Origin of the sequence: Pseudoalteromonas sp. XI10, assembly GCF_001469895.1 — a bacterium.
Lineage (GTDB): Bacteria > Pseudomonadota > Gammaproteobacteria > Enterobacterales > Alteromonadaceae > Pseudoalteromonas.
In genome coordinates this window covers 1-115,343 of sequence record NZ_LOPY01000060.1, presented here as the reverse complement: position 1 = coordinate 115,343, position 115,343 = coordinate 1, and the positions used below count along the sequence as shown (strand labels likewise).

Sequence of the window (115,343 nt, the reverse complement as noted above, 5' to 3'; positions counted from 1 at the left end):
TTAAGGTGATGTTTGAAGTCGGGGTGACTTCAACCAGTTTATCTTTGCCATTACCGACTTTTACGGGAATTTGCAGGGCTTTGTTGTCGTTGTCGATTTTGACGATATGGGTGCCTTTTTTGCGTAAGATCAGCGCATCGCGATTCACCAGTAGTACATCCCCTTTGCTTTTTAGTGGCACGGCTACATCAACCAGTTGGCCAATTGCCCATGTTTGCTCGGCATCATTTGGTAGTAGGGCACGTACTTCTACGGTTTGTGAACGCGGATCGGTTGATGGGATCACCGCTGTTACGGTGGCTGTTGTCATATCAGGGGCTGATAAGTCGCCGGCTTGAATCGGTAACTCTATGCCTTTGTGTAAAAACTTTAAGTATTTAACAGGCACGTACAAACGCACTTCTAGGTTATTAATATCGAGCAGGGTGACCAGTTCATCAGCACGATTTATTTCGCGACCAGCGCGTTTAAAACGCTCGCTGATCACGCCGTCAAATGGGGCGCGCACGGTTGCACGCGAAAGCTGATCGTCTATTACTTTTAATTCAACCTTAGCCAGTGCGATATCAGATAACGCAAGGTCATGCTTATTTTGCATATCATCGACTTGGCTTGCTGCAGCACTGCTGGCTTTGGCGAGTTTTTGTAAACGAGCGAGCTCTTGTTGATATAAGCGTAGGTTTATTTTGGCGCGATTGAGCATTTCTTGCTGGCGTGCTTTTTCAAGTTCAAGCGGCAAAGTATCCATACGTACTAAGGTATCGCCACTTTTAACCAGAGTACCTGGCTCAACAACATATAATAAACGCCCGCTAACACCCGCTGTTAGGGTTACATCATCTTTGCCATACAGAGTGCCGCTAACTTCAATTTCGCTTGTCAGCGGAGCTTGTGTGACGGTTTCTACCGTAACAGGTACGACTGCAAAGGCGTTAAATGCGATAAGACTGAATAGCGCACAAAAGCGAGCAGTTAATTTACGAAAAGGTGTGTTCATTGTTTTAATACTCATTGATTCGATACCAAGCTTAAAGGCGTTTTTTCTGGTTGCTGTTTGTTATTAACAGGCGGCAGTTGTCTGCCAAGTTGCAATAAACTTGGCATTAATATCAGGGTAAATAGGGCACTAATGGCCATGCCGCCGACAATCACAGTGGCAAGGCCACGGTAAATTTCTGATCCTACCCCCGGCATTAGCATCAGTGGCAGCATGCCAAATAAGCTGGTTAAGGTACTTAAGTAAACGGGTCTTGCGCGCAGCAGCACTGCTTGGCGAACAGCGTCTTCTCGGCTGAGCCCTGCGGCCATCGCGACACGGGTTTGATCAACCAATAAAATGGCATTATTTACCACCAGACCCAGCAAGATAATAAAGCCAATCATGGTCAGTAAGTCGAGCGATTGGAAGGTAAATAAGTTAAGTACAAATAAAGCCAGTACACCGCCTGCAATTGCCAGTGGCATAACCAGTAAAACTAACGCGCTGTCTTTGGCTGACTTAAACAATGCGGTCATTAGCAAGAATAAAATAAACAGAGCCAAGATAAAGTTGATTGTCATTTCTTGCATGGCCGAATTCATCTTTTGTGCGTTACCCGCCAAAATCGCGCCAGAGCTGTCAGGCAAGCTTGCACGAACTTTTGGCATAACTTGCTCAGAGAGAATAGTTTGCGCTTGTTGCAAGCTCATGTCTGCTGGTGGCGTGACAACAATACTCACGGTACGGCGGCCATTAACACGTCTAAGCTGTGTTGGGCCTACGGTGCGCTCAATATTGGCAAGCTCACCTAAGGTTTGAATACCTGATTGCGGGGTCACAATGGGCAGTGCTTTAAGCTCCTCTGGAGTTTGCCATGGAATACCGCGCAAAATCACGTTCATGCGTTCGTTGCCATCAAAGTATTCATTAACAAATAACCCGCCTGTATAGGCTTGCACTGCTTGAGATACGTCACGACGAGTCAGCCCTGCTTGGGTTATACGGCGGTCATTGGGTGTGAGCCTAAGTTCTGGTTCTGCCATATCGAGTCGTGGTTGTGGCCTTGCAGTGGCATTCGGCATTGCTTCGTTGACAGCTTGCAGCGCCACATTGGCACCGGCTATTAGCTCGTCCATATTCGGACCCGTTAAATCGATATTGATATTGCGACCATCACCACCATTAGCAACTTGGATCATCGACCCTCTAAAGAAGAATACTTGAGTGTCGGGTAAATCAATGAAGATTTCTTCTCGGGCAACCTTCATTAATTCTTCAACACGTTGTGGATCGGCAGAATAAATAAAACCGCCAGCATTCGAACCAAAAGCATAAAAGTTAAAGTCTTTTATCCCCGGCTCTTTTTCACCTGTGTAATAAGGCATTAAGCGCTTTTTAATACGCATCAGCAGCTCTTCTTCCATAAACTGCACATTGCCGCCAGGCGGGGTATTTAAGTTAAAGAAAAAGCCATCGGTTGGTGCGCGCGGCATAAAATCAGTTTTCGGAAGCATGGTCATGGTCGCGACGAGTGAGCCTCCCAATAACGACACTATCCATACTATTTGTTTAACGCGGGTATTGGTAAGCGCCATGATAAAGTTAGTCAGCTTCTGCCAATATTCACGATAAGGATCCGCTTTTAGCTCTTTGTCTGGCCAAAAGTGATTAGCCAACGGAATAAGTGTAATTGCGCAAATCATAGAGGCAATTACAGCAATGGATAAGGTAAGCGCCAAGTCAGAGAATAACTGCCCCTCAATACCTGCCATAAATAAAATAGGCAAGAAGATAGCAACGCTGGTGGTGGTTGAGGCAAATAAGGCACCTGTTACTTGAGCTGCGCCTTTTAGCGCGGCTTTTTTAGTATCAAAGCCTTCGCTTCTAAGCCTTGCGATGTTTTCTTGCACTATGATGGCGGCATCAAGTACTAAGCCAACAGCAAAGGCAAGGCCCGCCAATGAAATAACATTTAAGCTGCGGTCAAAAATATTCAACGTTAAAAACGCGACTAACAAAGAGACAGGAATCGTCGCTGCAATCACAAACGTGGCCTTTAAGCCTCTAAAGAACAGCCACAAGATTAAACACGACAGCAGAACACCTAGGCCTAAGTTACTTTTAACCAACGACAAAGCATTACGAATATGCACTGAGGCATCAAAACTTAATTCAATCGATAAGCCATTCTCAGCCAGTGGCCCTTCGTTTAGCTCTTTAATGGCAAGGTTAATTTCGTCGAGTAGGGCAACGGTATTGGCTTCGTTTGCGCGCGAAATACGAATGTAATACGCGGGTTTACCATTTCGACCACTCATCCCTAAACGGTCAGAAAAAGTGCGCTCTACACTTGCGATATCGCCAAGGTAAATGGGTCTATCGCCTGAATAACCAACGCGCATTTGTGCCATGCTCGATAAATCATATTGCCCAGTAAAGCGCACGGTATATTGACGACGGCCAACATTGGCAAGGCCACCCGAAGTATCGCGTGAGCTGGCTAATACGTTACTGATTTGGTCAAGGCTGACGCCAAGTGCGGCGGCTTTGTGAGGGTCAAAGGTGATACGTAACTCTTTTGGTCGCTCACTGGCTAAATCAACGCGGGCAACACCAGGAATACGTGCCAAACGGGGCTCAACAAATTCATCGATTTGTTTTTGGAACTGCGCCATGTCTAAATCAAGGCTGTCGCTATTAAAATCTTTCGGGGTGACCAGTAAAGTAGCTGCGGCTTCCCCATTATTACCGCCAGCAAATACCACAGGATCAAATGCATCTAACGGCAGAGGCGGCGCTTGGTTAAGGCTAGTTAAAACATCAAGCATGGCCTGTTGCATGTTTTGCCCAACAGCAAAAGTCAACGTGATAGAGCCATTGCCACGGTTAATGTAAGTATTAACCTCTAAGGCACCCGGGGTGTTTTTTACTGCGTTCTCGAGCGGCTCAATGATCACCGATTCAATCTCTTCAGGTGCAGCTTGGCGCCAGCCTGAGAAAATAGTGATCTGCGGTTGCTCAATATCTGGTGTGAGCTGAATCGGCAGCTTAAAAATACTCAACATGCCAAACAACATAATCAACACCAAGATGACAATAACACTCGCAGGGTTTTTCAGCGAACTACGTGTCAGGTTCATTGTGTGTGTTCCAAAATCAGTTTGTGTGCATTGTAGTGCGATGTAAAAAAAGTGCCAGTGAGGTAAATGAAATGTGTTTCAGAAGTAACGCTGAATAGCCGTAATTAAGCGATAAAGTGTGTATTTGAAATAAGATGTAACAATTTAGCTGGGGAGCTTTAAGTTTTAAGCATTAAGTAATAGCGCCTGAAACTAGTGAGTAGTATCTTTTCGGCTAAGGGAAGCCACATTTTGCTCAAACACACGTTTTACTTCTGCACTGTAGTGATTGTGGTCGTTAATGGTGATAAATGGGTTCGTAAAACTAACATCACAGAAAACCGTATAACACTGGATTTTAACTGCAACTCGATCTGGGGTTGCAAGGCCATCTAAGGTTGTTTGCAATGCTTCAAAAACATAATCTTTATTAACGTGCGATGTTAAAGCAACTTCAAGTTCTTTAACTTCTATGCGATGTGAATTCATATCAGTTACAAAAAATTCGTATAGGTAACTACGTGATACAAACAGCAAGATTGCCACAAGGTAGAATAACCCTGTGTAATAAAATAACTCCGTGTGGGTAAAACTCCGAAACGACTTAAACATTTTTACTATTATTTTTGTTTGTTTTTTATACTAAAACATATTTGCGGGTATATCTCAACAAACTAGCTAAAAATCACTGCATTACAGATAATAAAAAAGCGCGAAACTAGTTAGCATCGCGCTTCTTATCTCTAAAACTTAAAGCTCAGTTTTATTATTCATCAATCGAGCGAAGTAGGGCATTAATACCTACTTTTTCGCGAGTTTGCTGGTCAACTTTTTTCACGATGATGGCAGCATATAGGCTGTGCGAACCATCTTTTGACGGTAAAGAACCAGGAACAACAACCGCACCAGCTGGTACTCGGCCGTAATGGATTTCGCCAGTTTCACGGTCATAGATACGTGTGCTTTGGCTGATGTAAACACCCATTGAGATAACAGCGCCTTCTTCAACTACAACGCCTTCAACAATTTCAGAGCGTGCGCCAATGAAGCAGTTGTCTTCAATAATAGTTGGGTTAGCTTGTAGTGGCTCAAGCACACCACCAATGCCTACACCGCCCGATAAGTGAACGTTTTTACCAATTTGTGCACACGAGCCAACCGTTGCCCATGTATCAACCATTGTACCTTCATCAACGTAGGCGCCAATGTTGACATAAGATGGCATAAGCACCACGTTTTTACCTACGAAGCTGCCTTTACGTGCCACAGCATTAGGCACAACACGCATGCCGCCTTGTTGGAATTGCTCTGGTGTATAGTCGCTAAATTTAAGTGGTACTTTGTCGTAAAACTGATTAACACCATCGCTCATTGGTTGGTTATCACGAATACGGAAAGACAGTAGCACCGCTTTTTTTAACCATTGATGTACAACCCACTCACCACTGATTTTTTCAGCAACACGTGCAGCGCCGCTATCAAGTAATTCAAGCGCGTCGATAATAGCTTGTTTTACTTCACTTGATACCGTGCTTGGGCTGATGCTATCGCGGTTGTCCCAGGCGTTTTCGATCATGGTTTTTAAATCTGACATAAGATCCTCTTATTCGGTTTCTGCGTTGAGTTTTTTACGCAATGCTTGATGAATTTTAGCCTGTTCTTCGTCTGTTAATGCTTGGTATTCGTTATTTGATACCACGAAGAAATCTTCTGCACGTTCACCAACTGTGGTGATCCGTGCGGCATGAATATGTAATAAGTGCGCTTGAAATACTTCCGCAATTTTTGTTAATAGACCCGGAATATCCACCGCTTGAATTTCAATTAAACTGCGGTCTTTACGGGCATGCGGTCTAAGCACAATTTTTGGTTTGATATTAAAGTCTTTGAAACGCTGTGAGCGATTCTTTTTCAGGCGAATCTTCTTTTTCGGGTCGCTAATTGCAAGATCTAAAGCACGTTTAATGCCTTGCGAACGGTTACTTGCAATCGGGTCACCATTGACCTCTAAAATAACAAAGCTAAATAGCACGTAGCCATCTTTTGTGGTCAATACCTGCGCATGTTGAATTTGTGCTTTTTTCGAACCAATCACACTAACTAAACGTGAGAATAAACTGCCTGAGTAAGGACTATAAGCAAATACTTGTGTACCACCATGCATTGCGGTGTTAGACACGGCAACGCTAGGCTGGCTTAAATCGTCACAGCTTAGTAGATGCTCTGTGTGCCACGAAATCTGTTGCTCGCTAAAAGCGGTAAAGTAATTGGCTTTAAAGCGACTCCAAATTAAGTCGATTTGATCTTCGTTACAACCGTGGTTCAGTAAGCGCTGTTTGGCTTGCTGTTTTTTATCACGTATTTGGTCACGTTGGTCCATTGGGTTTTCAAGCCCTAAACGAAGCGCGCGCTGGGTGTGTAAATACAGCTCACGTAGTAGGGTATTTTTCCAATCGTTCCATAGGTTATCGTTAGTTGCGCGAATATCGGCCAAGGTTAAGCAGTACAAGTAATCAAGCTGGCGCTCATTTTTCACTTTACTTGCAAAGTCTTTAATCACATCAGGGTCATTAATATCTTTGCGCTGCGCTGTAACCGACATAAGTAAGTGATTAGCCACTAACCACGAAATAAGCTTGCCATCTGAGGCTGGGAAGCGGTGTAGCTTAGCAAACGCGATTGCATCAACTGAGCCAAGCTCAGAGTGATCGCCACCTCGACCTTTAGCAATATCGTGGAAAATACCGGCTAAATAAAGTAACTCAGGCTTGTCCATACGAGTGACAATTTCACTACATAACGGAAATTCGCTGACTTTTGATTTATCAAAGTACTTATAAATATTGTTGATGAGTTTATGGGTATGTTCATCCACGGTGTAGGCATGGAATAAATCAAACTGCATTTGCCCAAAAATATTACGCCACTGTGGTAAGTAGGCAGCGATAATGCCGTGTTTGTGCATTAGCGTAAATGCGCGGCCCATACCGTTAGGATGTTTGATTAAACGCAAAAATGCTTCGCGACAGGCGGCGTAATCTTGTAAATCACCCAATAAACGACGGCGAACTTGGCGCATTGTACGTATGGTACTTGGGTAAATATGGGTGATCTCTGGGTTATCAGCAATATGCTCGAACAACACAAATAGCTGATCACGGCGGAAGAACACCGATGGATTCTTAACACGAATTTGATGGCCAATGCGCTCAAAGTTACGGTCAAGCTCAATCACAGGTAACTCACCGGCACCCGGTAAAATGCTTTGCTCAAAGTATGAAAGCAGCATTTGGTTAAGCTCACGTACGCGGCTCATGATCCTAAATAAGCGTTTCATCATGCGCTCGACTGAGGCTTTACCGTCACTACCAAAGCCGAGAATTTCAGCGGCGTTAGGCTGATGATCGAACAATAAGCGGTTTTCAGAGCGACCCGCAGCGATGTGCAGCGCAAAACGAATGTTCCATAGGTTTTCTAAACACTCAGACAGCTCTTGGTATTCTTCGTGAGTAAGATAGCCGTGATTTATGAGTTCTTGTAATGTTTCGGCTCTAAAGTGCTTTTTAGCAACCCAAATAATGGTCTGTAAGTCGCGCAGGCCACCTGGGTTTTCTTTGATATTGGGTTCAAGGTTATAAGCCGTACCATGGCATTTCTTATGGCGTAAACTTTGTTCTTGTACTTTTGCCAAAAAGAATTCGTCTGAGCGCCAAATAGGCGTATCAATTAAATGATTTTTTAATTTTTCGAATTCGATATGGTTACCGAAAATTAATCGGCTTTCGAGTAAGCTGGTGGCAAATGTCACATCTTCGCGTTTTTGTTCTAATGCTTGTTCTATAGTGCGAACGCTGTGACCAATTTCTAAATTAAGATCCCAAAGCATGGTAACGAACTGGCCAATTTTCTCGCACACGGCTTCACTTGGCTGCTCGCTTACTAGCAACATAAAGTCGATATCGGAATAGGGGTGTAGTTCGCCACGACCATAACCACCCACAGCAATTAGGGCTAAGTCACTTTCGTGAGCAAGGTCGTAATCGTGAAACAATTTAATTAATAGGCGGTCGATAAACTCAGCGCGGGCATTAATTAAGTTGCTAACGGGTTGTTTTGAGAATTCGTTCTGTAGCCATTTATAAAAATAACTAGAACAGTCGCGATAATCGCTAAGTTGCTCAGCTTGGCTGAGCAACTTTTTTACTTTATTGGGTAATGCCACTGGGGCTGGCTCCTAGTGTTCGATGATCCTGTCAATAGTATCATCTGATCGGAGCGTTAAAATTTCAACACCATTTTCAGTCACTAACAGTGTATGTTCCCACTGTGCAGACAGTGAACGGTCTTTAGTTACGACAGTCCAGTTGTCTTTAAGTAGCTTACATTGGCGTTTACCAGCATTAACCATAGGCTCGATTGTTAAGCACATACCTGCTTTTAATACTTCGCCAGTACCTGGTTTACCGTAGTGCATTACTTGAGGTTCTTCGTGGAACTCAGCACCAATGCCGTGACCACAATATTCACGAACGATTGAATAGCTAAAGCCTTCTGCGTATTTTTGAATTGCAGCACCGATATCACCTAAACGTACGCCTGGTTTTACCATTTTAATTGCAAGGTAAAGGCTTTCTTGCGTGATATCAGCAAGACGCTTGCCTTGAATGTTAGGTGTACCAACGTGGAACATCTTAGATGTATCACCGTGATAGCCATCTTTGATCACAGTCACGTCGATATTTACGCTATCACCTTCTTTAAGCGGTTTGTCATTTGGAATACCGTGACAAATTACATGGTTCACTGAGGTGCAAATTGATTTTGGGAAACCGTGATAATTAAGCGGTGCTGGAACAGCATCTTGAACATTAACAATATAATCATGACAAATTGTATTTAGTTCATCTGTGGTTACACCTGGCACCACATGCGGTTCTATCATTTCTAGTACCTCGGCGGCTAAGCGCCCGGCAACACGCATTTTTTCGATTTCTTCAGGGGTCTTGATCACAGCACTCATTGAGGCTCCAAAGTTGTTTTTCAGGTCAGTTTTTAGTGCACAAATTTTGCACTAGACGTTGAGTTTTCAATTTTAATATGGTATAAAGCGCGCCGTCTTTTTACAAATAAATTCTTAACTGATTTTTTGTATTTAAGACAAACACAATTTTATTTTAACACACACACGTATCGTCACATACACTTGGGTGCACTTAAGTTACAAATTAACTGCGGTGTTGGTGCTATGGGATATGTGGAGGCCTAACCCTAAATTATAGAGGATTATACAAATGGCAAACGTTTCAATGCGCGATATGCTTCAAGCTGGTGTTCACTTTGGTCACCAGGCACGTTACTGGAACCCTAAGATGAAGCCTTTCATCTTCGGCGCTCGTAACCGTGTTCATATCATCAACCTAGAGCAAACTGTACCAATGTTCAACGAAGCACTTAAGTTCTTATCGAACGCAGCTTCAAACAAAGGTAAAGTACTTTTCGTTGGTACTAAGCGCGCAGCAAGCGAAGCAGTTAAAGAAGCAGCGATCCAAAGCGAGCAGTTCTACGTAAACCACCGTTGGTTAGGTGGTATGTTGACTAACTGGAAAACAGTTCGTCAATCAATCAAGCGTCTTAAAGACCTTGAAGCGCAAAGCCAAGACGGTACTTTCGAGAAATTAACTAAGAAAGAAGCGTTAATGCTTACTCGTGAAATGGAAAAGCTTGAAAAGAGCCTTGGTGGTATCAAAGACATGGGCGGTCTTCCTGACGCGCTTTTCGTTATCGATGCAGACCACGAGCACATCGCTATCCGTGAAGCTAACAACCTAGGTATTCCAGTTGTTGCTATCGTTGATACTAACTCTAACCCAGACGGTGTTGATTACATCGTACCTGGTAACGACGATGCGATCCGTGCTATCCAACTTTACACAGGCGCTGTATCAGCTGCGATCACTGAAGGTCGTGAGAACAACATCGTTGCTCAAGCTGAGAAAGACGACTTCGTAGAAGCTGAGTAATTAGCTGTCATCAAGTCTTCATCTAATTAAGATGAAGACTTGTTATTCTTGTTAAGCGGCCTATACCGCTTCCCTATAACAGAATTCAATTGAGGATATTCTAATGGCTGTAACTGCTGCCCTAGTTAAAGAATTACGCGAGCGTACTGGCGCTGGCATGATGGATTGTAAAAAAGCGTTAACTGAAACTAACGGTGACATCGAGTTAGCGATCGAAAACATGCGTAAGAGCGGTGCTGCAAAGGCTGCTAAAAAAGCAGGTAACATCGCTGCTGAAGGTACAATCTTAATCAAAGAAGGTAACGGTTTCGCTGCACTTCTTGAAGTTAACTGTCAAACTGACTTCGTTGCTAAAGACGCTAACTTCCTTGGTTTCGCTAACCAAGTTCTTGACGTTGCTGCAGAAACTAAAGCAGACATCGAAGCACTTAAAGCACAGTTCGAAGAAACTCGTGTTGCTCTAGTTGCTAAAATCGGTGAAAACATCAACGTTCGTCGCGTTGAGTACATCGACGGTGACAAGCTTTCTTCTTACCGCCACGGCGACCGTATCGGTGTTGTTGTAGTTGGTGAAGCTGACGAAGAAACACTTAAGCAAGTTGCTATGCACGTAGCTGCGTCTAAGCCTGAGTTCGTAAACCCAGAAGACGTACCAGCTGACGTTGTTGAAAAAGAAAAAGCAGTTCAAATCGATATCGCGATGAACGAAGGCAAGCCTGCTGAAATCGCTGAGAAAATGGTTATCGGTCGTATGAAGAAATTCACTGGTGAGATCTCTCTTACTGGTCAAGCTTTCATCATGGAACCTAAAAAATCAGTTGGCGAAATTCTTAAAGAGAAAGGCGCAACTGTTTCTAACTTCATCCGTTTAGAAGTTGGTGAAGGTATCGAGCGTAAAGAAGAAGATTTCGCTGCTGAAGTAGCTGCTCAAATCGCTGCTGCAAAAGGCGAGTAATTTTCTAACTTAGTGACGTAGGGTAATAAGATGAAATTAATCTGCTATTAGCTTTTGCGTCACTGATGAAAATTCTTTAAAATAACCGCGTTTTATGTGTAACCATAGCGCGGTTATTTTTTATCTCATTACTAAGGCTGGCCCAAATATTATGACTATCAATCGTAAACCTATTTTTAGACGTGTTCTTCTTAAACTTAGCGGTGAAGCATTAATGGGAGACGAAGGCTTCGGCATCGACCCAAAAGTACTTGACCGTATGGCTCAAGAAATTAAAGAACTTGTAGAGCTCGACGTAGAAGTAGGTTTAGTTATCGGTGGCGGTAACTTCTTGCGTGGTGGTTCATTAGCAGAAGCGGGTATGAACCGCGTAGTTGGCGACCACATGGGTATGCTTGCGACTGTAATGAATGGTTTAGCAATGCGTGATGCACTGCACCGTGCATTTGTAAATTGTCGTTTAATGTCTGCAATCCCACTGAACGGTGTGTGTGATGCTTACAACTGGGCAGAAGCTATCAGCCTATTAAAATCTGGCCGCGTTGTAATTTTCTCAGCGGGTACAGGTAACCCATTCTTCACGACTGACTCAGCAGCGTGTTTACGTGGTATTGAAATTGAAGCAGATACTGTAATTAAAGCGACTAAAGTGGATGGTGTTTACTCTGATGACCCAGTGAAAAACCCAGACGCTACACTATATCGCCACTTAAGCTACAATGAAATCATTGATAAAGAGCTTAAGGTTATGGATTTAGCTGCATTTACGCTGGCGCGTGACCACAACATGCCATTAAGCGTATTTAACATGAATAAATCAGGCGCGCTTAAGCGTGTTATTATGGGCGAAGATGAGGGAACGCTTATCTCTTCACAAGCCTCAGATGAAACTAGCAAATAGATTAGGATTGAACCGTGATTAACGATATCAAAAAAGATGCGTCAGAACGTATGCAAAAAAGTGTTGCGGCACTAGGCAGTCAATTATCTAAAATTCGCACAGGCCGTGCGCACCCAGCATTACTTGACGGTATTCAAGTGTCTTACTACGGTGCTGACACGCCATTAAACCAAGTTGCTAACGTAACAATTGAAGACTCTCGTACACTTGCAATTAGCGTGTTTGATAAGTCACTAGCGCAAGCAGTAGAAAAAGCGATCATGGCTTCAGATTTAGGTTTAAACCCAATGTCTGCAGGTACTGTTATTCGTGTTCCACTTCCTCCGCTTACAGAAGAGCGTCGTAAAGACCTTATCAAAATCGTACGTGGCGAAGTTGAAAGCGGTCGTGTTGCTGTACGTAACATCCGTCGTGATGCAAATGGCGACATTAAGAGCTTATTGAAAGAAAAAGATATTTCTGAAGATGAAGCGCGTCAAGCAGAAGACGAGATCCAAAAGCTTACTGATAAGTTCATTAAAGAAATGGACGCACAACTAGCTGCAAAAGAAGCTGAGTTAATGGAAATCTAATCGCTGCTGTTTATCTTTCAGACACTGATTCTGTAAGTAAACAGGCGTAACTAAATTTATTAGTTTTGAAACGCCGTCTAGGGTATACTAGACGGCGTTTTTTTATGGAATACTCGATATTTATGGTTCTTAACGCTGATAAAATTTCCCAGCAAAGTTTGCCTAAGCATGTCGCTATAATCATGGATGGCAACGGACGTTGGGCACAAGCGAAAAATCGCCCACGTGTTTATGGGCACAAAAAGGGCGTTGATGCGGTTCGTCAATCAGTGCAATTTTGTACTCGCTTAGGTATACAGTCGTTAACACTATTCGCATTTAGTAGCGAAAATTGGCGACGTCCAGAAGACGAAGTAAATACGCTCATGGAGCTATTTTTATTCGTACTGGGCAAAGAAGTTAAAAAACTTCATAAAAATAATGTAAAGCTAAACATAATTGGTGATTTATCACGCTTTTCAGAAGGTTTGCGCAATAAAGTTGATGCAGCCCATGAATTAACTCGTAATAATACGGGTCTACAGTTAAACGTGGCAGCTAATTATGGTGGACGTTGGGATATTACTAACGCCGCAACAACGCTTGCGAAAAAGGTCGCAGCCGGTGAAATGGCCGCAGAAGATATTACTGAAGAGCTAATGGCTGAACACATGAGTATGGCCGACCAAGGTGAGCTTGATTTAATGATCCGCACCGGTGGAGATTTACGCATCAGTAACTTCCTTTTATGGCAAGCGGCTTATGCTGAGCTTTACTTTACAGATACGCTTTGGCCAGACTTCAATGAAGCTGCATTTGCTGACGCTATCGCATGTTACGTTGCCAGAGAGCGACGATTTGGTTGTACAGGCGAACAAATAAAACAATTACTCGCCGAGACCTAATTACTAGTTGAAGGTACACACATTGCTAAAACAACGAATTTTAACCTCGCTCGTGTTGGCACCACTTGCACTTATTTTGGTTTTTTATACCCCATTAACACTATTTAGTTATATCGCCGCCGGTATTGTTTTACTCGGTGCATGGGAGTGGTCTGCATTTATGGGCCTATGCGATAAAGTTAAACGTTTTGGATTTGTTGCAGCAACGGCTGCATTTTTGGCATTACTTAACTGGCATTGGCCCATTGAATCACTTTGGCAAAATGGTCAATTAGTGGGTGATGCAAACTACCTATTTACCTTGTCATTTGCATGGTGGATTGTGGCAACTTATTTAGTTTGGCGCTACCCAGCTATGGCAAAGGCTTGGAATGAAGGCATTGTAATGCGTGCCATTGCTGGCTTTTTAACGTTAGTGCCGCTTTGGCTTGCACTAAATACACTACGTAGCGCAGGGTATGGCGAATCTACTCACTTTGGTTCAATGTTAATTTTAGTTGTACTTGGTATTGTGTGGAGCGCAGATATTGGTGCTTACTTTACTGGTAAAAACTTAGGTAAACGTAAACTAATGCCAAAGGTAAGTCCTAATAAAACGATTGAAGGTTTATTAGGTGGTGTAGTGGCTTCGGTTGTTTTTGTTTTAGCATTTTGCCATTTCACTAATGTTGATATGAGTGTTTGGCCAATCTATGCCGTGATGACTGCATTTATCGCTTTATTCTCAGCGGTAGGCGATTTACTCGAAAGTATGTTTAAACGTGAAGTTGGCTTGAAAGACAGCGGTTCATGTTTACCAGGTCATGGCGGTATTTTAGACCGTATCGATAGCTTAACTGCAGCTGCGCCAATCTTTGTACTTTGCTACGCATGGACACTGAGTTTATGAGCAAAGTAGAGCAACTTGTCGTACTGGGCGCAACTGGTTCAATCGGTTTAAGCACCTTAGATGTTGTTTCTAGAAACCCGGAGCGCTTTGCGGTTTTTGCTTTAGCGGCGGGTAAAAATGCCGAGCAAATGGCTGAACTGTGTATCGCACATCAGCCTAAGTTTGCTGTTATGGCTGATCAACAAGCCGCTAGCGCGCTTTCGAATTTACTCGCTAAAAGCTCATGCAGCACACAGGTGCTAGCAGGTGTTGATGCGATGTGTGAGCTTGCTGCACATACAGATGTTGATGCAGTGATGTCGGCGATAGTAGGTGCAGCAGGTCTGTTACCGACTTTAAGTGCAGTTGAAGCTGGCAAAAAAGTGTTGTTAGCGAATAAAGAGTCGCTAGTTATGTCGGGTCAGTTGTTTATTGATAAAGTAAAACAACATGGCGCCACTTTACTGCCTATCGACAGCGAACATAATGCGATTTTCCAATGTATGCCAGCATCATTACAGAATGCATCAGGCCTACTTGCTGATAATGGCGTGAGCAAAATCTTGCTTACTGGTTCTGGCGGTCCTTTCTTAAAACGTGATTTAGCGACATTACCATCAGTGACTGTTGCAGAAGCAGTGGCACATCCAAACTGGTCAATGGGACAAAAGATTTCTGTTGATTCAGCGACTATGATGAATAAAGGCCTAGAGTTTATAGAAGCCAAGTGGTTGTTTAACTGCTGTGCCAGTGATATTGAAGTGGTGATCCACCCACAAAGTATTATTCACTCTATGGTGCAATATCAAGATGGCTCAGTGCTTGCGCAAATGGGCAATCCAGATATGCGCACACCAATTGCTCATGCTTTAGCTTTTCCTGAGCGTGTCGATGCGGGTGTAAAACCGCTCGATTTTTCACAAATGGCAGATTTTACTTTCACTAAACCAGATTATGCTCGTTACCCTAATTTAAAACTTGCCATTGATGCGTGTGAAATGGGGCAAGGTGCAACCACCACAGTAAATGCGGCGAATGAAATAGCGGTTGCAGCATTTCTAAATGGTCAAATCGGCTTTACAGATATTTATAGAATTAACGCTGAAACGCTCAATGCAACACAAAATATCAACGTGCAGACCCTCGATGAGATTTTAGCTTGCGACCAAGCTGCACGTGTAAAAGCGACTGAGTTTGTAAAAAGAGGCATCAACTAGCATGTTTGATTTTTTCTGGAATCTTGGCTCATTTATTCTTGCTCTGGGTATTTTAGTGACTGTGCATGAATATGGTCATTTCTGGGTTGCGCGAAAAGCCGGCGTGAAAGTGCTGCGTTTTTCAATTGGCTTTGGTAAGCCGTTGATCAAATGGTACGACAAACAGCAAACCGAATATGTGATTGCAGCAATCCCACTAGGTGGTTATGTCAAAATGCTTGATGAGCGTGTTGACGAAGTCCCGCCCGAGCAGCGCCATTTATCATTTAATGCTAAATCAGTAAAAGCACGTATTGCGATTGTGGCTGCAGGCCCGATGGCAAACTTTTTATTCGCTATTTTTGCCCTTGCTGTAATGTATATGGTCGGTGTTCAGTCATTAAAACCTGTGGTGGGTGAGGTGTCTCAAGGCAGTCGTGCCGCAGCTGCTAATATTCAGCCAAACCAGCAAATTATTAAAATTGGTGAAGACGATATCAATACTTGGCAAGATGCAACATTCTCGCTCATGAGCCGCTTAGGTGAGCAAAGTGTTGTGGTAACGCTTCGCGATCAGAATTATCAAAAGCATGTGCGTACCCTTAACTTAGATGGTTGGAAATTAGATCAACAAGACGTACCACCATTAACCTCTATAGGCATTGTGCCATTTCGTCCTAAAGCACTTTTAGAAGTGGCGATGATCAGCAAAGGCTCGGCGGCAGAAGCTGCAGGGTTACAGGTTAACGACAAAATTCTTGCTGTAAATGGTGAAAATATCAGCAGTTGGACCCAGTTAGTTTCACTAATTCAGCAATCACCTAACAAATCCTTACAATTTAGTGTACAAAGGCAAGATAGTATAAAAGAGCTGTCAGTGACGCCACAAAGCAGAACCAATGATGCGGGGGTTGCTCAGGGCTTTTTAGGTGTGTCTCCGGTGGTTGAGCCATGGCCAGAAAACTATATTGAAACTAGACATTATGGCCCTGTCGATAGTATTGTGCTGGGCATACAAGAAACATGGCGTTTAATTACCCTTAGTTTTGACATGATTGGTAATTTAATTACCGGTCAGGTGTCGGTTAAAAATTTAAGTGGCCCGGTGGGCATTGCAGTTGGCGCGGGAACTAGCGTAAGCTATGGCTTGGTTGCATTTTTAAGCTTTTTAGCATTAATTAGTGTAAACCTTGGCGTATTTAACTTATTACCGCTGCCAGTGCTAGATGGTGGGCACTTAATGTATTACATAATTGAACTTTTTCGCAAAAAGCCGGTCTCTGAAAAGACGCAAGAATTTGGTTTTAAAGTGGGGGCCTTGCTGCTTCTGTTTTTAACATGTTTCGCTTTGTTCAATGATGTATCGCGTTTATAACAAGTAAGCGAAAAATTCCAATTTGAACACGATTGTAAAACACCGCAAAAGTTAAATTTATAAGGTGTTGAGCGGTAATACAGTTGTAAAGGATAAAGATAACAAAATGGCTATAAAAAAACATTTGGCAGTTTCAAGTTTATTAGGTGCTAGCTTTGCAGCCCTAGGCCAAAACTCCTTTATTGTAGATGATTTAAAAGTTGAAGGTTTACAGCGTGTTGCACTGGGTGCAGCGTTAACGCATATTCCGATCAACGTGGGCGATAATATTGATGAGTACACAATTTCTAGAACCATAAAGGCTCTCTATCGTTCAGGTCACTTTGACAATATTAAAGCATTACGTGATGGCAACAGTGTTATCTTCCGAGTGACTGAGCGCCCAACGATCAGCATGATCGAATTTGATGGCAATAAAGACATCAAAGATGAGCAACTTAATGAGTCGCTAGACCAGCAAGATATCCGTACTGGTGAGCCGCTTGATAAAACAGTCCTTGATAACATTGAAAAAGGCTTAGTTGAATTCTTCCACAGTATTGGTAAGTACAATGCAAAAGTGGATGTAAGCATTACTAAGTTACCGCGTAACCGTGTAAAACTTTTATTCACATTTGATGAAGGTGACGCAGCGTCAATTCGTCAAATCAACTTGGTTGGTAACGAGCTTTTCTCAGATGAAGAGCTACTTAAATTAGCTGAGTCTCAGCAAGATTTGCCTTGGTGGCAGTTCATGTCGAGCGACCGTTATCAAAAGCAAACTATCGAAGGCGATTTAGAGAAAATTCGTAGTTACTACTTAGACCGTGGTTACCTACGTTTTAATATCGATTCGACACAAGTATCAGTTAGCCCAGAGCGTGATTCTGTTTATGTAACAGCAAATATCACCGAAGGTGTTAAATATAAAGTTAAAGGCTTTGACTTTATTGGTGACTTGTTAGGCCGTGAAGAGCTTATTAAGAGCGTTATCCCGCTAAAAACTGGCGAGCTTTATAACGGCTCTGTGGTGACATCATCAGAAGAGTTTATTAAAAGCTACTTAGCACGTTTTGGTTATGCCAATGCTGAAGTACGTACCATCCCTGAGATTGATGACGAAAACAAAGAAGTTCAATTAACGCTTTCTGTTAATCCGGGCAAACGTGTTTATGTTCGTCGTATCATTGTGGGCGGTAACCAAAATACTTCTGATGAAGTGGTTCGTCGTGAAATGACACAGCTTGAAGGTGCATGGTTATCAAACCAAAGCCTTGAGCGCTCTAAACTGCAAATCCAGCGTTTACCTTACATGGAGAGCGTTGATTTTAATGTTGTGCCAGTACCAGGTGTAGATGACCAAGTTGATGTAGACTTTACTGTTAAAGAACAATCTGCAGGTAGCTTTAACGCAGGCCTTGCTTATGGTTCTTACTTGGGTTTGCAATTTAACATTGGTGTGAGTGAATCAAACTTCTTAGGTACCGGTAACCAAATTGGTTTCAACATTAATACCTCACGTGGTTCTGAGCGTATTAGTGTGTCTTACACTGACCCTTACTTTACGCCGGATGGTGTATCGCAAGGTAGTAGCATCTTCTACAGTAACTATGATGCAAGTAAATTCAGCCTAATCGACTATAAATCGAAGAGTTACGGTATTGGTACAAACATTGGTTTCCCAATCGATGCAGTAAACCGTATCAACTTTGGTGTTCGTTGGGTGCAAGAAGAGCTGTCTGATATTGCAGAATATGAGCAAACACGTGTTATTCGTGAAACATTCTTAGACCCTGAAAATCCAGATGCAGGATTTGACTTTACTAAGTACGAGTTAAGTGCAGGTTGGTCACGTGTTACTGTTAACCGTGGTCTATTCCCAACAGCAGGTTCGCGCCAATCTCTTAACTTAACTGCGACAACGCCAAACTCTGATTTACAGTACTTTAAACTAAATTATGACTCGCGTTTCTACTGGCCAATCAGTAATGACCACCGCTGGGTGTTCTCAACGCGTGCGGCACTTGGTTACGGTAATGGTTACGGTACAACCAATGGTTATGACCAAACACTGCCGTTCCAAGAGTTCTTCAGAATTACTGAAATGGAACTACGTGGCTTTGACCGTAATACGATCTTACCACGTGCTGTATCACGTTTTCCGCAAAGCATTCCTGGTACACCGTTACCTGATGGTACGACAACAGGTAGCATTGGTGGTGCATCAGAATTTGACCAATTACAAACAGCAGGCCGAATTGGTGGTAATGCCAAAGCGGTAGCAGGGATGGAGCTTATTGTTCCAACACCTTTCTTAGATGAAGAAAACACCAGCTCTGTACGTACTAGCTTCTTCGTAGATGCTGCAAATGTATGGGATACAGAGTTTAATATTGACCGTTATCAAAACCTTTCAACAGACCAACGCGCAAAATTGGATGATTACTCAGATCCAATGCGCTTTAGGGTTTCAACCGGTCTTTCTCTACAATGGATCTCTCCGATGGGTCCAATGCTGATCAGTTTTGCGTATCCATTGCAAAAAGAAGAAGATGACGATACGAAGACCATCAGCTTTAACATTAGTAATACATTCTAAAGGAGTTTTTTCGTGAATAAATCAATTAAATCAACAGCTTTTGCACTACTTGCTACTTTATCTATGGGCCTATCTACTAACGCATTCGCGCACAAAGTAGGTATCGTTGACATGCAAGAAATCTACAAGCAAATCCCACAAATGGCGAAAGTAGAGCAAACTTTAGAAGCTGAATTCTCAGAGCGTCGTCAAGAACTAGAAAAACTTCAAGGTGATATCCGTTTTGAAGCTGAAAAGTTCAAGCGTGAAGCAACAACGATGAGCGATAAGCAAAAAGAAGAATTACGTACTAAGATTCAAGGTATGCAGCAGCAACTTGCTGAAAAAGGTCGTCCTTTAGAGCAAGAAATCAAAATGCGTCAAAACCAAGAACTAGCTAAAGTTCAAAAGCTAATCTTAGATGCAATCGAAGAAGTAGCGAAAGCTGGCAAATTCGATGAAGTTAAAGTAAAAGAAACAACGATTTATGTTAACCCTAAAACTGTCGATGACTTATCAAGCAAAGTTGTTGAAAAAGTAAGTAAGCAATAGAAATCATATATGCAAAACTACACGCTTTCGCAGATAGCGGATCTTCTGGGCGCTGACCTTCAAGGTGACGGCGCCACAGAGATTAAAAAAATATCTACACTTGCAAATGCCCAACATGGGCATATTGCATTTTTAGCGAACAAGAAATATCGCTCGCAATTAGATGATACTCAAGCAAGTGCAGTGATTTTATCACCAGCAGATGCTGAGTACTTTTCGGGTAATAAGCTCATTGTTGCTAATCCTTATGTTTGTTACGCCAAACTTGCTCAGCTAATGGATACCACACCGCGCTCAGCAGTGACCGGTATTCACCCAAGTGCAGTCATTCACGATTCAGCCTCTATTGGCGATAATGTCGCGATCGCTGCCAATGTGGTGATCGAAGCGGGCGCTGTAATTGCAAACGATGTGCAGATTGGCCCAGGCTGTTTTATTGGTGAGCACGCAAAAATTGGCCAAGGCACTAAGCTTTGGGCAAATGTAAGCGTTTACCATGAAGTAGAGATTGGCAGCGACTGTTTATTCCAAGCGAATACGGTAGTGGGCAGTGATGGTTTTGGTTACGCTAACGAGCGTGGCGAATGGGTGAAAATACCGCAACTTGGCCGAGTAATCATCGGTGATAAGGTTGAGGTAGGCGCGTCTACTACGATTGACCGTGGTGCGCTAGACGATACTATCATCCATAGTAATGTAATTATCGATAATCAATGTCAAATAGCGCATAATGTCGAGATCGGTTCGGGTACAGCGGTTGCTGGTTGTACGGTATTTGCTGGCAGCACAGTGATCGGTAGGAATTGTCAGATTGGCGGTATGGTTGCAATTAATGGTCACATTAGTGTATGCGATGGTGCTATAATCACCGGCATGAGTATGGTGACTAAGGCAATCACAGAACCTGGAATTTATTCTTCAGGCTTGCCACATCTAACCAACAAAGAATGGCGACGTAGTATTGCCCATATCCGTAACCTTGGCGATATGAAAGACCGCATTAAAGCACTTGAGTCACTGACTAAGTCACTCAATATTGAAGACAAATAAGGATGCTATTTTGGCAAATGAATTAAATAGTCTTGATATCCAGGATATCTTGAGTTTACTTCCGCATCGTTACCCGATGCTACTTGTTGACCGTGTACTTGATTACACGCCAGGCGAGTCGTTACATGCTATTAAAAATGTAACAGTGAACGAACCTATTTTTACGGGTCATTTTCCTAATCAACCTATCTTTCCAGGTGTGTTGATTTTAGAAGCAATGGCTCAAGCAACTGGCTTACTTGGTTTTAAGACAGTTGAAAATCGTAGCGATAACGAACTATATTTATTCGCAGCGATCGACAATGCGCGATTCAAACAGCCGGTATTACCTGGCGATACTATGCATTTGCATGTAGAGTTTGTAAAAGAGCGCCGCAATATATGGAAATTTGCAGCAGAAGCAAAAGTTGACGGCAAAGTAGTGTGTACTGCCGAAATCATGTGTGCGAGAAGAGAGTTTTAATAGTGATCCATCCTACGGCGATAATCGAACCAGGTGCAAAACTTGGAAATAACGTATCAGTTGGCCCTTACAGCTATATCGGTAACGATGTAACTATTGGTGATAACTGTATCATCGAATCTCATGTGGTTGTAAAAGGCCCATCGACGATTGGTTCTGGTAACCATATTTTCCAATTTGCTTCGGTCGGTGAAGCTTGCCAAGACAAAAAGTACGCGAATGAGCCAACGACTCTGATCATTGGTGACAACAACGTGATCCGTGAGTGTGCGACAATTCACCGTGGTACGATTCAAGACCAAGGTGTAACTAAAATTGGTAGCAACAACTTATTTATGGCTTACACACACGTTGCACATGATGCAGTAGTGGGCGATAACGTTATTTTTGCTAACAATGCCTCTGTTGCTGGCCACGTACACGTAGGTGATTGGGTGATCCTTGCAGGTAACTCAGGTGTTCACCAGTTCTGTAAAATTGGTTCACATGCCTTTGTTGGTATGTACTCAGGCGTTAATAAAGATGTGCCGCCATTTGTAACTACAATTGGTACACCGGCTGGCCCTGTAGCAATCAATACTGAAGGCATGAAACGCCGTGGCTTTGAAAGCGATGAAATCATGGCAACACGCCGTGCATATAAAACGCTTTATCGTAAGAGCTTAGGTGTTGAAGAAGCAATCGCTGAGCTAAGTGAAGATGCTGCGAAGTACCAAGCTGTTCAGCTGATGATAGACTTTGTGAAAAGCTCTGAGCGCGGAATTATTCGCTAATCATAAGCGAACTTCTATAAAAGCCACCTTAAGGTGGCTTTTTTGTTTTTATACTCATTCGCTTAATTAGGTAAGTTGGTATAGTTCAGGTTTTGCTAAGTCAGTGCTTGTTATCTTCACGGCAAAAAAGGATCTACTAATATGAACAAACTCATCATTTTTGCGTTGTTAAGCTTAATTATAACTGGTTGTAGTAGTGTGCCTTCGGTATCTAAAGGAGCAATAGAAAAAGGCAAAGCCAGTTATTACGCTGATAAATATCATGGCCGAACGACAGCAAGTGGTGAGGTGTTTAATCAACAGGCATTGAGCGCGGCTCATCAAACGCTTGGTTTTGGCAGCAGAGTAAAAGTTACTAATATTGCTAACAATAAAAGCGTGATTGTTACCATTAATGACCGCGGCCCATTTATCCGCGGTCGTATTATCGATTTATCAAAAAAGGCGTTTTCACAAATCGCCTCAGTCAAGCAAGGTGTGATTGACGTCACCGTTGAGCAGCTCGATTAAAAACGGGTAATAAGCTCTACGTAGTCGGCTTCATTAGCCATTAATTCAGCATGACTTGCAAGGGCTCTTATTTGTCCTTGCTCTAACCAAATAACTTTATCAACACGACTTAGCATTGCTGGGTCGTGGGTAATGGTCAGCATGGTTTTATCTGCCCATACTCTCTCAAGTGTAGTCAGTAAGTTTTGCTTAGTGTGATTATCTAGGCTCTCTGTTGGTTCATCAAGAATGATTAAATTACCTTGCCTTAATAGAGCTTGGGCAATGGCAATACGACGAGACTGACCATGAGAAAGCTTTCTGCCTGCGGTTCCTAAGCGGGTATTAAGGCCGGTTTTTAAGTTCTTAAGCCAAGAGCCAAGTTCAGCTTGTTCACAGGCCTCAATAAGCATCTTATCTGTTGCATCAGGAGCTGCATAGCGAAGGTTTTCACGTAGCGTGCCATCAAAAATATGATGCTGCTGGGCAACTATCGTTAGCTGCTTAAAGCGTGTTGCAGTGCTCAAGCTTTCAAGTTCAAAGTTATCTTGCTTGGTGGTGAGCTTTAATGAGCCTGATTGCAGCGGCCAAAGGCCCGTGAGTAAGTTAACTAGAGTGGTTTTGCCACTGCCACTGGCACCGACTAGGGCAACTTTACTGCCGGGTGTAATCGCAAAATTGATATTGCTAAGGGCTTTACTTTTTGCCCCCAAGTATTGGTAATTGACCTCGCTTAGCTCAAGACCAAGCCCTGATTTGTCAGCTAATTGGTTTGCTAGTTGATCATCTAAGTTGTTTGGCTTTTCGGCTAAGCTGCTGTGTTTATCTTCAAGATCAAACAGTCGCTTTGCGGCACTTAAAGTAAGTGGCAATTCAATAAATGCCGTAGGCAGGGTGAGCACGGTTTCAAAGCTTGCTAATACAAATAACGCGAGCATCGCCAGTTCAACGTTTTTCATAGTCCCCATTGCAACCAGTGGAATTATCATAAATACACTGGCCAGCATGGTAAGTTGGATCACCAAAGTGCTTAAACCATTACTATTTGCCACGGCTTTGTGGCGATTATAGAGCTGGTCGTTGTATTGTTTACTGAGTGAATCACAATGCGCTAATTGCGCCGCCTGTGCTTGATAGACAGCAAGCTCTCTGGCACCTGATAGTGTATCGGCAAGTTCAGCTCTTAACTCGGCTGAAAGTTGGGTTTCGGTATCCGCTTGTTGGTGAAGCTTATGGCTTAACAATGCAGGAAGCAGCACGCCAATAATCATCAGTGAAGTAAAGCAAACTAATGCAACCTCAGCGTTATACATGGCCATGAAGGCCATTACGATAGGAATGCTGATCAAGGCGACAATAATCGGCAGCAGCACATTGAGGTAGAATTTATCCAGCGCATCAACATCATTCTGTAGCCGGTTAAATAAATCGCTACTACGACTCATTGCTAAGTCAACGTTGTTCAGTTGGCTCAGAGTCTTGAACATGTTTACGCGAATTTCGCTCAGCAATAAAAAGGTAGCATTATGAGTTATCATCCGCTCACCGTAACGAGACGCTGTGCGCACGATAGCTAAAAAGCGGATCACTCCAGCTGGGGTAAAGTAATTCATCTGCACACCCGCAATGCCCGCCGCTGCCATGGCTGCTAAAAACCACCCAGATATAGCGAGCAAGCCCACATTAGCGAGTACCGTTAAGCTTGCTAAAAAAGCCCCTAAAAGCAACATGCCAGTATGAGGTTTGCACAGTTTTAATAGACGTATAAAGTTATGCATGGGCGTCACCTTGGCTCACCAGTTTAGCAAATAGGCCTGCTTGCTCAGTCAGTTGCTGGTACTGACCAGATTCAACAATGTGACCTTGTTGCATAACGTAAATATTATCGGCGTGTTTTACCGTATTCAGTCGGTGAGCAATAACCAGTACTAAATGGTCTTTTGCATAATCGCGGATTGCTTGGTTGATTAAATGCTCTGTTTGGCTGTCTAAGTGAGCGGTAGGCTCGTCTAGCATCAGCACAGGGGCATTCTTCAAAAATGCACGAGCAAGAGCTATGCGCTGCTTTTGCCCCCCTGAGAGGCCTTCTCCTTGTTCACCGAGCAAGGTATCAAAGCCATCAGGTAATGCAGTAATAAACTCAAGTGCACCTGCTTTATTTGCGGCTTCATCGAGTTCTGTTTGGCTTGCATCGGGTTTAGCTAAACGTAGGTTTTCGGCAACGGTCCGATAAAATAACGTGGCTTGTTGTGGGATCCAAGCCAGCTGTGCTTGCCAATTAGCTAATGCAGTATCACTAAGTGGTTGCCCGTTAATGCTAATGGCACTATTGGCCTGATGATGAAAACCTAACAGGCAATCAAACAAGGTACTTTTACCTGAACCACTTTCACCCACAAAGGCAATTAAGCCTGAGCTTGGCAGGGTTAAGTTGATATCAGTTACCCCTTCGTTTGTTTCAGGGTAATGAAAGGTAAGCGCATTCAGCTGTATATGTTTTATTGGAAACTCAAGTTTAGATGTACCCAAATGTTCATCGGCGTCACTTTGATTGATTATGTCGACCATATCAGCAGCGGCACTGATCCCTTCAAGTTTTGCATGATAGTGAGTACCCATTTGTCTAAGTGGTAAGTAAAACTCAGGGGCCAGTAGTAACACCACAAATCCAGTGGCAAAATCGAGCGTACCAAAAAATAATCTAAAGCCAATGATAACGGCAACAAGGGCGACACTAATGGTGGCTAAAAACTCAAGGGCGAAAGACGATAAAAAGGCGACTTTCAATACACCCATGGTTGCTCCACGGTAATCATCAGAAATCTGGCTGATGCTATTTAGCTCACGCTTGGTTGCATTAAAGAGCTTGAGTTGAGTCAGGCCTTGTAATCGGTCAAAAAAGTAATTACCAAGTACCGCCAGTTGTTGCCAGCGTTCTTGGTTTAACTGCTCAGCTTTATGGCCCACTAAAATCATAAAAAAGGGGATAAGCGGGGCTGTTAAAAGGAAAATGAGGCCTGCTTTGTAATCGGTTGGAAAAATCACCACCAATATCGCTAATGGAATAAGCGCACTGTAAGCCACGCTTGGAATGTAGTTGGCGTAATATTGATGCAGTGCTTCCACCCCATTATGTAAGGTGTTAAGTGTTGCGCCGTGACCTTTCTGTTCACTGTAGGCTGGCCCCAGTTTGCTGAGCTTTTCTAGCAGTGTATTACGCATCACGTTTTTTATTTTTAACGCGGCGAGGTTACTTACGCGTTCACTTAGCGTAACCAACAAAGCACGAACTAAAATTAGCCCTGCCAGCGGCCATAATAATGGGCTTACGGCTTGCAAGTTTGCTTGTTCAAACATGACTTGATGAGCCGCGTTTGCAAGAAGATAACAAGAGGCAATCATTAATAGGGCGTTGAGTGTGCCCAGACTAATGCTTAATTTAAGAAGCCCTGAAGCGGACTGGCTATACTGCTTTAAAAAAGCGCGCAGCGTTTGCTGCTGCGCGCGATTTGGTCGGGGTTTAGTTGTCATCGGTGTTTTTGAGTCTCGCGTATAGCTCTAGCTCATCATCAGCAATCGAATCTTTATGTTGGTGAAATTCGTACCACATTACGTTGATCACCCCAAGTGTACAGGCTAATAGAACACCTAAAATCCAGGCAAAATACCACATATTTAAATCTCCTTAATAGCTACCGTGAGTGTTGTTTTCAATTTCACTAATCGTTACTTTGCGCCACATCTTCACATAACACCATGTTGTGTAAATAAGAATAAGTGGTACAAAAATAACCGCAGCGATAAACATCACGTTAAGTGTCATATGGCTCGAAACAGCATCCCACATAGTTAAACTAATATTTGGGTTGTTGCTCGAAGGCATCACAAACGGGAACATTGACATACCCGCAGTTAAGATCACGCCTGCAAGCATTAAGCTTGACGCAGCCAATGCCATTGCTGGTTTTTGTAATTTAGATAACACAATCGCCAGTGCCGCCATCACGAATGCAAGGGCAGGAAACAGCATGGTTAATGGCATTTTTGTATAGTTATCAAGCCATGCACCCGGTGCCTGCGTGACTGTTTTAGCCAACGGGTTTGCAAAACCTTGGGTATCGCCCATGCTAACGATTTTATATCCGTCAATTTGTGATACCCACACACCAGCTAAGGCAAACAATACAATAAACGCCATCAGTGCATATTGACCATATTGTGCTGAGCGTTTAGCAACCTCTGCATCAGTACGAAGCTGTAACCACATGCCTGCATGACCAACCAGCATTAGTACACTCACTAAGCCAACAACAATGGCAAACGGGTTTAATAACGCAAAGAATGAACCTTGATAACTGACACGCAGTAGGTCGTCGATATGATAAGGCACGCCCAGTAATAAGTTACCAAATGCCACACCAAATACTAAAGCAGGAATAAAGCTGCCAGCAAATAGGCCCCAATCCCAGTTATTACGCCAGCGCGGTGAATCTATTTTTGAGCGATAATCAAAACCAAGCGGTCTGAAAAATAACGCAAATAACACCAGCATCATAGCAAAGTAAAAGCCAGAGAAAGCGGCCGCGTATACCATAGGCCAAGCAGCAAACAGTGCACCCCCAGCGGTGATGAACCAAACTTGGTTACCATCCCAGTGAGCGCCAATGGTGTTAATAACTGTACGGCGCTCAACATCTGTTTTACCAACTAGGCGAAGCAAAATTGCCACACCCATGTCCATACCATCGGTCACTGCAAAGCCAATCAGTAAGACACCAATTAACAGCCACCAGATTAGTTTTAGTGTTTCGTAATCAAAAATCATGACTGAGCTCCTTGGCTTGCAAGTGAATCCGCTTTAGCAAGTTCATGGTGATATTTACCGGTATGAAGTGAGCTTGGGCCTTGTTTAATAAAGCGCAGCATCAGCCAGCCTTCTACAGCAGCAAGACCTGTATAGAAAACTAAGAAACCAGTAATACTAATCAATAAGTCATTCACCGTGAGTGACGAGGTTGCCAAGAAGGTCGGTAAGATTTCCGAAATTGCCCACGGTTGGCGGCCGTATTCCGCAACAATCCAACCAAATTCAATGGCAATCCAAGGCAGAGGAATACTCCATACCGCAGCCCATAATAACCAGCGCTTTTGCTCAATAATGCGGTGTGCGTTGTAATAAAATGCGAGGACGAATACACCAAGCATGATCACGCCACAGCCAACCATGATTCTAAATGACCAGAACATAGGGCCGACTTGAGGGATTGAGTCTTTCACTGCTTTTTGAATGTGCTCTTCTGTTGCATCTACCACGTTAGGAGTGTAGCGCTTAAGTAGTAAACCATAGCCAAGGTCGTCTTTTAAGGTATCGAACTTTGCAATGTTTTCTGGTGTGTCTTCACCGCCACGAAGCTTTTCTAAGTATTCGTATGCAATCATACCGTTACGAATACGTTCTTCGTGCTGCTTTTCAAGATCTTTAATACCCGTTACTTGCTCGTCAATAGAGCGAGTAGCAATGATGCCAAGTGCATAAGGGATTTTTACAGCGGCATGGGTTACTTGTTCTTCTGAGTCAGGAATACCAACTAAAGTAAATGCGGCAGGGGCTTCTTCGGTATGCCACTCAGCTTCAATAGTTGCGAGTTTGACTTTTTGCACTTCGCCAACTTCGTAGCCAGATTCATCACCAAGTAAAATAACACAAAGAATAGACGCTAAACCAAACCCTGAAGCAACCGAGAACGAACGCTTAGCAAAAGCAAGGTCGCGACCTTTTAAGATGTACCAGCTACTAATACCAAGTACAAACATAGATGCTGCAACATAACCTGCTGATACGGTATGAATAAACTTAACCTGTGCGACTGGGTTAAATACCAATTCAGCAAAGCTAGTCATTTCCATGCGCATGGTTTGGTAGTTAAATTCAGCACCTACTGGGTTTTGCATCCAACCATTTGCTACTAAAATCCATAACGCAGATAAGTTAGTCCCTAATGCCATTAAGAAGGTAGCACCTAGATGCTGACGTTTACTCAAACGCTCCCAGCCTAAAAAGAACATACCAACAAAGGTTGATTCTAAGAAGAAAGCCATTAAGCCTTCAATCGCTAGCGGTGCGCCAAATATATCGCCCACATAGTGAGAGTAATAAGACCAGTTGGTACCAAACTCAAACTCCATGGTTAGACCTGTCGCCACACCAATCGCAAAGTTAATACCAAACAACTTACCCCAGAACTTAGTCATATCACGATAAATTTCGCGACCTGTCATCACGTAAACGGATTCCATGATCACTAAAATCCACGTCATACCTAAGGTAAGGGGAACAAATAGGAAGTGAAATAGGGCAGTGATTGCAAATTGCAATCGCGATAGATCCACAAATGTTTCATCTATCATTGTTTAGCTCCTTGTTAGCGGGTGCGGTAGACACGACAAATATTGATTATGAAGTTTCAGTAATTATTGAAACTTTGTGAATATTAAACCTGTATTCATTTTAGTCAATAGGAAAATACGAAATAAAGATGAATTAATCCTGCTCACCTTTTCTACAGATTAGAGATAAAGCTCTAAAGTTTCAAATATTTAATCGTTATAAAAAGCCGTTTTGCTATGGCTTATTTTATTCTTTTTTAAGCTCTTTTTAGATAGTCGCTAGTAAACCTGCAGGCTACACACGCAAATAAATGCTCAACCAATGAGCAAGTAGGCAGGCTAATTTCGATTTCTAGTATTTATTAACTCTGTGACATTTATCCGACTGCTAAAACACGGTAAACTCGTTTTTATTAGTGCCAAAAGTTGCGAATTATCAACGAATGAAAGAACAAACAAAGCCGTTACGTATTGCCTTGGTGGCAGGTGAGTTATCAGGTGATATTTTAGGTGAAGGGCTAGTAAAAGCACTTAAACGCCGTTTTCCGGATGCCATATTTGAAGGGATTGCAGGCCCGCGTATGCAAGCGGCTGGCTGTAAGACATTATTCGATATGGACGAATTATCTGTAATGGGCCTAGTTGAAGTACTTGGCCGATTACCGCGCCTACTAAAAATACGCAAACAATTGGTGCAGCATTTTATCGACAACCCACCAGATGTATTTATTGGTATCGATGCCCCTGACTTTAACTTACGTGTCGAAAAGCCGCTAAAAGAGGCGGGCATCAAAACAGTACAATATGTTAGCCCGTCAGTGTGGGCGTGGCGCGAAAAACGTATTCATAAAATCAGTGCCGCCACTAATTTAGTGCTGGCACTTTTACCGTTCGAAAAAGCCTTTTACGATAAGCACGATGTACCTTGTACCTTTGTGGGTCATACTTTGGCTGATGATATTGCCCTTGAGCACGACCAAACCGAGGCTCGTAACCAACTAGGTTTAGCACACACTGATAAAGTGCTTGCATTACTACCAGGTAGCCGAGGTTCTGAAGTAGGGCTTTTAAGCGAAACCTACATTGAAACAGCGGCTAAACTGCAAGCGCAAAACCCTGAACTCAAAATTGTGGTGCCGTTAGTCAATGAAAAACGAAAAGCTCAGTTTTGTGAGATTTTAGAAAAAACAGCTCCTGATCTAAAACTACAATTATTGGATGGTCAGTCAAATCTTGCAATGCAAGCCGCTGATGCCATTTTACTTGCCTCAGGAACCGCAACGCTTGAAGGTATGCTGTATAAAAAGCCGATGGTTGTGGGCTACAAAATTAAGCCACTGAGTTACTGGATTTTCAAAACCTTATTCACTTTTAACATTAAGTATTTCTCGTTGCCTAATTTATTAGCCGATGAAGAACTCGTTCCAGAATACTTACAAACTGAGTGTAATGTTGAAAACCTATCAGCAGCGTTAACACCTATGCTTAATACTGATAACAGCGAACTAAAAGCGCGCTTTTTAGCCATACATAAAGACATTAAATTAAATGCCAATGAACAAGCTGCAGCAGCAGTCGCGGAGTTACTAAATGCAAATTGAACGACCGAATGTTAATTATATTGCTGGTGTAGATGAAGTTGGCCGTGGTCCATTAGTGGGGGATGTTGTTACCGCTGCGGTAATATTGGACCCAAATAAGCCTATTGCAGGGTTAGCAGATTCTAAAAAGTTATCAGACAAAAAACGTCAATTATTAGCGGCAGAAATAAAAGAAAAAGCCCTGTGCTATGCTATTGGTCGTTGTAGTCCAAGCGAGATTGATGAGTTAAATATTTTGCATGCCACTATGCTCGCGATGAGCCGCGCGGTTGAAGGCTTAAGTGTAAAGCCTGAGTTTGTCTTTATTGATGGTAACCGTGTGCCTAGCCAATTAACTGTGCCAGCACAGGCGGTAGTAAAAGGCGATAGCCTAGTCGAAGAGATTTCAGCGGCATCTATTCTAGCGAAAGTTGCTCGTGATGATGAAATGATTGAGCTTGATAAGCGTTACCCTGACTATGGTTTTGCAGGCCATAAGGGTTATCCAACTAAGGCACACTTTGCAGCACTTGAACAATACGGTGCTATTGCAGAGCATCGTAAAAGCTTTAAACCTGTTCAGCGCATTTTGGCGTTAAAAGGAGAGCAACTGTAATGCCTGCGCCACAATTTGTTCACTTACGTGTTCACTCAGATTTCTCAATGGTGGATGGCCTAGCTAAAACTAAGCCAATTGTCGCTAAAGCTGAAGAGCTGCAAATGCCTGCATTGGCTATCACCGATCAGATGAACTTATGTGGTTTGGTGCGTTTTTATGGCGCTGCCCATAGCGCTGGTATTAAGCCTATTGTTGGCGCAGACTTTTGGTTAAGAAGCCCTGAATTTGAAGATGAACCTAGCCGAATTACCATCTTAGCGAAAGATAACGAAGGCTATAAAAACCTTACTTTATTGATCTCTAAAGCGTACCAGCGTGGACATCTATTTCACCGCCCGGTGGTTGACCGTGAATGGCTGGTGGAGCACAAAAATGGCCTAATTTTATTATCTGGCGCTAAAGATGGCGACTTAGGTAAAGCCCTATTAAAGGGTAACCCAGGTCTTATTGAATCGGTTGTTAGTTTTTATAAGCAACATTTTAGCGATCATTATTATATTGAGCTTATTCGTACGGAACGTGCTTTAGAAGAAGACTATTTACACCTAGCTGTTGAGCTTGCTACAAAAGAGCAGTTACCTGTGGTGGCTACTAACGAAGTGGTGTTTTTAAAACCAGAAAACTTTGAAGCCCATGAAATCCGCGTGGCAATCCATGACGGTTACACCTTAGAAGATAAACGTAGACCAAAACGTTTTTCTGAGCAGCAATATCTTAAAACAGCAGAGCAAATGGCTGAGCTATTTAGCGATATTCCTGAAGCGTTAGAAAACACCGTTGAAATTGCTAAGCGCTGTAATGTGACCGTGCAGCTCGGGACTTACTTCTTACCAGATTACCCAACCGGTTCGCTGAAAATTGAAGACTTCTTGGTTAAGGTCTCTGAAGATGGCCTTGAAGAGCGTTTACAGTTTTTATTCCCCGATGAGCAAGAGCGTAAAGAAAAACGTGGCGAGTATGATGAGCGTCTGAAAATAGAGCTCGACGTAATCAACCAAATGGGTTTCCCAGGTTACTTCTTGATCGTAATGGAGTTCATTCAGTGGAGTAAAGATAACAATATTCCGGTAGGTCCAGGGCGTGGTTCTGGTGCCGGTTCATTGGTTGCTTATGCACTGAAGATCACCGACCTCGATCCACTCGAATTTGACTTACTATTCGAACGTTTCTTGAACCCAGAACGTATCTCAATGCCCGATTTCGACGTCGATTTCTGTATGGATAGGCGTGATGAGGTAATTGATCACGTAGCGGCGCTTTATGGCCGTGACGCGGTATCTCAGATCATTACCTTTGGTACCATGGCTGCAAAAGCGGTTATCCGTGACGTAGGCCGTGTACTTGGTCACCCTTACGGCTTTGTTGATCGTATTTCTAAACTAGTACCGGGCGATCCGGGCATGACCTTGGCTAAAGCGTTTGATGTTGAGCCTCGTTTACAAGAAGCCTACGACGGTGATGAAGAGGTCAAAGAGCTTATTGATATGTGTCGCATCCTTGAAGGCTGTACACGTAACGCCGGTAAACACGCTGGTGGTGTTGTAATATCACCAACCACTATCACTGACTTTGCTGCTCTGTATTGTGATGATGAAGGTAAATTCCCGGTAACGCAATTTGATAAAAACGACGTTGAGACGGCGGGTTTAGTTAAGTTTGACTTCTTAGGTCTTAGAACACTTACCATCTTGCAATGGGCAATTGATATGACTAACGAGCGCTTAGCCCGAGAGGGTAAAGAGCCGGTTGATATCAACGCTATTCCACTTGATGATAAGCCAAGTATTGAGTTACTGCTACGCGCCGAAACCACCGCGGTATTCCAGTTAGAATCTCGTGGTATGAAAGACCTTATTCGTCGTCTAAAACCCGACTGCTTCGAAGATATGATCGCACTGGTAGCGCTATTCCGCCCTGGTCCATTGCAATCAGGCATGGTAGATAACTTTATCGACCGTAAGCATGGTCGCGAAGAGTTATCTTATCCTGATGTGCAGTGGCAACACGATAGCTTGATACCCATTCTAGAACCGACCTACGGTATCATTCTTTATCAAGAACAGGTAATGCAGATTGCCCAGGTACTGGCTGGTTATACGCTAGGTGGCGCTGACATGCTGCGTCGTGCGATGGGTAAGAAAAAGCCAGAGGAGATGGCAAAGCAACGTTCAACCTTCGAAGAAGGAGCTGTTAATAACGGAATTGACGGCGAACTTGCAATGAAAATCTTCGACTTGGTAGAGAAGTTCGCAGGTTATGGTTTTAACAAATCTCACTCAGCTGCTTATGCTTTAGTGTCGTATCAAACGCTGTGGATGAAAACTCACTACCCAGCAGAGTTTATGGCTGCGGTAATGTCAGCGGATATGGATAACACCGATAAAATTGTTACCTTGGTAGATGAATGTGAAAATATGAAACTGACCTTGTTACCGCCGGATGTAAATGCCGGTGAGTACAAGTTTACGGTTAATCTACAAGGTGAAATTGTTTACGGTATCGGTGCCATTAAAGGGGTTGGTGAGGCGCCTGTTGAAGCTATTCTAGAAGCCCGTAGCGAAGGTGGCCCGTTTAAGGACTTATTTGATTTTTGTGCCCGTGTTGACTTAAAGCGTTTAAACAAGCGAGTTGTTGAAAAGCTTATTTATGCCGGAGCGCTCGATCAACTTGGCCCAGATAAAACCCAACCTGGTCGTGCAACCTTATTAGCAAGCTTAAAAGATGCCATGCGAGCAGCCGATCAGCATCATAAGGCTGAGTCACTAGGGCAGGCAGATTTATTTGGATTACTTGCTACAGAGCCAGATGAAGTTGAACAAGCATTTATCAAAGCCACAGATTTAACCGACAATGAGTGGCTAGATGGTGAGAAAGAAACTTTAGGTCTGTATTTAACTGGCCACCCAATTAACCAGTATCGTAAAGAGTTAAAGCATTATACGTCAGGAAGGCTGGTCGATTTACAACCCACTAACCGCGATGTGCAGTCAACGGCTGCAGGCTTAGTGATCTCTGCTCGTACCTTAATAAACAAAAAGGGAAATCGATGGGGCCTTGTAACTTTAGATGACAAGAGTGCCCGTATTGATGTACGCTTATTCCCAGAACAGTTTGAAATGTACCAAGATTTGCTGCAAGTAAACAATATCTTGGTAATATCTGGACAGGTCAGCTTTGATAACTTCTCTGGTGGCATTACAATGACCGCTAGAGACATATGCACCATCGCACAGGCGCGAGAAAAACGTATAAAAGCGATTAAAATGACCTTGAATATGGTGCAGATCGAGGCGAACTTCTTCGATAATTTACAAAAAGTACTGGAACCTTATAAGTTTGGTACTTGTCCTATTAAAGTATTCTATCAACGTCCGGATGCGTTGGCTGAGATTACCTTAGGAACCGAATGGTGTGTTACGCCGAGTGATGACTTAATTCATAAGTTATCGCTGATGGCGGCGCAAGATGTAGAACTAGAATTTAATTAATTAGGTAGTTTAGAGCATGAGCCTCAATTATCTTGATTTTGAGCTTCCAATCGCAGAATTAGAAGCAAAAATTGAAGAATTACAAAATGTAAGCCGCGCTGGCGAATTAGACCTTGGATTAGAAGAGGAAGTCAGTCGATTAAAAGAGAAAAGTGCTGAAATGAAAGAGAAAATTTTCTCTGAATTAGGTGCTTGGCAGGTTTCTCAGTTAGCCCGTCATCCGTTGCGTCCTTATACTCGTGATTACATCGAGCGCATTTTCACGGAATTTGACGAACTAGCAGGCGACCGTACTTTTGCTAACGACCCAGCTATTTTAGGTGGTGTTGCACGTTTTGAAGGTCAACCAGTGATGGTTATTGGCCAACAAAAAGGGCGTGACACGGCTGAAAAAATTAAACGCAACTTTGGTATGCCAAAGCCAGAGGGTTACCGTAAAGCATTACGCTTAATGGAAATGGCTGAGCGTTTCAAAATGCCAATTATGACATTTATCGACACCCCAGGTGCATACCCAGGTGTTGGCGCTGAAGAGCGTGGTCAAAGTGAAGCAATTGCGCGTAACCTTAAAGTTATGGCCGCGTTGAAAGTACCAACTATCTGTACTGTTATCGGTGAAGGTGGTTCTGGTGGTGCATTAGCAATTGGTGTGGGCGACCGCGTTAACATGTTGCAATACAGCACTTACTCTGTAATTTCGCCAGAAGGTTGTGCATCAATCTTATGGAAAAGTGCAGATAAAGCACCATTAGCAGCAGAAGCCATGGGTGTAACAGCTGCACGTGTTAAAGAGCTTGATTTAATCAACAACGTAATTGATGAGCCACTTGGTGGCGCACATCGTAATTACGATGCGATGGCGCGTAACCTTAAAAACCAACTTAAGCGTGACCTAGCTGACTTACAAGGCCTTTCACTAGATGAAATGCTTGATCAGCGTTACAAACGTTTAATGTCGTTTGGCTACTGCTAAACACAGCTTAAAATTGAAAAAAGCCGCTTTTGCGGCTTTTTTTGTTTTATAATGCCGATAACACAGACGCTTGTATACTCATTGGTTTTTAATGCAAACATCAGATTTATACCACCATTTTTTAGCACAATTGCAGCCTTTGCTGAACGCTCAGCAAAGTTGCTTTAGCGTTGCCTTATCTGGCGGTGTTGATTCGGTTGTATTGTTACATTTAATGAAGCGAGCTCAACAGCAGCACTCAGAACTTAAAATTGAAGCTGTGTATGTTAATCATGGCTTGAGCAAGTATGCCGATGATTGGCAAGGGTTTTGCCAATCGCTATGTGAAGAGCTCGATGTCGCATTTAAAGCGGTGCACGTTGAAATTCATCAGTGCTCGCGTACATCACTTGAGGCACAAGCGCGAGAGGCGCGGTACCAAGCACTCGACGAAAACTGTATATCAGGTAGTGTGATACTGCTTGGTCAGCACTTAAATGATCAACTTGAGACCTTCTTGCTTCGTCTAAAGCGTGGCTCAGGCTTGCAAGGCTTAGCATCAATGCCACAAACGCGATTGTTAGCGTCTGGGCGTGTATGTTTTAGACCGCTGATTAATATCACTCGTGAGCAAATTGAACAATTTGCCAATGAATTTGCTATTACCCATATCACCGATGATTCAAATGTTGATGAGCGCTTTGACCGCAATTTTTTACGTCATCAGGTTTTGCCTATTTTAACGGAGCGTTTTCAAGGGTTCGAAAAAAGCGCTGCGCGCAGTATTCGGCTGTTACAAACGCAGCAATCACTGCTCGATGAATATACGCAAAGCGACCTTACACACTGTCAAAATAAGCAGGGTGGTTTAAGCTGCGAGGCAATAGCGAGGTTTAGTAAGCCCAGACAAGCAAACCTTGTACGTGCGTGGCTGAATCAGTTTACCCATCAACTACCTTCTGAGAATCAGCTACAGCAAATTATTGAGCAAGGTTTAACGGCAAAAGCCGATGCCCAGCTAAAAATTTGTTTGCAAAGCGGTGATGTTCGTCGGCATCAGCAGCATTGGTACTTTGTGAAGGAGCAGGCAATACCTGAGGCGATGGATATTGCTTTGCAGAACATTGAACTGATTGATGGCCGAAAACTAATAGTGAAAGCGGGCAAAGGTATCAGAAAACCAAATCAAGATGAGCAAGTAAGGGTTGAATTTAATAAGCCTCAAGCGCGTATAAAGCCTTTGCATAAACCCGGTTCAAATACTTTAAAGCATTGGTTTAAAGATGCCAAAGTAGCTCCTTGGTTACGTGCACAAACACCACTTATTTTTTATAACGATCAACTTGTGCAAGTAGTTGGCTACTTTATTAGTGAGCAGCACAGTGTTGAAGATGGAATTCTATGGGAGACACTCTATGAGTGAACAACCACATGTTGGTTTATCACTAGTTAATAAGGCACCACTTGGTTTTGCGTTGTCGGTGCTAGTAGCTGTAGTTGCCGGTTTTGCTTATGCAGAGCTGACAATAAATACACTTTTTTATGCACTAGCTGGCGGCTTAGTTTGCTCATTATTGCTGCTAGGTTACTGGTCAGGCAAAGGCGGTATTTTCTTTATTCTAGGCGTACTTACGCCGCTGGCTTTAGTGATGGTATCGCCCCTTACCACCATGGCTGCCTTGCTTTACTTATTAAGTGGCTTCTTCGCTGGTTTTTGGTTAGTATTGCTTGGTTATAAATTTATAAACAAAAAAGCCTAGCGGGGGATGCTAGGCTTTTACTCAATTAGTAAGCTCTTGCACAGTTTCTTCCTGCTGCTTTTGCCTTATAAAGGCCTTTATCAGCACGGGCAAATACTTCGTTTTCGCAGTCTTGGTTATTGGCGAGTGTATAACCAATGCTTGATGTTACATCATATTGAGCCATCAACCCTGAGCTAGCAACCAAACTCATAATACGATCAGCAATTACCTTATTTGTGGTGAATTCAGGGTCGTCGATTAATAATGCAAATTCATCTCCACCAAAGCGGAAAATAGAGTCAGTGCCACGCACGCTAGTGCGTAATACATTAGCAAATTCTTGCAGTACATCATCGCCAATTTTATGACCAAAGTTATCGTTCACTTGTTTAAAGTTATCTAAATCAAGCAGCATTAAACTAAATGGGCGATGCTGACGGCGGCAACGTTCTAACTTTTGCGCCAAGCTGTCATTAAATTGACTACGGTTGTTTAAGCCTGTTAGTGCATCTTTAGTCGCTAAACGTAATACGCGGGTGTACATAAGCGCATTACGCAATGGGTAAACGAGTGCTGTATGAAGTAGCTTTAATTTTGCTTCAATCGCTTTACCCATAGGGAACTGGCTAAAATAAATTAACTGCCCTAAGCGTTCACTTTCGATATCTAAATCAAAAGAGTACGGTGTTTGACTGGTATCGCTGCCAGCACTTTGTGACACTCCGAGTGCAGATTGGAACTGTAATCCAGATAAATTGATCAGTTGTTTTGCGTGTTCGGCAAAAATTGTCAAAATTTCTTCGATTGATAACGTAGTTTGTAACCTTGCGACCAAATCGTGTGGACTATTTGTTTCATTTATTCGGTAATGCTCTGCCGAAAACGGCAGAAACTCGCCTCGCGCAGACACCCGCTGCGTCAAAATATGGACATTTTCCATGATAATTCTCCCCCCGGAGTGTTTAGATACCCATACTTAGCGAGATTTGTGCCACATTTTTAAACTGGCTGAAAAACAGATGGTTGCTATATTTAAGGTAGGGTACAGCTTTATCATCAAGTAGAAGGGAGTTTATTGCTTGCAAAATGTGCTGATTCAAGTGTTTGGCTTGCTCGTCGCTGCCGTATTATTTGTTTGGTTCTTCAAACGAATTGGTTTACCACCTATTCTTGCTTATCTTGCCACCGGCGTGTTGGCGGGGAGTCATGGTATTGGCTGGATGGCGCAAAGCCACGAAATGCACTTTGTTGCCGAACTCGGCATTGTATTTTTACTGTTTAGTTTAGGGCTTGAGTTTTCATTGCCGCGTTTAATGGCGATGCGCAATATTGTATTTGGCCTTGGCTCCTTACAGGTCGTGGTGACTAGCATTGTATTTATGCTGATTTTACTGCTGTTAGAGCACAGCCTTTTAAATAGTTTTACCATCGCCAGTTTAATGGCACTGTCTTCTACGGCGGTGGTGGTTAAGTTACTTAAAGAGTCTGGAGATTTAAACCAGCGCCGCGGCCAGTTGGCAATAGGGGTGTTGCTATTTCAAGATATTGCTGTTGTCCCTCTGCTCATTGTTTATCCTTTACTAGCACAAAGTGGCTCTGAAGAAATTGCAGGAGCATTGGCTTTTGCACTTACTAAAGGCGCTTTAGTGTGTATTTTATTGTTTGGCATAGGTAAATGGATTTTGCCTAAAGTGTTTAGCGAAATAGCGCTGGTAAGAACCGATGAGCTATTCATGCTAACGACTTTATTGGTTGCCTTGTTTGCCGCAGGCCTGACCTACCTATTTGGTTTATCGATGGCGTTAGGCGCCTTTTTAGCCGGCATAATGTTAGGAGAAAGCCATTATCGTCACCAACTAGAAGCCGATATTCGGCCGTTTCGCGATATATTGATGGGACTATTCTTTGTTACCGTCGGTATGCAGTTAGATGTGCTTTATGTACTTAATAGTTGGTACTGGATCATCGCGGTATTAATTGGCTTATTGCTATTCAAAATTGCGGTGCTTGCTATTTCTGCGCAAGTGATGGGGGAGCGTAAGCAAGATGCGGTATCGGCGGGTATTATGCTTTGGCAAATGGGAGAATTTGGCTTTGTATTAATTGCACTTGCTTCGCAGCATTTGCTGATAAGCTCAGAGCAAGCTTCATTTTTAATTGCAGTTGGCGTACTTTCAATGGCGCTAACGCCTTACCTTATTGAAAAAACACCGCTTATTCTTAAAAAACTTGGCCTTTTAAGCCATGCAGGGCAGTACTGGCAACAGCTCGCGACAAGTAGCCCTTTGTATCAAAATCATATTGTGATTTGTGGCTTTTCTCGTGTTGGGCAAACCGTTGCGCGTTTTTTAAAGCCCGAAGCAATTGAATACGTAGCGGTTGAGAGCAACCCCATCTTATTGCAAGAAGCAAAAGCGGCTGGTGAGCCAGTTATTTTTGGCCATGTAAATCAAAAAGATATTTTAAAATCGGCGGGTGTAGAGCGGGCAAGGCTAGTCATTATTACTTTTACTGATTTTGAGCAAACGCAAATTGTTGTTGATGCCATCAAGCAAATAGCTCCTGACGTGAAAATACTGGTACGGATGCGAGATGATACCGAAATGGAAACGCTTAAAGAACTCGGTGTTACTGAGGTAGTGCCTGAAACACTCGAAGCAAGCCTAATGCTAGTTTCGCATGTGCTTTATATGTCTGGCGTGCCGATGACACGGATTATACGCCGAGTGAGTAAAGAGCGGCGCAATCGTTATAAGTTTTTAAATGGCTTTTTCACTGGCGATAAACTCGATGGCGAAGAGGCAAGTTCAGATAGGCTTGAGTATTTACATGTTATAGCTCTGCCAGAACACGCTTATGCGGTTAATCAGAAAATTAGTGAGCTTAAACTTGAGCAGCGCCGTGTGTCGGTTAGAGCGCTGCGCCGACAAGACCGCGAAATTGACGCACCTTCATCACAAACTATTTTATTGGCAGGCGACATTTTAGTGTTGCAAGGCAAACCTCGCCGAGTAGAGCGGGTAGAGAGGTTTTTACTTGACGGTATGGAGTAGCTATTAGCTACTCCAGCTCTAAGAATTTACGAATTTCAGGTAGCTTTTTAAGGCCATCTTGGTAGCCAATTTCAATGAGCTTTTGGGTATAACGTTTTTCAAACAGTAAGTAGCTAGTTAAACTCGATTGCGAACGTTTCTTCACGCCTATCATGCGTAGTAACAGTTTGATTGCCATAGGCATGTCATCATAAAACTGAGCTGCGATTGCATTAAAGTTTTGCGATGGGTTGATCACGCAAGTTTCGATTTGTTTAAGCTCCTGGTGTTTGTCGCGGGCAGGTAACAGGCTTAGCGTGCGATTGATACGCTCTAAACGCTCTAAATCAGACTGTAGCGTGTCGGTAAATACGCTATCGAGTAAGTGACCTGCAATATTAGAAAGGCCCGGGTAATGAGGCTGGTAACCCGGCGGATGCAATTCTTTTGGCTCATCAACACCAATAATAAAGATTTTTTCTGCACCTAAGTGAATGGACGGACTCAGTGGCGAAAGTTGGTGAATAGAGCCGTCGCCAAAATAGTGGTTATAAACATTCACGCTCGGGAACACCATAGGAATGGCACTCGACGCCATTAAGTGCTCAACATTAATGCGAGTAGCTTGCCCTTCACGTTTTGCTCTGCGCCACGGTTTTTGTGTAAGTGACTGAAAAAATGCTACAGAGTCACCAGTGGTGTAGCTCGAAGCTGTAATCGATACTGCATCTAGGTAGTTTTTATGTAGATTTCGTTCGATACGCGATAAATCGAGTATTTCGTGCAACAGTTTTCGAAGAGGTTTATTGTTCAGTAAACTCGCTGGTGGATGATTTATATGTTCAGATTGAAAACTTGTGAGCATGTTGCGAGTAATATGCAAAAACACACTTAAAAAGTCGCTTTTATAAACCTGAGAAGTCGAAAAATTCTTCCACACCCATTCAAGTTTTTTGCATGCTAAATGCGCACACGATGCATAACATGCTAATGCAGCGGAATTAATTGCGCCTGCTGATGTCCCATTAATAATAGTAAAGGGCAGCGGTGCTGTACGAGGCATGCTTTGCGTTATCGCTTTAAGCACACCAACTTGATAAGCGGCTCGGGCGCCACCACCTGTTAGTAATAAAGCGATTTTAGAGTGCTGTGTTTTTTTTAACTTACTGCTCATGGTTGCATTTAAATAGTTGTGCGTCTTTACTTTATTTATCAACTGTAAGTCTTTAAGCTAGAAGAAGCAAAGATTAGCTCAAGGCTAAATGGTTTTTTCGTATTTTTATCTGTTTTATTTTTAAGGGAGTGTCTATGTCAGAGCATTCGTCAGAGCCTGAAGTACAAAAAGGTTCATCAAATAATAACCTTATTTTTGCGGTTGTTGTGCTTATCCTTGTTGCTGGTGTGGCAGCGTTTATTTTATTAAAGCCTGAAGATAAACCAGTGCAAGTTGTTGAAGACATTGTTGCAGAAGAAGCGCCTGTAGTGGAGTATCAGGAACCAGAAGTTGAACCTGAACCTGAAGTGACAGAGCCTGAGCCAGAACCTGTTGTAGTGAATACTGCACCAGAGCGCACTCCAGAGCCAGTTCCAGAAGTTGAGCCGCTTCCAACGTTAAATGAAAGCGATGAAGTGGTTGTTGCTCGCATGGATGAGTTACTAAGTGACCAAGTGATGAGCTTAATGGTGACCGATGACCTTATTCGTCGCGGTGTTGTGTATGTTGATAACATCGCAAAAGGTAAAGTGGCATTAAGCCATGCACCTGTAGAGCGCCCTAAAGAATCATTTAAAGTTATTGAGGGCGATATCTTAACAATCGACCCAAATAGCTATGAGCGCTATACACCATACGTAAAACTATTTACCAGCCTAAGCGCTGCCCAAGTAATTCGTATGTATGATGAATACAAACCACTTATCAGCGAAGCTTATGCAGAAATTGGCTACGAAGGTGATGCATTCACAGGCACGCTAGAAGAGGCTATTGACGTACTGCTTGATACCCCAGAGCCTAAAGGTGATATGCCACTCGTTCGCAACTCAGTTACGTATCAATATGCTTACTCTGAGTGGGAAAACCTACCTGATGCGCAAAAACAATTACTGCGTATGGGCCCAGAAAATATGAAAAAAGTAAAAGCTGCGCTGCGCAACATTAAAGCTGAACTTGAAAAGTAAGCGATAACCCCCCTTAATTACAGTGCGATTGTATACCAAGTATGCAATCGCACTTTCTTTTTCGAATACCCCTTGAATAACAGGCTAAAAGTAGAGATAATCCCTCCCGCGCCAAACAAGGCCCTCAATGGTAGTCTTATTGGTCCTCTCGCAACACTAGCAGGTGAACCTGGTCAGGCCCGGAAGGGAGCAGCCACAGCGTGTGACGTGTGTGCCGAGATGCGGCTGGTAAGACTGCCACCCAAAATTCTATTTGGGTGACTTTCTTCATATAAATTCCTTTTTTTAAACTTTCTTTAGAAATCTTATTTCATTCTGTATTAATTAAACTTAACTTTAAGTATGCTTATTTTTAAGTTATCGAGACATCCACTCTATAGGGTTAATTAGACACCCACATTAAAAAAGAGTTACCTAGACACCCACATTAAAAATGTGAACTTCGTTTTTATGTACATGATTGATTTGAAAAAGACACTGTTAGTCAGGTACAGGTTATAAAAACTATTAAGACACCCACTATAGTAAATATTCTTAATAGCAAGCTCTAAAAGCGACTTGCTTAGTCATTCTAAATTAATCTACTCAATTGGTTTGTACATAGAATGTTATGTCTTTATGATTCAGTAGTGATTGTTTGACTAGTGCCTTATTTCTGGCAAGCTTAGTCCAAATGCAGGCTACTTTAAACATTTTCGAGTTTCGGTTTAGGCAAATAGTGCACGACTAGTGCTAATAGAGCTTCTTCGTTTTCGTTTCATGTGATTTGCATAAGCAGTTATTGCTTGCTCTTTACCTGCAGTATTTTTAAATGAGCGGGTAAAGGAAGTGGTGAGTGTGAGCCAGTTGTCAGTACAAATACCTAGTCTTTCAAGTATTGGTAACGCATCTTCTGGGATTTTCCCTGGCTTATCTTGTCGTATTGAACGGCCTGTCCAATCTACAAGTTGCAGATATGTCTTGAGTTCAAATGGTAGTCCCTTAGGCATATGTTTTCGTGGTTTACCTGCAAAGCGCATAAGTGATTTTGGTTGCTTATTATTTTGAGCTGCATTAAATCTAGATTTAATACTGGTGTAGTCAGATTGCTCAGGTAAATAAGCCGCTTTAGCTCTTACTGGGTTTAAATCAACATAAGCAAGGCAAGCGGCAAGTGCTGCTTCATCAAGTAAAGCTTGTGATTTAAAGCGACCTTCCCAGAACCGTCCTTTGCACTCATCTTCTTGATTCGCTTTTCGTGCAATACCCTCGTTAAGAACTCGCATAAACCAACTAATGCTGCTGAGCCGTTCTCGATATAAATTTACTCTGATATTAACCGCAGCGAGCTCAGCTTGTGTTAGCAATTCGCCATTTAAGAACCGTTGGCAAAGGAAAGTACTTTTGAATAACTTGTGCCATCTAATAAGAATCGCTTTATTATTTAGACGCTTAGCTTTTGGTGTATCAATGTGCAGGACTAGATGAGTGTGATTACTCATAACCGCGTAGGCACAAATATCAATACAAAATATCCTGCCAAGTTGAAGTAGTTTCTTTTCAACCCAATCGCGCCGGTGTTCATATGAACGACCCGTTAGTGGATCTTTTCCGCACAAATAAGCACGACGAACGCAGCGTGAAATACAATGGTAGTAAGGTGTATTTGAAATGCTAATTAAGTTTCTACGTGGGGTTGCCATGCTCTTCTCCTCCATGAGTTGAACAATTTAAGTTTAGTCATAATTTTGAGAAGTGAGAAATTGTAAGTTGGGTGTCTAGTTAGAGGTTGTTTTGATTATAGGTTTACTCTGTGGAGTAATAGAAATTAAGATGGGTGTCTTATATTTACAATTAAATGTATACGTATTCACAATGCGGTTACACAGTCGATTAAGTAGCAATATAACGCTTAATTATAGTTGGATGGGGGCTAAATACTTAAATGATTAAATAGGGTGGGGAAATTTGTAAAACGACAGCAAGAAAAAGCTAAGCTGTCGTTTAAATATGCCGAGCTAGGCTGAAATCATAAAAGTAGATTTACTGGCATCCCAGCTGATCAGTTTTTTAATTTCTAGCTCTTTTATAATGGTTAGTAATTCAGAGTCACTTAGGCAGCAGCCTTGTTTTAATGTATCGAGTGATATCTCTTTATTACGGCTATGAAGCTTAGAGGCCAACATAATACGGTAGATTAATTTTGACTTACGGTTCATAACGCATCTCCTCCACATTTTTGTTGATAGCATTTTAGTTGCTACTTGGTTTTATAATTAGGTGTAATGTGTACTGATGATTTTTTCGACTATGAGGGATCTTTTTAGTTAAGTCAATCAAAAAAGAACAAGATTTGTACAGCGCTATGGATGAGGGTGTTAGCAGTAAAATATAACTTCAACCAATTGAAAATATTAAATAATTTTTTAAATTTGGTATATTTTCAAATAATTAAAAATCAGTGGGTTATTACTTTTCAACAATAATTTAATCCACCAGTTCGTCGCGGCTAACAGCAATAACATCATGCAGTGCCTTAAATAGTAAATGCTTTTCAATGGGTTTGCCTACGTGGCCATTAAAACCACAGTTCATGTATTCGATGATATTTTCTTTCATCACGTTGGCAGTTAAAGCAATAACAGGCACCTTTTTATCAATACTACGAATATGTGAGCAGGCTTCGATTCCCCCCATAGTTGGCATTTGTATATCCATTAAAACTAAAATGGGACTGAGTTGTTTAAATAGCTCGACTGCTTCAGCACCATCTTTTGCAAAATGAAGATCTGCGTTGGTTTCTGCTAGCATCGACTTGATGATCATAGTATTGAGCGGGTTATCTTCAGCAATCAATAGTGTTTTAGCCGATAAGTCAGGTGTGGTTACATCCGTAAAGCTATCATTTAAGTGTTGCTTTTCAGAGACTTTGAGCGGTAAATAAACAGTGAAATGAGTACCTTTACCGAGTGCGCTGTCTACATCAATACTGCCTTTCATACGGTTAATGAGATTCGCGGTGATCGACATTCCTAACCCTGTCCCGCCAAAACGCCGCGTTATGCTGTTATCTGCTTGCTGAAAACGGTTAAACAGATGCATTAAACCCTCTTTGCTCATACCAATGCCGGTATCAATTACTTCTATCTCAACACCTTGCTTTTGGCTTTGCGAAGATTTATTAATCTTTACTTGCACACTTCCTTGCTCAGTAAACTTAACGGCGTTAGAAACCAGGTTTAAAATAATTTGCCGAACTCGAACAGGGTCTCCTATCCATAAATCTTCAACGTCATCGTCTATATCTATGTTTAATTCAATTGCTTTTTCGTTACAAAGCGGCAGAAAATCAGAATTGATTGACTCAACGACCTTCGACATCGAAAAGTCCACCTGTTCAATTGAAAGCTCGTTCGCCTCCATTTTCGAAAAATCTAAAATATCGTTGATAATGGTAAGGAGTGATCGACAAGAAAACAGCGCCTTAGAAACAACTTCTATATTCTTCGGTTTTTGAATATTTGGTTGCAAAACTTGCAACAGCCCCATAATGCCATTAAGTGGGGTGCGTATTTCATGGCTCATATTGGCTAAAAATTCTGATTTTATTCTCGCTCCTTCTACCGCACGCTCAGTGAGCTCAATCTGTTGTTTATATGAGTTTGATAGCTTTCTAAAGTAAATAAGCAATATGCTGGTGAGCAATATAATCGTTAATACATGCACGATGTAAGCAATTTGAAAGTTTTCATCAATAGCAATGCTTTTATTTTGGAGTATCGAGTTTACATGTTGCTCAAAAGCGGCAAGTGCCTTTAAAGCGGCTGTGTCATCTACTTTTACTGTAGAGTCTATTTGCTCGCTTGTCGCGCCATCAGCAATCATCTTTAAAGCAATATCAACTTTATCTTCATATTCAATAACCGTTTTTTTAACGTCAGTAAGTGCAGTTTTGTCGTATTCTTTTATTGCGCCAAGTTTGGCAAGGAGCTCTTTTATTTCGGTGAGTTCACTTTCAATGGGCGGTAGGTATAGGTCTGTATTTTTTCTGAGCACTAGGTTTTTAAAATGGTGAATAAAGCCACCATAACCAAGTCTTTGAATGAGCTTGTCGTGAAGTACATAAACGTGTGCGGCGGTTTTTGAATAGTCATGCCATTGTGAGTCGACATTTTTGTAAAAGAACAATGAGGTAATAGTGAGCGACGTTACTAATGCAATCACGATAATGGCATTCACTTTCAACTTGTTTTTAGTTTGCTGCAGTGCTTTTGTCATCAGTTTACGGCACCTATCTTGTTGTTATTTTAAGCATAGCGCATTTTTATTTGTTCACATAAGAAAGGGGGTCAATTCAGAATGACTTTTTATGAGGATAATAAAAAATCTTAACAACTAAGGTAAAAATAACTTAAAGCGAATAATAAGCTCTTTATAAAAAAGTTTGGAATCAATTGCACTGTACTTTTTTCGTACTTGTTGTATCTTAAGTTGGTACGCAATTTTTATGATTTAATTGAGTGTAAGCCACACTCATTGTTAGGTGGAGTAAAGGATATGCACGCGCAAACAGTCAAAGAATCAGCAGCAACTATTCAATCGGGTGTCGCAAAAGCGGATGGTAAGCTTTTAGTTACTGAACAAGAGGTTGTTTTTGAACCGTTTAATAAAGAGTTAGGCTTAGGTCCATACACACTTTCACGAGCGCACATCAATAACGTTGATAAGTGTTCAGGTAAAGGCGCGGGGATTTTGCCAATTACGACTGATGGAATTCGCATTACTTTAAATAACAACGATGTATTTGAGTTCATTTTAGCAAACCCAGATGAGTGGCTTAGCGTACTTGCTCACTAAGCAAATCTTCAAAAAAACGGCATATAATGGCAACTTGCCATAATGTGCCGTGTTAGCTTTTCATTAATTAATTTCCTTTCTTCGCAACACATTGATCTCAAACAATACTAAGGCAAAGTTCTTAGGGTATTTTACCCATCTAAACTATTAAATTGCTCGTTGCTTATTAACGGAGGCTCTTGGGCAAATGATCAACTTAGATGAACAACGCCTAGTTTCGCTTGAACGCGGTTTTCATATTCCACCTAAACCAGAACTATTGAGCCAAATTGCTGATGAAATGCAAAAATCGGATGCAAGCTTAGATAAAATAGCTCAGCTAATATCAAGAGACATCAGTCTTTCAGCTTTATTATTAAAAACAATAAACAGCCCAGTGTTTGGCTTACAACGCACCATTAGTGATATACGCCAAGCGGCGATGTTTTTAGGGTTAGATCAGCTTAACCAGTTGGTAACTTTGGCGCTACTTAAGCAAAATTTTAAAGGCAATGCCTGTATTAGTTTAGAGCGCTTTTGGGATGAGTCAGTTGAAGTTGCGAATGCCTGTGTGCAGCTTGGTAACAGTTATAAGTCATTAATGCCAGTGGACGAGCTTTATTCATTAGGGCTTTTTCATAATGTCGGTATAGCTGCAATGGCATTAAAATTTAAAGATTATGTTGAGGTTCTTAAGCAAGCAAATTTAGCTAAAGAGTATGCGATTACCGACCTAGAACAGGCTCGTTATCAGTGCGATCATGCGGTGATTGGCTATTTTATCTCGGTATCTTGGCACCTACCTAAGCCACTTTGTCACGTTATTTTAAATCATCATAACACGCACTTTTTAGAGCAAAACAATGATGAACAGCAGCGTATGGCGTACGCGATCTTAAAATGTGCAGAAAGTGCTGTGGACTATGCCCGTCACCAACAATATTCAAGTGAGTGGTTCAAAATTAAAGAGCTGTGCTTTGCTGAGCTAGGTATTGTTGACCAAGACTTTGCAGATATGGTCGAAGATTACGTCGACAATGCGATGGCAAGTTAAAGCCGATTAGTTTTTATTTCCTATCATCTTAACTTCGATGAGTTTGCGAGTGGTGAGTTATCATCACTCGCTTTTTTATCTTGACCTTAAAGTGAGCTTTAAAGTTAGAGTTTTTGTATCTTAATGACTAACGAGGTGCAAAATGACAACTATCAAAAACCTAATCTTATTGCTTGCATTACTAACAACAAGTTACGTAGAAAGCGCTACTAAAACAATTGAGCTGGCAGGCGAAAAAGTGCCTGTTGTTAAAGGTGGTTTGTATGACCAATATCGCTCTAACCCCCCATTATCAGTGATAGCTGAGCAGGCTCCCGATGTTGATTTGTCATGGTTTAAAACCATAAAAAAGCAAAAAGTAGACATGGGCTTTGAGTCTTACTCACCAAATTTTTACTATAAAAACAGTAAAATTACCGCTGTATTTAGCGCTGATCTCGATATGTTAACGTCATTGATCCCAGCCAGTGTTTTAGAGCATGTTGAGCCAATAAGTTTATGGCCAGGGCGAGGGTTGGTTGCAATAACGGCTTATGCTTATCATTACTGCGATAATGATACATACAACGAGCTAGCCATTTCAGTGATCACCACCAAGCCAGGTTCGTGGAATTTAGGCGCTATTTCGTTACTTAATAACCAATGGAATGATGACTTTTGGGGTGTTGTTTTAAAGCTACCCGTTGATACAGAGCTTGCGAGAGTGCGTGGTGTGGTGGGCTATAATCTACCTAAATGGACCACTAAAATTAGCTATAAAAATACCCCTAAGACACTGACGTTTTCATTGTTTGATAATGCCACCAATCAGCCTGATGTGATCATCACAGGTAAAAAGCTAAGCGATGAATCAACCGATGAGAAGTTTGTTCGAAATAGTTTTATGAATCACAATCAACAAGGGCAGTTAACAACGGGCTATGCGGATAATCGATATTTACGCTATGCATCAAGCACATCTGATGAAGATGTAAGCCTTGAGCTGCATCAGGGAGAATTATCACAGTTTATTCGCTCACTTGATTTAGGCAGTATGATCAAATATGAGTACGTACCTGATTTTCAAAGTGCGTTATATGCACCAACATACTTTAAAGCTAAACCCTAGACAGGAGTTACACAATGAAAATAGGTGAGCTTGCAAAACGAACGGGTCTCAGCGCATCTAAAATTCGTTTTTATGAGGATATTGGCTTACTTAAAATGGTTGAGCGTAAAGCAAATGGCTATCGCTCGTACCCTAAGGAGGCTGAAGTCGCTTTAAACTTGATAGTTAGTGGGCAACAAGCCGGTTTTAGCTTAGATGAATTAAAAGCGCTATTACCGGCGGATTTATCTGGTTGGCAGCATGCTCAACTTATTGATGCATTAAAACAAAAAGTGATGGATATCGAGCAATTACAAGCCAAGTTAGCCGAAAATAAACAGCGCTTAACTGAGATCCTCACAGAAATAGATGCAAAACCAGATGATATGGATTGTGCAGACAATGCTAAACGAGTTCTGACACAAATGGGGTTAAAAAATAACAAATAGCTATTGACCTTAAAGTTTACTTTAAGCTTATAGTTTTGACATTCCCAACTATGGAGACTGTTATGACCTTATTTTCTGAGCTTAAATTACCAAATGGTTCTGTTATTCCGAATCGTGTTGCAAAAGCCGCAATGGAAGAAAACTTAGCTGATGCAAACTTACTCCCGTCAACTCAGCTTTTTAACTTGTATAAAGCCTGGGCTGACGGTGGTGTAGGGCTCATTATTTCGGGCAATGTTATGGTTGATAGTAAAGCGATGACAGGCCCAGGTGGAGTGGTATTAGAAAATGATAAACACCTAGCTGTATTTCAGCAGTGGGCAAAAATAGGGCAGGCAAATGGTGGTCAGTTCTGGCTGCAAATTAATCATCCTGGCCGACAAATGCCAGCAAGTTTGCAGCAGCAAACATGGGCGCCTTCAGCTGTGGAAATGGACATGGGTAAAATGTCGAGTTACTTCACGGCCCCTAAAGCGATGGATGAAGCCAAAATTCAAGACATCATCACACGGTTTGTAAATACTGCGACATTAGCCGAAAAGGCTGGTTTCTCTGGTGTTGAAGTGCACGCGGCACATGGCTATTTATTAAGCCAGTTTTTATCTCCTTTAACTAACAAGCGAAGTGACCAATGGGGTGGTAGCCTTGCAAATCGCGCTCGATTATTAATTGAAATTGTTAAGCAAATTAAAGCCGCAACGAGCGAGCATTTTGCGGTTGCGGTAAAACTAAATTCAGCTGATTTTCAACGCGGCGGCTTCAGTCTTGAGGATGCTAAGCAAGTGGTTGCTATGCTGGGTGAGTTAAATGTTGATTTAGTAGAGCTTTCCGGTGGTAGTTATGAAGCGCCAGCAATGCAAGGTAGTGCAAGGGATGGCAGAACGTTGGCTCGCGAAGCTTACTTTTTAGAGTTTGCAAAAGAAATTCGTCAAATTGCGAAAATGCCGATTATGATCACAGGTGGTATTAAACGTAAATCAGTGGCAGATCAGGTAATGGCAGAAGGCGTCGATATGGTCGGTATTGCAACGGCTCTTGCAATTGAGCCAGCATTAGTTAATAAGTGGCGAAATGGCTCACATGTTACACCAGAACTTGCGGCGATAACTTGGAAGAATAAACCACTTGCCTCGCTTGCGAATATGGCAATGGTAAAGTATCAATTAACGCGTTTAAGTAAGAACAAACAGGCAAATCCTAACGTTTGGCCAATCTGGGCGTTCATAAAGCAACAAATTAATGATGTATTTAGAGTAAAGAGGTACCTAAAATTTATCCGCAGTAACGGCTGAACTGAGTGTACATTTTTGCTCAGGCAAGGCATCATAGCCTTTTCTAGGGGGAGGTTATGATGCTTAAATCTTTGTTACCACTGGTTTTATGTACCAGCTCTGCAATGGCTGCAACAAGTCTGCCAGATAATCGCCATATTGTTGTTAAAGGTGAGGCTGTTGTGCGTACCGCCCCCGACAGGGCTGATATCACGTTAGAGTTTGAAGCAGTTAAAGCTGAAAGTGTGCAGGCTAAGCAGCAAGTCGATGCGCAAGTAAATGAACTCCTGGCGGGCTTAAATAATTTCTCTATAGACGAAAAAAGTATCTCTGCGGGTCGAATTTTCGTAGAGCCGAACATGCGCTATGACGAAAACGATAACCATGTTAAAGATGGTTTTCGAGCCACGCGTAAGGTCAAAGTCAGCCTTAAACAACTCTCTCTTTTGGACCGATTTTTAAATTTTGCCCTTAAAGTGGGCGTCAATCAAATCGAGCAAATTCAACTTTTATCAACCAAAGCTTCAGATTACGAGCAAGCCGCTCTTGATAAAGCAGTAGCGAATGCCAAACAGCAGGGAAGTAGCCTTGCTAGCGCATTCGAAGCGAAACTTGGTCGGGTGTATAGTATTCAATCGCAAGAGGTAGGTAGTCACTTTGGCTATGGTAGCAACACAAATATTGAACGAATCATGGTAACGGGCTCACGTATTAATACCGTACCAGAAGGTAAGTATTTACAAGAATCGATTACCTTCAGAGCAAGTGTCAATGTTGTGTTTGATTTGGTAGTAGAGTAATTGATGAAATTTTTAAAGCACAGCGTTTATCTATTCATTTTGTTGATGGCATTCAGTAGTTTTGCCGCAACAAAACACATAAAAATTGTCAAACCTGTGGTTGCGGCATTTAAGGCAGGTGATAAAGCTGCCATTGCCAAGCGAGTGCATTATCCCCTGCAGCGTAAAGAGCCGCTGCAAGCAATTGAAAATGAGCAAATGCTTATAGAGAACTTTGAGCAAGTTTTTGATAAAGAGTTTGTCGAAAAAATCGTGAACTCAAACGTTCGCCATGATTGGGAAATGATGGGTTGGCGCGGCATCATGTTTGATTCAGGCAAATTGTGGTTAGACTTTGATGGCTCTATTTGGGCTGTGCCTTATGAATCAGAGGCAGAAAAAGCACGACGCGAAGCACTGATTGACGAACAAAAACAAGCATTACATAAAAGCCTCCGTGAATTTACAAAGCCAATATTAACGTGGCAAACAAAACAGCATTTAATTCGTATCGATGAACTGGCTGATAATCAGTACCGTTATGCAGCATGGGGTATTGAGCAATCTATGCAAGATGAGCCAAGCCTTGTGATCACCGGCGGTACGTTAAGTTTTGATGGCAGTGGGGGCAATCATTTTTATACCTTTACTAACAACGGTTATCGTTATGTCTGTCATGTTACCGTGCTTGGTACTGAGCACTCACCAACAGGGCTTTTAGAGGTATTTAAAAATAATGTACAGATATTGTCTGAGCCTGCTTTAAATTTTTAAGGCGTTTTCATTATTTTGAACTACACTTATCCTTTCTAAGGAGCCTCGTATAAAGGAGTAAGTTGTGGGTACAAAATTTTGGATATTAAGAACCACTAAAGTTTTTACGCTGGTGGCAATTTTGTTATTTATGGTGGAAATTCTAAAAGGTCACGAGACAATGAGTGCATTAGGCTTTGCGCTACTTTGGTCATTTATTGCAACGGCCATTTTTATCGCAACCCGTTTATATCATTCATCAAAAGGCCGTGATTGTGCACTTTGTAATGACACCCCAGATGATAAAAAAGCGAGTTAGCTTAGGTTATTAACAAACACGCCGCCCCATACCAATGCACAAATCGTTAGAGCAATCAGTACGGCTGCGGATCCTAAGTCTTTAGCTAGGCCTGATAATGGATGAATTTCAAGGCCTATTCGGTCTATGGCGGCTTCAATTGCCGTATTGACGACTTCAGCAAACATCACAAATAGCACTGATACAAGCAGCATAATTTTCTCATACAGGCTAATCTGCCATACAAAAACCACTGCTATGGCAAGCACCAACAGTATCAGCTCTTGTTTAAAAGCAGACTCATGCTTTGCTAACCACGTGAATGCTCGTTGGGAGTTTTTGAATGCAAGGCGAATACGTTTAATACCAATGGGTTTATTAGTGCTGTCAAATTGCATAGAATGAAACCTCTATTTCGTTAGCTTTGTGTTCAGCAAGCATTAAAGATATCTTGCTCTGGGTGATATTCAGTGCTTTGTACATGGGTTAAGCCAAGTAGGGTGTCAAAAATGTTATCGTGCGAAAAAGCATGGTTACGCTGCTGTTCGATACATTGATTAAAGCGGGTATCGGCGAGTTTATTACTCCAAAACAGCATAGGCACTTGGGTTTGCTCTTTAGGCGCTAACGCATACGGGAAGCCATGTAAGTACAAACCTTTTTCACCTAGTGATTCACCGTGATCAGAAACATACAGTAGGGCTTTGTCATCCGCCTGACTGTTTTGCAGTAAATTAATAAGTTTACTGAGCACTAGGTCGGTATAAGCAATGGTATTATCATAGGTATTGGTAAGTTGCTCACTGCTACAGTTTTGGATATCGCTACGTGGGCAATCAGGCAAAAATTTACTGTCTTTTTCTGGATAGCGGCGATAGTAGGTTGGGCCATGTGAACCAATCATATGTAACACCACTAGTTGGTGTTTCGCATGACTTTTGGCAAGCTTTGCAGCTAACTCTTCAACCAGTACTTCATCAAAGCAATAGCGTCCGTCACAAAGTGGGTTGCTCTTTGTTGGTTCTACTGTTTTTGAGTTTACCCGCACGCAAACCCCTTTACAGCTGCTATTGTTATCAATCCACGTTACTTCTACACCACTTCGTTGAATGATATCTAGGGCATTTTCTTGGCTTTGCGCGATGCGTGAATCATAGTGATTGCGATCTAAGCGCGAGAACATACAAGGCACAGAAATGGCCGTTGCGGTGCCACATGAACTAACATCAGTGAAATATTTAACGCCAAGTTTAGGGGTATATTGATTAGTCGGCTTGTCGTAACCTTGCAGTGAAAAGTTTGCTGCACGCGCTGTTTCACCTACCACCATAATCGTCAGTGAACTTTGTTGCTTAGCTAATAGGTGCGGTGTTTTATCTAAGACTTTAAAAGGTAAAGGTGGATAAAAATAATTATCGCGCAGGTACTTATAACCCGCAGTGTAAAATGCAAAGGGGGTAATGTAGCTGGTTAATTGACGATTATTACGCCCTACAGAGGCGTAATCTTTATAAAAAGGAACGGCAATAACAGCTACAGCAATAAACGCTGTAACGTTAAGAAGCGCAAAGCTTTTAAGACGAACACGAAAATTTCCGACAATTTTAAAGCGAGAAAACAAGTAAGCAGGCAGTACGCCTAGCGCAGTAATAAAAGCGATAACTTGTACATTAAGGTATGAAAACGCCTCACCTGAATGTGTCTCTAAGATATTTTGCAGCATGCTTTTATCAAAGATAACACCGTAATTTAAGGTTGCATAAAACAACAACGATGAAACCACGACGCTTGTTAAAAGCACGGGTTTAACAAAGGTGATTAGCGATAACCAACTCAACACCATTGCCGTCAGTGCTAATAATAAAAACGGTACGCTTGCTATAAATAACCAATTGATATGTTCAGGTTTGCTGGCTGCTTCAAGCATGTTAAATAAAAACAGGCCATTAAATGCAATAACTAAGTACAACGACACCAGCCAGACAAATTGGCTGTAGCTAACGTGCCATTTTTTAGTAAGGAGTTGTTTAATTTGCATGCTCATAATCATTCCTCATCGCTACGATTTATTTGGTAAGCGATACAGCTGTTCGGTATAAGCTAAATTGCTAAATAAGACGTGTGCTAAGGCTTTTTTGGCAAGTTCAACGCTGCTATCTGTGTTATCGATGGCAACTTGCGTTTTACTTGTAGGGTCATAGCGCCAATAGCTCACTTTTTGGTTTGGCATCAGGATCACGGCTTCACCATTTTCTACGTAAGCAAAGTTGTCGTAGTACTGCATCATGGCGCGCTCAACAGGGTATTGTTGGGTTAAATCATAACCAAGCATGGGGGTTGCTTGCTCAACACCTAATAACGACAATAAAGTAACAGGTAAATCAATTTGGCTGACTAAGCGAGTATCGCGCTTTGCATCCATATCACTATTTAGGATCACAGCTGGGATGTGGAAAGATTTAAGCGGCACAGGCTCTGAACCAAACACGCGTACATCATGATCCGCAACCACTAAAAAGACGGTGTCTTGCCAGTAATCTTGCGTTTTTGCTTTTGCGATGAATTTACCGAGTGCATAGTCTGCATACTTGATTGCTAGATCGCGTTTGTAGTTTTCTGGGTCGTGGCCTTCAGGCAGTGTTACTTTACCCTCTGGAATATCGAATGGGTCGTGGTTACTTGAGGTAAACACAAGGCTGAAAAATGGTTTGCCTGATTTATTTAGCTCACTTAGCTCTATATCAGCTTGATTGAACAAGTCTTCGTCGCTTGCTCCCCAAGATGAGATAAACTCAGGGTTTTGCATGTCATTAATATCGACAATATTGCTAAAGCCATTCCCTAAGAAAAAGCTTTTCATATTATCGAAATGACTTTCACCGCCATAAATAAACTGGGTGGTATAGCCTGCGCGGCTTAATACATCAGCAAGTGAGAAAAAGTTACGCTGAGATTTAGAAAGTTTGACCACCGAGCGAGAAGGAGAAGGGGTAAACCCGGTTGTTACCGCTTCGATACCGCGAACTGAGCGTGTGCCAGTGGCGTATAAGTTATCAAACCCCCAGCCTTGTTGATAAAGCTTATCTAGTTCAGGAGTCACACCAATGCCACTTAGTTCACCAACAAAGCGTGCGCCTAAGCTTTCTTCTAAAATGATCACTAAATTCTTTTGTTTGCCTGTGTTAAAAGGTGTGTTGTTTGCAAGGGTAGGAATACTCTCAGTGATAAACTGCTGTTTATAGGCTGCTTGCTTTACTGTTTGTAAAATCTCATCACGTGGCATGGTACCGTATAAACTACTGGCATTTTTTTCATTACCCATATTCTTAATCGCAAATGCAACACTGTAAGTTGAATTAAGGGCCAAGGAGTTAACTAGTGAGTCACTTGAAAAGTACACTAATGCAGGGTTTAACGGGCGATGGCTTACAGTGCCTCTTGCGCTAATTAAGCAAACTAATAAAGTCGTAACGAGTATCACCATTTGGCTAACCGTTTTAGCATTTTGCTGCTTGCTAAATGCTGCACTTATAAAACGATACGCAAACACACAACTAAGCGTTGCAATAATTAAGGTGCTTATCATGGCAAATAGGTGGCCATGTAATAGCATAGAAAAGACTTCTTGAGGGTAGTCTAGGTATTCGACAAATAAACGATTTGGCCGCACATCGTACTGGGTAATAAACGCGGGAGTCGAAGCCTCTACAACCACGATTAAAGCCACAACTATGCTGCTATAAAAAGTAAAAACATGCTGAAATAAAGCGGTTTTGCTGCGCAAAAGTACATCAAAGAGTAACATTAAAACAGCCAAGGCTGACAAGTAGCCTAAGCTGCTTAAGTCGACTCTTAAGCCGCCCAATAAAACGGCTAGGCTATCGCCATCAGCTAACCTTTGTTGTTGCCATACAAGCAAGACAATTCTCGACAGTATAAATACTGACATTGAAATTAATGAAAAACGGAACAAAGGTTTTAAAACAGAGAGTTTTGTTGTCATAGTCGTACTTACTTAATCGAAACTACGGCAATACTAGGAATCGAAACTTAAGAAATCCTTATGGTAATCTTAATATTTTCTAAACTAGAAAAACTTCAGTAAATCTTAAGTGAACCTTAAGATTCAAAGCGTAAGCTGGTGACGCTAAAGCGGTTTTCACCTAAATGAGTAACATATGAAATTGTTGATTATAGAAGATTCGGTGTCATTAAGACGTAGTCTACGAATTGGCCTTGAGAATCTTGGTTTTACTATTGATGAAACCGGCGATGGCGCTGAAGGGTTGAGTATGGCAATGACAGGTGAGTACGAATTAATCATACTCGACATTATGTTACCCAGTATTGATGGCATTACGTTATTACAAACCATAAGAGCAAAACAGCTCGACGTGCGAGTGCTTATTTTATCTGCCAAGCAAGAACCAGAAGATAGAGTGAAAGGGCTACTCACCGGGGCCGATGATTACCTGACCAAACCGTTTTCGTTTGATGAGCTGCATGCAAGGTTGTTAAATTTAATGCGTCGCGGCGGCCTGAAAACAATCAGTGATGTGATCCGCATTGATATCTTGGCTTTAAACTTACAATTAAAACTTTTGCAAGTTAACGACACCGTTATCGATTTAACCCCTAACGAATATAAAATAGTTGAGTGCTTGTTTAGTAATCAAAATAAAGTGATCACAGCTGAAAAGTTAAGTACCTATATTGCTGGGCAATATGACTTAGTTTCAAAAAACTCCATTGAAGCACATTTATCATCGGCGCGTAAAAAGGTGAGGGCAGCAGGTAGCGAGTTACCTATTCAAACTAAGCGTGGTTTTGGTTATATCATTCAAGGAAAATAATGAAATCAATTCGCAGTAAGTTAGTAACCACATTATCGATTACTATAACTGGGCTAGTGCTGAGTATTTTAGTTGCTACCGATATCGCCGTTGATAGTTGGATTGATAACGAATTTAATCGTGGCTTGAAATCAAAAGCCGGCATGCTTATGTCATTGATTGATATTGACGAAGAAGAAATTGATTTTGATTTTTCAGGGCAATTCATGCCTGAGTTTTCTGGCAGTATAGAAACTGAGTATTTTCAAATTTGGTCGCAGTCTGGGGTTTTTGCGCGTTCAGAAAGCTTGCATCTTTTCTCACAAAAGAATCTACCTCTAGAGAAAATAAAGCTTGGCGAGACAAAAATCATCAATACTGAGTTACCTGATGGTCGCAATGGCCGGGTTATTTATACTCGCTTTATACCGCCTTTAGACCTAGACGATGATGAAGACTTTATTGAGGGCGTTAACACCTCTTTGCAACAACCCATAACCTTAGCTTATGCGGCTTCATCAGAAGAAGTTGACTTTGTTTTATGGCTCATCGACGTTATTTTTGTTGTTTCTACTGTGTCAGTAATCGTATTTATTCGTCTATTTGTGCGTAAATCGGTCGACAGCTCTTTAGCGCCGCTGAATAAACTAAACCGGGATATGAGCCGGCTCAGTATCGCTGATAAAAATGCCGTGATAACAATAAAAGAGCCTGTTAAAGAGCTGCAACCCATTGTTGATAGCTTAAATGCTTTTATACAAGAAAACCGCCAGCTTTATTTTCGTGAAAAACGCTTAACCTCAGATATTGCTCATGAGTTAAAAACGCCGATTGCTGAGCTTATTAATATGGCTGAAGTGGCTATTCGGTTCCCAAATGAAAAAGAGTTTGAGGCAGACTTTAAACCCGAAGTGCTAAAAATCAGCCAGCGTTTAAAGAGCATTGTGTCGAACTTATTACTACTGCATAAGTACAGTGATGAAGCACTGCCTAAGCAAGATGCATGCGATTTAAATCAGGTTATTTTACGTACCTTAGAAAAACATGATTTAGAGCGAATTAAGTTTGAGTTTCAAGATGATATTCCTGCCATTGTCAGTAATTTATTTGCCCTTGAATCAATCATCACCAACCTTGTAAATAACGCCAAGCAATATAGCCCTGATAAGAGCGTTGTAACTATAAGCACGCTACTGAATAAAGAGAATAAGTTGCAATTCTCTGTTATGAATGAGTTACAAGTACCCTTAACAGAAGACGATATAAGCCAGTTATTTGATCCACTCTGGCAAAAAGACAGTGCCAGAACCTCTAATGATAACTTTGGGTTAGGCTTATCTATTGCCAAAGCGTTAAGTAAAGCAATTGACGCTGAACTTCAGGTGTCGTTAAGTGGGCAAAACATAACCTTTAGTTTGATTATTTCTTAAGGCTTTGCAGGCGTTTAATATGTGTGCAACACTGAGGTTATCAAAAAGAAATTAATAACAATAAGGAACAACACGATGGGAAAAATTATAGGTATTGCTTTAATCGTTATTGGTGTGGCGCTAGCCGTATGGGGATATAACGTGTATGACTCTGCAAGTGCGCAAATTAGCCGCACGTTTAGTGGTGATACACCAATTGAAGCTTGGCTCGGTATGGTCGGGGGCGCAATTTGCGCAATTGTGGGTATTTTAAAAGTTAAATAACCGCAAACATTGAAATCAATTAGCTAATACCTGATACTGTATTTATATACAGTGTCGGGTTTGGCTATGAAAACACAACTACCAGCAAAATATTATTTAAGTCACTTCTTTGAGCTTGCTGAATTTATTCAAGCTCAGTGCATGCATCTGCTTTTTGAAGAGCAGCAGTTATTTCTTGAAAAACTCCTTCAGCTTGATGAGCAAAGTTTATGTACTTTGCTGCGTATTTATTCTCGAAAGCCAAAAATCATCGCGTTGTCATCATTAAATTATGAAGAGATCCCTAATCTGCACGGTGCTATTTTTAAGCTAAAACAGCAAGGGCTGGTGGCACATCCTAACAGCGACGAATTAGATCTATTACTTGAGCATTTAACCAAACCAACCCTGTTAACCTTATTAGCGAATGATGAGTTAATGGCGACTTATCCTGATTACAAAAAGTCAGCCAGTAAACAGCGCTTGACCCAACTGTGTAAAGAGCATATTGATCGCAACCACAGTGAATTAGAGTCGTTGTTAAGTCAGTTCGTGGTCAATAGCCGCAGTCAGTTTTATGAATACTTTGAGTTTTTACATAGCGGCCGACTAAGTGGCGGTGATATCAATCATCAAAATCGTTTTGTGATGCGTGATTTGGGAATAGCAAAAGTACGTGGTGATGTTAGTGAGAGCATATCGCGTTTTCAAACACTAGCCGAAGCACAAACGCATTACCGATTAAATAAGCTGCGAATGCAGTTCAAAGAATGCGAGTCAGAATCACAGTATCAAAACTTAGCCCAAGCGCTTTTAGCCATTAGCTGCGAAGATGAATTAGCCCAGAGTATCAAAAACAAATTACTGATCCGCTTATATAAGCAGCTAAAAGATCATGATTTAGCGTTTGCATTTGAATTACTTGAGCACTGTGAAGGGAGCAGTGAAGCGCAAGAGCTGGCAATTCGCCAGCGTTACAAACAAGGTGAAAAAAGCTGGGTGGAACAAAAGCTTGAGCAAGTTATTCAAGACCCACTTGATGATGGCATTTTGTATTTTGCAGAGGATTTTTTACAGCGTAAATATAATAAGCAACAACGCTCACGCCTAACACAAATGCTCATCGATACAGAGCATCAATTAGAGGTTGATGACATTTATCGTGGCGATGTAGAGCAAGGGGTGTGTGAGCATTATCAACAGCTTGGTAATACGGTATTTTTTACCGAGAATAATCTTTGGTTGAGCTTCTTCACCTTAACGTTTTGGCAAGAACTCTTTATAGAGACCCCGCACCCGCCGTGTAATGAATTTGATCTTTATCCAAAGGTGTTGCTGGCTGATTGTTTTTACACAGAGCAACAAACACAAATTGAGCAAAAGCTTGCCAAATTCACTAGCAATGAAGCCTTATATAAATATGTTTGCAAAAACGTAGGGCAGTTTTATGAAGCGCCTAACGCTATGTTTATCTGGCACAGCGATATGTTAGAGCCGCTAGAGGTATTAATAAAACACAGCCCGCTTGCAAATTTAAAAGCGCATTTATTGCAAATGACAAAAACCTTTAAGCAGCTCAAAGATGGCTACCCAGACTTGATGGTGCTTAAAGGGGATAAGCTCACCTTTGAAGAAGTGAAAGCCCCTGGTGACAAACTAAGACGTAATCAACTTGTCAGCATTGAAGTGTTAAAACAGCATGGCTTTGCAGTGAATATCGTTGCGGTAAATTGGTTTAATGATCCGAATCGTATTTATAGTGTGGTGGATATAGAAACCACCGGCGGCGTACAAGGTAATAATAAAATTACCGAAATTGCGGTTGTGCAGTTACAAGCGGGCGAAGTAATCAAGCAATGGGCGAGCTTAATCAATCCCGAGCGCAGTATACCTGCTTTTATCACCAAGTTGACGGGGATAAACGCCGCTATGGTACGTGATGCACCACGCTTTGAAGAGGTTGCAGATACACTGCGCTCACTATTAAAAGGCAGTGTGTTTGTTGCCCATAATGTAAATTTTGATTACAGCTTTATTCGCAAAGAATACGCTGCACTTGGGCAGGGCTTTAAAATGCCAAAGCTATGTACCGTAGTTGAATCACGCAAGGCATTTCCAAAGCTTAAGTCATATTCGCTCGGGAACTTAGCGGCACATTTTGAATTGAATTTAACGAATCATCATAGAGCGTTAGCCGATGCAACTGCCACAGCAGAACTGTTAAATCTGATTCAACAAACACAATCAAAAAAGGCGAGTTAAACTCGCCTTTTAAACTTAATCTGCCCAATTTTAAAAAAGGTTATTCGTATTCGATAGGGTCAGTAACGTTATTTAAAGCAAAGGCTTCTAAGCGCTCTTGGCAGGCGCCACATTTACCACAGGCTTTATCGCGGCCGTTGTAACAGGTCCATGTTTGGCTGTAATCAAGACCCATTTTTAAACCGTCTGTCAAAATGTCGATTTTGGTATTGTTTAAGTATGGGCTGAAAATTTCAACAGCGTCGTAATTGGCAATACGGCAAACATCATCCATTTTTTGTACGAACTCAGGGCGACAGTCCGGGTAAATAGCGTGATCGCCTGAATGGGCACCGTAATAAACTTTACTAGCTTTTAAAGACACCGCATAACCTACAGCAAGTGATAGTAAAATCATGTTGCGGTTAGGCACAATTGTGCTTTTCATGCTTTCTTCTTCGTAGTGACCTTCTGGTACTTCGATATCATCAGTTAGTGATGAGCCACCAATCAACTGGTTGATCGCTGAAATATCAACAATCTTGTGAGAAACACCTAAGTTTTCACATACTTGAGCAGCTACTTTAAGCTCTTTAACATGACGCTGGCCGTAGTCGAAAGACAGGGCATATACTTCGTGGCCTTGTTGCAGGGCTTTATTTAATACGGTAAATGAGTCCATACCGCCGGAATAAATCACAACTACTTTTTGCGTCATATCTGTTTTGCTCTTACTTTTGATAGAGGTTTACTTCAGGGCGCGATATACTACACGGCTCGGGCCTAAATAACAATTTTTGCGCGTGTTTTTGGTTTTTTTGATGGTATGTATTTTATACCGTTGCGTCGTAAGTGAGATGTCTTTTGTACAAAATTAACGAAGTGTTTGAAACAATTCAAGGTGAAGCGAGTTTTACGGGTACACCTTCAATCTTTTTACGTTTACAAGGCTGCCCTGTGGGTTGTGCTTGGTGTGATACAAAACAAACATGGGACGTTGATAATGTGTATAAAGTGTCACTTGATGACACCGTTGAGAAAAAAGCAGACTCAGATCATTGGGCAGAAGCAACTGCGGAGCAAGTGTTAGCGCTATTTATAGAGCGTGGCTACAACGCAAAGCATGTGGTGATCACTGGTGGTGAGCCTTGCATGTATGACCTAAATCCAGTGTGTGAATTATTACACGCAAATGGCTATTCGACTCAAATTGAAACTAGCGGTACATTTGAAGTTTTAGTCCCTGAGCAGACATGGGTGACTGTATCACCAAAAATTAATATGCGTGGTGGCTATAAAGTATTACGCAGTGCTATGCAACGCGCTGATGAAATTAAACACCCAGTGGCAATGCAAAAGCATGTGGAAGAGCTCGAAGATTTATTCTTAAAAACGGGTGTGAATCCACGTTTAGTGTATCTGCAACCAATTAGCCAAAAGACCTCAGCAACCAAACTTGCCATTGAAACTTGTATTGCAAAGAACTGGCGCTTATCGGTTCAAGTACATAAGTATTTAGGAATTAGCTAGGGTTTAGCCGTCAGCCGTCTGATTTGACCCCTATAAAGTAGACACGGGGTTTAGTATTTCCAGTTAAAAACAAAAAAGCGTTGCACCATGGCAACGCTTTTTTACTATGTTCTCGTAACTCGTAACTCGTAACTCGTAACTCGTAACTCGTAACTCGTAACTCGTAACTCGTAACTATCAACTCTGCGCTAAATAGTCCAACACCACCTGATGATGGTCTTTGGTTTTGAACTTATCAAACACATGTTTGATTTTGCCGTCTTGGCCTACAAGGAAGCTAATACGATGAATTCCTTCGTATTCTTTACCCATAAACTTCTTGTAACCCCAAATACCAAAAGCATCAGCAATTGCGTGATCTTCGTCGGCTAGTAAATCAAAGTTAAGCTCTTTTTTGGTTTCAAAGTTCTTTAAACGCTTGATTGGATCTGGGCTGATCCCCACAACACGCGTATTTAATTTAGCAAGCTCAGCTTTTTCATCACGTAAGTTCTCTGCTTGTACAGTACAACCTGGTGTTGACGCTTTAGGGTAGAAATAAACCAGTACTTGCTGCTCTTTTAAAAGATCAGCTAGCACGATAGTTTCGTCATTCTGATTTTGTAAGCTAAAAGCAGGGGCTGTATCGCCTGCTTGTAATGGATTAATTGTTTTCATGCTTTGCTCCTTAGCGAATGCGTCTGAAAATATAATCTACGTTCAAACTACGAGAAAGATCTTCAAAGCTCACTTTAAAGTTATCAATATCGACTTCAACAGGAATATTAAACTCTAGTTCGCAGCGCATTTTAAGCTCGTCATCTTCATCGTAAGTGTCTGACTTAAGTGAACAAATGCTGATGTTGTTATCAGCAAAAAAGCGCGTAACTTTACTTAATGTTCCTGGTGTATCAATACCTGTGTATTCGAGGGTGTAACCGGCACAAAATTCACATGCAACATGACTTGCTGTGCGTTTCATCATGGTTAAAAGACCAAGCTCCATACCTTTAGTTGGCAATGTATGTTCAATACGGCTAATTGCCGACATATCACCTGCTAATAGCATGATAAAGGTAAATTCGTTGCCCAAAATAGCAATGCGACTGTCAATTATATTGCAATGGCAATCACTCACTAACTGAGTTAATTCGCTAACGATACCGGGTCTATCTTCGCCAATCGCAGTGAGCACTATCTGATGATTTGTAAAAGCAGTCATGGAATTTTAAATACCTAGTAAATAACAATACCAATGGATATAAGCTTAAATAAGCTTTGATTTCACGTGAGTTTAATACCGCACGGCGGCGAAGTTTAACATAATTTGCTCCGTTAACGATAGCGGCGATTAATTAAGCCGTGAATAAAGTGCGCTCTTTCTTGTTTTTAGGGGCATCAGAAAGTACCATAGTTAAAATTTTGCAAGGCGATAAGCAATCAAATACGTTACGCTAGCCCAATCTATTCGGGTTTTTTGCATAAAAACAATAAATGTAAAGTTAAAAGTGATTTTACAGTGAACCAAATCGGCATTACCCACTCATATATTTGTTAAAAAAATTAAGGGTTTGCTAAGGAGAAATATCTGTGCAGTATTGGATCTCAAAGGCGCTTGCTGTAAGCGTAATGGTAAGTTTAACAGGGTGCGGTGTTTTTACCGATGAAGCGCACCACAAACGCAATTATCGTGCTAACGAAGCGGTGAAAGCTCCAGCAGGATTAGCGCAACCAGCTCAAGATCCAACTTATAAAATGGATGTTGCGCAATACGACAACAATCCTGAAGCTAAAAACTATCGCCCGCCAGCGCAAGTAATTACCATTGCTCAAGGCACTTGGGTTGAAGAAGGTGACACAGAAGCACGTGTTTATTTTGATAAAAACGATGGTATCGAAGATTTAGATGTATTTATCTGGGACTCTATTAAAGCGGTTCTAGCTGAAAAAAATACCGCCGCTTTAAAAGAGGACAAAGCCTCTAATTCAATTGAAACAGGTTGGTATGCCATTATTAAACCTGAAGAAGGTTGGTTCTGGGAAACTGAAACTGAAGTATCTCAACAGCGCTTTATCTTCACAATTGAAGAAAAGTCGCATCAGCGTACAGCTTCGTTAACCTCTAAGCTTGCTGATTATAAAAGTGACTCAGTACCGTTAACACCATTACTACAGCAACAGCTTGAAGTTCGTGCGTTAAACCAAGTGATCGCAGAGTTTGATTACCGTTACCGTCAACTTGAAGTTGATATGCGTAAACAACAAGGCATTATTTCATTAGAAATGGGCTTTGATAACAAAGGTAATGCGGCACTGGTTACAGAGCAAGATTACAACATGGTGTTTGATCGTTTCTCAGGTTTCTTAGAACGCTTATCTTTCACTATCGTAGAGATTGACCAAGAGCGTGGTTTGATCACGGCTGATTACAAAAAGCCTGAGTCAAGCGTATGGGATTCAATTTGGGGCGAAGAATTATCTGAACTTCCAATTGAAGATGGCCAATACCAAATTCTTGTTAGCCGCACCAATGATGGCGGCACAAGTTTAACTTGGATGGACTCTGAAGGTTCGACATTAGAGCCTGGTACAATGAATGACCTCCAGCAAGCATTAGAAAATGCACTGCGTCAGCGCGGTATCAATATTTAATAATTAAAAAAGTTAAAACCACCACAAAAAGAGCTTAGCCGCTCTTTTTGTGGTTTTTACAGGTTGAAAATATGTCTAACTTAAACACAGCAAATCGCAGTGACTTGCGAACCTTGTTTACCTTTTTCGTTCCTTCACTTATAGGTGTCTTCTTGTTTATGACGCCGGTACCCATAGGTGAAGCAATGACCATTCCGATTGCTGTTATGGCAAAAGCAGTGCAAGAATGGATTGGTCCATTTGCACTGGGTTTAATTACCAGCATTGTTTGTATCACCGGTATTTTATCTTTAGTGATAAAGTTGTTTAAACCGCAGCCATTACTTAAGTTCTTTATAATTAAACATTTATTTGATGTTAGTTGGCTTTGGCTGAGTGTTCGATTACTGGGTATGGTGTTTATCGTTTTGACCTACACCAAACAAGGGCCAGAAATGATTATTTCCGGTAATACCGGTGCACTGGTTTTAAACGACTTGTTGCCAGTATTGTTTTCTGTGTTTGTTTTAGCGGGCTTACTATTACCATTATTATTAAACTTCGGCTTGTTAGAGCTAGTTGGTACCTTATTAACTAAAGTTATGCGCCCACTTTTTGGTGTGCCAGGGCGAAGTGCGGTTAACTGTGTGGCATCATGGTTAGGTGACGGCAGTGTGGGTATTTTGATGACCGCTCGTCAGTATGAAGACAAACATTATACACAACGCGAAGCGGCTATTATTGGTACGACTTTCTCAGCTGTATCAATTACCTTTTGTTTAGTTGTGATTGGCCAAGTGAAGCTTGAGCACCTTTTCGCACCGTTTTACTTAACAGTGTGTTTAGCAGGTTTAGCCGCAGCGCTAATTGTGCCTCGTTTACCACCGCTACGCTTTAAAAAAGACCTCTATGTAGATGGAACAGAGCCTGATAAAGACGCAGAATCAGTGCCTGAAGGTAAAACATTAGTTTCTCATTCACTTGATGTGGCACTTGCTAAAGCACGCACTGCACCAGGCTTTGCTGGTACAGTAAAAGAAGGCTTACATAACGCATTTGATATGGTATTTGCAGTATTACCTGTGGTTATGGCTGTAGGCACATTTGCCTTGATTATTGCTGAATATACGCCAATTTTTGAATATATGGGCAAACCGTTTGTACCATTCTTAGAGCTATTGCAAGTCCCAGAAGCTGAAGCTGCCGCACAAACAATTATGGTTGGCTTTGCTGATATGTTTATTCCGTCGATTCTTGCCGCTGGTAGTATCGAAAGTGATGTAACACGCTTTATCGTTGCTGCAATGAGTGTGACGCAATTGATTTATATGTCGGAAGTAGGTGCACTGCTTTTAGGTAGCAAAATCCCAGTTAATATTATTGAATTGTTCTTTATCTTTATTTTAAGAACCTTAGTAACATTACCGGTGATTGTCTTAATGGCACATTGGTTAGTGTAAACTAAGCTGAAGCCTTAAATAAAAAAGCCCTGATTATTTATCAGGGCTTTTTTTATCTTCATTATCATCGCTTTTAGGCACTTTGAAGTCCATTTTTGCTGCATGTTTTAGCAACATAAGGTTACCAATTACTACACCAAATACGGCAACAACAATGGCTATAATTTGCCAAGTTTCCATCTTGAAATCCTGCCGATAAACACAGCGATATAGTAGCACTTAAAATCGTCTTGCATAAGACAGTGAAATAAAATCAAGGCCAGGGTTAGGGCTTTTGAACCCCGCATTTGAGTAATGTAAATACCTAAGAGCTAAGGTTGAGTCGTCACCTAAGTCTGCAACTAGGCCCAACCTATCCTCAAACTGATAGTGAGTACTAACGTTTTTACCTGCAAAATGGGTGTCATCCAACAGTGAAACGCCAATCCCAAACTCTACATAAACAGGCATGTTTTTCACATTAAATACAGGGTATTGGATCACCGGAGACATAGCTAACACGATATTCGTTTGATGTTTGTTGTCTTTGCCATACTGCCAAATATTAAAACTAGACTCGAAGTACAAACGGGCGTGTTGAAAGGGCAGCTTTTCATTGGGTATATGATACTGGTAGGCCAGCTTTAAGCCTTTTACATCCCCTTCACCTTGAATGTAATCAACGGCATAGCCATGGTTTGAAGCAGCATAAGTCGGTGTTGCTAGTAGGGCGGCTACACCTAACATAAGTGCTTTTAGTGGGTGTTTTAGTTTCATCTCGGTACTTCTCATTATGACTGTGAGCAAGTAGATAAGGGCGGGGGTAAGAACTTTTCAATGTGCGTAAAAACACAGAAGCTGTGCACATTCTCATATTTTTTAGCAATTAACTGAAAACTATGGGAAAAATCGATTGGTGCTTAATTGGCATTAAAACGGTGTCGGATTGTTTCTTTTTTTATGGATTTAATATCGGTATATTAGCGAAAATTTTCGTTGAGAGGTGAATACGATGACCAAACTAGTTAACTCATTTTTGCTAATTGCAGCACTTTTTACTGCATCTGCTTTTGCCAGCGAAGACCGCTCGCCTAAGCAACTATTAGAATCAGTCACAGCAGATTTATTTGTTGATATCGCAAATGTAAATGCAAAAGGCGATGCCAGCTCAGAAGCAATGGCGAACATTGTAGAAAAACGCTTATTGCCGCACATGGATATTAAGTTTGTATCGTATAAGCTTTTAGGTAAGCACATTAAAGGCCTACGCCGTGACCAAGCTGTTGATTTTATTGCTGCGGTTGAGCATTACTTAACAGTAACTTATGCCGGCGCACTAATGAAATACACAGGCCAAAAAGTTATTTTTGATCAATCACAGCTAATCGACGATGGTTATGCAACAGTTAAAACGCAAATTGTTGATGACAATGCGCCAGCCATCGATTTGCACTTTAAATTACGCCAAGGCAAAGATAAGCAGTGGAAAGTATACGATATCGTTGCTGAAGGCATTTCACTGTTAAGCGCGAAGCAAAAAGAAGTTTTACAGCGCATCAGCCAAGTTGGCATTGATGAAGTGACACACGAATTAGCAAGTAAGTAAGTTAGCTTAAAGCTCGATTACCTTCACCTCATCGAGCGTTTTAGCTACTTTCAGTCTCCAACCAAGCAGTGAGTACCGTCCATGTGCCGCTGCTTTTCTATTTTCTTTAAAAATCACCTACTTTGCGCTAGCACCTGTAACGCTCTGTGGTAGAATCATGCTACTTTTCTTGTTTACCAAAGTATCTGTTCAGATACTGTGTTATTGGTCGCAATATTAAGCAAACTGTCAGTTAAATTTTGCTATAACTAGTTGCTTAATAAGACATCGAATAATGTGCAGCGGAGTTGTGTTTTTTTAATGGAAAATGTACTGATTTGGCCAAAGGAATACCCGTTACTAATCAAAGGATTAGCTGAACAAAACGGGGCCTATATCTTAGATGCTTTAGAAGCTTGGCCGGCATGTCGTTCTACTAATGAAGATGACGGTGTGTGTACGACGGTTCTTCCGCCTATTTACTACCTTACTTGGTTGACCCCTCTTGAACCGTTTGAAGAGTGTTATTTCCAACATATTTCTGAGTTTGATGAAGCTGCGTTGCATTATATTAATGCTATGAAAACGCATTTTTTAGAAAACGACTACACCCCTGAAAGTCTTGTTTTAATGTTATGCCAGCGCTTAGAGAAGTACGCTAGCGCATTTGCTCAATCGGCCGTTAAAACCCCTATAACTCTCATCCACCAGTTATTTAATCGTCGCTATTTTACTGTGATTGAACATGTACTTAATCACGGTGCGAAAATGTCTGCGGACGATGTATTAGAGCTGTGGACCGAAGTTGACTTTAGGGAGCGTTTTAGTGGTTTTATTCCTGACTCAGTGGCTGATCTTGAAGCATTAACAGCGCTTGCGGCTGAAAAAGTTGCTCACGGTGAAGATTACTTCACCTTACTAAAACTTGTATCACCTGATGTTGATTCAGCATCGTTACTTGAACAAGCTTTACTTGCCCACTTAAGCCACGAAAATGCTAAACAAACCATGGCAAAGCGTTTCATTGAGCAAGGCGCAACAGGTGCTTTAGCTGACGAAAACGGTAAAACAGCCTTTATGTGGGCTACTGAAAAAGGCTATGTGAATGTTGTTGAGACAATACTTGAACATCAAGATAAGAAAGCCCAAGACAATAAAGGTAATACAGCATTACATTACGCTGTATTAGCCGAGAATGGACCTTTACTGGTGTTGCTTTTAAAAGCGGGCTATGACTTTAGAGTTCGTAACAACGACGGTCTAAGTTGCTACCGACTAGCAGTTAGCATTAAAGCGGATAACTTAGTGAAGTGCCTAGAGCATGACTTTGGCATTAAAGAGCTTTCGCCAGAAGGGCAGTTTGATCGCGTTAAAAAAGTGCACTTACTCCATGCGATTGTAACTGTGTTACTACCTGTGCAGTTGTTCTTCTTTTTTGACGATAGCATTGCTATTAAAAGTGAGTTAACGCTGAGTTTTACGCTGGTTTCGATCTTATGCTTTTTCTTTGCCACAAGCTTGAAACGCTGTGCGCTTTACCCGCATATTCGCCATCCATGGGGGCTGTTTATTTTAAGGTTGTTCTCATTATTTAGCTTAATTGGCCAAGTGGGTCTGGCAAGTATTGTAGCGCTAGCCACCTTAGCAGAGTTGGTGTGAACGCATAAAAACTTTATAAAGTGACATAAAAAACGGCAACCTTGGTTGCCGTTTTTTGTTTCATTTTTGATAAACGAATCGGTATTATTTATCGTGTTCATGAGCGGCTTTTTCTTCGGCCAGCTCTTCTTTTAATTTACGTATCTTAAGGCCAAGCTCTTGTCCGCGATGGCGAGCATAATAGGTGCAGCCAATAAACATCAGACTGGCAAAGATTAACTCAAGTAATACCCAAATCAGCTGTTCTTGTGCGACCCATAGTAATGTAAAACCATGAATAAAATAGAACATCACGATAAAGTTTGCCCACGCGTAGGTATAAGGCTTATCTTGAATAATGCCCTTGAGTGGTAACAGTAGAGGCAGTATATAAACAACAAAGATAAAGGCGTTACTGTGGCCTTCTCTTGGGGCAATTAAAAACAGCCAAATTGGCATTAAAACTAATAAGCCGATATAACCAATCAGCGCAAAACGTTGGAATCGTTTTGTAATAGGTTTTTTGGCAACAGGCTGATTTAGCTCAGGTTCCAAGCTCATTGTAATTTACTCGCAATCAGTGCCAAGCGTTTTCCAACACTTTGGCAAATTTTAATTTCGTCTTTACTTAACACATTGCTGTTATTGCTACCGGCCACATGAGTTGCACCGTATGGTGTACCGCCGGTTTCAGTTGCTAATAACTCAGGTACCTCATAAGGCACGCCAAGCAACATCATGCCGTGATGTAACAACGGCAGTGATAGATTCAACAAGGTAGCTTCGTTACCACCATGCATACTGCTTGATGACGAAAAAACGCAAGCAGGTTTATCTATCAGCTGACCTTTAAGCCATAGATCACTGGTTGTTTCCCAAAAGCTCTTAGCTTGTGAGGCCATCATGCCAAATCGGGTAGGGGTGCCAAAGGCTAAGCCATCACAATTAATTAGATCATCTTTACTGATCACAATATCGTGTGGCTGACGTTTAACGAACGTGCGCAATAAGGCAGTTGCACCGTGTTGCTCAATCGACTCGGCTATCTCATGTGCCATTGCTTCTACAGAGCCATGGCTTGAGTGGTATAGCACAACAATGTTTATAGCCATTAAAGTACGCTTAATACGTTTTCTGGTGGACGACCTAGAGCAGCTTTGCCGTTATTTTCAACAATTGGGCGCTCGATTAGTTTTGGATTGGCGGCCATTGCAGCAATTAATTTGTCTTCGTTTTGTTCGTTTTTAAGCTCAAGCTCTTTGTAGATGTCTTCTTTAGTACGCATTAACTCACGCGCTGAAGTAAAGCCCAGTTGGCTAATTAAAGTCGAGATTTGTTGTTCATTAAGCGGTGTTTTTAGGTATTCAACAACACTTGGTCGTACGTTATTGCTTTCTAATAGGGCAAGTGTTTCACGCGATTTTGAACAACGTGGATTATGATAAATAGTCACAGACATAGTGTGTTCTCACATTTAATAATTTGGCTTATTTTAGGGCAAGCGCCGCGAGACTTAAAGTCTCGCAAGCTCTTTTTGTAATTGACGGTATTGTGTAAGTAGGGCTTTTAAACGTTGTTGTTTAACTAGCTCTTCAGGCTCAACAAAGTTTAGTGCTTTTTGAATTTCATCAGCTGCTTTTAAATAAGCGCCATATTGGGCAAGCACATTGGCATGCGCTTCATGGTAGGAAGCCATATTTTCTTGCTTTTTATAGACATCAGCAATGAGCTCTTTGGCAAGATTGTTCTCAGGTTTTGCTAATAAATAAGATTTTAAGATACGTTCAGCAAGGTCAAATTGTTTAGCTTCAATAGCGGCATTTGCATAGTTTAAGGCAATCACCTGATTGTTAGGTCTATCGATATCTAACTTAGCTAAAAACTCTACCGCTTCATTCGCTTTACCTTGCGCTATGAGTAAGTCGGTGTGGGTATCGATATAAAATAAATTCTTTGGATCTTGCTCAAGCAATGGATTTAAAATGCTGGCCGCTTCATCAAGCTTTTTTTGATCCAACAAACTAATACCCAAGCCATATTTAAGTGCAGTGTCGTTATGAACGGTATTTTCACGCATTAATTTACGAAATAAATCTTCTGCGGCTTTTGACTTTTGCTGATAGCGAGCAATAACACGGCTTTTAGCTAAATTAAACTCTAGGCTGTCGGAGTAGTGTCTTTTTGGATACTGCTCGGCACGTAATCGCACATCAGAGACGCGGCTTTCAGGCAATGGGTGAGTTAGCAAAAATGCGGGCGGCTTATATTTGTAGCGAATTTGTGCAGCAAGTTTAGTTAAAAACTCACTCGATTGGCGAGGATCAAACCCTGCATTGTTTAAGGTCTGCATACCAATACGGTCTGCCTCTTGTTCAGCAGCACGGCTATGAGTTAATTGACTAAATGCCGCTTGTGTTTGGTTTGCTGAGATAATGGCTATGCCGGCATCAGGTGCAACAACGGTTGCTAAAATACCCGCAATCATACCTGCTATAGTTAACGCGCTGTTATCTTGCTGTTGTTGAATACGACGGGCTAAATGGCGCTGTGTTACGTGAGCTATCTCGTGCCCAAGTACTGAGGCAAATTGGCTTTCGTTATCGGCTTGTGCGATAAGACCCGTATGCACACCTACGTGGCCACCATAAAAGGCAAAAGCATTAATTTCAGCGTTGTTTAACCAGAAAAATGAAAATGGAAAACGCACATCGTTGGCGTTTGCGACTAAACGACGGCCCAAAGTGGTCAGGTACTCATCAAGAACAGGATCACTTACAACGGGTGATGAGCCACGAATTTGCATCATCATTACTTCACCGATCGCTTGCTCTTTTTCAATCGGCAAAGCCTGTAAAGCTGAGGTCCCTAAATCGGGCAGCTTAAAGTTTGTTTGTGCCTTCAACGGCTCACTATGCAGTATTGAAAACGTCAGTAATGCACTGCACAGTGTAATAAAGGCTGATTTTAGTCGCATCTTATTCCTTGTTGATTTGCTCACCTAACATGACTTTTGCTAAGTCTATTTCGTCGCTGCATGCTCGGCTGTCTTTTTCGCACAATTGATAGAAATCTTTTATTGTGACTCCATCTAGCTTAACAACGTTCAACTCTCGTTGTAAAAAAGTTATGATTTTATGCGCTACTTTATGGGCATGAAGAATTAAAGCTTTGTCAGCTTTATCGCCTCTTTCAAAGTAAAAAGCGATGAATTTATGAAGCTGGTTAAAGCGAATAAGGTTTTTCATGGTGTGCGGGTCCCACACCTTAAATTCCATAAAGCGATTGTCTTTGATGTATTGGTCTACCATAACATCTTTAGCGTAAGGGTAGGCCCATAATTCGAAACCTCGGTCCGTAAAGCTTTGATGCAAAGCAATTCGCGGTTTTTGCTCACAGACAATTTCGCCCATGTCAGTCTCATGACCACCTAATAAATCAAGGTTCCAATTGCGTGGATCAATTAATTGTTTAACGGCATTATCAAAACCGTGGTCTAAAATCCCTTCAGATTCGCTAACCGATGATGCCACCATATGATAAAAAGGCGGTAGCTCGCCCCAGTTTATTTGTTTTTTATACCAGTTTATCTCTTTAAGAGTTGGATTCGCAGGTAATTGCGCTTTATTATGCGAGCCAGGCATGGAGTTTCCTTTACTACCAGTTATAGATTAAGGATAAACTATTGTTTTGCGTGTTTTAAGAAAAAAATGAGTTGTTTCTCATTATAAAGACTTATTTTCGCAAACGGCCTACACCTTATACTTATTATTCATATTAATAACGCAGTTGATTCGCTATGTTAACGGTTGATTTAAGAGGCTATAAGTGCCCTCAACAATTTATTCAGTTTAAATTAGGGTTGAATAAGGCAACATCAATTAAACAACCCGTGACTTTTACATTTAATGCTGCTGAGGCAACGGACGATATGCAGCGATTTTTAGAAAAACATCATTACCATTTTAAAATTGACCTAGAATTAGGTGTACTAACTGTGGAGCCCATTCGTGTTTGAGTATGTAAAAGCCTGGTACGAAAATAAATTTTCTGATCCCCATTCAGTAACCTTGTTGTTACTGCTTATTGCAACCTTTGCATTTTTCTACTTTTTTGGTTCGTTAATCGTGCCAGTTTTAGTTGCCTTGGTGATTGCCTATTTACTTGATTGGCCTGTTGCTCACTTAGAAAAGCTGGGTTTAAAACGCTTTACCGCAACGATTCTTGTTATGTTGGTATTCAGTGGCTTGATGATCATGATTATTGTCGGCATGGGGCCCGTGCTTTGGCAGCAAACCAGCAATCTAGTTCAAGAAACCCCTTACATGATTGAAAAAGGTAAAGCGCTGCTTTTACATCTTCCTGAAGATTACCCAAGTTTGATTACTGAAGATCAGGTTAAATCAATTGTTACCAGTGTAGAAACCAAAGCGATTGAGTTTGGTCAGTTGGTGTTATCGGTGTCATTAACTTCGATAAAAGACGTGGCAGCTTGGCTGATTTATCTGATCTTAGTGCCGCTTTTAGTGTTCTTTATGCTTAAAGATAAATTAGAACTCACACAAAGTGCCGAACGCTTATTGCCTAAGCAGCGCCGCTTGATCATTCAGGTTTGGCAAGAAATGAATCAGCAAATCATGAATTATATCCGCGGTAAGGTATTTGAAATTTTAATTGTTGGTACTGCATCTTTTATTGCTTTTGCTGTGCTTGATCTTCGCTATGCGGCTTTACTAAGCGTGTTGGTTGGCTTATCGGTGCTTATTCCATTTGTTGGGGCGGCATTGGTGACCATTCCTGTCGCTGCGGTGGCGTTATTCCAGTTTGGTTTAGAAACTCAGTTTTGGACCATATTAATTATCTATGGTGTGATCCAAGCACTTGATGGCAATGTGTTAGTGCCGTTACTGTTCTCTGAAGCGGTAGATTTAAACCCTGTGTTTATCATCGTTGCGGTATTGTTTTTTGGCGGTTTATGGGGCTTTTGGGGGGTGTTCTTCGCAATACCGCTGGCTTCATTAGTAAAAGCGCTTATTAATGCCTGGTCTTCTAAGCAGGTTGAGCTAATTGAAAGTTAGCTTAGTCTTAAAAAGTATAGAAAACGCACTTTACTGACTAATTGATTATTATAATTTAGCCGTGAAAAATGTAAAATAGGTTATAAGATATATCTTTTAGTAATATGGTGCGTTTTACATGGCAAATTTTTACCTTCCTGACGATGCTAATCAGCAAATTTATTTAGATGCGAATGCAACGACTCCTGTACTTCCTGAAATTGCCGATGTGGTTTCGCACACGATGCAAGTTTGTTTTGGTAATCCATCAAGCTCTCATATTACGGGTATTCAAGCAAAACACTTATTAGAACAAACACGTAATAAAGCACGTGAAGTCATTGGCGCTACCGACGGCGATATTTTATTTACCTCAGGTGCAACAGAAGGTATTCAAACAGCGGTTGTTTCTACGCTTATTGCTGCAAAAAGTCACCAAATCGAGAATCCGGTATTACTTTATGGGGCAACAGAGCATAAAGCGGTGCCAAATACCCTAAAACATTGGAATAGCGTGCTTGATATAAACGCACAGGTATTAGCTATTCCAGTAGATAAAAACGGTATTTTAGACCACGAGTTTATTCGTAAACATGCTGCGAATGCACTGATGATCTGTACTATGGCAGTAAACAACGAAACCGGTGTATTCCAAGATTTAAGCGCTATTGAGCAAGTCATTCGTAGTGAAAACAGCCATGTGGCTTGGATGGTTGACTGCGTGCAGGCATTAGGTAAAACCAACTTAGCGCTAAGCCAAACTACCATTGATTACGCTCCATTCTCTGGCCATAAATTGTATGCCCCTAAAGGTATTGGCGTACTTTATATTCGTAAAGGCAGTGCGTATACACCATTTATTGCTGGCGGCGGTCAAGAAAGCGGTATGCGTTCAGGCACCGAAAACTTACCAGGCATTGCCGGTTTAAATAAGCTGTTCTCGTTATTACTTGATAAACAAAACCAAACATTCAAGCCAATTGAGCAGCTACATGCTTTTCGCGAGCAATTATTAGCTGCATTAACTGACACCTTTGGCAGCATCACGTTTAATCACAGTTTTGAGCATTCAGTGCCAACAACATTAAACTTTGCTGTGAACGAATTAACCAGTAAAGAGGTGATGGATTTATTTGATGCGGCGGGTATCCGTGTTAGTGGCGGCTCTGCATGTAGCTCAGGCGCAAACCGTAGCTTTGTTTTAGATGCGATGGGAGCCAGTGATTGGCAAAGTGAAAACGCGATACGTATGTCGTTTGGCCCAGCTGTTAACCAACAAGAGATTGACTTTGCTTGCGATAAAATCCGTTCTTTAAAGCCGATTCTAGAAGCAAATTGTCTTGTTGTGTCTGATAGTACATCGCCTCAACACGAAGTTTGTGCGATTGGCTTAACACAGCTTCGCCATCAAGCTGCGTGCTGTTGGCTGTATGTAGACAGCGACAAAAACGCAGTGGTGATTGATCCTATTATTGAGCTCATTCCGCGTATGGCGAAAATTGTCGCGACACAAGGTCTAATAGTAAAAGCGATTTTAGATACCCATAATCACCAAGAGCGTTTATCGGCTCGTTGTTTATTATCAAAAGAGCTCGCAGAACGTTTTGTTGCTAATGAAATAGATGAACTTGGCTGGCCTAAAGATTCAGCAACCATCGAATTAAGCGATGCATGCTTAACTAAAGTAGCGACACCGGGTCATAGTGACGATAGTGTTAGCTATTTATTGTCAGATACACAAAGCGGTGATATTAGCTATTGCTTCTGTGGTGATTTAATCCTACCAGGCGGCTTAGGTAACACAGCAATTAGCGGTGGCGATGCTGCGAAAATGGCTCAGTCATTAAAACAGCTTGCTATGGCAGTGCAAGATTCTACGGTAATTTGTTCAGGACATGATTATCAGCAATGTTTTGCTATGGATTGGCATGCGCAAAAGACAACGACACCGTTATTAGCAAAACTATTAAGTGAACAAGTATCAGATGATGAGTTTGTTGAATTAAAGCAACAAGCGGATGAGCAAAAGCATACTGTAAGTCATTCTTTATGTGGCTATGTTGAAACACTTGAAAGTGCGCCAATGAAACAGCTTGCTGCAAGTGATGCTAAAGTAATGCTAAATGATAAAGCCACTTACTTAATTGATACTCGCGAACCGTATGAGCATGGTGCGAATAATTTGGCAGAAATATTCACAGTTGCTGATAGCAAAGTGATCAATATTCCACTCAGTCGTATGGCAAACGCTATCGTGCTAGGGCAGCTTGAGAAAGACCATAGTTATATTTTGGTTTGCCGAAGTGGTAATCGTTCTAAGCAAGCCGCAAACAATTTGTCGCAGTTAGGGTTTGAAAACGTTTATAACTTAAATGGCGGTTTAGCATTGCTTTAATGGTTAGTAATTAGATATAAATCAGTCATTAAAAAAGCCGCTATAGAGCGGCTTTTTCGTAACTTGAATAAATTAAGCTGAGGTTGGGCCTGAGCTTTCCCGTACTACTAATGAAGGGGTAAAGGTTGTGATGATGTCTTTATCTTGATTACGTGCACCACGGGTTTTTCTAAACAGTAAACGCGCTGCATGCTGCGAAATCACATCATTCGCCTGATGAGCTGTAGTGAGTTTAGGCCAAGTCTGACGCGAGAACGGAGAGTCCTCGAAGCCGGTAATTGATAACTGCTGTGGAATTTCGATACCCATTAAGCGTGAGGCGAATAACGCGCCTGCTGCCATTTCATCGTTACCGCCAAGAAGGGCAGTGATGTTATTCGGGTTATTCTCACCCAGCAATGCTTTTGCACCTTCTACACCTGATTCAAAAGAATACTGGCCTTCGTAGATCAGCTTATCATTCATCGAGATGCTGTGATCTTTTAATGCGGCCTGATAACCCTCTAAGCGTTCAGTTGTTGATTTATGCTCTTTGTCACCACATAAAAAACCAATATTTTTGTGGCCAAGGGAGAGTAGGTGAGAAGTAATTTCGTACGCAGCGGCGTAGTCGTTCACATAGATACAAGTGTCTTGGTCTTCTTCTGTAGGGCGACCAGAGAGTACGCGTACATAATGAATACCCATTTCATCAAGCATCTCGATAATGCTATTTTGCTCTGACAGCGGTGGCGTTAAGACAAGGCCTGCCAAGCGAGAGCGCTTGATCATGGTTTTAAAGTCTTCTTCCATGTTGCCATCAAGGTAATTACACGGATGAATCACCAGCTCATAGCCTTCTTCTTTACAGCGCGACAACACACCATTTTGCATATCGATGACATAATACGCATTCGGGTTGTCATAAACTAAACCAACAGTAAAAGACGATGTGCCTGCTAGGTTACGAGCTGCAAGGTTTGGTTGATAGTTCAACGTGTTAACAGCGTCCATCACTATGTCGTACGTTTTTTTTCTGACCGATGGCTCTTTATTAATTACTCGCGAAACGGTTTTCATTGAAACACCAGCGAGCTTGGCTACATCATTTATGGTTACTTTCATACTGTTACTTTATAGTTAGTTATATTTGTATTATAATAATATCGAAAAGTGTTCACCAGAGCGCTTTTTCTTAATAGGTACATTAATATTTAATATAAGTTAGTTAGTGTATCTAATGTTCTACCAAATTAGCAGTAAAATAATTGAGATAATTTTTATGATACCGGTGTCAAAAGAGAAAAATTGCGCTATTATCTCGACTATAAAATGTAAAAGTAGAACATTGACAGCGTTGTCATTTTAACTTAGTGTTAATTTTCATCGTATTTTTAATTGCTGTCTTTATTCAATATTAATAAAAAGATAGTTAAAAATCAGTTTGTTGCAAGTTTTGAGGGGATTATATATATGAGCAGCCGTTCGCAATTAGCTAGTTGGCAAGCACTATCTGAAAGTGCCAAGAAGATGAAACAAATTCATCTTAAAGATTTATTTGCCAAAGATAGCACGCGTTTCGAGCAATTCTCTGCTCAGATCCCAGGTGTATTATTCGATTACTCAAAACAACAAATTGATAAGACTGTTTTTGAACAATTAATTGCTTTAGCGAAAGAGTGCGATATCAGCGCATGGCGCGACAAGATGTTCAGTGGTGAGAAAATTAACATTACTGAAGACCGTGCTGTACTTCATACTGCTTTACGTAACCGCGCTAACACAGCTGTGATGGTTGATGGCGAAAACGTAACTGACGCTGTTAACGCTGAGCTTGCTAAAATGAAAGCCTTTGTTGGCAAAGTACGCAGTGGTGAGTGGTTAGGCTACACAGGTAAAGCTGTAAAAGATGTTGTTGCTATTGGTGTAGGTGGTTCAAACCTTGGTCCGCAAATGGCAACCGAAGCACTTGCTGCTTATGCTGACGACACATTAAATGTTCACTATGTATCAAATGTTGATGGTGTTCAAATTGCGTCTGTTTTACAGGGTTTAGATGTTGAGACAACATTATTTGTTATCTCATCTAAAACATTTACAACCTCAGAAACCATGACTAACGCTAAATCGGCTGTTGAGTGGTTTTTACAAACAGCACAAGCGCAAGAACATATTGCTAAGCACTTTGTAGCTGTAAGCACCAATTTAGAAAAAACAGCGGCCTTTGGTATCGCTGATGAAAACGTATTCACAATGTGGGATTGGGTCGGCGGTCGCTTTTCTTTATGGAGTGCGATAGGATTACCAATCGCCCTGTACCTAGGCTTCGACGCGTTCGAAGAGATCCTAGAAGGTGCGTTTGAAATTGATGAGCATTTTAAAAATGCTGAATTTGAAAATAACGTACCATTGTTAATGGCGCTTTTAAGTGTTTGGAACACTAGCTTTTTAGGTTATACGGCACAAGCTATTTTACCGTATGACCAAGCACTACACATGTTACCTGCGTATTTACAGCAAGGTGAGATGGAAAGTAACGGTAAACACGTTACTTTTGCTGGTGAAACGGTTCCTTACACGACGGTTCCAATTATTTGGGGTATGACAGGTATTAATGGTCAACATGCTTTTTACCAATGTCTGCACCAAGGTAATGTAATTGTACCTGCTGACTTTATTGCCTCAATTGAGCCGCAAGTAAATGTTGGTAAGCACCATGATATTTTATTATCAAACTTCTTTGCACAAACCGAAGCTATGATGGCCGGTGTTGATGCAGAGCAAGTAACTGCAGATTTAACCGCAAAAGGTAAATCTGAAGCAGAAATTGCAGAATTATTGAATCATAAGATTCACCAAGGCAATCGCCCAACAACGTCAATGTTGTTAGATAAAGTTGATGCGAAAACGGTAGGACGTTTAATTGCGCTTTATGAGCACAAGATCTTCTGCCAAGGCATTATCTTAGAAATCTGTTCATTTGACCAATGGGGTGTAGAGCTAGGTAAGGGACTTGCCTCTAAAATTGAAGCTGAATTATTTGATGACGCAGTCAGTCATCCACACGATAGCTCAACCAACGGACTGATCGCTTACTATAAAACACATCGTAAGCAGTAATAGATTCGCAGCAACAGCTGCAAACCGAATACCTTTGAACGGGTAGCGCTGGAGTTCTTAGGGCCTGTATTTTTGTGAGAGGATTTACAGAGCCCCTAAGACTCATTTACTTCAGCCAACATAAGAATAATGAGTAAACTACTTACAACAAATTCAACAGGCTTTGTTAAAGGGATCATCTAACACAGCCAATCAACCAGATAACAACACGCACTGCCATACTGCATGAGTCGATTAACATGGCATTGCCAATGTAGAGAGTGATATATGTTAAATCCATTTGATATCGTAATTTTTGGGGGCGGCGGTGATCTTGCGTTACGTAAGTTACTTCCTGCAATGTATCGCGCTTATCAAGAGGGCAACCTTCCTCAAGGTTCTCGTATCCTTCCTACGGTACGTGAAGAAAGCAAACGTAAAGAATACATCGAAACAGCACATAAAGCGTTACAAGACTTTTTAGGTAAAGGTGAGTACAACGCAAAAGATTGGAAAGCATTTTCAGCTTATCTTGTGCCAGTTGTAACGAATGTAACTGAAGCCGATGACGACTGGGATAAACTAAAAGATATCCTTGATGAACACGATGCTGATAAGTCTCGTGTTTTTTACCTTTCATTACCACCTGCAGTGTACGGTAGCTGTTGTGAAATCTTATCTAAGAAAGGTCTGATCACAGAAACGTCACGCGTTGTTGTTGAAAAACCGATTGGTTACTGTGGTGAGTCTGCTGAAGCAATCAATGCAAAAATTGCTGAATACTTCAAAGAAGAGCAAGTATTCCGTATTGACCATTACTTAGGTAAAGAAACAGTTCAAAACTTAATGGCACTGCGTTTTTCAAACTCACTGTTTGAAAACCTGTGGGATGCAAAATCAATCGATAACATTCAAATCAGCTTATCAGAAACCGTAGGCCTAGAAAGCCGCGCTGGTTTCTACGATAAAGCGGGTGCATTACGCGATATGGTACAAAACCACTTGTTGCAATTACTTTGCTTAGTGGCAATGGAATCACCAAACAAATTAAACGCGAACAGCATCCGTACTGAAAAATTAAAAGTACTTGAGTCGTTACGTCCGTTAGTGGCTGAAGATGTTGATGCAAACATTGTACGTGGTCAGTATGTACCAGGTAACTTAGACGGTAAAATCGTCCCAGGTTACTTAGAAGAATTAAACGAAGGTGCGAGCAAAACAGAAACTTTTGTTGCTATTCGTGCGCACATCGATAACTGGCGTTGGGCTGGTGTTCCTTTCTATCTTCGTACTGGTAAACGTATGAAAAAGCGTTGTGCTGAAATCGTTGTGGAATACAAAAAAGTATCTCACAACGTTTATACCGACAACGTAGGTAACATTGAGCCAAATCGTCTTGTTATTCGCCTGCAACCAGAAGAAACAATTCAATTAACACTGATGTCTAAGCGCCTTGATAACCTTGAGATGCAATTAGAACCAGTAACTATGAACATTGAGTTATCGCAAGCGTACAGTAATGGTTTCCATTCAGATGCTTACAAGCGCTTAATGTTAGATGCCGCAGCAAATAACCCATCACTGTTTATTCACCGTGATGAAGTGCGTCAAGCATGGAAATGGATTGACCCAATCATTGAGCGTTGGCAAGAAAAAGGTGCACCATCGTTATACCGAGCTGGTACATGGGGCCCTGAAGATGCAGATGAGCTTTTAGAAGAAAACGACCACGTTTGGTTTAACACAGGCGATAAGGCGTAATTAAGATGGCAACAATTGTTGAAAAATTCTTTGCAAACAAAGACGAATTAACTGCTGAGCTTTCTTCAAGCCTTGAACAAAGCCTTGTTGCTGGTATTAAAGAAGATGGTCGTGCGGTACTAATGGTGTCGGGTGGCTCATCACCAGCACCTGCTTATAAGCACTTATCGAACCTTGAACTTGATTGGGCAAACATTGATGTTGCTATGGTTGATGAGCGTTGGGTTGATGCTGATCATGAAAAAAGTAATGAAGCATTTATCAAAAGCACGTTATTACAAAACCATGGCGCTGCGGCTAATTTCGTAACAATGAAAAATGACGCATTAACGGCACAAAATGGTGTTGCTGAATGTGAAGCTGCATACAAAGCATTAAAGCGTCCTTTTGATGTGACGATTTTAGGCATGGGTCCAGATGGTCATACGGCTTCTCTATTCCCTCATGCTGAAGGTTTAGAACACGGTCTTGCGACAGATGATTTAGTATGTGCAATTAACGCCATTGAAAGCGATGTAACAGGTAAAATCACTGAGCGTATGACGTTAACTTTAGCTGCGATTGCAGACTCTAAAGTAGTGAAGCTTTTAATTAGCGGTGAAGAAAAACTGGCTGTTTACAAGCAAGCGAAAGAGGGCGGTGCAGTTGCTGACATGCCTTTACGTGCTGTATTGAATCACCCACATATCAATATCGAAGTTTATTGGGCGCCTTAATCGCCCGATTAAAGTCAATGTCAAAAGCGAGCTATTATGCTCGCTTTTTTGTTTTTAAATTCTCACCTGTAACGAACCGTATTGAATAAATACGCTTTCTTTAAATAGCCCGATAAAGTGTTAGACAAGTACAAAATCGCTCTATATAATTAAAAATGACAACGCTGTCATTGTTATTGGTTATTATTCTCAATATCCCCTTTAACTCATTCTGCCCAGAAAAAGTTAAAATAATTTGCACATGACAGCGTGCTTTTAGGAATAGGTTAGTTTTTTAAGCTAATTTATTGTTAGATAACAGGTTTTATATAACTTTTAGTTATGGTTAATAAACGTCCAATGGAAACTAAAGCTTACAAAAACACATGTAATTTTTAGCAAATTTCAAAAACTCATCCTTTTGGTCTTTTCATCTGCAATATCACTCATGCTATATTTGCGCCGTTTATTTGTAACAATTCTTAAAAACTCAATATTAAATATTAGTTATATCAATAACTTGATTATTTCGTTGTAAATTTTTTGCACAAATTAACCAAAAAGATGTAGCACAAATGTAATTTAGAGTGTATGGTTTGTTACTAGATGACAGCGTTGTCATCATCACTGGGCAGAAGTGATATAAAAAACCAACAAAATGATTCAAGGGGAATCCTGTGTTAGCTAAAAATTTTAAGAAAAGCTTATTAGCAGTTAATATCGGCCTCGTAATGAGTGCTGGGTTCACTGGCGCTGCATACGCAGCAGAAGAAACTAAAGTTCAAGAAGATGTTGAAGTAATTGAAGTTCGCGGTATTCGCCGTTCACTTGAAGCTTCAATGAATACTAAGCGCTTTGCTGACAGCGTTGTCGATGCTGTTTCTGCAGAAGACATCGGTAAGTTTCCTGATGGCGATGTAGGTGAAGCACTTGGTCGTATTTCAGGTGTTGCTGTTAACCGTCAATTCGGTCAAGGTCAGCAAGTGTCTATTCGTGGTGCTTCAAGCCAATTAACACGCACACTTTTAAACGGTCAAACTGTTGCATCAACAGGTTGGTATGACCAACAATCAATAGACCGTAGCTTCAACTACACGCTTTTACCACCTGAATTAGTTGGTGAAATCCAAGTTTATAAATCTTCTCAAGCTGACGTTGTAGAAGGTGGTGTTGGTGGTACTGTTATTGTTAACACTCGTAAGCCACTTGATCTTGACGCTGGTACGACTTTCTTAAGTGTAAAAGGCGATTACGGCACAATCTCTGAAGAAACAGACCCTCAAGTTTCTGGTTTATTTAGCTGGAAAAATGACGAAGAAACATTCGGTTTACTAGGTTCTGTTTCTTGGGCTGAAACAAACTACCAACGTAACGGTATCGAATCACTGATCGGTTGGGGTGATATTGTTCCTACTACGTTCCAACAAGAGCGTGAGCGTACAGCATTAAATGCAACTTTTCAGTATCGTCCTACAGAAAACCTAGAGCTAGGTTTAAACATTATGAGCCTTGAGTTAGATGCAAACAATGCAAATACCTCAAACTTCGTAATGTTCCCTGACGACAAAGAAGCAGCTTGTGAGCAAACAAATGCATCAGGTACATGTACTTTCTACCGTCGTACTGGTGAAGGTGTGAATCCAGGTTGGACTCAAACTTGGGCACGTATTGCAAGCATGACATCTGACACAGCAGATTTCAGCCTTAAATACGAAGCTGACTACTTCACACTAACAGGTCGTTTCGGTACAACTGAATCAGAAGGTGGTACAGACCTAACTGCAAACTACGGTAACTTCATTGGTGTTCCATCTGATTACGCAGGTACTTATGATGCTACTGGTGACGTGATCAAAATTGACATCAATAACAAATACTTTGAACCATCAGACTTTGCAGGTCCGTTATCTCCAGCTGGTTGGGCACTTAAAAAACAACCTAATACAGATGAAGAAACTTACGCACAGTTAGACCTTTCATTCCCTGTTGATTTTGGTGCTATCACAGCAATCAAAACAGGTTTCCGTTGGGCTGACCATGAAGTAAAACAAGAGACTTACTCAACTACTTTAGTTGATACATTACCAAGTGGTGATGGTGAGACTTACTACTCAGGTACAATGTCATCAGGTGCAGGTTTCACTTTACCTGAGCCAGATTTTGACAAAATGGTATCTGATGCACGTGCTGCAATTGCAAGCTTCGATAATGATTCAGCTGTATACCGCTCAGGTTACGGTACAATCGAAGAAGAAAACTTCGCAGTTTACGCAATGGCTGAGTTCTCTGCAGAATCTATCCGCGGTAACTTCGGTTTACGTTACATCTCTACAGATGCAGAATCAGATTACTACGGATTTGCAAATGGTGAGTACGAAAGTTCACTAAGCACAGATAAAGCGAGCTACAACGACGTATTACCTAGCATCAATATCGCATTCGATTTAGCTGAAGATGTAATTTTACGTACCTCTGCGGCACAAGTTATTGCACGTCCTAACTACACAGATATGTTCTCTGCATCATCTTTTGCAGGTTACGCTGATGGTACAGCAAATAACGAAGTACTAACTAAAGGTAACGTAGGCCTTAACCCATTCAAAGCAACTCAAGCTGATTTAGGTATCGAGTGGTACTTTGATGGTGACGGTATGGTAAGTGCAACTTACTTCTTCAAAGACATCACATCATTTGTTACTTCAAGCCAAATCTTGAATCAACAAATCGGTGTTGTAGACCCAGATACTCAAGGTGATAACTGGACGCTATCTACTAAGCTTAATGCAAGTGGTGGCCAAATCGAAGGTATCGAGCTACAAATTCAAGATGGCTTTGACAGTGGCTTTGGTTACTCAGCAAACTACACATTCGTAGATGCACCATCAGAAGCTGAAAACTACCCAGATATGATCCCATTATTCTCAGATTCGTCTAAGCATACTGTGAACTTAGTGGGTTACTATGAAACAGATACTTACTCAGCACGTTTAGCTTATAACTGGCGTTCAGAGTACATGATCCGTGAGCTACCTGGTTTCTACGGTAACCGTGAGCATCAATCATACGGTACTCTTGATTTCAGTGCTAACTACAGCGTAACTGATAACATTGACGTAACGTTTGAAGCTGTTAACTTAACTGAAGAAGACAGCGTACAAATCGGTGTTGCTCCTTCTGATGCAGAAGTCGTTCCTGAACTTCGTAACGGCTACCCAGCATGGAGCTTTGAAGGTGAAGCACGCTACAAGCTAGGTGTATCACTACGTTTCTAATTTGATTTAGATAACGAAATTAAGAAAGCCCAGCTCGCACTGGGCTTTTTTGTGAGTAAAATGTGAGCGAGTAAAAATGATAAAAAAAATCGCAATTGTTGGTGGCGGAACAGCAGGTTGGTTAGCCGCTAACCATTTGGGTCACGCGCTTTTGCAAAGTGGCATTGAGATCACATTAATCGAGTCTCCTAATATTGCCAGCATAGGTGTCGGTGAAGGTACTGTTCCTTCGATGCGCAATTCTTTGCAAAAGTTTGGTATCAGTGAAAGTGACTTTATCAATGAATGTGATGTTACTTTTAAACAGTCAATCAAGTTTGTAAATTGGCTAGATAAACACAAACATGGTGCTAACTTTTACCATCATTTATTTGATCACCCACATATATTCGGTGAGGAGTTAACGCAGCAGTGGCTTGCTGAGGGTAACGATAATGATTACGCAGACTTTGTTTCTAAGCAGCATGCGTGTTGTGAAAATAACCTAGCACCTAAAACAATTGCGACACCACAATATGCAGGTATCAATGGCTATGCCTATCATTTTGATGCTAAAAAGTTTGCTGCATACTTAGGAAGTCATGCCACGCAACATTTTGCTGTAAAACACCTGTTTGCAGAAATTAAAGATGTCAGCTGTGATGAGCAAGGTTTTATTACACACCTAATCGACTCAGAAGGTAACGCCTTAGAATTTGACTTTATTATTGATTGCTCCGGTTTTTCGGCTGCCTTTATTGGGCAAAAACTAGGGGTGGGCTTTGTTGATAAGTCAGATAGTTTATTAACTGATACTGCAATCACATTGCAAGTACCGACACAAAGCGATGATGAAATACCGCCTTACACTATTGCTACGGCACACCAAGCTGGTTGGATCTGGGATATTGCGCTCACAGAGCGAAGAGGAGTGGGGTTTGTTTATTCATCTAAGTATATGAGCGATGAGCAAGCACACGCTAAATTGCATCATTATTTAGGTAATAAATTTGAGCACTTAACGCCAAGAAAGATCCCGATGAAAGTAGGGCATAGAGAAAAAATGTGGCACAAAAACTGTGTCGCTATTGGGTTGTCGCAAGGATTTGTTGAGCCACTTGAAGCAACTGCCATCTTAATTGCAGACTTTTCTGCGGGGTTATTAGCAAAGCGTTTTCCGCGTACCCGAGATGACATTAACTTAGTTGCTGGTGATTACAATCAGCAGGTGAATTATGTATGGCAACAAACGTTTGATTTTATAAAAATGCATTACTGTATTTCTGATAGAACTGATTCAGCCTTTTGGCGTGATAACAAAAAAGCCGACCAGTTATCAGAAAAACTAAAAAATAACCTAGCACGCTGGCAGCGCTTTACACCAGTACGCGAAGACTTTGCCAGTAAGTTCGATTTATTCGACTTAGAAAACTACTTATATGTATTGTTTGGTATGCATTATGTACCTGCCAAACAGCAATATAAGCAGAGCGACAATCAACAAGTTGCTAAATTTAAACAGCAGCGCGTCAAGCAGTTATTAAATGAGCTACCTAAGCACAGAGAGCTGTTAAATAAAATAAAGAAATTTGGCTTACAGAAAAACTAACTTTATTAACTGAGCTGGCTAAAAAAGTATTAGCCAGCTTAGCTAATTCTAAAAAACGAAGAGATAGATAAACGGCTGTTGCTTAGATCATTGCTGTACTTTTTGCGATTAAAAAGAGCTGCGCTATGCAATAGGTTGCTCTTATAAATTACGAGCCTATTTACCTTCGCTTCAATATCCACCACTTTTTCAAAAAGCTCTGTTGTTTCATTTAAATAGCCTTGATGAGTTGCGCTGTGTTTTTCAGTATCAGCAATCATGTTATGCACGCTATTTTGGTTATCAGCTGTCACTTTAATAATATTCTCAGGCAGGTATTTGTATATACCTGTGCCGCCCCATTCTTTATCTGACAAATAATGCACTGCTGCAAATGTTTTATCATCCGTTGAATCAATATGTGGCATACGCTGCAAGGTATTTAATTCATCCGCATTTTGAGTAACTAATGAAAGCTTACAGCGGTGAAGATATAAATTATTTTCACCGCTTGTAATGATCCCTTGCTCTAAAAGCTCGTTAAGTAGCCGCTCAAAAGCTCGGTAGTAAGGCGCAGGCATTTCATCTCGTTTGCCAGGGTATAGAGTGCCATCGCTGCCAAAAGGCTGGAAATAGGCCGTATCTGTGGCAAATTGATAAATAGGCTCAAGGCTGTGCAAAAAGTCATCAACAATGATGACAGTCTCATTAATTTCAGCAATGAAAACGCTGCTTACTTTATAGTCTTTATTTAATTGATAGCTTTCCATTGTTTGCCTCAGCCTCCCCATAACTGTTGAATATACTAACAAAAATAGTGGCTTATGCGTGATAATATTTACTTGGTTATAGCTTGTTTTTTCATCATTTGGGGTTGATTGGTAATGTAGGTAAATTTGTTAATTTATAATGTACAAACTGCCACAAAATTTTCACTTCCTTTTTGTTGCCAAAACCTATAGGCTTTGGGCACTAACAGCAAAAACATATTATAAAATTAATGGAGCAGTATCATGGCGGAGCAACAAGTACAGCCTTTACATAACGAAAAACATGCCAACACTAAAATTCAAAATGGCATCAACATTGAGTTCATGAAAACTCAGCACTTAGTACCTGTGGTTGCACACGAATTTGCACGCATCGCAAATGAATTCCCAATGGCATTTGTTAAAAACAACGAATCAGGTCAATTCCAAGCAGTTGCTTTATTTGGTCTAGAGCCAGGCGAGAACCTTTTCATTCAAGACGACAAATGGACAGCTGCATTTGCACCTATGTCTATGACTCGTTACCCACTAGGTCTTGTTAAGCACCCAGAAGCTGACCAATTTGGTATCGTAATCGACGAAGCAAGCCCACTTGTAAGCGAAGAAACAGGTAATGCACTTTTCGAAAACGGTGAAGAAACTGAGTACCTTAAGCGTCGTAAAGAAGCACTTGTTTCTTTCATCGAGTTCTCTCAGGTAACTGAAGCATTCACTAAGTACCTTGCAGACAAAGAACTACTAGTAGCTCAAACGCTAACTGTAGAAATCAAAGGTGAGAAAAAAGACATCAACGGTATCTACCTTGTTGATGAGAAAAAACTTAACTCACTAAGTGATGAAGAGTTCTTAGACCTTCGTAAGCGTGGCTACTTAGCACCTATCTACTCTTTCTTAACGTCTACTCACCAAGTAGCACGTTTAGCACGTTTAAAAGCAGCTCAAGCTTAATTTTAAACGGCTGAAAAAAAGCGCCATTAGGCGCTTTTTTTGTTTCTTTCGTCGGTTAAAGCTTGAAAACCGGCGCCGAATTATTCACATTGGGCTTACAAACTAAAATAAATATAAGTGCCCCTATGTTAAAAACATTACTCACCTCAGCCATTGCCCTTAGTGCATTATCATTTAGTACTTTAAGCCACAGTAGTGATCAACCTTTTGCTATCGCCATTCATGGTGGTGCAGGAACGATTGAAAAGAGCCGCTTCACGCCAGAGCAAGAAAAAGCTTACCGTGCAAAACTAAAAGAAGCCGTTGAAACAGGCTATGCCCTGCTTGAAAAGGGTGGTGAGAGCCTAGATGCTATCACTGCGGCAATTAATGTGCTGGAGAACTCGCCGTATTTCAACGCTGGTCGCGGTGCTGTATATACTTATGACGGTGCACATGAGCTTGACGCATCGATTATGGATGGTCGTACACGCCAAGCAGGAGCTGTTGCTGGGGTTAAACACATTGAAAACCCAATTAACTTGGCGCGCTTAGTGATGGAAAAATCAGTGCATGTTATGCTCAGCGGCCAAGGTGCTGAAGAGTTTGCAAAAACTCAAGGTATGCCGCTGGTTGAAAACAACCTATTTGATACTGAGCACCGTTATAAAGCCTTATTAAAAGCAAAAGAAAAACTCGATAAACAAAAAGTAACTAGCAAAGACTACCAAGCTGCACACAAAGCCCTGCCAGTTAATTACAAAATGGGCACTGTCGGTGCAGTTGCGCTTGATAAAAACGGTAATATCGCTGCAGGTACCTCTACAGGTGGCATGACAGCAAAACGTTTTGGCCGTGTGGGCGATTCACCAGTGATTGGTGCGGGGACCTTTGCTGAAAACGATTCATGTGCAGTATCTGCGACAGGCCATGGCGAGTACTTTATTCGCTACAATGTGGCAGCTGATATTTGTGCTCGCGTAAAATACCAAGGTAAAACCATTGTGGAAGCGGGGAACGAAGTGATCCACGATGTATTAATGCCTATAGGTGGCACAGGCGGTGTGATCATTATTGATGCTAAAGGTAACATCAGCTTGCCGTTTAACACCGCAGGTATGTACCGTGCGAGTAAATCAAATACATCACCAACTTATGTGGGTATTTTTAAAGACGAGTAATTACCTATAACGAATCTTTAGACAATAAAAAACCGAGTTCACAACTCGGTTTTTTATTGTCACCAAAGTTATTGGCGATTAATTTTTACCTTGAAGGGGGTTTCATCTTGATTCGTTGAGCGATAAGGGTTGATATCTAAACCACCACGGCGTGTATATCGGGCATACACTTCTAACTCTTCAAGGTTTAACTGCTGCATTAAATCGCAGTAAATACGCTCTACACATTGCTCATGAAATTCGTTGTGAGTTCGAAATGAAATTAAATATTTTAATAAGGCTTCATGGCAAATCGCTTGGCCTTTATAACGAATAATCACACTTGCCCAATCAGGCTGTGAGGTGATCAAGCAGTTCGATTTTAATAAGTGACTGTGTAGGGTTTCTGAGACAATCTCATCACCATTATGGCGAAGTGAGCTTGCATCAATATCATAGCTGGTGATTTCGATATCCAGATCATCAATACATTCGCCCGGTAACGCTGAAAATGGCAAACAATTGAAATCATCTGCTTGGTATAAAGTAACGACCACCGGTGCATTAACTGCATCTGACAAGTCTTTGCTAAGCGCTTGATGTACGTCATCTAGTGTCTCAAAACGTGTTTGATTAAAGCTATTTAGGTACAGTTTGAATGACTTTGACTCAATGATATGGCTGCTCTGACAAGGAAATACAAACGTTGCCACAGCGACCATTGGCTTACCCTTGCTATTTAGCCACGATAATTCATAGCCAGTCCAAATATCTTGGCCTTTAAACGGTAAGTTATCTTCGCTAACACCTAATGCATCACGGTTTAATTTACGGGCAATAGGAAACAGTAAACTTGGTGTGTAGGTATCTACATACTCTGTGCTTTTACCAAGAACACTGTTTTTCAGTTCGGGTGAGTTGCTGTAATCTGTCATCTTTACACTTTTGTAGTTACAATAGCGGCATTATACCTAAAGCCAATGAGTTTCGCAGTATGTCTGTTTCTACAAAACTAGATAAGTTACATCAAGCATTTAGTGAAAAATGCCTAGAACGCACAGGAAAGCTTCCTGTTATTGAACATGATACAGCATGGCCAAGTCCATGTGAGCAGGGCGAAGTCGATGAGCAGGGGCTTATTCAGTGGTGTGCAGTTCCACAACAACCTGCTGGCAGTTTAGAAGACTTAGCCAAGGCACTAGAGTTATCGTTTCCTGAAGATTTAAGCCCATTGTTTGGTCATGTCTATGCGGGTAATTTGTTATTGAGTATTGATGATCATCACATTGAACTGCTACAAGCATGGAATGAAGATGATTTTAGCCGCTTACAGCAAAATATTACCGGTCACGTGTTAATGAAGCGCAAGCTAAAGCAGCCAGAAACCGTATTTATTGGTCTTACAGAGCAAGATGATCTACTGATCACTGTATTAGTAGAAAGCGGTGAGGTTTGCTTAGAGTATGTGGGTAAAAAACCACATCATGTGCTAGCGAATAGCATCAGTGAGTTTTTAGACAAAGTAACGGTATAAACTTAAAAAGTAAAAAGGGGCGGTTGCCCCTTTCGTTTATCTGGTTATTACCTTTATTAGGTTATTGCCTTTTTTAATTTATTGAAAGTCCCACGAGATATTCGAAACAATGCCACAGGGCTCGCAACGAAAATCAAATAAGCCAAACCATGGCTCTGGTAATTTCCACTCGCCATCGCAGCTTGGGCAGCGACGTTTAAGCTCTGACTCTTTGTCAACGCCGCCTACACGGTATAAATAGTAATAAACCGGCTTCTTGGTTAGAAAACTAATACGTTTCGTGATATCACGACCACGGCGGTATAAGTCACTCTTGATGCTCGTTAGCTCTTCAAGCGCAGGAAATTCACAACGGGTTGCACCATTGATCTGAATTTGATCGCACGCTTGCCAGTCTTCTTGCCATTTAATGAGTGTTTTGTAATCGCCATTGGCAATGGCTGGAATGCGAAATAACGGCACAGGCAAAAAGTCATCACCACAATAAAGCGGGCTACAGGTGTGCACGTACGTGGTATACAAAATATAGCACGACGGATCATGACACATGTCTGCGCCATTTGAGTGAATGTCTTGGCCGACCACTTTAACTTTTGGTGCCAGTAAGCCTGCAGTGTTTAATTGCTCAATGCTATGTTTTACAAACGGGCTATGGTTGAGCGGATGCATCGCATCTTCAGTTGGGCACATTACACGAGTAATGAAAAATCCATCTTTTAAAACCGTTGGAAATTCATCACCAATAATTTGGCCGTTAAAACGAAGCGCATTCACTAGGCGGTTTATCGCCTGCTCAGCAAGCTCTAGGGTAGTATCTTGGTAGCAATCAAAAGTCAGATCGACAACAAACATTATTTTTTCTCAAGCAGTGCTAATAACCTATCTAATTTAGCTTCAATACGATCCAATTGACTTTCTTTTGGTGTACTCAGTTGTTCATTTGACGGGTTATTGATGAAATTATTAATTGAATCCGGATTGTTTTTATATTGGCTAACCGCAGCGATGATCACAGGCATCGGCATTGGTTGGGCTAGCTTACTTTTAGTTAAGGCAACTGTCGGGGTTTTACCTTCATCAAGAAGGGTTTTAATTGCATCAAATACAACGGCATTCATTTTTGTATAAACTCTTTTATAAAGACTAAAAAGCACCGCAGTATATGGGCTGCAGTGCGCGCGTATGGTAGCAATAATAGATGTGGAGTGAAATTACTTTCCTAATTTACGAGCTAAAAGAATGTTATTTAAGCTCGTAAATTAGGTCGCAGGCGTTACTGGCGTAACCTTGCGTCTAATTCATCAATCACCTCGCTCCAAGCACCATCTTCTGCAAGTGATTCTGCTAAAAAGTGTTGCTGAGCTTCATCCCAAAAAGGCGCTTCCTGCAATAGGGTTGTATCAGACAGTTGATGGGATGCTATAAAAGCATCTATTTCACTTTCTTTGCTCGGTAAACCAAGTTGTGCAAATAGGGTCGAAATATCATGTTTTGTCGTATCCATAGTTCTGCTCCTTGTGTATGGCGATAATTATTACTGCTTGAACTTAATGATGATGAACCGCAGTTTAACTTACGCTGAATTTGTCTTTAATCGCTGTTGGGTATATACCTTATAGTCTAGTACGAAAATAATAAAACAAATAAAAGGATGAGTATTTTGACAGTTGCTGAACCCGAAACCTTAAGTGTGCAATACCTTAGTGCTGAAGATATTAGCACTGCCGCAAGCCTTATTTATCAAGCCTATCATGATGATCCCGTTCTTCAGAATGTATTAGGTTTTCAACAAGATAACCCAAGTAAATATGAAACTAAATTACGTGCTTTAGTACGTGAAGAGCTAGCAAGTTTCTGGCAAGAAAAGCAGCCTCTAATAGGTCTTTACTCACAAAGTAGATTAAAAGCCATTGCCTGTGTATTTGATTCGGCAAGTGAACTGCAAGCTGAACGATACTGGCATTGGCGCTTAAAACTGATGCTTAGTGCGGGTTACTTGCAAACCAATCAGCTTATAGAAAAAGAGCGCACTATTCGTGAAGCGCTCTCGAGTAAAGGCCATTATCTGTTTTTAGCCTTTATAGCCGTTGACCCACATTTTCAGGGGCAAGGTTTAGGTAGATATCTACTACGAGGGCTTGATGATTTAGTTGAGTCAAGCAATCAAGCAAGTGGTTTAGCCGTATTTGTAACTCGCTCTGAACAGCGCGAATTCTTTAGCTCTGAAGGGTTTGAAGTGTTCAAAGCATTAAGCTTTAACCAAGTTGAAGGTGACTTGATGTTCAAAGCAGCAAATTGACAAAAGGACGTTTTGGAAATAGCAATGTGAGATAAATCTCACATTGCTGTGCGTTTTATCAGTTTAATGCCTTTAAATTTGTACCCATAATTACTTATTGTAATGATTTTAAAGGATTTATTGTTTTTGTCATTTTTGTGACTTAGAAAAAATTACTTTTTATGCCTACCAAGATATCCGCATTTCTCTAAACTTAATCATGTCAAGAAGACGCAGGTTCAACGATTGATCTGATGCCAAGGATTAGGATTATGGCAACAAAGCAAGATGCTTAGCAGGAAGCAAAGGGACAAGAGCTAGGGAAGCAAGGAAGAACGAGGACACTGCCAGGATGCAGTACAATCGCGGAGCGATTGAAAAGGACTGACCAAAGGATGATTTTAGCAGGAAGCTAAAGGAGCGTTTGGAAAACGAAGCGGATAGCCATTGACGGCAAGAGGACGGCACTAGGATGTGTTAAATGTTACATGAAGTAGCATGGTGGGTGTATCGGATGTATACCCGTTCAGGGGAAAGATAAAAAGGCAGCTTCGGCATAAGTAAGGATACTTAATCATGGAAGTAGCAAGATTGGGGCGTGGCTATTAGCTACGCCTTAGTTCTTTCTGGAGGTTGCACTTTTCAAACAGGCAATTATCCTTGTATAACTCGCAACTCGCAACTCGCAACTCGCAACTCGCAACTCGCAACTCGCAACTCGCAACTTAAATCTTATGCGGCGGTATTACTACGCTTTTAAGTAATTCATTTTCCATGATCAAAACGCCTTGATACACGTTTTGTCCATCACTTGAAAACTCAAAAATAAATTCGCTTTTGATACCTGGTTTACCGCTTTTTAAAATGCCAAGTCGGCGCTTATTGCAAGCAACACTCATCAATTGCACATTTAATTGCTCAATTTGTCTTTGTGCATGAAGATTAGCTGCTTCGGCTACTTTTCTGTTTAACCAAAAAAAGTAGATGATGCTGCCAATGATGATGAGTGTCCACAAGCCTGCCATTTACGAAAATAACCTTCCAATTGCTCGAGCGAGTGTTTCGCTACGATTTTCTTTTCTTAATAAACCTAGTAGGTGAGGGCGAATACTAGGAATTGCAACTAAATCGGTGAAAATACTCACAAACAGTTGTTCAATTTCAGTGTGGTGTGCACAGCAATCCATAAACACGTGTAAGCGTTCTGGGTCTTCTAGTGTGCTAAAACAGCGCCCAGCAATCGTTAATAGTACATCTGATTGGGTGTTCATATCAGAGCGTAATACAGCATCAACAAGTTGCGCAGTTAAACCTTGCGCTGGTGTTTTTGATAGGCTTCTAAGAGTTGCAACAAGGGCGATGTCGTCTTTATGCTCTATGGCGTTTAAACCATAGGCTAACAATTGCTCTGCAAACACGGGTTCGATTGCAACATGTTCAAGCATTGCACTTAGCGGCTGTAATACTTCGACTGGTAATTGCCCCCAAGCGGCTTGTAGATTTGCTAAATTGTTGTCGTTATCTAAACGCATCGCAAAGTCTGCAATACCTTGTACTGCAACACTTTGCCAATTATCAAATCCTAGTTTGCCTGAAAAATACAGCTGCGCATATTCGTAATACTGTGAAGCACTTTGTTTAAGCAAACATTTAACCTGTGCATTAAATGCTGCTAGCTTGTTGGCGTTTGGCGTAAATACATACGGGTTGTTGTCTAATTTGCCTTCGGCATTTTCACCGGTAATTTCTGTACCAAGCGCTTCAATTACCATATTTGCGAAGTGATCGCGGCTTGCGCTTACAAGACGGCTTTGCTCATCTAGTGGGAATTTTAAAAACCATACATAAGGTTCTTTAGACGCTTTTACATCCCAAAATTGAATAGCAAGCCAAGCATGACCAGCAAGCGGGTATGGGTAAGGGATTTTTGTTTCTTCAATGGCAAGAAATTGTTTTTTGTCTAATTTAGTGATGTGTCTGCCAATATCGAAGGCACGCCAAGTGGTACCTGCTGCGTCCAGAAGTTGCCCTAATGTGGCGATCTGTTCAGTCATAAAATCTCAATTACCGTTTTTAATCTATATCAGCCGCGAATTATACGCCATACCATGGCGCCTTGGAACAGGGTATACTAAGCACAAAGGTATTAAGAGTTTTACAATGCATCAACAGACTTTGGCGCTGCTGCGCGAATTAGAATCCACATTACAACGCCATTCACTTTGGCAAACAACACCGATTGACCCAAGTGCACTCAATTCTAGTGTACCGTTTTGTCATGACACCATGGCTTTTGAGCAATGGCTGCAATTTGTTTTTCTTGAAAGAATGCATACCCTCATTGCACATGCCCAGCCTTTACCCCGTAACTTTGCAATTGCGCCTATGGCTGAAATGATGCTGGCACAACACAGCGGCGGTAATGATGTGATTAACGTTTTACAAAAACTCGATCAATTTTTGAGTGATGACTAAGATGCAAGAGAGTGTTAAGCCACAATTTGATGAGTTAACGATTCTGTACCGCGATGAAAATTACATTGCGATTGATAAACCATCAGGTTTATTGGTTCACCGTTCGTTTTTAGACAAACACGAAACCCAATTTGCGATGCAAATGCTGCGTGACCAAATTGGTCAACACGTGTTTCCTGTACACCGTTTAGATAGACCAACCTCAGGCGTATTACTGTTTGCGTTAAGTTCAGAAGCAGCCCGTGATATGAATCAGTTATTTATTGATGGGCAAATTGAAAAGCGTTATTTAGCATTAGTTAGAGGCTTTTTAAACGAATCAATCTTCTTAGATAAACCTTTAAAAGAAGAGCTTGATAAAATCGCTGACAAGTTTGCTGATCAAAATAAAGCGCCGCAAGAAGCACAAACGCAATTTCATTGCTTGCACCAAGCAACCTTGCCTATTCCAATTGGTAAATACCCAACAGTTCGTTACTCGCTGGTGGAGTGTTTTCCAAAAACTGGCCGCAAACATCAAATACGCCGTCATTTAAAACATTTATCATTGCCAATTATTGGTGATGTAAATCATGGTGATAATCAGCATAATCAATTTTTTAGAGAACATTTTAAACTTCGTCGGTTAATGTTATTTGCCTCTGAATTAAAGTTTGTGCACCCTTATAGCAAGCAACCAATAACAATTAGAGCGCCTTTAGGCGATGCAATGTTAACGATTTGCCAGCAACTTGGCTGGCCAACAGAAGAAAAGGATTATTATGGCAACCATTAGTATTTTTGTCGGCAGTGTTTACGGCGGTGCTGAGCGTTTAAGCGAACAAGTTATTGAAGTCATTGAAAAGTCTGAGCATCAAGCGCAATTAGTTGAAAATGGCACGGTTGATGACATGCTGGCTGCGTCACATATTTTAGTGATCACTTCAACGACGGGTCAGGGCGATATTCCTGACAATTTAATCGCTTTATATAGCCAACTTAATGATCAATTTCCTATGTTAACAGGCAAGCAATACGGCATTATTGCTATGGGCGACCGCAGCTATGGCGATACGTTTTGTGGTGCAGGTCGCAGTTTTGATGAGCTGTTCCGCGATTTACAGGCAAAACCTGTTGGTCATCGTTTAGAAATTGATGCCTGTGAAGATTTTGAGCCTTGGCCTGTTACTGAGCCATGGTTAAATGAATGGCTGACAAAAATTAGTTAATGCCTCTTATTAGCTAGTGTCTCTTAAAAGTGCTGATTGAATAAGCAATTGGCACTTTCCCCTTGGTTTTTCGAGTACAGAATCTGTGACCTTGGTGATATACTTAACCATCATTTTATGAGGCTGTTATGATTTCAAAAAACCAACTGAAACTAATTCGTGCATTAGGTCAAAAGAAATACCGTAAGCAATATAACCAGTACCTTGTTCAAGGCGAAAAAAATGTACTTGAATTACTAAACAGTGGTTTAAGTATTGCTCATATATTTGCGACTCCTGCATTTATTGCTGCGCACCAATCAGCGCTTGCAGCCCATCAAGTCATTGAAGCAGATGAAGACAGCCTTACCAAAGCTAGTACGCTTGTTAGTAACAACGCCGCCATTGCTGTTGTTGATATGCCAAGTGAGCAAGCATTACCAACATCGGGACTCATTTTAGCCCTTGATGGCGTGTCGGATCCGGGGAATTTAGGAACGATTATTCGTGTTGCTGATTGGTATGGTATTAAGCATATTGTTACCAGCAAAGACAGTGCGGATGCTTATAACCCGAAAACTATTAGCGCCACAATGGGTTCATTTGCTCGCGTGTGTGTCTCACAAACTGATTTAACCAGTTACTTACCAAGCCTAAACCTCCCAGTGTATGGTGCATTTTTAGAAGGTGAGAACATCCACAAAACTGCTCTTAAACAAGATGCCGTATTACTAATGGGCAGTGAATCTCATGGTATACGTACTGATTGCGAAAGCTTAGTTACTGATAAAATAACCATTCCGGCTTATGGCCAAGCAGAATCGCTCAATGTAGCGATGGCAACGGGTATTATTTTAGATAATTTTAAGCGCCACGCTTAACCTTTTACCCTAAAATGGGTTAAATTGAAGAATAACAATAAAAATCGGTAAAACAATTAGATGCGCTTAAGCACCATAAAATTAGCGGGTTTCAAATCGTTTGTTGAACCCACTAAGATCCCATTTCCTGATCAGATGACGTGTGTTGTCGGCCCGAACGGCTGTGGCAAATCAAATGTCATCGATGCAGTGCGTTGGGTGCTAGGTGAAAGCTCAGCTAAAAACTTACGTGGCGATGCCATGACCGATGTTATTTTTAACGGCTCAACTAATCGAAAACCTATTTCACAAGCCTCTGTTGAGTTGGTGTTTGATAACACCAGTGGCCATTTACCGAATACCTTTGCTGATCGAAACCAAGTGGCGATTAAGCGCTTAGTGACCCGAGATGGTCAGTCAATTTATTTTCTAAATGGCAGCAAATGCCGTAAGCGTGATATTACCGACATCTTTTTAGGCACAGGTCTTGGCCCGCGCAGCTATGCGATTATTGAGCAGGGCATGATCTCGCGTTTAATTGAGAGCAAACCGGCTGATTTACGTGTTTTTTTAGAAGAAGCAGCGGGGGTTTCAAAATACAAAGAACGTCGTCGTGAAACGCAAACCCGCATTAAAAGCACCCGCGAAAACCTTGAGCGACTGCTTGATGTAAGGCAGGAGTTGCAAACACAGCTCGATAAACTTGCAGTGCAATCAGTCGATGCAAAAAAATACCGAGAGCTAAAAGCCACTGAGCGCACCTTAAAAGGGCAAATTGCGGTTTTAAAGTGGCAGAAGTTACACCAACAACAAATTGATAAAGCTGAGCAAATTAATAAACTTAAAGAGCAAATTCAGTTCTTTAGAGAAGCGCACTCTGGCCACGATGACGTTTTAGCAAGCCTTGAAAATCAGGTGCAGCTTGAGCAGCAAAAACTGCAAGACGCACAGCAGGCTCAGCATCAAACTCATACTGATTTAACCCGCAAAGAGCAGCAACAGATCAGCTTAAAGCAGCAACAGCAAACACTTAGCCAAAACCTTATCAAACAGCAACAACTGCAGTTACAAAATAAAGAGCTGCAAGAAGAGCAACACGCCTCAGCCGCCATTTTACAAGAGCAGCTACAAGACGCGATTGAGCAAAATTTACTGTGCGCCGAGCAAGTTGCAGAGGTAGAAGAACAAGTCGCACAGCAACAGCAACAAACGCAAAGCGCCAATGAGCAATATCAAAGCACCTTACAGAAAAGCCAAGCTCATAGCAGTGATATTAATGTTGCAAAGAATCAACAGGCTCACTTTGCCCAGACTGTTGCGCAACTTGAGTCTCAGCAGGCACAACTTGCCGCTGAAATTAGTGAACTTGAAGCGACTCCAGTTGCAGCGCAAATTGCTGAGCAACAACAGCAAATTCAAACACTGACGAAAGAGCTTGCGCAGCAACAAAGTGCGCTGAATAAGCTCACTCAAAATCTAGAACAAGCGGATAAAGAGCAACAGCACTTAGAGCAGGATTTAAAGCGGGTTCAGCAGCACTGCAATGAAAATAGAGCCAGCATAGCTGCGCTTAATTCTGTGTTATCAGAGCAAACCAACAGCGAGAATGTCTCTTTATTAGCGCAGTTAAAGGTGGCTTCTGGCTTTGAGCCGCTAATTGAACAAGCCCTACTTGGCCTTGAGCATCTAAAGGTCAGTCAACATAAAGAGCATAACAGTGTTTGGCCTGCATCTGATGATGAGTTACCAAAAGAGTCATTAGCTAATTATATCGAATCAGGTGCTTACCCTGACTTATTAGCACGGTTTGCATTTCAACCTTGTTTTGATGACGCTATTTTGGCGGATCAATATTGGCTGGCAGCGATTGATGAAGAGGGCTGTATGCATGGTCGTAACTTTCATACCGATGCTAATAAAGACGCCGACAATTCTTTGCTTTTAAAGCATGCTCAGCTAAGTGATGCCCAGCAGTTAGATGAAGAACTCAACGAGCAATTAGAAACTAAGCAGCAATTGCTAAATGAGCATCTAGCTCACAAGAAAACGCTCATCGCCGATAAAGAGCAATACAGAGAACGAATTCACCAAGCAGCTCAGCAGATTGCATCGGCCAGCACTCGACGCGATATGCTATTAGAGCAGCAAACCCAGTGGCAAAACCAGCTTATTAAGTTGCAACAGCGTCAAACTTTACTGGCTGAGCAAAAACAAAATGCCGACGAACAGCAACAAACTCAGCAGTGTTTACTAGAACAACTGTTAGAGCAGCAATTAGAACTTGAAACTGAGTTAGAGCAAGCAAAACACCTACAAGTTGAGGCAAATAATAGCTATCGCCAAGTGGCTTCTATGCTTGAGCAATATAAAACGCAAGCACATCAAGCAAATTTGGCCGAACAAAAAGCACGCAGTGAATGTCAACTTAGCGAAACCAAACTACAGCATGCAAATGCCGCCCAAAGTGCTGCCAGTGAAGCTGTATTAGAGCTCAACGAGCAACTAGAAGAGCTAGTGATCCCGCTTGAAGAAGTAGCAGAGCAAATTATGCTATTGCTTGAAAAGCATCAACAAAGTGACGTTGATCTGAAAAACTTGCAAGCGGCCTTGAGTCAAGCTAAAAAGGAGCTTGCTGATAAGCAAACAGCGTTGAAATCATCGCAATCTGAGTTGGTGACGTTACAAGAGCAGTTGCAAGCATTGGCGCTGGATGAGCAAAGTTTAATCGTTAAGGCGCAAGCTGCGTTAGAGCCACTTGAAGAACTGGAACAAAATTTAAAAACAGTACTTGAAGAACTGCCTGACAATGCCAATTTAAATAGCATGCAAACGAGGCTTACAAAAACCACGCAAGCTTTAAATGAACTTGGCGCGGTAAACTTGGCGGCAATAGATGAGTTTGAGCAGGCTAAACAGCGCAGCGATTATTTAAATCAGCAGCTCGATGACTTAACACAAGCATTAAATACCCTTGAGGGGGCGATTCAAAAAATCGACCGAGAAACAAAAAATCGTTTCAAGGCGACCTTTGAACAAGTAAACACAGACTTTGGGGAGTTATTCCCAAAAGTGTTTGGTGGCGGTAGTGCTTACCTTGAATTGACCAGTGATGATCTACTTGAAAGTGGGGTGAGCATCATGGCAAGGCCACCAGGCAAGAAAAATTCGACAATTCACCTGCTTAGTGGTGGAGAAAAAGCGCTGACCGCATTATCATTGGTGTTTTCAATATTCAGGCTCAATCCAGCTCCATTCTGTATGCTAGATGAAGTGGATGCGCCATTGGATGATGCGAACGTGGGTCGTTTTTGCCGTTTGGTAGAAGAGATGTCACAATCAGTACAATTTATTTATATCAGTCATAACAAGATTGCTATGGAAATGGCAGGCAGGTTGACCGGTGTAACTATGGCCGAACCAGGTGTATCACGTATGGTCGCTGTAGATATAGAACAAGCTGTGCAAATGGCACATGCATAAAATTTAGGCATATCAAATAATAAAGGTGAGGGGATGGCCGAAGAATTAAGATGGGCTTTAATCGTAATCAGTGTATTTGTCATTGGTGGTTTATTAATTCACGGCTTATGGTCGGTGCGTAAAAAGGACAGCCCAGATACGCCTTCAGTAGAGCGGGTTGAACCGAACGAAACAACCAATGAGGTTCAAGAGCCTGCAACTGCAAAACCGCAAGAGCGTGATGAGCCAGAGTTTGGTGATTTAAGCTTTTCAGCAGAAAGTCACGACGAGCCGGCTGTGTCAGAACAGGTTGTTGAAGAGCCAGAAGCAGAAACTCAGCAACAAGAAGTTGAAGAAGAGCCAGCAGATGCACAAGTTCCTACCGATTTCATTATTGTGCATTTACAAATGCCAGAAGGTTTAACAATGGATGGCAGCCAATTATTGCCAGCTGTTAATATGTTAGGCTTTAAGTATTCTGAAGAAGGTTTCTTTAACCGTCACTTAGACCCAGCAGGCACAGGCCCGGTGTTATTCCGTTTAGTGAATATGTACAACCCAGGCACGTTCGATATTGATAATATGGAACAGTTCAGCACCGCAGGTGTTAGTTTATTTATGACCTTACCATGTGATGGCGATGGTCTAAGTGCATTCAATATGTTGCACAGTGCAGCTAAAAAGCTAGCCGATGAATTTGGTGCAACGATTTTAGATAGCAACCGTGAAGAAATGACGGTTGAAAGCGTTCGTGAGTATGTTGAGAAAGTTCGCAGCTTTTCAGCTTAAACGTTCGTATAAATGATAAGTGTTAGGCCACTTGGCGTTAAGTCGTCTAAGTGGCTTTTTTATGTAGATTTTTGAGGTTTTCATGTCCAGCCCTATCTTTGAGCAAATTAGCCAACTTCGTGCCCAGTTAGAAGAGCATAACCATAATTATTATGTGCTGGATGCACCTAGCATTCCTGATGCTGAATATGATCGTTTAATGCGCGAATTAAGTGCCCTTGAGCAAGCTAATCCTGAGTTTCAAAGCCCTGACTCACCAAGCCAAAAAGTCGGTGGCGCTGCACTTGATAAGTTCGAGCAAGTTACTCACCAAGTGCCGATGCTGTCACTTGATAATGCCTTTTCAGAAGAAGAGTTTGCTGCCTTTAACCGCCGTATCAAAGAACGAGTAATGGATAACAAGGAGCTGACTTTTTGTTGTGAACCAAAGCTTGATGGCTTAGCGGTATCAATTATTTACCGTGATGGTGTTTTAGTTCAAGCAGCCACCCGTGGCGATGGCATGGTAGGTGAAAACATCACCCAAAACGTGAAAACAATTCGTAATGTGCCGCTTAAGTTACGTGGTGATGACTTCCCAGCAGAGCTTGAAGTACGCGGTGAAGTATTTATGGACAGCGCTGGTTTTGCCAAACTAAACAGTGAAGCCGAAAAGCGTGGCGACAAAGTTTTCGTTAACCCGCGTAATGCTGCTGCCGGTAGCTTACGTCAACTTGACTCTAAAGTAACAGCAAAACGTCCACTGATGTTTTATGCCTACAGCACTGGGCTTGTTGCCGATGGGCAGTTACCAGAAGATCATTACCAACAGCTTGCTAAACTTACCGATTGGGGTTTACCACTTTGCCCAGAAACAAAGCTCGTTGAAGGTCAGCAAGCTGCACTTGATTATTACCAAGATATCTTGACGCGTCGAAGTAGCCTAGCCTACGAAATTGACGGTGTGGTTATTAAAGTAAACGACAAAAAACTACAAGAGCGTTTAGGCTTTGTGGCACGAGCACCACGCTGGGCAATTGCTTTTAAATTCCCGGCACAAGAAGAAATCACCCAATTAATTGATGTTGAGTTTCAGGTAGGGCGCACAGGCGCAATAACCCCTGTAGCACGATTAGAGCCGGTATTTGTAGGTGGCGTAACGGTATCTAACGCAACGCTTCATAATGGCGATGAAATTGCCCGTTTAGGCGTTAAAATTGGCGATACCGTGATTATTCGCCGTGCAGGTGATGTTATTCCACAAATTACCCAAGTTGTCCTTGAACGTCGCCCTGACGATGCTAAAAACATTGAGTTTCCTGCTACCTGCCCAATTTGTGACTCACATGTGGAGCGCATTGAAGGTGAAGCGGTTGCCCGTTGTACTGGTGGTTTAGTGTGCCAAGCGCAGCGTAAGCAAGCAATTAAACATTTTGCGTCACGTAAAGCCCTTGATGTAGATGGCTTGGGTGACAAAATTGTTGATCAACTTGTTGATCGTGAGCTTATCAAAACGCCTGCTGATTTATTTATCCTTAAACAAGGGCATTTTGAATCCTTAGAGCGAATGGGCCCTAAATCTGCTAAGAACTTAGTTAATGCACTACAAGATGCTAAACAAACAACCTTAGCTAAATTCCTATATTCGTTAGGTATTCGTGAAGTGGGTGAAGCAACCGCGCAAAACTTAGCAAACCATTTTTTAACCCTTGAAAAAATCACTCAAGCAAGCGTTGATGCGTTAACTGAAGTAAGTGACGTAGGTGAGATCGTTGCTAAGCATGTACGTGGCTTCTTTAGTGAAGAGCACAATATGGCAGTTGTAAATGCGTTAGTTGAGCAAGGTATTCACTGGCCAGAATTAACAGCGCCGAGCGCCGATGCGCAGCCATTAGCGGGCTTAACTTACGTACTGACCGGCACATTGAGTGAGCTTAATCGTAATGATGCAAAAGCACGTTTACAAGCGTTAGGTGCAAAAGTGTCGGGTAGTGTATCGGCTAAAACAGATGCGCTTATTGCAGGTGAAAAAGCGGGCTCAAAATTAACCAAAGCACAAGACTTAGGCATTGATGTGTTAACTGAGGCTGACCTCATTGCACTTTTAAGTGAGCACAATGGATAGTCTATTGCAGGCATTGTCGTCAGTTGCTTTAACAATTGGCAGCTGGCTGCAACCACACCTTTACAATATTTCATTATTGCTGGTGGTGTGTTTTATATCCTTGTATGCAAACGATATTATTAAAGTGACCAAGCGCTTTGTCGCGCGTCGTCACTTTATTATTCGCGTGCTTTGCTTTGTGTTGGTCACAGGGTTTGGCATGGGCTTACTTGTGGTGTTTGTAACTCCATTTTTAAGTAAGTTGCTACTGCTACTCGGTGTTAAATGGCTGGCGCTTACACTTACAGCTGCGTTTTTTGTACTTGGCATCATTGCCGATAAGAAGAACCAAATATGAATCGCTACGGTCCAGAATACTGGGATAAACACGGCGCTTATCGAACCCCAGTAGCGTTTCATTTAACTTTGTTAGTGTTGTTACGCAGTTACTTTATATGGATTATGGCGGCGCTGAGTCGTCGCCCTGATTTAGATATCATGTCGCTGTTTTTTAAGTCGAAAAGCGATTTTTTTACAGCCATTGCCATAGCTGCAATCGCCTTATTACCGGCGGTGATCTTTTGTTTACGCCGACCTCAAGAAAATGCTGAAGGTGCGAAACGTCTCGCGTCTATTTGGCGATTTATGCGCTGGCCATTAATTTTGTGTGCAATCACAGATTTAAGTTGGTTAACCTATCAAGCTGCGCACAGTCACTATCAGTTTTCGTTTTTCTTAGCCTGTCAAATGGTGCTGGTGTTATGGGTACTGTTATATTTATTAAAAAGCAGATATCTGTCGGTCTTTTTTAATGATTGGCCAGATCCAATCGAAAAGAAATAGGGCTGCAATATGTTGGCAATTAATAAGCTTTTAGCAAAAATTTCACTCACTATCGCGCTGGTATTAATTGCTTTATGGGTATTTACGCCACTTTGGCACAGTGCTGCATTTTCGTTGTTTGTGATGTTATGGGGCTTTATTACTTTATCAAGCCTTTATCGAGTAACTCCGTTATTTGTAGCGCGTAATCCCATTACTGATTTACTAAAGCGTGATGTAAATCAGCTAGCGCTGATAAGTCTGGCTGGTTTATTCGATTTTAAACGCAAAGCTGAGTTTGTATTAATTGGCCAAATTAAGCAGATTGAAATCGGCGAAGGTATAATCCATGTAACTGATGTCAATGACCAGCTGATAACAGCCGTATTAAGTGTTAACAGCAGCCAAATAAATAGTCATTTAGCACAGCTACTTTCTGAGCGTGAACGTGCACAAATAGATATCAAGTTACAAACACAGTAATTACTAGACGCACGTTGCTTGCCCTTCGTAGTGCTTGTGATGTACTGTGCAATTGTTGTATTCAACCCTGAGGGAGCATTATGTTAACTTGGCAAGATATTTTAGAGTTTGCCCATAACGGTAACCCAACACCTTCACGTCGAGTCGAAAAAGCGCCATCTGAATGGCAAGCTGAGCTCGAACAAGATGCATTCTATGTAACCCGTTTAAAAGGCACCGAACGACCGCACAGCTCTGATTCATGTACGATATTTGAACCAGGTCAATATGCGTGTGTATGTTGTGACAACTTACTTTTTGATGGCGATGAAAAGTTCGATAGTGGCACAGGCTGGCCGTCATTTACTCAGCCTAGCAGTGTTGAAAGCATTGCCTATATCGCGGACTCTAGCCATGGTATGCAGCGCATTGAAGCCGTATGTAATGTTTGCGATGCACATTTAGGACATGTGTTTCCTGATGGTCCACCGCCAAGTGGCTTACGCTATTGCATGAATGCTATAGCGATGAAAAAACGCAACTAATGCGTGTCTAATCTCTACCTAATCTAAGTATTGAGCAATGATGAAAATAAGGTGCTCACGGTGAATTGGCTTACTAATTATATAGTCTGTCAAAATACTGGATTGCGCCTTATCATCTTTTAATACCGATGCTGTAACCGCAATGATTGGAATATGCTTGAAGCGATCATCACTGCGAATTAACTGACTTGCTTCTAATCCGCCCATCACCGGCATTTTTAAATCCATGATGATTAAATCAGGCTGATGCTGCTCAATTTTTTTAAGGGCATCTTCACCATTGATAGCCGTGTCTACGGTAAAGCTCCAGCGCGATAAAAAGGACTCTAAATAGTCACGGTTGTAGGGAATATCATCAACAATCAAAATTCGAGCAGGATTAAAGTGGTAGCTCGAAATAGCGGGGTAGTTACGATGTTTCACTTCATTTTTAGATTCAGCTAATTCAACATTTGGTAAAGACACAATAAACTCACTGCCTTTATCTTTATCGCTGATCACCGATAACTCACCACCCATTAGCTTGATAAAACGCAGTGAAATCGCAAGACCTAATCCCGTTCCACCAAACTCCGAACTACGTTGGCCTTGTACTTGTTCAAAATCATTAAAAATAAGATCTTGTTGATCTTTAGGAATACCTTTACCTGTGTCTGTGACATGAATTTTGATATCAATATTGCTGTTGTCATCGTGGGCTTTAAAATCAAAATACACTTTAACACTGCCTTGTGCAGTGAACTTAATGGCATTACTGATTAAGTTGGTTAGTACTTGGCGCACTTTATTGCTATCAAGTAACACTGGGGTTGTTAACTCAGGATGAGAGCTTATTTGTAAGTCGAGATCCTTTTGTGCACTGAGTTGTAAAAACATCATATTAAGCTCATGGCACATTTTAGGGATTTCTACACGCTCAATATCGAGTTGCATTTTACCAGCATCGATTTTTGATAAATCGAGAATGTCATTTAATACATTAAGCAGTGAATTACCAGAGATTGATATTGCTTCTAAGTAACGACGCTTATTTTTATCTGTTTCGCTATCTTGTAGTAATTGGCTAAAACCTAGCACTGCATTGAGCGGAGTTCTTAATTCGTGAGACATATTAGCTAAAAAGCGACTTTTGGCCTGATTTGATTGCTCAGCTTGTTCTTTAGCATCAAGGTACTCTTGAGTGCGCTTTGCAACTGTGTCTTCAAGCAAGCTATGTTGTTCATGCATGCTGTTGATCTGTTGTCTAACCGCAGCACGCATCATTTTAAAGCCACTGGCGAGGGTACCTATTTCATCTTGGCTTTTTATATTAATAGGGCAGTTTAAATCACCTGTGGTCACTGCATGAGAAAACTCCACGAGCTGATCAATGGGTTGTAAAATAATACGGCGAATAATGATATAAGCGATGATAAGTGCGGTTAACAGGTAAATAGCAAACAGCGAAACCGCATTACTAATAATCGATTTAGTCTTTAACGCTAAGTCTTTATCTGAAAAACTCACCATAACGTAACCGATATTTTCGCCCTGAAAGTTGCTAATTGGCACAGCAACAACATATTGCTGCTCCATGGCTACAATGACATTATGCTTAGGATTGAGCTGTTTTAGCAGCACTTGGTTAGTTTCTAGGGTATCGACTTTACTGTTATCCGGGTGGGCGGCGATAAAGTTATTTTGGTCGATAAAGTAAATCGTCTTTAAATCATCAAAAGTATTATTTTTTAAAATGTTCTTTAGGGTAAGACCCTGAATTTTAAGCACCCAACTTCCCACGGTATTGTCTTGTGTGAGGCTGTTTATTTCTGACAACATGGGCGAGACAATCGCATCGGCTTTTTCACTCATGTTCAAAAGTGTTTGCTCTTTAAGCTCCATTACATGCAACGACGTACTTGCCCCTAAAATAAGGGTAATGGTAAAGCCAATGATCATTAAAATTTTGTGGGCAATACTAATTCTCATTGCTCAATATTGCTCCGTACTTTTAATGCTTGCATATTAGCGTTAATTTTTGCGTCTGTGCTTTTGATTGATTGTTTTATATCTGCACCATAGAAAATTTGGCTAAAGGTTTGCGAAATAATTTCGCCAATAACCGGAAACTCGACCATGCCAGCCTGAAGGCGATCAGGCGTTGCATGCTCAAACACCCATAACATGGCTTTATTAAAGCCAGGTTTGTTTACTAGAGTAAACAGCTTCTCGTGCCACACTTTTTGTCTAGGCGGTGAGCCACCTGTACTAAGTAGTGCGGCGGTCTGCTCACTGGTTGCCCATTGAATAAATAACCATGCAGCATCTTTGTTAGTTGATTTGCTATTAATTGCAAATGCCCATGCCCAAGGAGATGTTTCTCTGGCGATTGGACCTGCAGGTAAGGGGGCAGCTTCCCATTTATTCCAAATATCTGACTCTTCGGCGGTATCTATTTCATTATAAAAATGAGAAGCCAAAAAGGCCGAGGCAAGGCGGCCTTCTTTAAACAGGCGACGAATTTCATAAAAATGCAGTAAGCGGCTGTTATCTGGATTGCCGAACCCTGTTACTAGGTCGCGATACACTTGAAGGCTTTGTGCCGTTTCAGGGCTATTAAAAACTGACCGGCCCTGCGCGTCGATAACTTCAGCGCCATAAGCACGCATAACAGGTAATACAGTCCAAGTGTTTAATCCTGCACCCGGCAACGTACGTGAGGCAAATGCATGCATTCCATTTAAAGAAGGTGTGCGGTCGATTTCCCGTTGTAACTTAACTTTGGTTGCTTGTAGTTGCTCGTAGGTATCGGGAACTGCTAAGTTAAAACGTTCGAAAAGATCTTTGCGATAAAAATAAATCGGCGCAGAAAAATCAAATGGTAACGAATATAGCGTGTTATCAATTTTACAAAGCGCTAGGCTTCGCTCACTAATGTCTTCTAACTGATACCAAGTTTTGTCTGTCAGTTTTTGGTTATCAATGTAAGGCTGCAAAGGCTCAATCCAGCCTTGGCTTTGCGCTTCACCTAAAAAGGTAATCCCCATCGGCAGTACATCGTAAAGCCCTGAAGCCTCGCTTAAATCTTGATGGCGACGAACACGCATTTGTGATTGTTCTAAAGCATGAAAGCCAACAGAAATTCCTGTTAGCTGCTCAAATAAAGGAATGTAGGGTTTTAACGCCATAAATGCAGGCTGCTCATCAGCCAAAATGTTGATATGGCTACCTGCTTTACTTTGCCAATTGATACTGGCTTGTTGCCAATGTTGTAATGTTGCTGAGGCAAAGCTGTATTGGCAAAAGAATAAAAGCGCAACGCTTAGGAGGGGCTTTTTAAATTTAAACAAAGAAGATGCCATACGCGATTACTCAGCAAGCTTAATTTTTAACTTTGCAGCCAGGGCTTTAATTTTTTCAAAGCGGATTGCTTGTTCATCCTCTAATGTTTGCGCATCTAGCAAGGCAAAACATTTTTTCGCCAGCGCTAAATTAAATGATTGGCCTTGGTTATTAGTATCGAATAAACATTGCAGTAGGTTTAAAGCGATGCTGGCATTTTTAGGCATGATCCTAAATGCTTGGGTGAAGGCTTCAAGTGCGGTATTGAGCTGACCTTTATTAAACTGTGTTACAGCATGGTTATTGAGCTCTTTAGGCCCGAGTTTAATATCTCGTCGTTCAGTTTGTTGTTGTTGAATGTAACGTAAATACACCGGATCGCTAACCGATGGGTGGCGTTCACAGTGAGTTATTATTTGGTTAAACAGCATCTGCGCTTTGTTGTGAAAACCAAGCTCATGAAACGCTTTCGCTTTATCGAGCGCACCATCTACTGAACGAATTTGAGTGTCGCTTTCATCAAGTTGATTGATAAGTGCTTTAGCCTTTTGATGTTCATCCTTTAAGTAATGCAAACGCGCATTGAGAACATCAATTTGTGTTTGATTATTACTATTCGGAAACTGCTTTTTTAAATCACTTAAGTACTGGTTTGTCTGCCTTGAAATACGATTAACTTGATCGGTTTGATCCGTTGTTAAAGCAAAATCAATCCCTGCGCGCGCCGCATTTAAATATATATCAGGGTTATCGTGAATTGAGTGCTTTGCGTAACTGGCAATATCTTTTTGAGTTAAATAGTTCTTTTCATAATCATGATTAAGCAATGATACATGACTCAAGGCTTTTTGACGGTCAATGTTACGTGGGGCAATCTCAACAGCTTTACTAAAAAAGTCCTGAGCTTCATCAAACTTATTGAGTTTTATTTCTAATCGACCCAGTAAATCAAGAGCAACTAGTCTCGTTTCACTGCGCTGCAACATCGTCTTAAGCATGCGGTGTGCTAGGGTATGTTCATTATTAGCAATAAGCGCTTCGACTAACCCAACTTTTGCCCAAGTAAATTTTTGAATATCGAGCACTGATTTAAAAAATGTTTTGGCATCTTCAAAGCGCTTAAGGCGAAGTAGGGCGTCGCCTTTTAATCTCAATAGAATGGCGCTGTAACTATTACCTTTGTTTTGCAGCAAGGTATCAATTTGTTTAATTGCTTTGGAGTCATTCCCATCATCAATAAGTTGATAAATTTGATGTAGGTTACTTTTGCGCAATAACACTTTTTCAATACGATTTTTTAATTCGTTAATTGTAAAGGGTTTAACTAAGAAATCATCTGGTTGTAGCTCGAGTACACTGTGAACTAACGAGCCGCTTGTTTCAGCTGAAATAAAAATAAAGCCGGTAGAGTTTTTTATAAGACGTTTAGTTTTCAGCTCTTCATAAAGCTGATAACCATCTTGATGTTTACTAAGGTTAAATGAACAAACGATGAGATCAAATTGCTCAATTTGACATTGTTCTTTTGCTGCAATTGCATGCTCTGCAAAACGCAACTGACGAAACCCCAATCCCTCTAAGGACTGTTTCATATAGCTTTGAGCAAGTGGCTGCTCTTCAACTATTAAAATTTTGGCTTTCGAAAAAATCTTTGCAGGCATTGGACTTGCGACTAAGTGACATTAACGATGACTATAATAAACAGTCTAGCTGCTGACAAGGCAAATTACAGCTTTTGCAATGATTTAAAGTTTCGCTTTGGGTTATATCAATAAAGGGAGTAGTGAGTGATAGATATTAGAAGTTAGATTTTAGAAGTTAGATTTTAGAAGTTAGATTTTAGAAGTTAGATTTTAGAAGTGATTGTTATATGTGGTGGGTCGTACTGGACTTGAACCATCGAGCCTGTGTTTTGTAAAGAGTGGCGATGCTTTTTTAATTTAGAAACAAAACAAGGAAGTATTAGATGAAATGCTATATGTGGTGGGTCGTACTGGACTTGAACCATCGAGCCTGTGTTTTGTAAAGAATGGCGATGCTTTTGAAAACTATACATAAAATAAGGAGGTTTTATATGTGGTGGGTCGTACTGGACTTGAACCAGTGACCCTCGCCTTGTAAGGGCGATGCTCTCCCAACTGAGCTAACGACCCACATATAAATTTTTTAAGATTAAATGGTTGGTCTTACTGAACTTAACCACCGAGCCTTTTCGTTGTAAAGAGTTGCGATGCTCTTTGCTTCAAAAAGTAATGGTGGGTCGTACTGGACTTGAACTATCGAGCCTGTGTTTTGTAAAGAATGGCGATGCTTTTTTAATTTAGAAACAAAACAAGGAAGTATTTAATGAAGTGTTTATATGTGGTGGGTCGTACTGGACTTGAACCAGTGACCCTCGCCTTGTAAGGGCGATGCTCTCCCAACTGAGCTAACGACCCACATATAAATTTTTAAGATTAAATGGTTGGTCTTACTGAACTTAACCACCGAGCCTTTTCGTTGTAAAGAGTTGCGATGCTCTTTGCTTCAAAAAGTAATGGTGGGTCGTACTGGACTTGAACCAGTGACCCTCGCCTTGTAAGGGCGATGCTCTCCCAACTGAGCTAACGACCCATATAATCTTTTTCTTCGCTACCATTTTTAGCTTTTTGCTTTAAAAAGTAAATGGTGGGTCGTACTGGACTTGAACCAGTGACCCTCGCCTTGTAAGGGCGATGCTCTCCCAACTGAGCTAACGACCCGCGAAGAATAATCTAAATGAAAACACCATCAAAGTTTATTTAATGGTGGGTCGTACTGGACTTGAACCAGTGACCCTCGCCTTGTAAGGGCGATGCTCTCCCAACTGAGCTAACGACCCATTTAGATTTTTGTAATATGAAACACCATTTTAAGAATGGTGGGTCGTACTGGACTTGAACCAGTGACCCTCGCCTTGTAAGGGCGATGCTCTCCCAACTGAGCTAACGACCCATATTACATACAGCATATTTCTTAATGGAAGGACCACCGAAACTTTCTTTATAAAGAGAAAGTAAATGGTGGGTCGTACTGGACTTGAACCAGTGACCCTCGCCTTGTAAGGGCGATGCTCTCCCAACTGAGCTAACGACCCATTAAGAATTTAGATATGAACACCATTAGGGAATAATGGTGGGTCGTACTGGACTTGAACCAGTGACCCTCGCCTTGTAAGGGCGATGCTCTCCCAACTGAGCTAACGACCCATATCTAAAACAACTCATTGCTGCGTTGTTGTGGGGCGCTATTATAGATAGAGTTGTAAATGTGTCAACACTTGAATGAGTAAAAATGTGTTAGATGCAGCTTTTATAAACAATGACATGGCATTTAAGCATTTTTTGGCGAACAAATATGCAATTTATATTCATAAGCTTATATTTAGACTTGGATCTATAGCTTTATGACCTAGGTAAATCATTCCAAATGATATGAATACAGTAAATTTTTAAAACAGTTTTTTCATATCGATAAATTTGCATTAGTTAATTGCACTCTAGTTAGCACTATAAAAAAAAGCAGGGGAGGGGAAAGTCGTTTTATTTAAAGCTTTAAATAACGAATTTTATTTTGCATATAAATGTATACCTTTTTTAAGAGAGTAAACTCAAAAGCAGAGAGCCTTTGATAACAAACCAACAATGCAATTAGCCCAAAATAGCTAATTTGATAGCGCTTTGTATAAAATACCTCCGTAACGGATTGATATTTAGTCAGCTTGTTGAAATTTAAATCATTTAAATAAACTTAGATAAAAAACTGTTGACTTTATTTGGGGGGCTGCATAGAATGCGCCCCGCACTCAGCGATACACAACCAACATTAATTGGTGGTGTGTATGCAAGTCGGGGCTATAGCTCAGCTGGGAGAGCGCTTCGCTGGCAGCGAAGAGGTCTGCGGTTCGATCCCGCATAGCTCCACCAGATTTGCATAGTGTTTGTCCTAGGGTTGCAGTTTTCTGCGTCCCCATCGTCTAGAGGCCTAGGACACCGCCCTTTCACGGCGGTAACAGGGGTTCGAATCCCCTTGGGGACGCCACTTAC

At 41.4% G+C, this 115,343-nt stretch carries 101 protein-coding genes, 10 tRNA genes, 1 other RNA gene and 2 pseudogenes (1 of these 114 running past the window's edge); 65 read left to right on the top strand and 49 right to left on the bottom strand.

Going from position 1 to position 115,343, the window contains the following annotated elements; translation table 11 throughout:
• The 6 genes from AUR67_RS18005 to map all read right to left on the bottom strand — a co-directional run.
• A protein-coding gene (locus tag AUR67_RS18005; protein WP_408003014.1) for an efflux RND transporter periplasmic adaptor subunit crosses the window boundary here: on the bottom strand, positions 1 to 1,012 show its 5' portion. The gene continues 80 nt to the left of window position 1, outside the view; 1,012 of the gene's 1,092 nt are visible here — the first part of the coding sequence; its start codon is at positions 1,010 to 1,012; its stop codon lies beyond the left edge, outside the window.
• On the bottom strand, positions 1,009 to 4,119 hold the full coding sequence (locus AUR67_RS18000; RefSeq protein WP_058586282.1) for an efflux RND transporter permease subunit: 3,111 nt from the start codon (positions 4,117 to 4,119) through the stop codon (positions 1,009 to 1,011). Before AUR67_RS18000 ends, AUR67_RS18005 begins: the two co-directional genes overlap by 4 nt.
• Positions 4,120 to 4,311: 192 nt before the next feature.
• Positions 4,312 to 4,710, bottom strand: coding sequence for a hypothetical protein (locus tag AUR67_RS17995; protein ID WP_152996544.1), 399 nt, complete (start codon positions 4,708 to 4,710; stop codon positions 4,312 to 4,314).
• 154 nt (positions 4,711 to 4,864) lie between these two features.
• The gene (gene dapD / locus AUR67_RS17990; protein WP_054553126.1) at positions 4,865 to 5,692 is read right to left on the bottom strand and encodes a 2,3,4,5-tetrahydropyridine-2,6-dicarboxylate N-succinyltransferase; all 828 of its coding nucleotides are present in this window, start codon (positions 5,690 to 5,692) and stop codon (positions 4,865 to 4,867) included.
• Positions 5,693 to 5,701: 9 nt separating this feature from the next.
• Entirely contained in the window at positions 5,702 to 8,320 is a 2,619-nt protein-coding gene (gene glnD / locus AUR67_RS17985) for a [protein-PII] uridylyltransferase (RefSeq protein ID WP_054553125.1), read from the bottom strand.
• A gap of 12 nt (positions 8,321 to 8,332) precedes the next feature.
• Positions 8,333 to 9,142: a type I methionyl aminopeptidase gene (map, locus tag AUR67_RS17980; RefSeq protein WP_268801438.1), complete on the bottom strand. Its 810-nt coding sequence runs from the start codon at positions 9,140 to 9,142 to the stop codon at positions 8,333 to 8,335.
• A 247-nt stretch (positions 9,143 to 9,389) separates the two neighbouring features.
• Here map and rpsB point away from each other — a divergent pair, with 247 nt between their 5' ends.
• The 14 genes from rpsB (at position 9,390) to AUR67_RS17910 (ending at position 22,774) form a co-directional block, all read left to right on the top strand.
• Positions 9,390 to 10,118 carry a 30S ribosomal protein S2 gene (gene rpsB, locus AUR67_RS17975; RefSeq protein ID WP_054562046.1) on the top strand — a complete coding sequence of 243 codons (729 nt, stop codon included), beginning with the start codon at positions 9,390 to 9,392 and terminating at the stop codon, positions 10,116 to 10,118.
• 103 nt (positions 10,119 to 10,221) lie between these two features.
• Complete coding sequence (gene tsf, locus AUR67_RS17970; RefSeq protein WP_058586279.1) at positions 10,222 to 11,073, top strand: translation elongation factor Ts; 852 nt, start codon at positions 10,222 to 10,224, stop codon at positions 11,071 to 11,073.
• Positions 11,074 to 11,224: 151 nt separating this feature from the next.
• On the top strand, positions 11,225 to 11,974 hold the full coding sequence (gene pyrH / locus AUR67_RS17965) for a UMP kinase (RefSeq protein WP_054553317.1): 750 nt from the start codon (positions 11,225 to 11,227) through the stop codon (positions 11,972 to 11,974).
• 14 nt (positions 11,975 to 11,988) lie between these two features.
• Positions 11,989 to 12,546, top strand: coding sequence for a ribosome recycling factor (gene frr, locus AUR67_RS17960; RefSeq protein WP_054553121.1), 558 nt, complete (start codon positions 11,989 to 11,991; stop codon positions 12,544 to 12,546).
• Positions 12,547 to 12,650: 104 nt separating this feature from the next.
• A complete protein-coding gene (locus tag AUR67_RS17955) occupies positions 12,651 to 13,430 on the top strand; it encodes an isoprenyl transferase (protein WP_058586278.1) in 780 nt (259 codons plus the stop codon).
• Between the two features lie 22 nt (positions 13,431 to 13,452).
• Entirely contained in the window at positions 13,453 to 14,319 is an 867-nt protein-coding gene (locus AUR67_RS17950; protein WP_054553119.1) for a phosphatidate cytidylyltransferase, read from the top strand.
• Positions 14,316 to 15,515, top strand: coding sequence for a 1-deoxy-D-xylulose-5-phosphate reductoisomerase (ispC, locus tag AUR67_RS17945; protein ID WP_058586277.1), 1,200 nt, complete (start codon positions 14,316 to 14,318; stop codon positions 15,513 to 15,515). Before AUR67_RS17950 ends, ispC begins: the two co-directional genes overlap by 4 nt.
• 1 nt (position 15,516) lies before the next feature.
• On the top strand, positions 15,517 to 16,869 hold the full coding sequence (gene rseP, locus AUR67_RS17940) for a sigma E protease regulator RseP (RefSeq protein ID WP_058586276.1): 1,353 nt from the start codon (positions 15,517 to 15,519) through the stop codon (positions 16,867 to 16,869).
• A 106-nt stretch (positions 16,870 to 16,975) separates the two neighbouring features.
• Positions 16,976 to 19,447, top strand: coding sequence for an outer membrane protein assembly factor BamA (bamA, locus tag AUR67_RS17935; protein WP_058586275.1), 2,472 nt, complete (start codon positions 16,976 to 16,978; stop codon positions 19,445 to 19,447).
• 12 nt (positions 19,448 to 19,459) lie between these two features.
• Entirely contained in the window at positions 19,460 to 19,978 is a 519-nt protein-coding gene (locus tag AUR67_RS17930) for an OmpH family outer membrane protein (protein ID WP_054553115.1), read from the top strand.
• 9 nt (positions 19,979 to 19,987) lie between these two features.
• The gene (gene lpxD / locus AUR67_RS17925) at positions 19,988 to 21,028 is read left to right on the top strand and encodes a UDP-3-O-(3-hydroxymyristoyl)glucosamine N-acyltransferase (RefSeq protein ID WP_058586274.1); all 1,041 of its coding nucleotides are present in this window, start codon (positions 19,988 to 19,990) and stop codon (positions 21,026 to 21,028) included.
• Between the two features lie 10 nt (positions 21,029 to 21,038).
• Entirely contained in the window at positions 21,039 to 21,491 is a 453-nt protein-coding gene (fabZ, locus tag AUR67_RS17920) for a 3-hydroxyacyl-ACP dehydratase FabZ (RefSeq protein WP_054562040.1), read from the top strand.
• A 2-nt stretch (positions 21,492 to 21,493) separates the two neighbouring features.
• Positions 21,494 to 22,264, top strand: a complete 771-nt coding sequence (gene lpxA, locus AUR67_RS17915) for an acyl-ACP--UDP-N-acetylglucosamine O-acyltransferase (RefSeq protein WP_058586273.1) — start codon at positions 21,494 to 21,496, stop codon at positions 22,262 to 22,264.
• 141 nt (positions 22,265 to 22,405) lie between these two features.
• Positions 22,406 to 22,774, top strand: a complete 369-nt coding sequence (locus tag AUR67_RS17910) for a septal ring lytic transglycosylase RlpA family protein (RefSeq protein WP_058586272.1) — start codon at positions 22,406 to 22,408, stop codon at positions 22,772 to 22,774.
• Here AUR67_RS17910 and cydC read toward each other — a convergent pair.
• The 5 genes from cydC to AUR67_RS17885 are packed head-to-tail and all read right to left on the bottom strand — an operon-like array spanning position 22,771 to position 29,161.
• Positions 22,771 to 24,531 (bottom strand): thiol reductant ABC exporter subunit CydC, encoded by a 1,761-nt coding sequence (cydC, locus tag AUR67_RS17905; RefSeq protein WP_058586271.1) that lies wholly within the window; start codon positions 24,529 to 24,531, stop codon positions 22,771 to 22,773. The two genes, AUR67_RS17910 and cydC, sit on opposite strands and share 4 nt — an antisense overlap.
• Entirely contained in the window at positions 24,524 to 26,284 is a 1,761-nt protein-coding gene (cydD, locus tag AUR67_RS17900) for a thiol reductant ABC exporter subunit CydD (RefSeq protein WP_058586270.1), read from the bottom strand. Before cydD ends, cydC begins: the two co-directional genes overlap by 8 nt.
• Positions 26,274 to 26,426, bottom strand: coding sequence for a cytochrome bd-I oxidase subunit CydX (cydX, locus tag AUR67_RS17895; protein WP_054553108.1), 153 nt, complete (start codon positions 26,424 to 26,426; stop codon positions 26,274 to 26,276). The genes cydD and cydX overlap by 11 nt, the downstream gene beginning before the upstream one ends.
• A 12-nt stretch (positions 26,427 to 26,438) precedes the next feature.
• Positions 26,439 to 27,578 (bottom strand): cytochrome d ubiquinol oxidase subunit II, encoded by a 1,140-nt coding sequence (gene cydB, locus AUR67_RS17890; RefSeq protein WP_055021939.1) that lies wholly within the window; start codon positions 27,576 to 27,578, stop codon positions 26,439 to 26,441.
• Complete coding sequence (locus AUR67_RS17885; RefSeq protein WP_058586269.1) at positions 27,575 to 29,161, bottom strand: cytochrome ubiquinol oxidase subunit I; 1,587 nt, start codon at positions 29,159 to 29,161, stop codon at positions 27,575 to 27,577. Before AUR67_RS17885 ends, cydB begins: the two co-directional genes overlap by 4 nt.
• A gap of 422 nt (positions 29,162 to 29,583) precedes the next feature.
• Here AUR67_RS17885 and lpxB point away from each other — a divergent pair, with 422 nt between their 5' ends.
• The 6 genes from lpxB to AUR67_RS17855 all read left to right on the top strand — a co-directional run bounded on the left by lpxB (position 29,584) and on the right by AUR67_RS17855 (position 37,539).
• Positions 29,584 to 30,741 carry a lipid-A-disaccharide synthase gene (lpxB, locus tag AUR67_RS17880; protein WP_058586268.1) on the top strand — a complete coding sequence of 386 codons (1,158 nt, stop codon included), beginning with the start codon at positions 29,584 to 29,586 and terminating at the stop codon, positions 30,739 to 30,741.
• Positions 30,731 to 31,336: a ribonuclease HII gene (gene rnhB, locus AUR67_RS17875; RefSeq protein ID WP_055021941.1), complete on the top strand. Its 606-nt coding sequence runs from the start codon at positions 30,731 to 30,733 to the stop codon at positions 31,334 to 31,336. The genes lpxB and rnhB overlap by 11 nt, the downstream gene beginning before the upstream one ends.
• On the top strand, positions 31,336 to 34,827 hold the full coding sequence (gene dnaE, locus AUR67_RS17870; protein WP_058586267.1) for a DNA polymerase III subunit alpha: 3,492 nt from the start codon (positions 31,336 to 31,338) through the stop codon (positions 34,825 to 34,827). Before rnhB ends, dnaE begins: the two co-directional genes overlap by 1 nt.
• A gap of 16 nt (positions 34,828 to 34,843) precedes the next feature.
• The gene (accA, locus tag AUR67_RS17865) at positions 34,844 to 35,800 is read left to right on the top strand and encodes an acetyl-CoA carboxylase carboxyl transferase subunit alpha (RefSeq protein ID WP_054553102.1); all 957 of its coding nucleotides are present in this window, start codon (positions 34,844 to 34,846) and stop codon (positions 35,798 to 35,800) included.
• 91 nt (positions 35,801 to 35,891) lie between these two features.
• Entirely contained in the window at positions 35,892 to 37,202 is a 1,311-nt protein-coding gene (gene tilS / locus AUR67_RS17860; protein WP_058586266.1) for a tRNA lysidine(34) synthetase TilS, read from the top strand.
• Positions 37,195 to 37,539: a hypothetical protein gene (locus AUR67_RS17855; RefSeq protein WP_054562030.1), complete on the top strand. Its 345-nt coding sequence runs from the start codon at positions 37,195 to 37,197 to the stop codon at positions 37,537 to 37,539. The genes tilS and AUR67_RS17855 overlap by 8 nt, the downstream gene beginning before the upstream one ends.
• A 25-nt stretch (positions 37,540 to 37,564) precedes the next feature.
• Here the strand turns inward: AUR67_RS17855 and AUR67_RS17850 are convergent, their stop codons facing one another.
• Positions 37,565 to 38,461 (bottom strand): GGDEF domain-containing protein, encoded by an 897-nt coding sequence (locus tag AUR67_RS17850; RefSeq protein WP_058586265.1) that lies wholly within the window; start codon positions 38,459 to 38,461, stop codon positions 37,565 to 37,567.
• Between the two features lie 139 nt (positions 38,462 to 38,600).
• Here AUR67_RS17850 and AUR67_RS17845 point away from each other — a divergent pair, with 139 nt between their 5' ends.
• On the top strand, positions 38,601 to 40,574 hold the full coding sequence (locus AUR67_RS17845) for a monovalent cation:proton antiporter family protein (protein WP_058586264.1): 1,974 nt from the start codon (positions 38,601 to 38,603) through the stop codon (positions 40,572 to 40,574).
• A gap of 7 nt (positions 40,575 to 40,581) precedes the next feature.
• Here AUR67_RS17845 and AUR67_RS17840 read toward each other — a convergent pair whose 3' ends face one another.
• The gene (locus AUR67_RS17840; protein ID WP_058586263.1) at positions 40,582 to 41,727 is read right to left on the bottom strand and encodes a patatin-like phospholipase family protein; all 1,146 of its coding nucleotides are present in this window, start codon (positions 41,725 to 41,727) and stop codon (positions 40,582 to 40,584) included.
• 134 nt (positions 41,728 to 41,861) lie between these two features.
• Here AUR67_RS17840 and AUR67_RS17835 point away from each other — a divergent pair, with 134 nt between their 5' ends.
• Both AUR67_RS17835 and ffs read left to right on the top strand, forming a co-directional pair.
• Entirely contained in the window at positions 41,862 to 42,731 is an 870-nt protein-coding gene (locus AUR67_RS17835; RefSeq protein ID WP_058586262.1) for a DUF3014 domain-containing protein, read from the top strand.
• Positions 42,732 to 42,868: 137 nt separating this feature from the next.
• Positions 42,869 to 42,965, top strand: an RNA gene (ffs, locus tag AUR67_RS20815) — signal recognition particle sRNA small type.
• Positions 42,966 to 43,438: 473 nt separating this feature from the next.
• On the opposite strand, the gene AUR67_RS17830 is transcribed toward ffs, so the two are convergent.
• The 3 genes from AUR67_RS17830 to AUR67_RS17820 all read right to left on the bottom strand — a co-directional run bounded on the left by AUR67_RS17830 (position 43,439) and on the right by AUR67_RS17820 (position 46,988).
• Positions 43,439 to 44,413 carry a transposase gene (locus AUR67_RS17830; RefSeq protein ID WP_058586261.1) on the bottom strand — a complete coding sequence of 325 codons (975 nt, stop codon included), beginning with the start codon at positions 44,411 to 44,413 and terminating at the stop codon, positions 43,439 to 43,441.
• A 315-nt stretch (positions 44,414 to 44,728) separates the two neighbouring features.
• Positions 44,729 to 44,929, bottom strand: coding sequence for a hypothetical protein (locus AUR67_RS17825; RefSeq protein WP_058586260.1), 201 nt, complete (start codon positions 44,927 to 44,929; stop codon positions 44,729 to 44,731).
• Between the two features lie 268 nt (positions 44,930 to 45,197).
• A complete protein-coding gene (locus tag AUR67_RS17820) occupies positions 45,198 to 46,988 on the bottom strand; it encodes an ATP-binding protein (protein ID WP_058586259.1) in 1,791 nt (596 codons plus the stop codon).
• Between the two features lie 279 nt (positions 46,989 to 47,267).
• Here AUR67_RS17820 and AUR67_RS17815 point away from each other — a divergent pair, with 279 nt between their 5' ends.
• The 8 genes from AUR67_RS17815 (at position 47,268) to AUR67_RS17780 (ending at position 53,258) form a co-directional block, all read left to right on the top strand.
• On the top strand, positions 47,268 to 47,567 hold the full coding sequence (locus AUR67_RS17815; protein WP_058586258.1) for a hypothetical protein: 300 nt from the start codon (positions 47,268 to 47,270) through the stop codon (positions 47,565 to 47,567).
• 187 nt (positions 47,568 to 47,754) lie between these two features.
• On the top strand, positions 47,755 to 48,600 hold the full coding sequence (locus AUR67_RS17810; protein ID WP_058586257.1) for an HDOD domain-containing protein: 846 nt from the start codon (positions 47,755 to 47,757) through the stop codon (positions 48,598 to 48,600).
• A gap of 142 nt (positions 48,601 to 48,742) precedes the next feature.
• Positions 48,743 to 49,708, top strand: a complete 966-nt coding sequence (locus AUR67_RS17805) for a hypothetical protein (RefSeq protein WP_235591857.1) — start codon at positions 48,743 to 48,745, stop codon at positions 49,706 to 49,708.
• Positions 49,709 to 49,722: 14 nt separating this feature from the next.
• The gene (locus AUR67_RS17800) at positions 49,723 to 50,136 is read left to right on the top strand and encodes a MerR family DNA-binding transcriptional regulator (RefSeq protein WP_058586256.1); all 414 of its coding nucleotides are present in this window, start codon (positions 49,723 to 49,725) and stop codon (positions 50,134 to 50,136) included.
• A 62-nt stretch (positions 50,137 to 50,198) separates the two neighbouring features.
• Positions 50,199 to 51,428: an NADH:flavin oxidoreductase/NADH oxidase family protein gene (locus AUR67_RS17795; protein WP_058586255.1), complete on the top strand. Its 1,230-nt coding sequence runs from the start codon at positions 50,199 to 50,201 to the stop codon at positions 51,426 to 51,428.
• Positions 51,429 to 51,484: 56 nt separating this feature from the next.
• Positions 51,485 to 52,207 (top strand): SIMPL domain-containing protein, encoded by a 723-nt coding sequence (locus tag AUR67_RS17790; RefSeq protein WP_058586254.1) that lies wholly within the window; start codon positions 51,485 to 51,487, stop codon positions 52,205 to 52,207.
• 3 nt (positions 52,208 to 52,210) lie between these two features.
• On the top strand, positions 52,211 to 52,960 hold the full coding sequence (locus AUR67_RS17785; RefSeq protein WP_058586253.1) for a hypothetical protein: 750 nt from the start codon (positions 52,211 to 52,213) through the stop codon (positions 52,958 to 52,960).
• A gap of 64 nt (positions 52,961 to 53,024) precedes the next feature.
• A complete protein-coding gene (locus tag AUR67_RS17780; protein WP_058586252.1) occupies positions 53,025 to 53,258 on the top strand; it encodes a hypothetical protein in 234 nt (77 codons plus the stop codon).
• Here AUR67_RS17780 and AUR67_RS17775 read toward each other — a convergent pair.
• The 3 genes from AUR67_RS17775 to AUR67_RS17765 are packed head-to-tail and all read right to left on the bottom strand — an operon-like array spanning position 53,255 to position 57,240.
• Positions 53,255 to 53,635 carry a diacylglycerol kinase gene (locus tag AUR67_RS17775; protein ID WP_058586251.1) on the bottom strand — a complete coding sequence of 127 codons (381 nt, stop codon included), beginning with the start codon at positions 53,633 to 53,635 and terminating at the stop codon, positions 53,255 to 53,257. The two genes, AUR67_RS17780 and AUR67_RS17775, sit on opposite strands and share 4 nt — an antisense overlap.
• Before the next feature lie 32 nt (positions 53,636 to 53,667).
• Positions 53,668 to 55,281: a phosphoethanolamine transferase gene (locus tag AUR67_RS17770; protein ID WP_058586250.1), complete on the bottom strand. Its 1,614-nt coding sequence runs from the start codon at positions 55,279 to 55,281 to the stop codon at positions 53,668 to 53,670.
• Between the two features lie 15 nt (positions 55,282 to 55,296).
• The gene (locus tag AUR67_RS17765) at positions 55,297 to 57,240 is read right to left on the bottom strand and encodes an LTA synthase family protein (RefSeq protein WP_082665668.1); all 1,944 of its coding nucleotides are present in this window, start codon (positions 57,238 to 57,240) and stop codon (positions 55,297 to 55,299) included.
• Between the two features lie 175 nt (positions 57,241 to 57,415).
• Between AUR67_RS17765 and AUR67_RS17760 the strand changes: the two genes are divergently transcribed.
• The 4 genes from AUR67_RS17760 to AUR67_RS17745 all read left to right on the top strand — a co-directional run bounded on the left by AUR67_RS17760 (position 57,416) and on the right by AUR67_RS17745 (position 62,004).
• Positions 57,416 to 58,090 (top strand): response regulator transcription factor, encoded by a 675-nt coding sequence (locus tag AUR67_RS17760; RefSeq protein ID WP_058586249.1) that lies wholly within the window; start codon positions 57,416 to 57,418, stop codon positions 58,088 to 58,090.
• Positions 58,090 to 59,499: a sensor histidine kinase gene (locus AUR67_RS17755; protein WP_058586248.1), complete on the top strand. Its 1,410-nt coding sequence runs from the start codon at positions 58,090 to 58,092 to the stop codon at positions 59,497 to 59,499. The genes AUR67_RS17760 and AUR67_RS17755 overlap by 1 nt, the downstream gene beginning before the upstream one ends.
• Before the next feature lie 75 nt (positions 59,500 to 59,574).
• Positions 59,575 to 59,763, top strand: coding sequence for a DUF3185 family protein (locus AUR67_RS17750; RefSeq protein WP_054553751.1), 189 nt, complete (start codon positions 59,575 to 59,577; stop codon positions 59,761 to 59,763).
• Positions 59,764 to 59,829: 66 nt separating this feature from the next.
• On the top strand, positions 59,830 to 62,004 hold the full coding sequence (locus tag AUR67_RS17745; protein WP_058586247.1) for an exonuclease domain-containing protein: 2,175 nt from the start codon (positions 59,830 to 59,832) through the stop codon (positions 62,002 to 62,004).
• Between the two features lie 40 nt (positions 62,005 to 62,044).
• Here the strand turns inward: AUR67_RS17745 and queC are convergent, their stop codons facing one another.
• Positions 62,045 to 62,725 (bottom strand): 7-cyano-7-deazaguanine synthase QueC, encoded by a 681-nt coding sequence (gene queC / locus AUR67_RS17740; RefSeq protein WP_228074481.1) that lies wholly within the window; start codon positions 62,723 to 62,725, stop codon positions 62,045 to 62,047.
• 122 nt (positions 62,726 to 62,847) lie between these two features.
• Here queC and queE point away from each other — a divergent pair, with 122 nt between their 5' ends.
• Complete coding sequence (queE, locus tag AUR67_RS17735) at positions 62,848 to 63,513, top strand: 7-carboxy-7-deazaguanine synthase QueE (RefSeq protein ID WP_058586245.1); 666 nt, start codon at positions 62,848 to 62,850, stop codon at positions 63,511 to 63,513.
• Positions 63,514 to 63,690: 177 nt separating this feature from the next.
• On the opposite strand, the gene bcp is transcribed toward queE, so the two are convergent.
• Positions 63,691 to 64,170 (bottom strand): thioredoxin-dependent thiol peroxidase, encoded by a 480-nt coding sequence (gene bcp / locus AUR67_RS17730; RefSeq protein WP_058586244.1) that lies wholly within the window; start codon positions 64,168 to 64,170, stop codon positions 63,691 to 63,693.
• Positions 64,171 to 64,180: 10 nt separating this feature from the next.
• The gene (locus AUR67_RS17725) at positions 64,181 to 64,714 is read right to left on the bottom strand and encodes a glycine cleavage system protein R (protein ID WP_054553746.1); all 534 of its coding nucleotides are present in this window, start codon (positions 64,712 to 64,714) and stop codon (positions 64,181 to 64,183) included.
• A gap of 368 nt (positions 64,715 to 65,082) precedes the next feature.
• Here AUR67_RS17725 and bamC point away from each other — a divergent pair, with 368 nt between their 5' ends.
• Together bamC and AUR67_RS17715 are read left to right on the top strand one after the other, a co-directional pair.
• Positions 65,083 to 66,144 (top strand): outer membrane protein assembly factor BamC, encoded by a 1,062-nt coding sequence (gene bamC, locus AUR67_RS17720; RefSeq protein ID WP_058586243.1) that lies wholly within the window; start codon positions 65,083 to 65,085, stop codon positions 66,142 to 66,144.
• Positions 66,145 to 66,215: 71 nt separating this feature from the next.
• Positions 66,216 to 67,583, top strand: coding sequence for a YjiH family protein (locus tag AUR67_RS17715; protein ID WP_054563596.1), 1,368 nt, complete (start codon positions 66,216 to 66,218; stop codon positions 67,581 to 67,583).
• A 33-nt stretch (positions 67,584 to 67,616) separates the two neighbouring features.
• Here AUR67_RS17715 and AUR67_RS20960 read toward each other — a convergent pair whose 3' ends face one another.
• The gene (locus tag AUR67_RS20960; RefSeq protein WP_082665667.1) at positions 67,617 to 67,763 is read right to left on the bottom strand and encodes a DUF2897 family protein; all 147 of its coding nucleotides are present in this window, start codon (positions 67,761 to 67,763) and stop codon (positions 67,617 to 67,619) included.
• Positions 67,764 to 67,802: 39 nt separating this feature from the next.
• Positions 67,803 to 68,339: an acyloxyacyl hydrolase gene (locus AUR67_RS17710; protein ID WP_058586242.1), complete on the bottom strand. Its 537-nt coding sequence runs from the start codon at positions 68,337 to 68,339 to the stop codon at positions 67,803 to 67,805.
• 235 nt (positions 68,340 to 68,574) lie between these two features.
• On the opposite strand from AUR67_RS17710, the gene AUR67_RS17705 reads away from it, so the two are divergent.
• Positions 68,575 to 69,168 (top strand): phospholipid-binding protein MlaC, encoded by a 594-nt coding sequence (locus tag AUR67_RS17705; protein WP_058586241.1) that lies wholly within the window; start codon positions 68,575 to 68,577, stop codon positions 69,166 to 69,168.
• A 300-nt stretch (positions 69,169 to 69,468) separates the two neighbouring features.
• Entirely contained in the window at positions 69,469 to 70,806 is a 1,338-nt protein-coding gene (locus AUR67_RS17700; protein WP_058586240.1) for an ankyrin repeat domain-containing protein, read from the top strand.
• 84 nt (positions 70,807 to 70,890) lie between these two features.
• Here the strand turns inward: AUR67_RS17700 and AUR67_RS17695 are convergent, their stop codons facing one another.
• From AUR67_RS17695 to AUR67_RS17675, 5 genes are read right to left on the bottom strand one after another with little or no spacing between them, the layout of a single operon-like run.
• Entirely contained in the window at positions 70,891 to 71,346 is a 456-nt protein-coding gene (locus tag AUR67_RS17695) for a DUF2069 domain-containing protein (RefSeq protein WP_054563600.1), read from the bottom strand.
• Positions 71,343 to 71,897 (bottom strand): NAD(P)H:quinone oxidoreductase, encoded by a 555-nt coding sequence (gene wrbA / locus AUR67_RS17690; RefSeq protein WP_058586239.1) that lies wholly within the window; start codon positions 71,895 to 71,897, stop codon positions 71,343 to 71,345. The genes AUR67_RS17695 and wrbA overlap by 4 nt, the downstream gene beginning before the upstream one ends.
• Positions 71,897 to 72,244: an arsenate reductase (glutaredoxin) gene (gene arsC, locus AUR67_RS17685; RefSeq protein ID WP_058586238.1), complete on the bottom strand. Its 348-nt coding sequence runs from the start codon at positions 72,242 to 72,244 to the stop codon at positions 71,897 to 71,899. Before arsC ends, wrbA begins: the two co-directional genes overlap by 1 nt.
• A gap of 54 nt (positions 72,245 to 72,298) precedes the next feature.
• Entirely contained in the window at positions 72,299 to 73,759 is a 1,461-nt protein-coding gene (locus AUR67_RS17680; RefSeq protein WP_058586237.1) for a M48 family metalloprotease, read from the bottom strand.
• A 1-nt stretch (position 73,760) separates the two neighbouring features.
• Positions 73,761 to 74,426 (bottom strand): hypothetical protein, encoded by a 666-nt coding sequence (locus AUR67_RS17675; RefSeq protein WP_058586236.1) that lies wholly within the window; start codon positions 74,424 to 74,426, stop codon positions 73,761 to 73,763.
• 155 nt (positions 74,427 to 74,581) lie between these two features.
• On the opposite strand from AUR67_RS17675, the gene AUR67_RS17670 reads away from it, so the two are divergent.
• The 3 genes from AUR67_RS17670 (at position 74,582) to AUR67_RS17660 (ending at position 78,234) form a co-directional block, all read left to right on the top strand.
• Positions 74,582 to 74,800, top strand: a complete 219-nt coding sequence (locus AUR67_RS17670) for a hypothetical protein (protein ID WP_054563605.1) — start codon at positions 74,582 to 74,584, stop codon at positions 74,798 to 74,800.
• The gene (locus AUR67_RS17665; RefSeq protein WP_058586235.1) at positions 74,793 to 75,860 is read left to right on the top strand and encodes an AI-2E family transporter; all 1,068 of its coding nucleotides are present in this window, start codon (positions 74,793 to 74,795) and stop codon (positions 75,858 to 75,860) included. The genes AUR67_RS17670 and AUR67_RS17665 overlap by 8 nt, the downstream gene beginning before the upstream one ends.
• A 118-nt stretch (positions 75,861 to 75,978) precedes the next feature.
• The gene (locus AUR67_RS17660; protein WP_058586234.1) at positions 75,979 to 78,234 is read left to right on the top strand and encodes an aminotransferase class V-fold PLP-dependent enzyme; all 2,256 of its coding nucleotides are present in this window, start codon (positions 75,979 to 75,981) and stop codon (positions 78,232 to 78,234) included.
• 72 nt (positions 78,235 to 78,306) lie between these two features.
• On the opposite strand, the gene AUR67_RS17655 is transcribed toward AUR67_RS17660, so the two are convergent.
• A complete protein-coding gene (locus AUR67_RS17655) occupies positions 78,307 to 79,338 on the bottom strand; it encodes a LacI family DNA-binding transcriptional regulator (protein WP_058586233.1) in 1,032 nt (343 codons plus the stop codon).
• Between the two features lie 348 nt (positions 79,339 to 79,686).
• Here AUR67_RS17655 and pgi point away from each other — a divergent pair, with 348 nt between their 5' ends.
• The 5 genes from pgi (at position 79,687) to AUR67_RS17630 (ending at position 88,628) form a co-directional block, all read left to right on the top strand.
• Positions 79,687 to 81,333: a glucose-6-phosphate isomerase gene (gene pgi / locus AUR67_RS17650; protein WP_058586232.1), complete on the top strand. Its 1,647-nt coding sequence runs from the start codon at positions 79,687 to 79,689 to the stop codon at positions 81,331 to 81,333.
• 267 nt (positions 81,334 to 81,600) lie between these two features.
• Positions 81,601 to 83,073, top strand: a complete 1,473-nt coding sequence (gene zwf, locus AUR67_RS17645) for a glucose-6-phosphate dehydrogenase (protein WP_058586231.1) — start codon at positions 81,601 to 81,603, stop codon at positions 83,071 to 83,073.
• Positions 83,074 to 83,078: 5 nt separating this feature from the next.
• A complete protein-coding gene (pgl, locus tag AUR67_RS17640) occupies positions 83,079 to 83,789 on the top strand; it encodes a 6-phosphogluconolactonase (protein WP_058586230.1) in 711 nt (236 codons plus the stop codon).
• Between the two features lie 710 nt (positions 83,790 to 84,499).
• On the top strand, positions 84,500 to 87,040 hold the full coding sequence (locus AUR67_RS17635; RefSeq protein ID WP_058586356.1) for a TonB-dependent receptor: 2,541 nt from the start codon (positions 84,500 to 84,502) through the stop codon (positions 87,038 to 87,040).
• A 76-nt stretch (positions 87,041 to 87,116) separates the two neighbouring features.
• Positions 87,117 to 88,628 carry a tryptophan halogenase family protein gene (locus AUR67_RS17630; protein WP_058586229.1) on the top strand — a complete coding sequence of 504 codons (1,512 nt, stop codon included), beginning with the start codon at positions 87,117 to 87,119 and terminating at the stop codon, positions 88,626 to 88,628.
• Positions 88,629 to 88,666: 38 nt separating this feature from the next.
• Here the strand turns inward: AUR67_RS17630 and AUR67_RS17625 are convergent, their stop codons facing one another.
• Positions 88,667 to 89,377: a DUF6445 family protein gene (locus tag AUR67_RS17625; protein ID WP_058586228.1), complete on the bottom strand. Its 711-nt coding sequence runs from the start codon at positions 89,375 to 89,377 to the stop codon at positions 88,667 to 88,669.
• A gap of 243 nt (positions 89,378 to 89,620) precedes the next feature.
• Between AUR67_RS17625 and AUR67_RS17620 the strand changes: the two genes are divergently transcribed.
• Together AUR67_RS17620 and AUR67_RS17615 are read left to right on the top strand one after the other, a co-directional pair.
• Entirely contained in the window at positions 89,621 to 90,325 is a 705-nt protein-coding gene (locus AUR67_RS17620; protein ID WP_054563614.1) for a SapC family protein, read from the top strand.
• Between the two features lie 125 nt (positions 90,326 to 90,450).
• Positions 90,451 to 91,485: an isoaspartyl peptidase/L-asparaginase family protein gene (locus tag AUR67_RS17615; RefSeq protein ID WP_058586355.1), complete on the top strand. Its 1,035-nt coding sequence runs from the start codon at positions 90,451 to 90,453 to the stop codon at positions 91,483 to 91,485.
• 68 nt (positions 91,486 to 91,553) lie between these two features.
• Here AUR67_RS17615 and queF read toward each other — a convergent pair whose 3' ends face one another.
• Entirely contained in the window at positions 91,554 to 92,399 is an 846-nt protein-coding gene (queF, locus tag AUR67_RS17610; RefSeq protein ID WP_058586227.1) for an NADPH-dependent 7-cyano-7-deazaguanine reductase QueF, read from the bottom strand.
• 59 nt (positions 92,400 to 92,458) lie between these two features.
• On the opposite strand from queF, the gene syd reads away from it, so the two are divergent.
• On the top strand, positions 92,459 to 92,998 hold the full coding sequence (syd, locus tag AUR67_RS17605; RefSeq protein WP_054563617.1) for a SecY-interacting protein: 540 nt from the start codon (positions 92,459 to 92,461) through the stop codon (positions 92,996 to 92,998).
• Between the two features lie 78 nt (positions 92,999 to 93,076).
• Here syd and AUR67_RS17600 read toward each other — a convergent pair whose 3' ends face one another.
• From AUR67_RS17600 to AUR67_RS17590, 3 genes are all read right to left on the bottom strand, one after another.
• Positions 93,077 to 93,850 carry a Zn-ribbon-containing protein gene (locus AUR67_RS17600; protein WP_054553724.1) on the bottom strand — a complete coding sequence of 258 codons (774 nt, stop codon included), beginning with the start codon at positions 93,848 to 93,850 and terminating at the stop codon, positions 93,077 to 93,079.
• Positions 93,850 to 94,116 (bottom strand): hypothetical protein, encoded by a 267-nt coding sequence (locus AUR67_RS17595; protein ID WP_055021916.1) that lies wholly within the window; start codon positions 94,114 to 94,116, stop codon positions 93,850 to 93,852. The genes AUR67_RS17600 and AUR67_RS17595 overlap by 1 nt, the downstream gene beginning before the upstream one ends.
• Before the next feature lie 155 nt (positions 94,117 to 94,271).
• A complete protein-coding gene (locus AUR67_RS17590; RefSeq protein WP_036969581.1) occupies positions 94,272 to 94,502 on the bottom strand; it encodes a DUF2789 domain-containing protein in 231 nt (76 codons plus the stop codon).
• Between the two features lie 147 nt (positions 94,503 to 94,649).
• On the opposite strand from AUR67_RS17590, the gene AUR67_RS17585 reads away from it, so the two are divergent.
• On the top strand, positions 94,650 to 95,297 hold the full coding sequence (locus AUR67_RS17585) for a GNAT family N-acetyltransferase (protein ID WP_054563618.1): 648 nt from the start codon (positions 94,650 to 94,652) through the stop codon (positions 95,295 to 95,297).
• Between the two features lie 704 nt (positions 95,298 to 96,001).
• On the opposite strand, the gene AUR67_RS17580 is transcribed toward AUR67_RS17585, so the two are convergent.
• Positions 96,002 to 96,301: a DUF3301 domain-containing protein gene (locus AUR67_RS17580; RefSeq protein WP_054553721.1), complete on the bottom strand. Its 300-nt coding sequence runs from the start codon at positions 96,299 to 96,301 to the stop codon at positions 96,002 to 96,004.
• Complete coding sequence (locus AUR67_RS17575) at positions 96,302 to 97,330, bottom strand: DUF3549 family protein (RefSeq protein ID WP_058586226.1); 1,029 nt, start codon at positions 97,328 to 97,330, stop codon at positions 96,302 to 96,304.
• A gap of 106 nt (positions 97,331 to 97,436) precedes the next feature.
• Here AUR67_RS17575 and AUR67_RS17570 point away from each other — a divergent pair, with 106 nt between their 5' ends.
• The 10 genes from AUR67_RS17570 (at position 97,437) to AUR67_RS17525 (ending at position 107,434) form a co-directional block, all read left to right on the top strand.
• The gene (locus tag AUR67_RS17570) at positions 97,437 to 97,751 is read left to right on the top strand and encodes a YqcC family protein (RefSeq protein ID WP_058586225.1); all 315 of its coding nucleotides are present in this window, start codon (positions 97,437 to 97,439) and stop codon (positions 97,749 to 97,751) included.
• A gap of 1 nt (position 97,752) precedes the next feature.
• Complete coding sequence (truC, locus tag AUR67_RS17565; protein ID WP_058586224.1) at positions 97,753 to 98,526, top strand: tRNA pseudouridine(65) synthase TruC; 774 nt, start codon at positions 97,753 to 97,755, stop codon at positions 98,524 to 98,526.
• The gene (locus AUR67_RS17560; RefSeq protein WP_054563623.1) at positions 98,513 to 98,959 is read left to right on the top strand and encodes a flavodoxin; all 447 of its coding nucleotides are present in this window, start codon (positions 98,513 to 98,515) and stop codon (positions 98,957 to 98,959) included. Before truC ends, AUR67_RS17560 begins: the two co-directional genes overlap by 14 nt.
• A gap of 128 nt (positions 98,960 to 99,087) precedes the next feature.
• On the top strand, positions 99,088 to 99,819 hold the full coding sequence (locus AUR67_RS17555) for a TrmH family RNA methyltransferase (protein WP_058586223.1): 732 nt from the start codon (positions 99,088 to 99,090) through the stop codon (positions 99,817 to 99,819).
• Between the two features lie 60 nt (positions 99,820 to 99,879).
• Positions 99,880 to 103,278 (top strand): chromosome segregation SMC family protein, encoded by a 3,399-nt coding sequence (locus tag AUR67_RS17550; protein ID WP_058586222.1) that lies wholly within the window; start codon positions 99,880 to 99,882, stop codon positions 103,276 to 103,278.
• Positions 103,279 to 103,311: 33 nt separating this feature from the next.
• A complete protein-coding gene (gene zipA / locus AUR67_RS17545; protein WP_058586221.1) occupies positions 103,312 to 104,046 on the top strand; it encodes a cell division protein ZipA in 735 nt (244 codons plus the stop codon).
• An 82-nt stretch (positions 104,047 to 104,128) separates the two neighbouring features.
• The gene (gene ligA / locus AUR67_RS17540) at positions 104,129 to 106,150 is read left to right on the top strand and encodes an NAD-dependent DNA ligase LigA (RefSeq protein ID WP_058586220.1); all 2,022 of its coding nucleotides are present in this window, start codon (positions 104,129 to 104,131) and stop codon (positions 106,148 to 106,150) included.
• The gene (locus AUR67_RS17535; RefSeq protein WP_058586219.1) at positions 106,143 to 106,487 is read left to right on the top strand and encodes a DUF3392 family protein; all 345 of its coding nucleotides are present in this window, start codon (positions 106,143 to 106,145) and stop codon (positions 106,485 to 106,487) included. Before ligA ends, AUR67_RS17535 begins: the two co-directional genes overlap by 8 nt.
• Positions 106,484 to 106,972, top strand: coding sequence for a DUF2919 domain-containing protein (locus tag AUR67_RS17530; protein ID WP_058586218.1), 489 nt, complete (start codon positions 106,484 to 106,486; stop codon positions 106,970 to 106,972). The genes AUR67_RS17535 and AUR67_RS17530 overlap by 4 nt, the downstream gene beginning before the upstream one ends.
• A gap of 9 nt (positions 106,973 to 106,981) precedes the next feature.
• Positions 106,982 to 107,434 carry a hypothetical protein gene (locus AUR67_RS17525; RefSeq protein WP_058586217.1) on the top strand — a complete coding sequence of 151 codons (453 nt, stop codon included), beginning with the start codon at positions 106,982 to 106,984 and terminating at the stop codon, positions 107,432 to 107,434.
• Between the two features lie 61 nt (positions 107,435 to 107,495).
• Here AUR67_RS17525 and AUR67_RS21545 read toward each other — a convergent pair.
• Positions 107,496 to 107,576, bottom strand: a pseudogene (locus AUR67_RS21545) (hypothetical protein); the annotation flags it as partial.
• Between the two features lie 22 nt (positions 107,577 to 107,598).
• Between AUR67_RS21545 and msrB the strand changes: the two are divergent.
• Positions 107,599 to 107,958: pseudogene (msrB, locus tag AUR67_RS17520) on the top strand (peptide-methionine (R)-S-oxide reductase MsrB); the annotation flags it as partial.
• An 18-nt stretch (positions 107,959 to 107,976) separates the two neighbouring features.
• Here msrB and AUR67_RS17515 read toward each other — a convergent pair.
• From AUR67_RS17515 to AUR67_RS17465, 11 genes are all read right to left on the bottom strand, one after another.
• On the bottom strand, positions 107,977 to 109,926 hold the full coding sequence (locus AUR67_RS17515; RefSeq protein ID WP_058586215.1) for an ATP-binding protein: 1,950 nt from the start codon (positions 109,924 to 109,926) through the stop codon (positions 107,977 to 107,979).
• Complete coding sequence (locus AUR67_RS17510; protein ID WP_058586214.1) at positions 109,923 to 111,287, bottom strand: extracellular solute-binding protein; 1,365 nt, start codon at positions 111,285 to 111,287, stop codon at positions 109,923 to 109,925. The genes AUR67_RS17515 and AUR67_RS17510 overlap by 4 nt, the downstream gene beginning before the upstream one ends.
• A gap of 18 nt (positions 111,288 to 111,305) precedes the next feature.
• Positions 111,306 to 112,940, bottom strand: a complete 1,635-nt coding sequence (locus AUR67_RS17505) for a response regulator (RefSeq protein ID WP_058586213.1) — start codon at positions 112,938 to 112,940, stop codon at positions 111,306 to 111,308.
• A gap of 416 nt (positions 112,941 to 113,356) precedes the next feature.
• Positions 113,357 to 113,432, bottom strand: a tRNA-Val gene (locus tag AUR67_RS17500).
• A gap of 209 nt (positions 113,433 to 113,641) precedes the next feature.
• Positions 113,642 to 113,717 (bottom strand) — tRNA-Val (locus tag AUR67_RS17495).
• A gap of 99 nt (positions 113,718 to 113,816) precedes the next feature.
• Positions 113,817 to 113,892, bottom strand: a tRNA-Val gene (locus AUR67_RS17490).
• Between the two features lie 52 nt (positions 113,893 to 113,944).
• Positions 113,945 to 114,020: transfer RNA gene (locus AUR67_RS17485), tRNA-Val, on the bottom strand.
• A gap of 43 nt (positions 114,021 to 114,063) precedes the next feature.
• A tRNA-Val gene (locus tag AUR67_RS17480) sits at positions 114,064 to 114,139 on the bottom strand.
• Between the two features lie 37 nt (positions 114,140 to 114,176).
• Positions 114,177 to 114,252: transfer RNA gene (locus AUR67_RS17475), tRNA-Val, on the bottom strand.
• Between the two features lie 66 nt (positions 114,253 to 114,318).
• A tRNA-Val gene (locus tag AUR67_RS17470) sits at positions 114,319 to 114,394 on the bottom strand.
• Between the two features lie 36 nt (positions 114,395 to 114,430).
• Positions 114,431 to 114,506, bottom strand: a tRNA-Val gene (locus tag AUR67_RS17465).
• Between the two features lie 641 nt (positions 114,507 to 115,147).
• Here AUR67_RS17465 and AUR67_RS17460 point away from each other — a divergent pair.
• Together AUR67_RS17460 and AUR67_RS17455 are read left to right on the top strand one after the other, a co-directional pair.
• Positions 115,148 to 115,223: transfer RNA gene (locus AUR67_RS17460), tRNA-Ala, on the top strand.
• A 39-nt stretch (positions 115,224 to 115,262) separates the two neighbouring features.
• Positions 115,263 to 115,338: transfer RNA gene (locus tag AUR67_RS17455), tRNA-Glu, on the top strand.
• Positions 115,339 to 115,343 lie beyond the last annotated feature (5 nt).

Coding starts and splice junctions, on each gene's coding strand:
- AUR67_RS18000 (WP_058586282.1), bottom strand. CDS start 4,119: ATGAACCTGACACGTAGTTCGCTGAAAAACCCTGCGAGTGTTATTGTC.
- AUR67_RS17995 (WP_152996544.1), bottom strand. CDS start 4,710: ATGTTTAAGTCGTTTCGGAGTTTTACCCACACGGAGTTATTTTATTAC.
- dapD (WP_054553126.1), bottom strand. CDS start 5,692: ATGTCAGATTTAAAAACCATGATCGAAAACGCCTGGGACAACCGCGAT.
- rpsB (WP_054562046.1), top strand. CDS start 9,390: ATGGCAAACGTTTCAATGCGCGATATGCTTCAAGCTGGTGTTCACTTT.
- tsf (WP_058586279.1), top strand. CDS start 10,222: ATGGCTGTAACTGCTGCCCTAGTTAAAGAATTACGCGAGCGTACTGGC.
- pyrH (WP_054553317.1), top strand. CDS start 11,225: ATGACTATCAATCGTAAACCTATTTTTAGACGTGTTCTTCTTAAACTT.
- AUR67_RS17955 (WP_058586278.1), top strand. CDS start 12,651: ATGGAATACTCGATATTTATGGTTCTTAACGCTGATAAAATTTCCCAG.
- ispC (WP_058586277.1), top strand. CDS start 14,316: ATGAGCAAAGTAGAGCAACTTGTCGTACTGGGCGCAACTGGTTCAATC.
- rseP (WP_058586276.1), top strand. CDS start 15,517: ATGTTTGATTTTTTCTGGAATCTTGGCTCATTTATTCTTGCTCTGGGT.
- bamA (WP_058586275.1), top strand. CDS start 16,976: ATGGCTATAAAAAAACATTTGGCAGTTTCAAGTTTATTAGGTGCTAGC.
- lpxD (WP_058586274.1), top strand. CDS start 19,988: ATGCAAAACTACACGCTTTCGCAGATAGCGGATCTTCTGGGCGCTGAC.
- AUR67_RS17910 (WP_058586272.1), top strand. CDS start 22,406: ATGAACAAACTCATCATTTTTGCGTTGTTAAGCTTAATTATAACTGGT.
- cydC (WP_058586271.1), bottom strand. CDS start 24,531: ATGCATAACTTTATACGTCTATTAAAACTGTGCAAACCTCATACTGGC.
- cydD (WP_058586270.1), bottom strand. CDS start 26,284: ATGACAACTAAACCCCGACCAAATCGCGCGCAGCAGCAAACGCTGCGC.
- cydX (WP_054553108.1), bottom strand. CDS start 26,426: ATGTGGTATTTTGCCTGGATTTTAGGTGTTCTATTAGCCTGTACACTT.
- cydB (WP_055021939.1), bottom strand. CDS start 27,578: ATGATTTTTGATTACGAAACACTAAAACTAATCTGGTGGCTGTTAATT.
- AUR67_RS17885 (WP_058586269.1), bottom strand. CDS start 29,161: ATGATAGATGAAACATTTGTGGATCTATCGCGATTGCAATTTGCAATC.
- lpxB (WP_058586268.1), top strand. CDS start 29,584: ATGAAAGAACAAACAAAGCCGTTACGTATTGCCTTGGTGGCAGGTGAG.
- rnhB (WP_055021941.1), top strand. CDS start 30,731: ATGCAAATTGAACGACCGAATGTTAATTATATTGCTGGTGTAGATGAA.
- dnaE (WP_058586267.1), top strand. CDS start 31,336: ATGCCTGCGCCACAATTTGTTCACTTACGTGTTCACTCAGATTTCTCA.
- accA (WP_054553102.1), top strand. CDS start 34,844: ATGAGCCTCAATTATCTTGATTTTGAGCTTCCAATCGCAGAATTAGAA.
- tilS (WP_058586266.1), top strand. CDS start 35,892: ATGCAAACATCAGATTTATACCACCATTTTTTAGCACAATTGCAGCCT.
- AUR67_RS17855 (WP_054562030.1), top strand. CDS start 37,195: ATGAGTGAACAACCACATGTTGGTTTATCACTAGTTAATAAGGCACCA.
- AUR67_RS17850 (WP_058586265.1), bottom strand. CDS start 38,461: ATGGAAAATGTCCATATTTTGACGCAGCGGGTGTCTGCGCGAGGCGAG.
- AUR67_RS17840 (WP_058586263.1), bottom strand. CDS start 41,727: ATGAGCAGTAAGTTAAAAAAAACACAGCACTCTAAAATCGCTTTATTA.
- AUR67_RS17835 (WP_058586262.1), top strand. CDS start 41,862: ATGTCAGAGCATTCGTCAGAGCCTGAAGTACAAAAAGGTTCATCAAAT.
- AUR67_RS17830 (WP_058586261.1), bottom strand. CDS start 44,413: ATGGCAACCCCACGTAGAAACTTAATTAGCATTTCAAATACACCTTAC.
- AUR67_RS17825 (WP_058586260.1), bottom strand. CDS start 44,929: ATGAACCGTAAGTCAAAATTAATCTACCGTATTATGTTGGCCTCTAAG.
- AUR67_RS17820 (WP_058586259.1), bottom strand. CDS start 46,988: ATGACAAAAGCACTGCAGCAAACTAAAAACAAGTTGAAAGTGAATGCC.
- AUR67_RS17815 (WP_058586258.1), top strand. CDS start 47,268: ATGCACGCGCAAACAGTCAAAGAATCAGCAGCAACTATTCAATCGGGT.
- AUR67_RS17810 (WP_058586257.1), top strand. CDS start 47,755: ATGATCAACTTAGATGAACAACGCCTAGTTTCGCTTGAACGCGGTTTT.
- AUR67_RS17805 (WP_235591857.1), top strand. CDS start 48,743: ATGACAACTATCAAAAACCTAATCTTATTGCTTGCATTACTAACAACA.
- AUR67_RS17800 (WP_058586256.1), top strand. CDS start 49,723: ATGAAAATAGGTGAGCTTGCAAAACGAACGGGTCTCAGCGCATCTAAA.
- AUR67_RS17795 (WP_058586255.1), top strand. CDS start 50,199: ATGACCTTATTTTCTGAGCTTAAATTACCAAATGGTTCTGTTATTCCG.
- AUR67_RS17790 (WP_058586254.1), top strand. CDS start 51,485: ATGATGCTTAAATCTTTGTTACCACTGGTTTTATGTACCAGCTCTGCA.
- AUR67_RS17785 (WP_058586253.1), top strand. CDS start 52,211: ATGAAATTTTTAAAGCACAGCGTTTATCTATTCATTTTGTTGATGGCA.
- AUR67_RS17775 (WP_058586251.1), bottom strand. CDS start 53,635: ATGCAATTTGACAGCACTAATAAACCCATTGGTATTAAACGTATTCGC.
- AUR67_RS17770 (WP_058586250.1), bottom strand. CDS start 55,281: ATGAGCATGCAAATTAAACAACTCCTTACTAAAAAATGGCACGTTAGC.
- AUR67_RS17765 (WP_082665668.1), bottom strand. CDS start 57,240: ATGACAACAAAACTCTCTGTTTTAAAACCTTTGTTCCGTTTTTCATTA.
- AUR67_RS17760 (WP_058586249.1), top strand. CDS start 57,416: ATGAAATTGTTGATTATAGAAGATTCGGTGTCATTAAGACGTAGTCTA.
- AUR67_RS17755 (WP_058586248.1), top strand. CDS start 58,090: ATGAAATCAATTCGCAGTAAGTTAGTAACCACATTATCGATTACTATA.
- AUR67_RS17750 (WP_054553751.1), top strand. CDS start 59,575: ATGGGAAAAATTATAGGTATTGCTTTAATCGTTATTGGTGTGGCGCTA.
- AUR67_RS17745 (WP_058586247.1), top strand. CDS start 59,830: ATGAAAACACAACTACCAGCAAAATATTATTTAAGTCACTTCTTTGAG.
- bcp (WP_058586244.1), bottom strand. CDS start 64,170: ATGAAAACAATTAATCCATTACAAGCAGGCGATACAGCCCCTGCTTTT.
- AUR67_RS17725 (WP_054553746.1), bottom strand. CDS start 64,714: ATGACTGCTTTTACAAATCATCAGATAGTGCTCACTGCGATTGGCGAA.
- AUR67_RS17715 (WP_054563596.1), top strand. CDS start 66,216: ATGTCTAACTTAAACACAGCAAATCGCAGTGACTTGCGAACCTTGTTT.
- AUR67_RS20960 (WP_082665667.1), bottom strand. CDS start 67,763: ATGGAAACTTGGCAAATTATAGCCATTGTTGTTGCCGTATTTGGTGTA.
- AUR67_RS17710 (WP_058586242.1), bottom strand. CDS start 68,339: ATGAAACTAAAACACCCACTAAAAGCACTTATGTTAGGTGTAGCCGCC.
- AUR67_RS17705 (WP_058586241.1), top strand. CDS start 68,575: ATGACCAAACTAGTTAACTCATTTTTGCTAATTGCAGCACTTTTTACT.
- AUR67_RS17700 (WP_058586240.1), top strand. CDS start 69,469: ATGGAAAATGTACTGATTTGGCCAAAGGAATACCCGTTACTAATCAAA.
- AUR67_RS17695 (WP_054563600.1), bottom strand. CDS start 71,346: ATGAGCTTGGAACCTGAGCTAAATCAGCCTGTTGCCAAAAAACCTATT.
- wrbA (WP_058586239.1), bottom strand. CDS start 71,897: ATGGCTATAAACATTGTTGTGCTATACCACTCAAGCCATGGCTCTGTA.
- arsC (WP_058586238.1), bottom strand. CDS start 72,244: ATGTCTGTGACTATTTATCATAATCCACGTTGTTCAAAATCGCGTGAA.
- AUR67_RS17680 (WP_058586237.1), bottom strand. CDS start 73,759: ATGCGACTAAAATCAGCCTTTATTACACTGTGCAGTGCATTACTGACG.
- AUR67_RS17675 (WP_058586236.1), bottom strand. CDS start 74,426: ATGCCTGGCTCGCATAATAAAGCGCAATTACCTGCGAATCCAACTCTT.
- AUR67_RS17670 (WP_054563605.1), top strand. CDS start 74,582: ATGTTAACGGTTGATTTAAGAGGCTATAAGTGCCCTCAACAATTTATT.
- AUR67_RS17660 (WP_058586234.1), top strand. CDS start 75,979: ATGGCAAATTTTTACCTTCCTGACGATGCTAATCAGCAAATTTATTTA.
- AUR67_RS17655 (WP_058586233.1), bottom strand. CDS start 79,338: ATGAAAGTAACCATAAATGATGTAGCCAAGCTCGCTGGTGTTTCAATG.
- pgi (WP_058586232.1), top strand. CDS start 79,687: ATGAGCAGCCGTTCGCAATTAGCTAGTTGGCAAGCACTATCTGAAAGT.
- zwf (WP_058586231.1), top strand. CDS start 81,601: ATGTTAAATCCATTTGATATCGTAATTTTTGGGGGCGGCGGTGATCTT.
- pgl (WP_058586230.1), top strand. CDS start 83,079: ATGGCAACAATTGTTGAAAAATTCTTTGCAAACAAAGACGAATTAACT.
- AUR67_RS17635 (WP_058586356.1), top strand. CDS start 84,500: ATGAGTGCTGGGTTCACTGGCGCTGCATACGCAGCAGAAGAAACTAAA.
- AUR67_RS17630 (WP_058586229.1), top strand. CDS start 87,117: ATGATAAAAAAAATCGCAATTGTTGGTGGCGGAACAGCAGGTTGGTTA.
- AUR67_RS17625 (WP_058586228.1), bottom strand. CDS start 89,377: ATGGAAAGCTATCAATTAAATAAAGACTATAAAGTAAGCAGCGTTTTC.
- AUR67_RS17620 (WP_054563614.1), top strand. CDS start 89,621: ATGGCGGAGCAACAAGTACAGCCTTTACATAACGAAAAACATGCCAAC.
- AUR67_RS17615 (WP_058586355.1), top strand. CDS start 90,451: ATGTTAAAAACATTACTCACCTCAGCCATTGCCCTTAGTGCATTATCA.
- queF (WP_058586227.1), bottom strand. CDS start 92,399: ATGACAGATTACAGCAACTCACCCGAACTGAAAAACAGTGTTCTTGGT.
- syd (WP_054563617.1), top strand. CDS start 92,459: ATGTCTGTTTCTACAAAACTAGATAAGTTACATCAAGCATTTAGTGAA.
- AUR67_RS17600 (WP_054553724.1), bottom strand. CDS start 93,850: ATGTTTGTTGTCGATCTGACTTTTGATTGCTACCAAGATACTACCCTA.
- AUR67_RS17595 (WP_055021916.1), bottom strand. CDS start 94,116: ATGAATGCCGTTGTATTTGATGCAATTAAAACCCTTCTTGATGAAGGT.
- AUR67_RS17590 (WP_036969581.1), bottom strand. CDS start 94,502: ATGGATACGACAAAACATGATATTTCGACCCTATTTGCACAACTTGGT.
- AUR67_RS17585 (WP_054563618.1), top strand. CDS start 94,650: ATGAGTATTTTGACAGTTGCTGAACCCGAAACCTTAAGTGTGCAATAC.
- AUR67_RS17580 (WP_054553721.1), bottom strand. CDS start 96,301: ATGGCAGGCTTGTGGACACTCATCATCATTGGCAGCATCATCTACTTT.
- AUR67_RS17575 (WP_058586226.1), bottom strand. CDS start 97,330: ATGACTGAACAGATCGCCACATTAGGGCAACTTCTGGACGCAGCAGGT.
- AUR67_RS17570 (WP_058586225.1), top strand. CDS start 97,437: ATGCATCAACAGACTTTGGCGCTGCTGCGCGAATTAGAATCCACATTA.
- truC (WP_058586224.1), top strand. CDS start 97,753: ATGCAAGAGAGTGTTAAGCCACAATTTGATGAGTTAACGATTCTGTAC.
- AUR67_RS17560 (WP_054563623.1), top strand. CDS start 98,513: ATGGCAACCATTAGTATTTTTGTCGGCAGTGTTTACGGCGGTGCTGAG.
- AUR67_RS17555 (WP_058586223.1), top strand. CDS start 99,088: ATGATTTCAAAAAACCAACTGAAACTAATTCGTGCATTAGGTCAAAAG.
- AUR67_RS17550 (WP_058586222.1), top strand. CDS start 99,880: ATGCGCTTAAGCACCATAAAATTAGCGGGTTTCAAATCGTTTGTTGAA.
- zipA (WP_058586221.1), top strand. CDS start 103,312: ATGGCCGAAGAATTAAGATGGGCTTTAATCGTAATCAGTGTATTTGTC.
- ligA (WP_058586220.1), top strand. CDS start 104,129: ATGTCCAGCCCTATCTTTGAGCAAATTAGCCAACTTCGTGCCCAGTTA.
- AUR67_RS17535 (WP_058586219.1), top strand. CDS start 106,143: ATGGATAGTCTATTGCAGGCATTGTCGTCAGTTGCTTTAACAATTGGC.
- AUR67_RS17530 (WP_058586218.1), top strand. CDS start 106,484: ATGAATCGCTACGGTCCAGAATACTGGGATAAACACGGCGCTTATCGA.
- AUR67_RS17525 (WP_058586217.1), top strand. CDS start 106,982: ATGTTGGCAATTAATAAGCTTTTAGCAAAAATTTCACTCACTATCGCG.
- AUR67_RS17515 (WP_058586215.1), bottom strand. CDS start 109,926: ATGAGAATTAGTATTGCCCACAAAATTTTAATGATCATTGGCTTTACC.
- AUR67_RS17505 (WP_058586213.1), bottom strand. CDS start 112,940: ATGCCTGCAAAGATTTTTTCGAAAGCCAAAATTTTAATAGTTGAAGAG.